The sequence below is a fragment of the Gordonia metallireducens genome, assembly GCF_021245825.1.
GTDB classification, from domain to species: Bacteria; Actinomycetota; Actinomycetes; order Mycobacteriales; family Mycobacteriaceae; genus Gordonia; species Gordonia namibiensis.
Genome location: NZ_JAJQJP010000057.1, coordinates 115343 through 230685, shown reverse-complemented (window position 1 = coordinate 230685; position 115343 = coordinate 115343). Strand labels below are relative to the sequence as shown.

Here is a 115343-nt window from a genome sequence, read left to right as displayed (position 1 = left end):
CGCCGGGCAGGGCGGGACCGCACCCAAGGCGGAGGCTGCACCGAAGGCGGAAGCGGCACCGAAGCATTCCGCCAAGCAGAAGTCCGGTTCGTCGTCCGGTGGTCGACGCGGCCGCCACGAACGTGGCGGCGACTCCCGCGGGGGCCGTCGGAACGAGCAGGCGACCCCGGCGCCCGTCGATCGTCTCGGTACCCCGCGCCGCCTGCCCAAGGGCGGGCTGCGGATCGTCGCGCTGGGCGGTATCGGCGAGATCGGCCGCAACATGACCGTCTTCGAGTACAACGGCCGTCTACTGATCGTCGACTGCGGCGTGCTGTTCCCCGAGGATCAGCAGCCCGGCGTCGACCTGATCCTCCCGGACTTCCGCTACATCGAAGACCGCATGGACGACGTGGACGCGGTGATCCTCACCCACGGCCACGAGGACCACATCGGCGCGATCCCGTTCCTGCTGCGGCTGCGCAGCGACATCCCCGTCGTCGGGTCGAAGTTCACGCTCGCCCTCGTCGACGCCAAGTGCCGGGAACACCGCCTGCGGCCGAAGCTCGTCGAGGTCACCGAGGGGGAGCGGACCACCCACGGTCCGTTCGACTGCGAGTACTTCGCGGTCAACCACTCGATCCCCGACGCCATCGCCGTGGCGATCCGTACCCCTGCCGGCGTCGTGCTGCACACCGGCGACATCAAACTCGATCAGCTGCCGCTCGACGGTCGCCTGACCGACCTCGCCGGCTTCAGCCGCCTCGGCGACGAGGGCGTGGACCTGTTCCTCGTCGACTCGACCAACGCCGAGGTCCCCGGCTTCGTCACCCCCGAGCGCGAGATCGGCGGGGTGCTCGACCAGGTGATCGGCAAGGCCAAGCAGCGCGTCATCGTCGCGTCCTTCGCCAGCCACGTGCACCGCATCCAGCAGATCATCGACGTCGCGCACACCCACAACCGCCGCGTCTGCTTCGTCGGCCGGTCGATGGTGCGGAACATGCAGATCGCGCAGGACCTCGGTTACCTGTCGATGCCCGACGGGGTGGTCGTCGACATCGACACCGCCGCAACGCTTCCCGATCACCGCGTGGTGCTGATCTCGACCGGCTCGCAGGGTGAGCCGCTGTCGGCGCTGTCGCGGATGGCACGCGGCGAGCACCGCCAGATCAACATCCGCGCCGACGACCTCGTCGTGCTGGCGTCCTCGCTGATCCCGGGTAACGAGAACTCGGTCTTCGCCGTGGTCAACGGCCTGGCCAAGCGCGGCGCCACCGTGATCACGCAGCAGAGCGCGAAGGTCCACGTGTCCGGTCACGCCTCGGCCGGCGAGCTGCTCTACCTGTACAACGCGGTGCGGCCGTCGAACGCGATGCCGGTGCACGGCGAATGGCGCCATCTCCGCGCGAACGCGGCGCTGGCGGTCGCGACCGGTGTGCCCGAGGACCGTGTGGTGCTGGCCGAGGACGGCGTCGTGGTCGACCTCGTCGACGGTCGCGCCGAGATCGTCGGACGCGTCCCGGTCGGTCACGTCTACGTCGACGGACTGTCCGTCGGCGACGTGGGTGAGTCGACCCTGTCCGAGCGCCTCGTGCTCGGCGAGGGCGGGTTCATCGCGATCACCGTCGCCATCGACGCCACGACAGGTCGCGCGGTCAGCTCGCCGGAGGTCTCCGGTCGCGGCTTCTCCGACGACCCGGATGCACTCAAGTCGGCCGCCGATCTGGTCAACCAGGTCCTCGACTCGCTGGCCGCCGAGGGTGTCAGCGACGCGCACCGCATCGCACAGGGAATCCGGCGCGCCGTGGGCCGTTGGGTCTCCGACACCTACCGCCGTCGCCCGATGATCGTGCCGACGGTGCTCGCGGTCGGCGCCGACTAGTTCTCGCTACTGTGGGCTGGGTGACCGGTGCACAGGAGGAACGAGCGGCTCTCGTCGAGACCATGAAGAAGGTGGGCCCGGACGCGCCCACCCTCTGTGAGGGCTGGACCACCCGCGATCTGTTGGCTCATCTCGTCGTCCGCGAACGACGCCCCGACACCGGGCCGGGAATCCTGATCCCGGCCTTCGCCGGGTACACCGAGAAGGTGCGGACCAAGGCCGCCCGGCGGGAGTTCGACGAGCTGCTCGACGACCTCGCGTCCGGACCGCCGGTCTACTCGCCGTTCAAACTCGTCGACCGGTTCGCCAACCTCGCCGAGATGTTCGTCCACCATGAGGACGTGCTGCGTGGGGGAGCGGACCCGGAGGGTGGCTGGACGCCGCGGATGCTGTCGCCCGAGCTCGAGGCCGAGCTGCGCACTCCGGTCACGTCGATGGCGAGGATGACGCTGAAGAAGATTCCCGCGCGCGTCACCCTGCGCACGACCGCCGGTGAGGACCTCGTCAGCGTCGGCTCCGGGAAGGACGCCGTCGTGACGGGATCGATCGGCGAACTCGTCCTGTTCGCGTTCGGACGCCGCCCCGTGGCGGTCACCTTCGACGGCGATCCGGATGCGATCGCCGCGGTTCGTGACAGTTCTCACGGCCTGTAGGCGTGTCGGCGATGCGGACGGGTAACAACTTCGACACGTCGCCGTTATCAGTGTTGCCCGTGTGACTGAAGTGAACACTGCCGACTAGTCTGTCGGTATGGCTTCGAAGGCAAGCACGGGTACGCGCACGTCCGCGTCGGGGGCGAGGACATCCGGCACACGGTCGGGTGGCAAGAGCACCGGACGGTCGACCGGGTCGGCCGCACGCTCGGGCGCGAGCCGGTCGGGCAAGAGCACCGCGAGCAGGGGCGGGGCGAGCAAGTCGACGACCCGCACCGGTTCCGCACGCTCCGGTGTGGGCAAGTCCGGGTCGTCGCGCGCGTCGAACCGTTCCACGGGCACCGGGTCCCGCACCAGGCAGTCCGCCACCGCGACGCCGCGTCGCCGGAACACCTCCGCGTCGGCAGAGTCGGTCGATCTGCACAGGCGTTCCGTGGCCGCCGCCGGTGCCTCCGCGGTGGGGAAGGGGATCGGCGCAGGCTGGTCGCTGTTCGCCCGCGGTGTCGGCAGCGCGGCTCGCGTGGGTTCCGGCGTCGGCCGTGGACCGCGCACCGAGTCGCGTCCGTTCGACGACGACGAATTCGACTTCGATGCCATCGACGCGGACGACGACCACGACGACCTGGACGCCGATGGTGCGCCCGGTCCGCGTGGCCAGGCCTCGCGCGGTCAGGGGCACAGTCATCGCCGGGACGGTGTGGCGCTCGGCCTGCTCGCGCTCGGTCTGCTGTTCGCGGCCAGTGTCTGGTTCGGGGCCGCCGGGCCCGTCGGCGCCTTCATCGAGGCGCTGATCCGCGCGATCGTCGGCTCCGCGGCGGTCGTCGTGCCGGTGGCGCTGGTCGTGATCGCGATCATGCTGATGCGACGCCCCCCGGCACCCGAACGTCGTGGTCGCTACCTCGGCGGTGGTGCCCTGGTCGTTCTGCCGTTGCTGGGCATCATGCATCTCATCGCCGGTTCACCGCTGGATCTGCCGGGCCGTTCGTCGGCGGCGGGTTTCGTCGGTTTCGCCATCGGCACGCCGCTCACCACGGGCGTCACCGCCTGGGTGTCGGTACCGATCCTGCTGCTGTGCATGGCTTTCGGTGTCCTGATCCTCAGCGGACGCACGGTGCGTGAGGTCGTCGACGCCGCCGCCGGATACCTCGGACTGGGGGTGCCCGGCGCCGACGCCGCGCCGTGGGAGAGCGACCTCGACTGGGACGCGGACGCGGAGGACTACGAGGATCCCGACTTCGGCGATCCCGCGGCCGAAGACGACGACGATGACGATGACGCCTTCGGCTCCCGCGCGACGCGTCGCTCGTACTCGTCGAACCCGTACGACAACTACCCGCCCGACGAGACCCCGTCGCGGCCGGTGAGCCGGTCGCGACGCAAGCCGGCCAAGGTCGCCGAGGAGCCGATCGAGGAAGCGGTCACCGAGAACTTCGCCGACGCCCACACCGAACCGTTCGGCGACAACGCCGCCGACGAGCAGATGACCGAGGTCATCGAGCCACCGGCCCGCCGGGCGACCGCGCGTCGTGCGACGTCGGCCGCACGCCCGGCTCCGAAGCCGGCACCCGAGCCCGAACCGGAGCCCGACCTCGACGACGAGGCATTCGCACCGTCGGAGCCGGCCGCCGAGGGCGACTACATCCTGCCGCCCCCGCACCTGCTGCTCGAAGGCGATCCGCCGAAGGCGGGCACCAGCGCCAACGACGAGATGATCGACCGGATGACCGGCGTCCTCGAACAGTTCAAGATCGACGCGGCGGTCACCGGCTACACCCGCGGGCCGACGGTCACCCGCTACGAGGTCGAACTCGGGCCCGGCGTGAAGGTCGAGAAGATCACCGCGCTGCAGCGGAACATCGCCTACGCCGCGGCGACCGACAACGTCCGCCTGCTCGCGCCGATCCCGGGCAAGTCCGCGGTCGGTATCGAGGTGCCCAACGCCGACCGGGAGATGGTCCGCCTGGCCGACGTCCTCAGCGCTCCCTCGACCCGGAAGGACAAGCATCCGCTCGTCATCGGTCTCGGCAAGGACATCGAGGGCGACTTCGTGAGTGCCAATCTGGCGAAGATGCCGCACCTGCTCGTCGCCGGTTCGACCGGTTCGGGCAAGTCGAGCTTCGTCAACTCGATGCTGGTGTCGCTGCTCAGCCGCGCCACCCCCGAGCAGGTCCGCATGATCCTCATCGACCCGAAGATGGTGGAGCTCACCCCGTACGAGGGCATCCCGCACCTGATCACCCCCATCATCACGCAGCCCAAGAAGGCTGCCGCCGCCCTCGCGTGGCTGGTGGAGGAGATGGAGCAGCGCTATCAGGACATGAAGGCCTCGCGGGTGCGTCACATCGACGACTTCAACGCGAAGGTGCGGTCCGGCGAGATCACCACCCCGCTGGGCAGCGAGCGCGTGTACAAGCCGTACCCGTACATCCTCGCCATCGTCGACGAGCTCGCCGACCTCATGATGACCGCCCCGCGCGACGTCGAAGAGGCGATCGTGCGCATCACCCAGAAGGCGCGCGCCGCCGGCATCCACCTCGTGCTCGCGACGCAGCGTCCGTCGGTCGACGTCGTCACCGGTCTGATCAAGACCAACGTGCCGTCGCGTCTGGCATTCGCCACGTCGTCGCTGACCGACTCGCGCGTCATCCTCGACCAGCCGGGCGCCGAGAAACTCATCGGCATGGGTGACGGGCTGTTCCTGCCGATGGGCTCCAACAAGCCGATCCGCATGCAGGGCGCCTACATCTCCGACGAGGAGATCGCGGCCGTCGTCGATTTCACCAAGGAGCAGGCCGAGCCGGAGTACACCGAGGGTGTCACCGCGGCGAAGGCCGGCGAGAAGAAGGACATCGACAGCGACATCGGCAACGACCTCGACGACCTGCTGCAGGCGATCGAGCTCGTCGTCTCCAGCCAGTTCGGTTCGACGTCGATGCTGCAGCGCAAGCTGCGCGTCGGCTTTGCCAAGGCCGGCCGTCTGATGGACCTCATGGAGACCCGCGGCGTCGTCGGGCCGAGCGAGGGTTCCAAGGCGCGCGAGGTGCTCGTCAAGCCCGAGGACCTCGCCGGGGTCATCGCCTCCATCACCGGCGGCGGCGGGGACGACGAGTCGGCCGAGGGATGAGAACAGGCGCGCTGAGAACCGTTGACCAGGGATCACGGCGGCCGCCCACCGGCATCCGGTAGGCTGGCCGCCAGATCCATGAGGGGAGTATCCCCGATGCGGCGTCTCCGTCAATACGGTGCCGATCCGCGGTGATGCCGATCATCACCGCCTCGGTGACCCGGAGCGTCGGCCCCCGATCTTCCGGTGGGAGAGACCTCTGGCTCGTCAGCTGAAGCTGCCTGCTGGAGGAAACTGTGGATGTCTCTGTATCCGTGTGGCTGATCACCGTTGCGGTGATCCTCGGATTGTTCGTGTTCGACTTCTTCTCGCACGTACGCGTGCCCCATGCGCCGTCACTGCGGGAATCCGCCGTCTGGTCGACGGTCTACATCTCGATCGCCGTCGTCTTCGGTGTGTTCGTGTGGTGGAAATGGGGCGGCACCTTCGGCGGGGAGTACTTCGCCGGCTACGTCACCGAGAAGGCGCTCTCGGTGGACAACCTGTTCGTGTTCGTCATCATCATGGCGCGCTTCGCCGTCCCGCCGGAGTATCAGCAGAAGGTGTTGCTGCTCGGCATCGTGATGGCGTTGGGCATGCGCGGGATCTTCATCGCCGTCGGCGCGGCCGCGATCAACACCTACAGCTGGGTGTTCTATGTGTTCGGCGCGTTCCTGATCTTCACCGCGGTCAAGCTGATCCGCGAGAGCGACGACCCCGTCGAACACGAGGAGGAACGGGAGAGCCGGCTCGAGCGGTTCGTCAAGCGCTTCCTTCGCACCCACGACGACTACGACGGTGACAAGCTGTTCACCCGCGTCAACGGTCGGCGGCTGGCGACCCCGATGCTGATGGTGCTCATCGTCATCGGTTTCACCGATGTGCTGTTCGCCCTCGACTCCATCCCTGCGATCTACGGCCTGACCTCGGAGCCGTACCTGGTGTTCACCGCCAACGCGTTCGCCCTGATGGGGCTGCGCCAGCTCTACTTCCTGCTCGGCGGGTTGCTCGACCGGCTCGTCTATCTCTCGGTCGGCCTGTCGATCATCCTCGCGTTCATCGGCACCAAACTGGTGCTGCACGCCCTGCACGAGAACACGCTGCCGTTCGTCAACGGCGGCGAGCACGTGAGCGTCCCGGAGATCTCGACACCGGTGTCGTTGTCGGTGATCATCGGTGTCCTCGTGATCACCACCGTCGCGAGCCTGGTGAAGAGCAGGTCAGGGGCCGAGAAGAACGAGGCGTAGTCCTGACCCGACCCGTCAGAACGGTCCGAAAACCTGGTTCCACTCGTCGATCCGCACGGCGTCGACGGCCTCGTGCGCCTGGAACGGGTCGTTGGCGAGGAACGCCTCGGCGGCCTCGAGGTCGGCCGCGCTGATGATGATCAGCGCGCCCGACCCGTCCGGGTACGGGCCGGCGACGAGCACGTTGCCCGCCTTGTTCTCCTCGCCGAGCCACTCCCGGTGCAGCGGCCGGTGCTGGTCGCGGAGTGCCGCCTTGGCCGGACGGTAGGTGTACTGGACGGCGAAATAGGGCATCTGCTCACTCCTGCTCGATGGTGGCCAGCATCCTGGTGTTCCCCAGGGTGTTGGGTTTGACGTAACTCAGGTCCAGGAACTCGGCGACACCGGTGTCGTAGGAACGGCACATCTCCTCGAACACCTCACGCGTGACCGGGGTGCCCTGGATTTCACTGAAACCGTGCTTGGCGAAGAAGCTCGTCTCGAAGGTCAGCACGAACACGCGGGACAGTTCGAGTTCGCGGGCGATCTCCATCAGCCGGCCGACGATCTTGTGACCGATCCCGCGCCCGGAGAACGTGGGGTCGACCGCGACCGTGCGCACCTCGCCGAGATCGGCCCACAGCACGTGGAGTGCCCCGCAGCCCACGACCTCCCCGTCGAGTTCGCCGACCCAGAATTCCTGCACCGACTCGTAGAGGGTCACGAGGTTCTTCTCCAGGAGGATCTTGCCCGCGTACTTGTCGATCAGTTCCTTGATGCGCGGCACGTCCGAGGTACGCGCGCGTCGCACCACGACAACGCCAGTAGTCGGTTCGGGCGCAACGGGATCCGCCGTGGACTCGGGTTCGGCGGGCTCCGGGGAGACGGGGGGCATGGGAAATCACCTTAGTCCTCCGGCCGGGCGCGCGTCCCCGGCGACATGGGGACTCGTGCCGCGCGCAACGGCCCGGTTCACCTCCTGTGCGACGCGGGCCGATACCCTGTGAGCGTGCGTATGAGAATTCCCGTGTATCGCGGAACACGTCCGCGCCCGGGGGTGTGCTCATGACCGATCGCATTCGGCGGGCCGTCGACGAAAAAGGTATCGCGAATGTGGGCCGCGGGCCGGACCACATCACCGATCCCGTCGACCCGGTCCCGGTGGTCAACATCGCGAACGCACTCACCGTCTTCCGGATCCTCTTGGTCCCGGTGTTCCTGGCGGCCCTGTTCATGGAGTCCGGTGAGTCCACGGTGTGGCGCACGGTCGCCACGGTCGTCTTCGCGGTCGCCGCTCTGACCGATCGGTACGACGGGCGCATCGCCCGGCGGCGCGGTCTGATCACCGACTTCGGCAAGATGGCCGACCCGATCGCCGACAAGGCCCTCATCGGCGGTGCGCTCGTCGGACTGTCGATCCTCGGCATCCTGCCGTGGTGGGTCACCGCGGTGATCATCGCGCGCGAAGTGTGGGTCACGGCGCTGCGCTTCTGGGTGCTGCGACACAAGGTGATCCCGGCCAGCCGCGGCGGGAAACTGAAGACCCTGCTGCAGGCCGTCGCCATCGGTCTGTACCTGGCGCCCCTCGGTGGGGGATGGCAGATCGCCGCCGGCATCCTCATGGGTCTCGCGGTGATCGTGACCATCTACACCGGGCTCGACTACACCTGGCAGGCGGTCAGGGTGCGCTCCGGCGGGTCCGCCACCGACGCCCCCGATCCGACCCCGGCGCCGCAGACGCGACGGGCCGTCGGAGGAACCGGCGCGGGCCGCTGAGTTCGACTACTGTCGGGGGAACCGCGGCCGGGGAACGATCCGGCCGCGTGAGGCGTTGGCTGAGGAGTGACAGGGAGAGGAGACTCGATGGCGATGCTCTTACGTGAGGCGCTCGGCGACAGCCTTCGTCGGGTCCGCACGCAGCAAGGTCGGACCCTGCGTGAGGTGTCCACCGGTGCACGCGTGAGTCTCGGTTACCTCTCCGAGGTCGAGCGCGGTCAGAAGGAGGCCTCGAGCGAACTGCTCGCGGCGATCTGTGACGCACTCGACGTGGAGATCGCCGACCTCCTCCTCGACGTCGGACACGCGATGCGTCCCGCCGAGACCGTGGCCCCCGAGGTCGCCGAGGCCGGCCTCACCGCGACCAAGGTGGTCATCCCCGCACCTGCCGGACGCCACGACGCGACCGCACTGGCCGCTGCCTGATACCCAGACCGTCCGAATGACCATTCGGCGTGCTGTGGCCCAAACGGGAACGCGCAGCCACTAGATTGGTCTGCACAGTTCTCAATCCCTTGAATGGAGTGACGTAGAGCATGGCGAACCCGTTCGTGAAGTTGTGGCGCTACCTGACGGCACTCGGTAACGCGAAGATCGACGAACACGCCGACCCGAAGGTCCAGATCCAGCAGGCGATCGAAGATGCTCAGCGTCAGCATCAGGCGCTGTCGCAGCAGGCCGCCTCGGTCATCGGCAACCAGCGACAGCTCGAGATGAAGCTCAACCGGCAGCTCGAGGACATCGAGCGCCTACAGGCCAACACCCGCCAGGCGCTGACGCTCGCCGATCAGGCCGCAGCCGCCGGGGACACCCAGAAGGCCACCGAGTACACGAACGCCGCCGAGGCCTTCGCAGCCCAGCTGGTGACCGCCGAGCAGAGCGTCGAAGACCTCAAGTCGCTGCACGACCAGTCGCTGCAGGCGGCGGATCAGGCGAAGAAGGCCGTCGAGCGTAACGCGATGGTTCTCCAGCAGAAGCTCGCCGAGCGCTCCAAGCTGCTCAGCCAGCTCGAGCAGGCGAAGATGCAGGAGCAGGTCAGCGCATCGCTCAACCAGATGAGCGAGCTGTCGGTGCCCGGCAACACGCCGAGCCTCGACCAGGTGCGCGACAAGATCGAGCGCCGCTACGCCAATGCCCTCGGCTCGGCCGAGCTGGCGAAGAACTCGGTCCAGGGCCGGATGCAGGAGGTCGAGCAGGCCGGTATCCAGATGGCCGGCCACTCGCGCCTCGAGCAGATCCGCGCCAGCATGCGCGGCGACGCCCTGCCGTCCGCCGGTGCCACCGCTCCGCCGCTGCAGAAGGGTCAGCCGGCTACGCAGGCCACCCCGCCGACCACCGAGCCGCCCGCGCAGAACTGATCCCCGGCGCGTGCATGTCGCACTTGTCGCGGGTTCTGATGCAGGACATGCCTTTCCGGCTTTCGCCCTCGCCGAGCAGTTCGTCTCGGCGGGGCACCGGGCCACGGTCTACACCGGACTGAACTGGTCGGATGCCGCGCGCCGTCGCGGTATCGACATCGCCGAACTCCCGGGCCTCGCGGCCACGGATGTCGACGACGACGCCGACGCCGGGGACAAGCTCAGCGCCCGTGCGGCGCGGATGGCGCAGTTGCTGGCGCCGGTGCTGTCCGAATCCGGCGCCGATGTCGTCGTCTCCGATGTCATCACCGTGTGCGGGGGTTGGGCTGCGCAGCTGAACGGCCTGCCGTGGATCGAGCTGTCGCCCCACCCGCTGTACCTGCCGTCCCGTGGACTACCGCCGATCGGTTCGGGCCTCGCACCGGGAACCGGTCTCCGCGGTCGCCTCCGGGACACGTTGATGCGTGCCGCGACGGCGACCTCCATCCGCAAGGGTGAACGGCAGCGTGCTGCCGCACGGGCGTCGATCGGTCTGCCCGCCGTGGACGACGGCCCGTCCGCGCGGTTCGTGGCCACGCTGCCCGGGCTCGAGGTGGCGCGCCCCGACTGGCCCGCCGACACCCACCTGATCGGCCCACTGCTGTGGGAGCCCACCGACGACCTCTTCACCCGCCCCGACGGCGACGAACCACTGGTGGTGCTCGCCCCGTCGACGGCCGAGACCGGTGCCGCCGACATGGTCGGCGTGGTGCTCGAGGCATTGTCCGAACGGGTACTGGGCCGTCGTGTCCGGGTGGTGGTCTCGGGCCTGCACCGGCCGTCGGCCGAGGACCTCGCCCGCTTCGGCGGGGACGGACCCGCCCCGATCACCGCGGGACTCGCACGACAGGACGAGGTGCTGGACCATGCCCGGGTGCTCATCTGCGGCTCCGGGCACGGGATTCTCGCCAAGGCGATGACCGCCGGGGTGCCGGTGGTCGCGGTTCCCGGCGGAGGGGACCAGTGGGAACTGGCCAACCGTCTGCAGCGTGCGGGCGCCGGCCGGTGGGTACGCCCGCTCACGGTCCCCGGCGTCGCCGAGGCCGTCCGCGCGGTCCTCGACGACCCCGGCCACACCCGCTGCGCCGAGCGGATCGGTGCCAGCGGCGCCGACACCGTGGATCCCGTCGCGGTGGCCGAACGTAGGGTGGGGCTGTGCGCCTGACCGAGTTCAACGAACTGATGACCACCGAATTCGGTGTGACCCGGGCGGATTCGATCCTCGTCGACCATGTACTCACCGAGTTCGCCGGCCGCACCGGTGCGCAGGCGATCGACGACGGCATCGACCCGCGCGACGTCTGGGTCGCCATCTGCCGCGACTTCGACGTGCCTCGTCAGCGGTGGTGACACGCCCCGCGTGTCACACTTGCCATCGAACACCTGTTCGTTCATTCTGGTGATCAGACGGAACCGTACGGACCGCCGCCGCGTCTGAGATACGGGATCGACGAGCAGCATCACCGACGCCGGGAGCGCCGGCAGGACTTGTCGGACCCACGCGATACCTTTCAGACATGAACGCCCGGACCGCACCGACCACCCGCCGGAAATCCGGCTCACAACCGAGGAGAACTCCCATGGCACCTGCGCCTCAAGACCGTGAGAAGGCCCTCGATCTGGCTCTCGCGCAGATCGACAAGAACTTCGGCAAGGGCTCGGTGATGCGCCTGGGCGAGGAGACCCGTCAGCCGATCGAGATCATCCCGACCGGTTCGATCGCACTCGACGTCGCCCTCGGTATCGGTGGTCTGCCCCGCGGCCGCGTCGTCGAGATCTACGGTCCGGAGTCCTCGGGTAAGACCACGGTGGCGTTGCACGCCGTGGCCAACGCCCAGGCCCAGGGTGGTATCGCCGCGTTCATCGACGCCGAGCACGCGCTCGACCCCGACTACGCCGCCAAGCTCGGTGTCGACACCGACGCCCTGCTCGTGTCGCAGCCCGACACCGGTGAGCAGGCGCTCGAGATCGCCGACATGCTGATCCGCTCCGGCGCACTCGACATCCTCGTCATCGACTCGGTGGCCGCACTCGTGCCCAAGGCCGAGATCGAGGGCGAGATGGGCGACAGCCACGTCGGTCTGCAGGCCCGCCTGATGAGTCAGGCGTTGCGCAAGATGACCTCCGCGCTGAACCAGTCGAAGACCACCGCGATCTTCATCAACCAGCTGCGCGAGAAGATCGGCGTGATGTTCGGTTCCCCCGAGACCACCACGGGCGGAAAGGCTCTCAAGTTCTACTCGTCGGTCCGTCTGGACGTCCGCCGTATCGAGACCCTCAAGGACGGCACCGACGCGGTCGGCAACCGTACCCGCGTGAAGGTCGTCAAGAACAAGGTCGCGCCGCCGTTCAAGCAGGCCGAGTTCGACATCCTCTACGGCCAGGGCATCAGCAAGGAGGGCTCGCTGATCGACATGGGTGTCGCGGAGGGCTTCATCCGCAAATCCGGCTCGTGGTTCACCTACGAGGGGGATCAGCTCGGCCAGGGCAAGGAGAACGCCCGCAAGTTCCTGCTCGAGAACGTCGACATCCGCGACGAGATCGAGAAGAAGATCAAGGAGAAGCTCGGCATCGGCGCCACCGTCGACGCCGACGACATCGCCCCGGCGCCGGTCGAATTCTGATCGGTCCCGCCTGATCCGATATGAACGAGGCATCAAGCCCCGAACGGACGGACCCCGAACGGACGCAGAAAAAGGGACCCAGCGCATGGGACTCCGCACTGCGGCTGCTCGGGGTCCGTGCGCGTTCACGACACGAAATGCGGGAGCGGTTGACCCGCAAGGGATACGACACCGACACCGTCGACGAGGTGATGGCGCGGCTCGACAAGCACCAGCTGCTCGACGACACCGACTTCGCCGCGGAATGGGTGCGTTCCCGTTCGCTGAACTCCGGTAAGGGACGCGTGGCGCTGCGCCACGAACTCCGCACCAAGGGCATCGCCGAGTCGATCATCGCCGAGACGCTCGCCGACATCGACCCCGACGACGAACGCGAGATCGCCGCCGGACTCGTCGAGCGGAAGCTGACACCGTCGGTCGTGGAACGCGTGCTCGCAGACCGTACCGAACGAGAGAAGACCCTGCGCCGGCTCGTCGGGTTCCTGGTGCGGCGCGGCTATTCGCAGTCGCTGGCCTTCGACGTGGTGGGGGAGGCGCTCGGCGCCTTGGATGACGCCTGACGCCTCCCCGTCACGGGATCGATCGGATCAGAGCAGGTTCTCCGACGCGGCCTGCTCGGCCTTTTCCGGGTTCGCGGGTTCGGTCGCCCGGCTTCCCTGACGCAGTCGTCGTTCGACGTAGGTCGCCAGGTTCGACAGTCCGAAGTTGATGAGGATCATGATGATCGCCACCACGATCAGCGCCGGGATGTAGTTGCCGTAGCGAGAGGCCGACAGCAGGCCGCTGCGTACGACCTCCGAGTAGCCGATGATGTAGCCCAGCGCGCTGTCCTTCAACGCCACCACCATCTGCGAGATCAGTGCCGGCATCATCGCGGTGATCGCCTGGGGGAGCAGCACGATCCGCATCATCTGGCTCTTCCGCAGACCCAGCGCCATCGACGCCTCGGTCTGGCCCTTCGGCAGCGAGTTGATGCCCGAGCGCAGGATCTCGGCCATCACCGACCCGTTGTAGAGGGTCAGGCCGGTGACCACCGCGGCGAACGCCAGCATCGACGACGGGAAGATGCCGTAGATGGCGAACAGGAACCAGGTGAACACCATCAGGATCAGCACCGGGATCGCGCGGAACACCTCGACGAACACGCCCGACACCGCACGCACCCAAAGGTGGTCCGACAACCGCCCGATGCCGAGGACGGCGCCGAGGATGAGCGACAGCACGATCGAGGCGGCTGCCGCGGCGAGGGTGCGCCACAGGCCGGGCAGGATGTAACCGGTCCAGGTGGACCAGGTGACGAACGGGCTCCACTTCTCGCCGGTGAACTGCTCGTTCGCGGCGAGTACGGAGATCACGTAGATCGCGACCGCGGCGAGGATCGCGATGAACAGGATCGCCGTCAGGCGGTTCCGGGTTCGTGCGCGCGGGCCGGGTGCGTCGTACAGGACAGTCGATTCGGCACTCATCGTTTCACCGCCAGTCGCTTGGCGAGGTAGCCGAAGACGGCTCCCTCGGTGAGGGTGATGATCATGAAGCCCACGGCGATCACGCCGAAGATCACGAACAGCTGGTCGGAGAAGGTCTCGATCTCGGTCTTCATCAGGGCCGCGGCCTCGGCGACGCCGATGACCGAGGCGACCGTGGTGTTCTTCGTCAGCGCGATGAGCACACTGCCCATCGGACCGATGACCGACCGGATTGCCTGGGGCAACACGATGATCCCGAACACCTGGGTGAACGGCATGCCCAACGACCGGGCCGCTTCGGCTTGCCCGAGGGGCACCGTGTTGAAGCCGGACCGGAGCGTCTCACAGACGAACGTCGACGTGTAGAGGACGAAGGCGAGCACCGCGAGCCAGAAGTTGTTGGACTTGATCGTCGGCGCGAAGGTCAGCCCCAGGTTCTGGTACAGGCCGATCGCGCAGAACAGCACGACGAGCGTCAACGGCGTGTTGCGGACGACGTTCACGTAGACGCTCGCGAAGCCGCGCATCACCGGGACGGGGGAGACCCGCATCGCGGCGAGGATCGTGCCCCAGATCAGCGAGCCGATCGCCGAAAAGAAGGTCAGTTGGATGGTCACCCAGAAGGCGGGCCACAGCTGGGGGCCCATGCTCTCCCACAGAGAGGCGTCATTCATCGATTACTCCTCTCACTCGAGTCCGGGCGGGCACGGCGTGGACGGTGAGTCGAGGAACTCGAGGTCACCGGGGTCCGGCAGATAGGGGAACTTGGAACCGGGTCGGTCCGCGCGGGCGATGATCTCGTCGACGTACTCGTTGCCGAGTGCCTCGCGGAGATCGGCGTTCCACGGCGACTCGACACCTTCGACCGGGGTCAGCATGGTGTCGAGGGCCTTGTTGATCGCATCGACTGCGGCCGTGTCGTTCAGGGCGACGCCGACGCCGTAGCGTTCGGTGGAGAACGGGCTGCCCGCCGTCTTCAGCGCATCCTTGACGCAGGCGTCCTTGAGGTAGGTCATCTCGACGAGCTTGAACTCGTCCTTCCAGAAGTTGGAGTAGCCGGCGAGGATCGCCTCGTCGGTCGTCAGCGCGTCGACCTTGCCTCGGCGGAGCGCCTCGACACAGGCCGAGTAGGAGTCGTACTCCTGCAGCTGCACCGTCGGAAGCTGTGCCTTCACGTTCTGCGCCGACGTCGAGCCGGTGACCGAACACAGTTTTTTGCCGTTGTCGAGGTCGGCCAGCTCGGAGATCGAGTTGTCGTCGGCTCGAACCATGAGGCCCTGATAGGTCTGCAGGTAGGGGCCGCCGAACGAGACCTTCTTGGAACGGCTGGCGTTGATCGAGTAGGTGGCGGCGATCAGGTCGACCTCGCCGTTGTCGATCATCGCCTCGCGGCGGGCCGACGGCGTCTCGCGCCAGGTGATCTCCGGGTGGTCGACGCCGAGGTCGTCGGCGATGGCGTTGACCACGTAGGTGGCGACCGACGCGTCGAAGCCGGTGACGTTGCCGTCCGGCTCGTACAGGCCGAGGCCGGGCTGGTCGAACTTGACGCCGAGGATCACCGATCCCTCACGGATCGAGCTCAGCAGGTTGCGGGGTTCGGTGCTGCCGCAGCCCGACAGGAGTCCGGCGAGCAGCGCGACGACGGCGACGACCAGTCCGGCGCGGCGCCATCGGGACGCCTGTGGGCGCGTGTGGTGTGTTTCCTGACTCATCCGCATCTCAGTGCCCCAGGATCTTGCCGAGGAAGTCGCGTGCTCGGTCGGTCTTGGGGTCGGTGAAGAAGGTGTCGGGTTCGGCGTCCTCGATGATCGCGCCGTCGGCCATGAAGATCACCCGGTCGGCGGCCTTGCGGGCGAAGCCCATCTCGTGGGTGACCACGAGCATCGTCATGCCCTCCTTGGCCAGGGAGACCATGACGTCGAGGACCTCGTTGACCATCTCGGGGTCGAGTGCGGAGGTCGGCTCGTCGAAGAGCATGACCTTCGGGTCCATGGCGAGGGAGCGGGCGATGGCGACGCGCTGCTGCTGGCCGCCGGACAACTGGGCGGGGTACTTGTCCTTCTGGCTGGCGATGCCGACCCGCTCTAGGAGTTCCAGCGCGCGCTTGTTGGCCTCGGCCTTGGACTTCTTGCGTACCTTCGTGGGGGCGAGGGTGACGTTCTCGAGGATCGTCTTGTGGGAGAAGAGATTGAAGGACTGGAACACCATCCCGACGTCGGCGCGCAGGCGTGCGAGGTCCTTGCCCTCGGCGGGCAGGAGCTGACCCTCGACACGGATTTCGCCCTCGTCGATCGGTTCGAGGCGGTTGATGGTCCGGCAGAGGGTGGACTTGCCCGATCCGGACGGACCGAGGACCACGACCACCTGTCCGGCGGGAACCTCGAAGTCGATGTCCTTGAGGACGTGCAGCGAACCGAAGTGCTTCTGCACCCCGCGCATCGCGATCATCGGCTGGGACCCGGGGTCCGCGGACTTGCTCGGCGAAACGGTCATTCTCGAACCCTAACCAAATTCGTGCCGATCAGCGGTACCGGTCACGCCGAGTCGGCGATTTGCGTCGGCACCGTACCCTGGTAGGAGTGAGTATCGAGTTGTCGGATCGGCCTGACGAGGCTGCATCAGCCCAGTCACCCCGCAGCTACCAGGTTCGAACCTACGGCTGCCAGATGAATGTCCACGACTCCGAACGCATCTCCGGCCTCCTCGAGGACGCGGGATATGTGCGTGCCGGCGAGGACGACGACGCCGACCTGGTCGTCTTCAACACCTGCGCGATCCGCGAGAACGCCGACAACAAGCTCTACGGCAACCTGTCACACCTCGCACCGGTGAAGTCACAGCGCCCAGGCATGCAGATCGCCGTCGGCGGCTGCCTCGCGCAGAAGGACAAGGACACCGTCATCTCCAAGGCGCCGTGGGTCGACGTCGTGTTCGGCACCCACAACATCGGCTCGCTGCCGGCGCTGCTCGACCGTGCCCGCCACAACGAGGAGGCGCAGGTCGAGATCCTCGACTCCCTGGAGCGCTTCCCGTCGACACTGCCCGCCAAGCGCGACTCGGCCTACTCCGGCTGGGTGTCGGTGTCGGTGGGCTGCAACAACACGTGCACCTTCTGCATCGTGCCGTCGCTGCGCGGCAAGGAGGTCGACCGCCGTCCCGGTGACGTGTTGGCCGAGATCAAGGCACTCGTCGACCAGGGCGTCGTGGAGGTGACGCTGCTCGGACAGAACGTCAACGCCTACGGCATGTCCTTCGCCGATCCCGACCAGCCGCGCAACCGCGGCGCCTTCGCCGAACTGCTGCGTGCCTGCGGCGACATCGAAGGGCTCGAACGGGTCCGGTTCACCTCACCGCACCCCGCCGAGTTCACCGACGACGTCATCGAGGCGATGGCCGAGACCCCCAATGTGTGCCCGCAGCTGCACATGCCGCTGCAGTCCGGCTCCGACCGCATCCTGAAGGCGATGCGACGCAGCTACCGCCAGACCAGGTTCCTCGGCATCCTCGACAAGGTCCGCGCTGCGATGCCGCATGCGGCGATCACCACCGACATCATCGTCGGGTTCCCGGGGGAGACCGAGGAGGACTTTCAGGCGACCCTCGACGTCGTCGAACGTGCCCGGTTCTCCAGTGCCTTCACCTTCCAGTACTCGCCGCGCCCCGGTACCCCGGCCGCGACGATGCCCGACCAGGTGCCCGCCGACGTCGTCGGCGAGCGCTACCAGCGACTCATCGCGCTGCAGGAACGAATCTGCTTGTCGGAGAACGAATCCCTGACCGGCACCGAGGTGGAGCTGCTCGTCGTCGCCGACGAGGGGCGCAAGTCCGCCGAGACCCGGCGCATGACCGGTCGCGCGCGTGACGGACGCCTGGTGCACTTCGCGCCCGGCGACACCGCCGGCATCCGCCCCGGCGACGTGGTCCACACCGTGGTCACGGCGGCCGCGCCGCACCACCTGATCGCCGACGCCGGGGTGCTCTCGCACCGTCGCACGCGTGCCGGCGACGCCTACGAGCAGAGCCGCACACCCACCACCGCCCCCGTCGGCGTGGGCCTCGGCCTCCCGACCATCGGCGCCCCCGCCCCCGTCCCCGCGTCCGCCGACGCCGGATGCGGTTCCTGCGGTTAGCGCGCGCGCCACACCAGACCCACTCGTGAGAAGAGGCGATGACATGTCCGAGAACCCGGACCGCACACCCGGCGCTTCCGAGAAGGATGCGTTCAAGGAGTACGAACAGGACCTGAGAAAGGCCGAGCGCAAGGTCGCCGGTGAGATCGACCCCGGCGCACGCGCGGTCGTCGTGGCCATCGCCGTCCTGCTGGCCATGGTGTCGCTGGTCCTGCCGCACACCGGCTCGGTGACCGGCCTCGAGGTGCTGTCCTTCGCGCCGGAGGCCGCGGCCGAGCGGGTCACCATCGTCTCGAAGATCTTCGTCTACCTGGTCACGATCTTCGGCATCGTCGTCTCGATGCTCGCACTGCTGACCCGCCGCTGGATTCTGGCGTGGATCGCGTTGTGCGGCTGTGCCATTGCATGCGTGGCTGGGATGCTCGCCTGGTGGTCGCGCAACACCCCCGGCGTCGGTGGCGTCCAGCCCCCGTCGGGCGTGGGCATCGGACTGGTCCTCGGTTGGATCGCGGTCTTCGTCCTGACCTTCCACTGGTCACGCGTGGTGTGGGCGCGCTCGTCCTACCACCTGGCGATGGAGGCCGAGCGTCGCCGACAGGCCGCCGAGCAGGAGGCCTACGCCTCGGCGCTCTACCACAAGGACCCCGAACAGCCGAAGTAGTCGGCGGCCCGGGGTCCTCGGGTGGTCGGTGGTGGCGGGTTCGCTCAGCGGTCGGTGACGGCGCTGTGCGCGGCCTCGGCCCATTCACGCCACTGCGCGGCCTGTTCACGCAGCGACGCCGCCTCGCGGTCCTTGCCCTTCTCGGCGGCCTTGCGGGCCTGCTCCTCGAACTGCGCGGCACGGTCGGCGAACTGCGCGGCACGCGCCTGGGCCTCCGGGTCGGTGCGCTGCCACTGGGCGTCCTCGGCATCGCGGATGCGCTTCTCGATGGCCCGCGCGCGTCCTTCCAGGGAGTGCATCTGATCGCGCGGGACCTTGCCGATCTCGTCCCACTTGTCGCGGAACGACCGGAATTCACGACGCGCCGCCTCGAGATCGGCAGCCGGGTCGATGGCCTTCTCGGCGGCCTCGAGCAGCGCGATCTTGGCGGTGGCGTTGGCCGCGAACTCGGCGTCGCGTTCGGAGGTCGCGGCGTTGCGGGCGTTGAAGAACACGTCCTGGGCGGCCTTGAACCGCTGCCAGAGGGCCTCGTCGGTGTCGCGGGGCGCGCGACCGGCCGCCTTCCACTCACCCAGCAGCTCGCGGAACTTGGCCGAGGTGGGGCCCCAGTCGGTCGACGACGACAATTCCTCGGCGCGGGCGATCAGCGCTTCCTTGCGTTCCTTCGCCCCGGCGCGCTCGCGGTCGAGTTCGGCGAAATGGGCGCCCCGGCGGCGGTTGAAGGCATCGCGGGCCTTGGCGTAACGCTTCCACAGGGCGTCATCGGTCTTGCGATCGATGCCCTTGATGGTCTTCCACTCGTCGAGGATCTCGCGAAGCCGGTCGCCGGCGCCCTTCCAGTTGGTGGCCTCGGCACCGATCTGCTCGGCCTCCGCGGCGAGGGTCTCCTTGCGGGCGATGGCGGTGGCGCGGGTCTTCTCGCGCTCGGCGCGCAGCGACTCGGCGACCTCGTCGGCGGAACCGACGATCGCTTCCAGACGACGCTGAAGAGCGGCGACATCGCCGATGACGTGGGCGTTCGGCAGGTCGTCGAGCAGGTGCTTGGCGGCGGCCTGGGCCTTGCGCGGGTCACCGGACCGCGCGCTGAGACGTTCCTCGAGGATCTCGACCTCGGTCGCGAGGTCATCGAAGCGGCGTGCGAAGTGGGCGAGCCCCTCTTCGACGGTGCCGGCCTGCCATTGGCCGATCTCGCGTTCGCCGTCGGCGGTCTTGAGCCACACCACACCCGAGGAGTCGATGCGACCCCATCGGTGCGGGTCGCCGGCACTGATGTGCGTGATGACGGGTTCGTGCGTTCCCGGTCGTGGACCGGGCTTGGGGCGCGGACCGGGTTTGGGGCCGGGTGTCGGGACCGGAGTGCTCGTCTGCGGCGCCTCGGTGGCCGTGGAGGGGTCGGTCGGGTGGGTCATCTGCACATGTCCTGCCGCTCAGTGGTGCCGCGCGTCACGGCTGCCGGTCGCTGGGTCGGTTCTCGCGGGGCATCGTAACGCCCCGGCGACAGCCGACAGTACGGATCCATTCAAGCAGTTCAGGCGCATGCATGTGGTGTGCGCGGCGACTTACCGGAATCCGTGTCGGGGTTCGGGCGTCGGTCGCGATGTCTGGTTCGACTAGCGTCGTGGTGTGCTTGCGGCCGTCGTCTTCGTACCGAGTGCCCCGTTGCTGGTACCCGAATTGGCCGGTCCGTCGGCGTTCGACACCGAACCCGTGCGATCGGCGGTGCGGGATGCCCTCGCCGGCGCGGCGTCGACCGGGATCGATCGCTGGGTCGTCCTCGGCGCCTCCGACGACCCGGTGACCGGCCGGGTGGAGGAGTCGGGGTCCGGCAGCTTCGCCCGGTTCGGGGTCGATGTCCGGGTGAGCGTGAGCGATCGGACCGGCCCCCGGATGAGCCTGTCCGCCCTGATCGGCGCCTGGCTGCGGGAGTGGGCGTCGCTGGGGCCGACGAGCACGTGGATCGTCGGTCGGGAGACCTCACCCGCCGAGTGCGCGGACATCGGTGCGGATCTCGGCGCACGACTGGGGCAGTCCGCGGATCGGATCGGCCTCCTGGTCGTCGGCGACGGCTCGACCGCGTTGACCCCCAAGGCGCCGGGCGGTGGCCGACGGGATTCTGCGGTCGCCCTCAATGACTCGATCGTCGCGGCGCTCGGTGCCGCCGACATCGGCGCTCTCTTGGATCTCGAAGCGGCTCCCTGCGACACCGAGGGGGTCGGCGGCCGGGTCGCGTGGCAGGTCGCCGCCGCCGCGGTGGAGAGCTGCGGTTCCGGCGTCGTGGCGAAGACGAGCTACGCCGACGCCCCGTTCGGGGTCGGTTACGTCGTCGCCACGTGGGCGGTTTCCGGTGACCGGTCATGAGCGACCAGCCGGCACCGCGGACGATCATGGTCGTCGGCCCGACCGCATGCGGTAAATCCGACCTCGCCCTCGACCTCGCCGGGCGTCTGGGCGGGGAGATCGTCAACATCGACGCGATGCAGCAGTACCGCGGCATGGATATCGGGACCGCCAAGGTGCCGCTCGACGAACGCCGGGGCATCCCGCACCACCAGATCGACGTCCTCGACGTGACCGAGGTGGCCACCGTCGCCCGATACCAGCAGGCCGCGACCGCCGACGTGGAGCGACTCCTCGACGCAGGCCGTGTACCGGTGATCGTCGGCGGCTCGATGATGTACATCCAGGGGCTGCTCGACAACTGGCAGTTCCCGGCAACCGATCCCGAGGTCCGCGGCCGGTATGAGGAGATGCTCGCCGAACGCGGCGTCGCCGAGATGCACCGGCTGCTCGCGGCGGTCGACCCCGCCGCTGCCGCAACGATTCTCGACACCGACGGCCGGCGGATCGTCCGCGCGCTGGAGGTCGTCGAACTCACCGGGCAGCCGTTCGCGGCGTCGCAACCGGCGATCGGCGAACCCCGGTGGGGAACCGTGATCCTCGCGCTCGACCGGGAGACCGCCGAGCTCGACGACCGGATCGCGCGTCGCACCCGGCTGATGTTCTCCACCGGGCTGGTCGACGAGGTCGAGGGCCTGTGCGCGGCCGGGCTGCGGGAGGGCCGCACGGCCTCGCAGGCGATCGGTTACAAGCAGGTGCTCGCCGCCCTCGACGGCGAGTACGACATGGCCCAGGCCGAGGAACTCACCTTCATCGGCACCCGCCGGTACGTGCGCAGGCAGCGGTCGTGGTTCCGACGCGATCACCGCGCCGTCTGGCTCGACGCCGCGGCCCCGGATCTCGTCGATCGGGCCCTCGAGGCCGCCGCCGTCTGAGGTCCACGGAGAACGCTCGGCGTGAGAAGTAGTCTGGTGCGCGTGAGTTCTCATCAGACCGGTCTGCGTTTCGTCAAGGGTCACGGCACCCAGAACGATTTCGTCGTGCTCGCCGACCCGGCCGCCGAGCTGTCGCTCGACGCCGAGATGGTCGCGGCCCTGTGCGACCGGCAGCGGGGCATCGGGGCCGACGGTCTGTTGCGCGTGGCGCGCACGGGTGCGCTCGTCGAGCGCGGTGTGCTCGACGCCCTGCCCGACGGTGTCGGCGCCGACGACTGGTTCATGGACTATCGGAACGGCGACGGTTCGATCGCCGAGATGTGCGGCAACGGCGTCCGGGTCTTCGCGCACTTCGTCCGCGCGACCGGACTCGCCGACACCGACACCTTCCCGGTGGGCTCGCGCGCCGGGGCCCGGCCGGTGATCATCCACTCCTTCGACGACGTGCACGCCGAGGTCACCGTCGAGATGGGCATCGCCCGCCTCGACGGCACCTCCGTCGTGCGCATCGGCGACGACATCTACCCGGGCGCCAAGGTCGACGTCGGGAACCCGCACCTGGCGTGCGTGGTGGCCGACCTCACCGCCGACGCCCTCGCGGCCGTCGACTTCACCGCCGGCGTGGTCATCGAGGCCGACGACTTCCCGAACGGGGCCAACGTCGAACTGCTGACCCCGCCGGTCGAGGACGTCGACGGGCGTCTGTACGCGCGGATGCGGGTCTTCGAACGCGGCGTCGGAGAGACCCGGAGCTGCGGAACAGGCCTGGTCGCAGCTACGCGCGCCGCTCTCGACGCGCGCGGACAGGACACCGGTGAGCTGCGCATCGGCATCCCGGGCGGGGAGGTCACGGTGACCATCCGGACCGACGGCTCGACGCTGCGCGGCCCGTCGATGCTGGTCGCCGACGGCGTCCTGCGACCCGGCTGGGACCGCTGAGCCGATAATCACGTGCTCAGCACGGCCGTGGCGTGAGACCATGGATCCCGTATGACCGAATCATCAGCACAGATCCTGTCCGACGCGGACCTCGACGATCGCCCCGGTGACCTCCACCGTGACGACGATCCGACCGTCGGCGAACTCCAACTCTCCGAGCGTGCGTCACTGCAGCGCGTCGCCGGACTCTCTACCGAACTCACCGACGTCACCGAGGTCGAGTACCGGCAGCTCCGCCTCGAGAAGGTGGTTCTCGTCGGTGTCTGGACCGAGGGCAGCGCCGCGTCGGCCGAGGCCAACATGGCCGAGCTCGCCGCGCTCGCGGAGACCGCTGGTTCGCAGGTCCTCGACGCGCTGATCCAGCGCCGTTCCAAACCGGACTCGGCCACCTACATCGGTAGCGGCAAGGCCGAGGAACTCCGCGAGATCGTCCTGGCGACCGGGGCCGACACCGTCATCTGCGACGGTGAGCTCACGCCCGCCCAGCTGACCGCGCTGGAGAAGGTCGTCAAGGTCAAGGTGATCGACCGGACCGCCCTGATCCTCGACATCTTCGCCCAGCACGCCACGTCCCGTGAGGGCAAGGCGCAGGTCTCGCTGGCGCAGATGGAGTACATGCTCCCGCGTCTGCGCGGCTGGGGTGAGTCGATGTCCCGGCAGGCCGGTGGCCGCGCGGGCAGCAACGGCGGTGTGGGTCTGCGTGGTCCCGGTGAGACCAAGATCGAGACCGACCGCCGGCGCATCCGTGAGCGGATGGCCAAGCTGCGCCGCGAGATCCGCGACATGAAGAAGGCACGCACCACCAAGCGTGCCGCCCGCAACCGTTCGGCGATCCCGTCGATCACCGTCGCCGGCTACACCAACGCCGGCAAGTCGAGTCTGGTCAACGCCATGACCGGCGCGGGTGTCCTGGTGCAGGACGCGTTGTTCGCGACCCTCGACCCGACGACACGACGGGCCACGCTCGACGACGGGCGGGCCGTGGTCTTCACCGACACCGTCGGTTTCGTGCGCCACCTGCCCACGCAGCTCGTCGAGGCGTTCCGGTCGACGCTGGAAGAGGTCGTCGACGCCGATCTGCTCCTGCACGTGGTCGACGGATCGGATCCGTTCCCGATGGAACAGATCTCGGCGGTGCGCCAGGTCATCAGCGAGATCGTCGCCGAGGAGAAGGCGGAGGCACCGCCGGAACTGCTGGTGATCAACAAGATCGACGCGATCGACGGCAACCGGCTCACCGAGCTGCGCGGCGCGGTCGGTGCCGACGCGGTGTTCGTCTCGGCGCGCACCGGCGAGGGACTGCCCGAGCTGTTCGACCGTGTCCGAGAGTTCGTCGGCCGCGAGGATGTCGAGCTCACCCTCGAGGTCCCGTTCTCCCGCGGCGACATCGTCTCCCGGATCCACAGCGAGGGTGAGGTCCTCACCTCCGAGCACACCGAGTCGGGTACGACGATGAAGGTCCGCGTCCCGGCCGCTTTCGCGGGCGAGATCGCGGACCTCACGGTCTAGCTGTCAGTCGGCGTCCGGAGCAGCCGGCTTCTGAATCAGTCGGCGTCGAGGTCGGTCTCGACGAGGGTGACGATCTTGTCGAGGGCCGCCTGGTCGTCGGCGGTGACCACGACCCTGGTGCCCTTCTCGGCGCCGAGCGTCATGATCATCAGTGCAGAACCGGCGTCGACCGTGTCGCCGCCCTCGAGTCCGAGGGTCACGGTGCTGCCGGTGTCGGCGACGGCCTCGGCGATTATCGTGGCCGGGCGGGCGTGCAGGCCGACGGCCGATCCGACGGTGGCGGTGGTGCTGGGCATGGTGCCTCCTGTGTTGCTGATTGCTTGTCTGATGTTTGTTCGTCGGTGTGTGGGTGTTCGGCGGGGGCCGGACTTCAGGCTGCCACGGCCTCGAGATCGGCCGCGGCGATCTCGCGGGTCCTGCCGAACTGCTTCGCCGCGATCACCACGACCGCGCTCAGGACGGTGCCGGCGAGCAGGGCGACGAGGAACAGCACCCAGTTGTTCATGGCGAAGAAGACGAAGATGCCGCCGTGCGGGGCGCGGAGCTCGACACCGAATGTCATGATCAGCGCGCCGGACAGGGCGCCGCCGGCCATCATCGACGGGATGACGCGGAACGGGTCGGCCGCCGCGAACGGGATGGCGCCCTCGGAGATGAACGACGCACCGAGAAGCCATGCGGCCTTGCCGTTCTCGCGTTCGGGTTCGGTGAACAGGCCGGGCCGCAGCACCGTCGCGAGCGCCAGCGCGAGCGGCGGGACCATGCCGGCGCACATGACCGCGGCCATGATCTGGAACTGTGCGGGACCTGCGGTTGCGGCGTCGGCGATGCCGGCGGTGGCGAACAGGTAGGCGGTCTTGTTGACCGGGCCGCCGAGGTCGAAGCACATCATCAGGCCGAGCACGATGCCCAGGACGACGGCCGATCCGCCGGACATGCTCTCGAGTCCGGAGTTCATCTGCTCGGTCAGCCAGGCGAGCGGCTTGCCGAGGACCAGGTAGAGCAGGCCGCCGACGATCAGGCTGCCGAACAACGGGATGACCACCACCGGCATCAGTCCGCGGGCCCACTGCGGAACCGGGAGTCGCGAGATCCACAGGCACGCCGCGCCGGCGATCAGGCCGCCGATGAGCGCGCCGATGAAGCTGGCTCCGACGGCGAGCGACACGATGCCCGCGACGAAACCGGGTGCGATGCCGGGACGGTCGGCGATGGCGAAGGCGATGTACCCGGCGAGGACGGGGACGGCGAGTCCCATCACCCCCGACCCGATCGCGAAACTCACCGCACCGAGGTACTGGAGGAGACCCCCGGAGGGGAGATCCCAGAGGCTGTTGTTGAGGGCGATGAAGGCGGCGTCGTCGAGGGAACCACCGGCGTCCAGGGTGCTGTTGGCGATCTCGTAGCCCGCCAGCAGGAAGCCCAGGGCGATGAGCAGACCGCCTGCGGCGACGAACGGGATCATGTAGCTGACGCCGGTCATGAGTGCCTGGCGGGTGCGCGCGGCCAGTCCGACACCCGACGAGGACCCGGCCGCGGCGGTGTCGGTGCCACCGTCGTCGGTCACCCGCGCCGCATCCGGATTCTGTCCGGCGGCAACGGCTTCGGCGATCATCGTGTCGGGCTCGTTGATGGCGCGTTTGACGCCCGAGGCGATCACCGGCTTGCCGTGGAAGCGGCCCTTGCCCTTGACCCCGATGTCGGTCGCGAAGATGACGGCGTCGGCGGACGCGATCACCTCGGGATCGAACGGGGTGGTGGCCGAGGAGCCCTGGGTCTCCACCGCGAAGTCGACGCCGGCGCGTTCGGCGGCGTACTTCAGTGCGTCCGCGGCCATGTAGGTGTGCGCGATCCCGGTGGGGCAGGCGGTGATCGCGAGGATGCGCGGCCGGTTCTCGGTGGGCTTCTCTGCGGGCGTCGCGGCGTCGGCCGTGGTCTCGGCAGTCGCCGGGGGAGTGGCCTTCTTCTTGGCGTCGGGGTCGACGGCGTCGGTGACCAGTTCGATGACGCGGTCGTCGGTCTCGGCCTCGCGGAGGGCTGCGACGAAGTCGGGGCGGACGAGCGAGCGCGCCAGTGAACTCAGCAGTTTCATGTGCGCGGCCGCACCGCCCTCGGGGGCGGCGATGAGGAAGACGAGATCGGCCGGGCCGTCGGGTGCGCCGAAGTCGACCTTGCGGGACAGGCGAGCCATGGCGAGGCTCGCCGACGTCACCGACGCGGTGCGTGCGTGCGGGATCGCGATGCCACCGGGAAGTCCGGTGGCGGACTTGGCCTCCCGTTCGAGTGCGGCGCGGGCCAGGTCGGCGGGATCGGTGGTCCGTCCGGCAGCGGCCAGAGCATCGGCGAGGGTGGTGATGACGGCGGCGGGGTCGGCGCCGGCGTCGACGTCGAGACTCACCGTCTGCGCGGTGATGATCTGCTCGGTCATGAGATGTCCTTCGGCAATGGAGGGTTGGTGTGGTGCGGGTTCTGCTGGGGGCGTGGGATCGGGGTCATCTCATCGGCCGGCCCCGGAGAGTTCCGTGACCGTGACCCCGGACAGGTCGAGGTGGGCGGGGGTGGGGGCGGCGGTGCCGGCCAGCGCGGCGGCTGCCGAACCGTAGGCAACAGCGGACCGCAGGCATTCCGGAGCGGAAGCACCGCGTGTCCGGGCGATGAGGAAGCCGGCCAGGGACGAGTCACCCGCACCGACCGTGCTGCGCGGGACGATCGGTGGTGGGGTCGCACACCAGGTGCCCGCGGCGGTGGCGAGGACGGCACCCCGTGCTCCCAGCGTTGCCAGGACGCTGCCGCCGATCTGCTCGACGAGGTCCTGTGACGCGGTCACGACCGGCCGGAGATCGTTGCGGGACAGGGAATCACGGAGCTCGGCGGCATCGGCGCCGGTGAGCTCGGCCAATTCGTCCTCGTTGGGTTTGATCAGGTCGACGCGTCCGGCTGCGGCGGCGCGCAACGGTGCTCCCGAGGTGTCCACGGCCACCCGGCATCCGGCGGTGACCAACGCGTCGGCCACTGTCCGGTACCAGTCCTCCGGCACGCCGGGCGGAAGCGATCCGCACAGCGTGACCCAGTCCGCACCGTTCGCGTGGGTCCGTATCAGAGCGGACAGCGACTCGAGCTGAGCTGCCGTCAGGGTCACGCCCGGCGCGTTGATCTTGGTGGTGGTGCCGTCGGATTCGGCGATGGTGACGTTGGAACGGACCTCGCCGTCGACGGGGACGGCGTCGTAGGGGAGCCCGAGGTCGTCGAGCGCGGCGAGCAGGGGGTCGCCGGCGCGAGCGGGCAGCAGGGCCCGGGTCAGGAGTCCGGCGGCGGCGACGGTGCGGGCGACGTTGACGCCCTTGCCGCCCGGTTCGGCGCGGACGATGCCGGCCCGCTGGACCTCGCCGCGTCGCAGCGGGGTGGCGAGTTCGAGGGTCCGGTCGACGCTCGGATTGGCGGTGACGGTGAGGATCACGCGATCACGACCTCGACGCCGCGGGCCGACAATGCGGCGGAGAACTCCGGATCGATGCCGGAATCGGTGATGAGGACATCGATGTCGTCGATGCCGGCGAAACCGGACAGCTCCTCGCGCTCCATCTTCGAACTGTCGGCGAGGACGACGACGCGTCGGGCCGCGGCGACCATCGCCGACTTCACGGCCGCCTCGTCGGGGTCGGGGGTGGACAGTCCGTGCGCCTCGCTCAGCCCGTTGGTGCCGATGAACGCGGTCGTCACGCGGAGGCGTCCCAGGGCGGCGACCGTCTCGGCGCCGACCGTCGCCTGGGTGAGCCCGCGGACGCGACCGCCGAGGGCGTGGAGACCGTCGGCGTGGTGGCCCGCGAGCAGCCCGGCGATCGGGAGGCTGTTGGTGACCACCGTGAGGTCGCGGTCGCGCGGCATGGCCTCGGCGGCCCGGAAGGTGGTGGTACCGGCGTCGAAGAGGACCGACCCGCCGTCGGGCGGGAGGAAGCGGAGAGCGGCACGGCCGATCGCGGCCTTCTCCTCGGTCTGCTCCGTCTCACGCTCGTCGATGCCGAGTTCACCGATCACTCGCAGGACCTCGGGGCGGACGGCGCCGCCATGGACGCGCTGCAGGTGCCCGGCGCGTTCGAGGACCGCGAGGTCGCGGCGGACCGTCTCACTCGTCACGTCGAACTTCGCGGCGAGCTCGGCGACCGAGGCGCGTCCTGCGACGCGCACTTCCTCGGCGATGGCCTGCTGTCTCTCCTCGGCGTACACACCGGCTCCGTTCTGATCGTTCCCGTGGCTCGTGTCCGAAGGCCCTGATTGACTTCGTCAATGTGGGAACATGTTGCTTTGCGTGTTGTAGTAACTGTGTTTACGCCTGTTTGTGTTGACAAGTCAAGAAGAATTTGTAACCGTGGTCACATGACGCAGAATCTGACGGGGACGCCGGTCGTCGGTGGTGTGGCTCTCGGGCCCGCGCTCTGGCCGGGACGCCGACCCGACCACTCCGCGGAGGCGCTGAGCGCGGGCGTCGAGATCGCCGAGGACCAGCGCGCCGCGGAGGCCGAACGGTTCACCGCCGCCGCGGCTGCGGTCGCCGCGCGTCTGCGTGAGCGTGCATCCCAGAACACCGGTGTCGCCGCCGAGGTCCTCACCGCCACCGCCGGACTCGCGGAGGATCGCGGGTGGATCGGTGCCGCCTCGGGACTCATCGCCAAGGGGGCCTCGGCCCCGTCGGCAGCGGTCGCCGCCACCGAACAGTTCGCCGCCGTGTTCACCAAGCTCGGTGGACTCATGGCCGAGCGCGTCACCGATCTCAACGACGTCCGCGACCGCATCCTCGCCGAGCTGTTGGGCCTGCCCGAGCCCGGAGTGCCCACGCCGGATGTGCCGTCGGTCCTGCTCGCCGACGACCTGGCGCCCGCCGACACCGCGGGGCTCGATCCCGCCACCACCATCGCGCTCGTCACCCGCCTCGGCGGGCCCACCAGCCACACCGCGATCATCGCCCGGCAGCTCGGCATCCCGTGCATCGTCGCGGTCCCCGGCCTGGACGAGATCGATTCGGGCACGGTGATACTCGTGGACGGGACAACCGGTGAGGTCGTCGTGGAACCCGATGACGCCGCAGCGCGCGCCCGCGTCGACGAGCACACCCGTCAGGCGGCTCTGGTCGCGGGCTGGTCGGGTCCGGGACGCACCGCCGACGGTGTCGAGGTGGCGATCCTGGCCAACGTCGCCGACGGGTCGTCGGCCCGCGCGGCCACCGACCATGCGGTGGAGGGTGTCGGACTGTTCCGCACCGAACTGGCCTTCCTCGAACGCGCCGACGAACCGACGGTGGAGGAGCAGGCGGACATCTACCGCGAGGTCCTCGACGCATTCGGCGGCCGCAAGGTCGTCATCCGCACCCTCGACGCCGGCTCGGACAAGCCGCTGCGCTTCGTGAACCAGCCCGAGGAGGCCAATCCGGCTCTCGGTGTTCGCGGCGACCGGATCGCCCTGGCGCACCCCGAGATCCGCGCCCACCAACTCGACGCCATCGCGCGCGCCGCCGAGGGCTCCGAGACGAGCCCCTGGGTCATGGCGCCGATGATCGCCTCACCGGCCGAGGCGGCGGCCTTCGCCGCGCAGGTGCGCGAACGGGGACTGACCGCCGGGGTCATGATCGAGGTCCCCGCCGCCGCGATCCTCGCGCCGGCGATCCTGTCCGAGGTCGATTTCGTCTCGATCGGCACCAATGACCTCACGCAGTACACGATGGCCGCCGACCGGATGTCGGCCGACCTCGCATCCCTGACCGATCCGTGGCAGCCGGCCGTCCTGCACCTCATCGCGACGGTCGCGCGGGCCGGACGGGATCAGGGGAAACCGGTGGGCGTGTGCGGCGAGGCGGCGGCGGACCCGATCCTCGCCTGTGTGCTCGTCGGACTCGGGGTGACCTCGTTGTCGAGTGCTCCGGTGGCGGCCGCTGCGGTCGGTGCCCGGCTCGCCGGCGTCACGCGAGCAACCTGCGAAAACGCAGCGGCAGCCGCGCTCGCCACCACCGATCCGGCTGCGGCTCGCGCGGCTGCCGCCGCGGTCCTCGAGAGCTGAGGGGTCAGATTCGCCGCATCACGGTGACGACCTTGCCGAGGATGACGGCCTCGTCGCCCGGGATCGGGTCGAACAGCTCGTTGTGCGGCATCAGCCAGACGTGACCCTTCTGGCGTTTGAAGGTCTTGACCGTGGCCTCGCCGTCGATCATCGCGGCGACGATGTCACCGTTGTCGGCCACGTTCTGCTGGCGGACGACCACCCAGTCGCCGTCGCAGATCGCAGCGTCGATCATCGACTCGCCGACGACCTTCAGCAGGAACAGCGAACCCTCGCCGACGAGCTCGCGGGGGAGCGGGAACACGTCCTCGACGGCTTCTTCTGCGAGTATCGGACCACCTGCGGCGATCCGGCCGAGCACCGGCACGAAGGTGGGCTCGGGCAGCGCGCCACCGGTCGGTGACGTGGGCGTCGGCGGCTCGCTCGGCGCGATGTTGACCGCCCGCGGACGATTGGCGTCGCGTTTGAGCAGGCCCTTGCGTTCGAGTGTCCGCAGCTGATGGGCGACGGAGGAGGTCGAGGTGAGACCCACCTCGTCACCGATCTCACGGATGCTCGGCGGGTAACCGCGTTCGCGCACGGATTTGCGGATCACCTCGAGTACTCCGCGCTGCCGCGGCGTCAGCGAGGCCTCGGCCGCCGCTATGTCTGCCGGGGTGACGGGCTCGTCGGCGCCCCGCGCTCCGGTGCGCTTACCGCCGTCATCGCTCATGATCGGGCTTCCTCTCGATTTCCGAACGTGCTGGTAGATCGCTTGTCTGCCGACGACCCTAGCCCAGAATGCCGACCGCATCAAACATTTGTTCGACGTGTCGCGAGACAATTGTCGGAGTGCCGTGCTACAAATTCGAACATCAGTTCATCGAACAGGTGATCGACACTCGAACAGTTCGAACGCCGACGACGCAGTCGGACGCACGGACAGAGTTCGACCGGAAACACGGAGGGCACCATGCGCACCGCCACTCTCATCGACCCCGTCCGCTCCACCGATCCGGTCCGCGGTGACATCCTGGAACGTCCGCGCCCGATGCGCCGCGGCGACGGCCGCCGTCCCGCCGACGGCCGCCCGGTGCCCGAGTCGGTGGTTCGGGTCCGTCGGGTCGCCTCCACCCAGTGCGCCTCGCCGGTCGGCCTGCGCGGTCGTGGACCCGTCGTCCCGGCCCAGCATCCCGCGCAGCCCGCCCCCTCGGCGGTCATCCGCCGGCGCCGGCGCACGGCGACGGCAATCCTGGCCGGCGTCGGACTCGCCCTGGCGGTGTGGGTCATCGCGGTCGTCGGGCAGAACTACGCCGCAACGGTCACGCCTTCCTCGGTCGGCACCGAGGTCGTCCACGTGCGCTCGGGCGACTCGCTGAGCACCATCGCATCACGCGTCGCCCCGGAGATGCCCCGCGAGGCGGTCGTCGACGAGATCATCCAGCTGAACGACCTCCCGTCCAGCGGCCTTCGCGTCGGCCAGCCCCTCCTCGCCCCCCGGTATCACTGAGCGCGGGCGGTATCCTCGATGTCACAGGGACCGGCCGACTACCGGCCTGGCATGCGGCCCGGCTGCATCAGAGTGTCCCGTGACCTGCGTGAGGATACGATGCGCTGCCCCTTCTGCAAGAACGACGACACCAAGGTCATCGACTCGCGTGTCGCTGATGAGGGGCAGGCCATCCGGCGTCGCCGCTCCTGCGTGGAGTGTGGGCGACGCTTCTCGACCGTGGAGAGCGCAGTGCTCGCGGTGGTCAAACGCAACGGGGTCACCGAACCGTTCAGTCGCGAGAAGGTGATGCGGGGCGTCCGGCGCGCATGCCAGGGACGCCACGTCGCCGAGGACGCGCTGGCACAGCTCGCCCAGCAGGTCGAGGACACGGTACGTGCCAGCGGATCGGCCGAGATCCCCAGCAACGAGGTCGGACTCGCGATTCTCAAGCCGCTGCGCGACCTCGACGAGGTTGCCTACCTGCGCTTCGCGTCGGTGTATCGCTCGTTCGACTCCGTCGAGGACTTCCAGCGCGAGATCGACGACCTGCGTTCGGCGTCGTCCGATTCCGGAAAGGCCTCAGCCGAGTCGGTCAAGAGTTCGTAGGACCCGCTTCTCCGACACCGGGTACGCGGTACCGAGTCGCTCGGCGAACAATCCCACCCGCAGCTCCTCGACGAGCCACTGCGCCTCGTCGTTGACGACCGCCTTCCGGTGCTCGGGCACCTGCGTCAGTCGCTGGGCCCACCGCTCGGTCACCCGGTCGACGACGGCCACTCCGGCCTGGTCCCGGGCCGCGGAGGCCGGCAGTGCCGTCAACCGGGCTTCGGCCGCCGCGAGATAGCGCGGCACGTTCTCCAGATGTCGTCGCGCGGTGGCGGCGATGAAGCCGTCGAAGACGAGATTGTCGAGCTGTTCGGCGACGTCGTCGGCTGCGAGTGAACCGGCATGACGGTCGATCGCGGCGCGTACCGGCGCCACCCACCCGAGGGATTCGACAGCGAGAGAGAAATACTCCGGCGCCGATTCGGAGATCCGCGGCCGCAGTTTCTCCGTGAGCGCGCGGAACGCCTCGGGTGAGCGCACCGCGGACAGCGTGCCGGCGTCGAGGCCCGCGACGACATCGCGGATGGCGCGGCGTGTGCAGTCGGCCAGCAGCGCATCGAGATCCGGGTAGGGACTCTGACTCAACGCGAGTCGGCCCGCCGCCCCGAGTGAACCGGCGACCCGTCGGTGCAGCGGCGGGATCGCGAGGTCGAGCAGTGCGACGATCCCTCTCTCCGCCAACCGATCACGGGTCTGCTCCGAGGCTGCGTCGATCACGACCACCCCGCGGGTTCGCCCGGCATCGTCGGTGATCGCGTCGATTGTCGGGTAGCGGGTGAGGCGCTGTCCGGCGATGTCGACGGTCCGCTGGGCGGCGAGCGTGCCGATGCCCTCGTCGGTCCAGGTGCGGTACAGGGTGCGCTTCACCGTCTTCGTCGCGGCGGGGGTGCCCGCACGCTGGAGTTCGGCGATGGAATCGGCACGCGCGGTGATCTTTCCGGCGTCGTCGACCACCGCGAAGTGCATCCTGAGGTGGGCCGGAACCCGGTCGACGTCGAAATCGGCTGCGGTGACCGTCATCTGCGTGATCGTGGTGAGCTCGCGTGCGAGCCCGACCGTGAGCGGTTCGCTCCGGGGTGTGAGGCGCGCCAGGGCCAGCTCGGCGAAACGCTGTGCCGGGGACATCGACTTGCGCAGCTGCTTGGGCAGCGACTTCACCAGTGCGGTGGCCAGTTCCGTCCGCATGCCGGGCACCGACCAGTCGAAACCCGCCGAGCGCACATGGGGGAGCAGAGCGCGCGGGATGATCACGGTGACACCGTCATCGGGTGCGCCGGGTTCGAACCGGTAGCGGAGTTCGAATCGTGTGTCGCCCTGTTGCCAGGCACCCGGGTAGTCGGTGGGCGCGGCCTCGGTGCTCGCCGCGACGTCCTCGGGCTTCAGATCGAGCAGAGCCGCGTCAGAACGTCGGGCCTTCTTCCACCACGTGTCGAAGTGCCGTGCGGAGGTGACCTCGGGGCCGACGCGCTTGTCGTAGAACTCGAAGAGCTGATCCTCGGTGATCACCAACCCGCGCGTGCGCATGCGGTTCTCGACGTCGGAGGCCGCTTCGAGCAGGGCGCGGTTGCGTTCGAAGAACGGGTGCTGGGTACGCCAGTCGCCCTCGACGAGGGCATGGCGGATGAACAGTTCGCGGGAGACGACCGGGTCGATGGGGCCGTAGTCGACGCGACGTTGCGCGACGAGTGTGACGCCGTACAGCGTGACCCGTTCGTAGGCCATCGCGGCACCGCGCTTCGACGACCAGTGCGGCTCGCTGTACGTGCGTTTGACCAGATCGCCGGCCAGCTTCTCCGCCCACAACGGATCGATGCCGGCGACCGTGTGCGCGAACAGGCGAGAGGTTTCGAGGACCTCGGCGGCCATGATGAACGACGGCGGCTTCTTGGCGAGCGGGGACGCCGGGAAGATCATCAGGGTCGTGTTGCGGGCCCCGGTGAACTCGCGGCCCTCGGTGTTGCGCGCGGCGATGTTGGACAGCAGACCCGAGAGGATGGCGCGGTGGACCGCGTCGGCGTCGACCTCGGGGAGGTCGGAACCGGCCGGACTCACCGGCCAGTCGAGGTCCTTGACGATCTCGGTGAGCTGGCGATGCAGGTCGCGCCATTCCCGGATGCGCAGGAAGTGCAGGAACTCCCGTTCGCACATCCGCCGGAACTTGCTGCTGGACAACTCCTTCCGCTGCTCCTCGAGGTAGCGCCACAGCTCGACGTAGGCCAGGAAGTCCGACTGCGGCACGACGAAGCGACGGTGGGAGGCGTCGGCGGCCTCGCGATGCTCGGCCGGACGTTCGCGGGGATCGGGCAGCGACATCGCGGAGGCGATGACCAACAGGTGGTCGAGACAGCCGAGTTCGCGGCCGGCGATGAGCATCCGGGCGATCCGCGGATCGACGGGGATACGGGACATCGAGCGGCCGACGGGGGTGAGGCGCGGCGGACCGCCCTCACGGCTCACCGTGATCGCACCGAGCTCGGCCAGCACGCCCATGCCGTCGCGGATGGCGCGGTCGTCAGGCGGCTGCACGAACGGGAAGTCCGCGATCTCACCGAGTTTCAGCGAGGTCATCTGGAGGATGACGGCGGCGAGGTTGGTGCGCAGGATCTCCGGATCGGTGAACGCGGGCCGGGCGTCGAAGTCGTTCTCGCTGTAGAGCCGAATACACACGCCGGGGGCGACGCGACCGCATCGGCCGGCGCGCTGGCGGGCGCTGGCCTGCGAAACGGGTTCGATGGGAAGCCGGTTGACCTTGGTGCGGGTCGAGTACCGGCTGATGCGGGCCGTGCCGGTGTCGATGACGTAGCGGATCCCGGGCACCGTGACCGAGGTCTCGGCGACGTTGGTGGCCAACACGATCCGGCGACCGTTGGACGGGGCGAAGACCTTCTGCTGGTCGGCGATCGACAGCCGCGCGAACAGCGGGACGATCTCCGCGCCGCCGTTCCGGCCGGATCCGGTCCGACGCTTCAAGGCATCCGCGGTCTCGCGGATGTCGCGCTCGGTGGGGAGGAACACCAGGATGTCGCCGCGGCCACCGGCCCACAGTTCGTCGATCGCGGCGTCGATGCCCTGGATCTGGTCGAGGTCGGCGTGCTCGCCGCCACCGGTGTCGTCACCGCTGTCCGGGCGTTCCTGCAGACTCAGCGGCCGGTAACGGATCTCGACGGGGTAGGTACGACCCGACACCTCAATCACCGGGACCGATGTCTCCGGAGTGCTGAAATGCCGTGCGAAACGGGCGGGTTCGATCGTCGCCGAGGTGATGATCACCTTCAGGTCCGGTCGCTGCGGCAGCAGCCGTCGCAGATAGCCGAGGATGAAATCGATGTTGAGGCTGCGCTCGTGGGCCTCGTCGATGATGAGGGTGTCGTAGCGCCGCAGCATCGGGTCGGTGGCGATCTCGCGGAGCAGGATGCCGTCGGTCATCACGCGGATCAGGGTGTCGGCGCCCGAGCGGTCGGTGAACCGGACCGAATAGCCGACCGCGTCACCGAGTTCGGTGTCGGTCTCGTCGGCGATGCGCTTGGCCACCGAGCTCGCGGCGATACGTCGCGGCTGGGTGTGGCCGATCGTGCCGCGGATACCGCGGCCGAGTTCGAGGCAGATCTTCGGCAGCTGCGTGGTCTTGCCGGACCCGGTCTCGCCGGCGACCACCACGACCTGGTGGTCCCGGATCGCGTCGGCGATCTCCTCGCGGGCAGCCGAGACGGGGAGTTCGTCGGGGAAGCGCAGCACCGGCACGGTGGCCCGTCGACGGTCGAGGCGGCCCCGGGCCTTCTCGACGTCGGCGACGAGTTGTCCCCATTTACGCGGGTCGGGGGTGCGGCCCAGTTTGTCGACCCGGCGGCGTAGACGGTGCGCGTCGAGGATCGCGACCTCGTCGAGCGAACGCTGCAGTTCGGAACGGGAGATGCCGGGCTGAGGATCTCGCGGGGCTGGATCTGGGGACTCGACCGACATGATGACTCCAGGATATGGGTCGATGCGGGGAGCGCTCACCTCGCCCGGCATCATGGTGGGCATGTCTGAAACTTCTGGTGCTCTGTGGCACGGCTTCGCCGACATGGGTGCGGTGACCGCGAGTGGACCCTTCGTCGTGACCAAGGGCGAGGGGACCCGTATCTGGGACCGCGACGGCAAGGAATACATCGACGCGACCGCCGGTCTCTGGTTCACCAACGTGGGCCACGGCCGCACCGAGATCGCCGACGCGGTGTCGCGTCAGCTGGGCACGATCGCGCACTACTCGAACTTCGGTGACATCGCGAGCGACGTCACGCTGCAGCTCGCCGACGAGCTGGCCGCGATCGCGCCGGTGCCCGGGTCGAAGATCTTCTTCACCTCGGGCGGCAGCGACTCGGTCGACACCGCGGTCAAGCTGGCCCGCCGCTACTGGGTGGAGCAGGGCAAACCCGCCAAGCGCGTCGTCGTCAGCCGGACCAAGGCCTACCACGGCATGCATGCCGCGGGTACGTCGCTGGCGGGCATCCCGCTCAACCACGACGGCTACGGCGAGCTCATGCACGACGTGCAGAACGTCGACTGGGACGACGCGAAGAGCCTGCTCGGTCTGATCGAGCGGGTCGGCGCGGAGAACATCGCCGCGTTCTTCTGCGAGCCGATCATCGGCGCCGGTGGCATCTACCTGCCGCCGGCCGGATACCTCGACGAGGTCCGCGCCATCTGCCGCGATCACGACATCCTGTTCGTCGTCGACGAGGTCGTCACCGGCTTCGGCCGTATCGGCGGCGACTCGTGGTTCGCCTCGGCGCGCTTCGACCTCCAGCCCGACATGATCACCACCGCCAAGGGCCTCACCTCCGGCTACGTGCCGATGGGTGCGGTGTTCATCGCCCCGCGCGTCGCCGAGCCGTTCTTCGCCGGAGGTGTCTGGTGGCGCCACGGTTACACCTACGGCGGTCACGCCGCCGCGGCGGCCGCCGCGCTGGCCAACCTGGAGATCATCCGCCGGGAGAATCTGCTCGCCGAGGCGTCGCGCCTCGAGGGCGACCTCGCGACGGCGCTGGCCCCGCTGGCCGACCTCGACGCGGTCGCCGAGGTGCGCACCGGCCTCGGTGCGGTCACCGCGGTCCAGCTCGCCGACCCGGCCACCGCGCCGGCCGCGGTCCTTAAGCTGCGCGAGCACGGCGTCAGCACCCGTGCCGCCGGCCAGGGCGCGCTGCAGATCTCGCCCTCGTTCGTCATGTCGACCGACGAGGTCGGTGAGATGGCCGACCGCATCCGCGCCGCGCTGAGCTGACGGGCCGAACACTGTCGGACACGACGAAGCCCGGCTACCGAAAGGCAGCCGGGCTTCGTCGTATGTGTTGCCCGATCAGGCGTTCGCGAGCACCTCGGTGGTGGCGATGGCCTGGGCCACGCCGGCCACGATCGAGGCGACCTTGAGGGCCTCGAGGATGGCCTCGCGGTCGACGCCGGCCTCACGGAGGGTGTTCTCGTGGGCGGCGACGCAGTGCCCGCAGCCGTTGATCGAGGACACGGCGAACGACCACAGCTCGAACGCGGCCTTGTCGACACCGGGGTTGCCGATGATGTTCATCCGCAGGCCGGGACGCAGGTCGTCGTACTTGCCGTCGAGGAAACCGCGACCGCGGTAGAACACGTTGTTCATACCCATGATCGACGCGGCACCGAGTGCGGCGTTGTAGGCCTCGGCCGACAGGTTGTCAGCGGCCTCGTCGGCGATCTCGGAGAGCACCTTGGCACTCTTGGTGGCGGCTGCGGTCGACAGCAGGGTGCCCCACAGCTGCTCCTCGTTCAGCGCGGTGGTGCGGCTGATCGAACCGAGGTTGAGCTTGAGGTCCTTCGCGTACTCCGGAAGTGCTTCCTTGAGGTTGTCGATGCTCATCGTGATCTCCTTCTCTAGACGCCCGAGGTCATGAGCTCGCCGGCGTTGATCGTCGGGTCGCCCTTCTTCCAGTTGCAGGCGCACAGTTCGTCGGACTGCAGGGCGTCGAGGACGCGCAGGACCTCGTCGACGTTGCGGCCCACGGAGCCGGCGGTGACCGACACGAACTGGATCTCGTTGTTCGGGTCGATGATGAAGGTGGCGCGGTCGGCGACACCGTCGGCGTTGAGAACGCCTGCGGCGGTGGCCAGCTCGCGCTTGAGGTCACTCATCATCGGGAACGGCAGGGTCTTCAGGTCCTCGTGCTGTGCACGCCACTGGAAGTGGACGAACTCGTTGTCGACCGAGGCGCCGAGCACCTGGGTGTCACGATCGGCGAACTCGTCGTTCAGCTTGCCGAATGCGGCGATCTCCGTCGGGCACACGAAGGTGAAGTCCTTCGGCCAGAAGAAGACGACGCGCCACTGACCGGGGTGGTCGTCGGAGGTGACGGTGGTGAAGTAGTCGTCGGGCTGCTGGGCGTTGACCTTGCTGAGGTCGCCACCGATCACGGCGGTGAGGTTGTAGGCGGGGAACTGGTCACCGATGGTGAGCAGGGCCATGTATCGCTCCTTCAGCTGAGGGGGTGTACCGAAATTGCGCGCGAAAGACTTTCGCGACGTACGAGTACTATCGTGCCGGAAAATCGGCAAAAGCGAAACGTGATTAGTAGCACTACACTGATAACCATGCCCGATAAAACTTATCAGCCCACCATCGCCGGCCTGCGCGCGTTCGTGGCCCTCGCCCAGCGCAGGCACTTCGGGTCTGCCGCGGCGGACCTGGGAGTGAGTCAGCCGTCGCTGTCCCAGGCCCTTTCGGCGCTCGAGACGGGTCTCGGCGTGACACTCGTAGAGCGGACGACCCGTCGGGTCCTGCTGACCCAGGACGGCGAGGAATTGCTGTCGCGAGCGATGGCAGCCGTCGATGCCGTCGACGAGTTCACCGCCGCGGCCGCGGGTGCCGGCCAGCCGCTGCACGGTGCCATCCGGCTGGGCGTCATCCCGACGGTCGCGCCCTACGTGCTGCCCGCGGTGCTCCGCGGACTCGCCGACAAGCTGCCGGACCTCCGGCCCCGTGTCGTCGAGGAGCAGACCGGGCGGCTCGTCGAACAGCTGCGGGGCGGCACCCTCGACGTGGCACTCCTGGCGCTGCCGCTCGACGTCCCCGGTATCGCCGAGGTTCCGCTCTACCGTGAGGATTTCGTCCTCGCCCTGCCGGCCGGGCACGCCCTCGCCGGCAAGCGGCGGGTGGACCCGAGCGCACTGGCCGACCTGCCGTTGCTGCTTCTCGACGAGGGGCACTGTCTGCGTGACCAGGCGCTGGAGGTGTGTGCGCTTGCCGGGGTCCGGCCCGACCTGGGACAGACGCGCGCGGCGTCCCTGACGACGGCCGTGCACTGCGTCGTCGGCGGGCTCGGGGTGACCCTCATCCCGCAGACCGCGGTCGCCTCGGAAACGGCTTCGGGAGACCTGGCGATCGCCACCTTCGCCTCGCCGCGGCCGGGGCGTCAGATCGGGGTCGTCTTCCGCCGGTCCGCGCGCCACGACGACGCGTATCGAGAGCTCGCGACGATCATCTCGGAGATCGTCGCCGACACCGGCGCGGTCACGCCGGTGTGAGGGATCAGGCCTCCGCGGCCTGGGCGGCGAGCGCCTCCCACTCGTCGACGAGACTCGAGTCGACCTCGCGGACCATGGTGCCGAGATCGGCCACGATCTGCTCGATCTCCGGCGTCACCGCGCTGGTCGGAACGCCCTGGCGCAGAACCCGATAGCAGTCGGACAGGTAGCGCAGCACCACGCCCTCGCTGCGGGCGAGACCGTAGGCGGAGATCAGCTCGGTGAAGGTCATCGCCTTCTCGAGCATCTCGCGGAGCACCGACTTCGGGTTGGGCGGGAACGACGCCACCCAGGGGTGGCCGCGCCGGTAGATCTCGAACGCACCGAAGATCTCCTCGAACAGCGGCTGCGGCCAGGTGATGTCCTCCAGCCGCGTCATCCGTTCCTCGTACTCGATGCCGTCGGCCTTCATCTCCGCGATCGCCGCGTCCCGGGCGACCTTGCGCTGGGCGAGCAGCAACGGCCGCGGGTTCTCCAGGGTCGACTCGAGAATCGAGATCACATCGAGGGCGTACGTGGAGGATTCGGGGTCGAGGATCTCGAACGTGGCCATCGCGAACGCCGACAGCGGGTTGGTCAGCGCGAAGTTCTCCGGCATGTCCACACTGAGGGCGATGTGCCGACCGGTCTCGTCGGGCTCGTCGAGCTGCACGACGATCCCGGCGTCGCGCAGGCCCCGGTAGAGCTCGATCGTGTGCTTGATGTGGCGTAGCTGCCGATCGCGTGGTTCGTGGTTGTCCTCGAGCAGATGCCGGATGGCGGCGAAACAGTCGCCCGGACGGCCGAGTACCTCGAGCAGCATCGCGGTGGTCATCTGGAAATGCGACCGCAGCGGCTCGTCGGGGGCGTCGATCAGCTGGGTGAAGGTCTTCTCGCCCCACGACACGAAACCTTCGGGAGGCTTGCGGCGCACCAGCTTCCGCAGCTTCTTCGGATCGTCGCCGGCCTTGGCGACGGCGCGGGCGTTCTCCACGTCGTGCTCGGGCGCCTGGGCGACCACATAGCCGACGGTGTCGAAGCCGGCCCGGCCGGCACGGCCCGCGATCTGGTGGAACTCACGCGCCCGCAGGCGACGGACGCGTCGGCCGTCGTACTTGCTCAACCCGGCGAACAGCACCGTGCGGATCGGTACGTTGATGCCCACGCCGAGGGTGTCGGTACCGGCGATCACCTTCAGAAGTCCTTGCTGCGCAAGACGTTCGACGAGGCGACGGTAGCGGGGGAGCATCCCGGCGTGGTGGACGCCGATGCCCGAACGCAGGAGCTTCGACAGGGTGTTGCCGAAGCCGGTGGAGAAGCGGAAGTCGCCGATCGCCTCGGCGATCGCGGCCTTCTCCTCCTTGTCGCAGATCTTCACGCTCAGCAGTGCCTGGGCGCGTTCGACCGCGGCGGCCTGGGTGAAGTGCACGACGTAGATCGGCGCGCGACCACGGTCGACGAGGTCGGCGATCGTCTCGTGGATCGGGGTCATCGCGTAGTCGTGGACGAGCGGCACGGGCCGTTGGGCGCCGGTGACCTCGACCGTGTCCCGCCCGGTGCGTCGCGCGAGGTCGTCGACGAAGAACGAGACGTCGCCGAGCGTCGCCGACATCAGCAGGAACTGCGTGGACGGCAACTCGATGAGCGGGACCTGCCACGCCCAGCCGCGGTCGGGTTCGCCGTAGTAGTGGAACTCGTCGGCGACCAGCGTCCCGATGTCGCTGTCACCACCCGCCGCGAGGGCGAGGTTCGCGACGATCTCGGCGGTGGCGCAGACGATCGGTGCATCCGGGTTGACCGACGCGTCACCGGTCAGCAGGCCGACCTGATCGGCGCCGAACATGCCGCACAGTTCGAAGAACTTCTCGCTGACGAGCGCCTTGATCGGCGCGGTGTAGAAGGCCCGCTCGCCGCGGCAGCGCGCGAAATACAGTGCGCCGGCGGCCACGAGCGACTTCCCCGAACCGGTCGGGGTCGCCAGGATGACGTGGCTGCCGGCGAGTAGCTCGAGCAGGGCCTCTTCCTGGTGCTCGTAGAGGTCGAGGCCACGTTCGGTCCACCACTGTGTGTAGGTGTCGAGCGCCTGGTCCTCGTCGTCGACGGGCACCAGGGCCGTCGGGCTCGCGGTCAGATCGACGATTGCGGTCCCTCGTCTCCGGGCTCGTCGTCCTTCGCGGTCTGCTCGGCTGCCTGCTCGGCGAGGAAGCGCTCGAGCTCGGCGCCCAGTTCGTCGCCGCTGGGCAGCGACTCCTCGGCGGCGAGCAGCGACGCGCGCTCCTCGGCGGCCTGGGTGAAGGTGTCGTACTGGGTCTCCAGTGCGGCGACGACCGACTCGATCTCGGAGTTGCCCTCGACCTCGGTGTCGACCTGGGCGCGCACCTTCTCCGCGGCGCTCTCGAGTGCCGCGAGCGGCAGGTCGAGACCGGCCAGCTCGGCGACCGCGGACAGCAGCCGCGCGGAGGCCGCCGGATAGTTGGTCTGCGCCAGGTAGTGCGGCACATGGACCGACAGGCCGGAGGCCCGGTAGTCGTGCTCACCCATCCGCAGCTCCAGCAGCATCGAGGCGCTCGCGGGCAGCTTCATCGCCGAACCCCAGCGGGGGAGATCGCCGAGCGCGTCGGGGTCGCTGCCGTGCGCGGTGATCGACGGCGGCCGCGTGTGCGGCACCGCCATCGGGATCGCGTTGAGCCCGATGACGTCGGTGACGCCCAGCCGATCCGAGAGGCGGCGCACCGCGTCGACGAACTGCTCCCACCGCAGATCCGGTTCGGCACCGGCCAGCAGCAGGAAGCCCTTGCCCGAGTTGTCGCGGATCGCGTGCAGGGTCAGGGCCGGCATCTCGACCTCGGTGAAGGTCTCGCCGCTGAACGAGATCGTCGGGCGGCGGGAACGGTAGTCCATCAGCTCGTCGGACGAGAACGTCGCGACCAGTTCCGATTCCAGGCTGTCCCGGAGATGGGCGGCCGCGAGCGCGACGGCGTGGCCGGCGTCGGCGAACCCTTCGAGGGCATGGATCAGAACCGGGCCAGTGCCGTCGGCGCGGGTGACCTGCGGAGCGGGAAAGGCGAGTTCGTACAGCGCGTCGTTCCGCGCGGGTTGCTCGTCCACGTCATCCCTCCTTGTACGTGGCGGCCGTGGCACAGCACGGCCGGATTCTCGTCATATGTCTCATTGTCTCGCACCTTCGTCGCGGTTGAGCACCGGCGTCCGGCGGAACACCGAATATGTAACGACATCGTCGCGTCAGGGATTCCCTCCCTGGGTGTGTCACCTGCGTGAGCGGACGCCTGCGGTGGCACAGTAGATCGCTGTGACCCCGGCAACCGCTGCACCACCTACGTCCTCCGGACGCCGCCTGCCCGTGCTCGTACTGGCCGCTGCCTGCGCCGTTCTCGCCGGTGGTGTGCTCTCGGCGTGTTCGATCGTGGGAGACGCCGAGCCGGCGAATCCCGACCTCTCGTCGAGGTCGGTGGCGGCATCGGATTTCCCGGGCGGTCCGGCGAGCCCGATCCCACCCCAGGCGGTGGGCAACGCCCTGGCCGACGTGACCGGTGGCCCGGCACCGGGGCAGAAGGAGAACACCGAGGTCTCGCCACCCGAGTGCGCACCCGCCCCGGTCTCCGCCGACGGCGCCGTCGCGTTTCTCGGCCCCGGCACCGCGGAACGCTCGACCCTGACCACCGTCGTCGCGCATGCCGGCACCCCGCTCGCCGACGTCGTGCAGCGTGCCGAGAAGTGTCCGGAACTGACGACGACCACGTTCGGGGCGTCGTCGACGGTCACCACCGAGGTCCTGCCCGCCCCGCCCGCACGCGACGGCGTCGACACCGCGACCATCCGTCGGACCATCGTCACCGGTGGTGGCACCGCACCGGTCACCATCAGCTCGCTCGCCCTGATCGGCCAGCGCGACGGGGTGCGCGTCTACGCCGAATATCGTTGGCCCGCAGCAGGTCCGGTGCCCGCCGAGGATTCGGCGGCGCTCGACGAGCTGTTCACCAAGGCGGTGTCGGCCGCCTTCGGCTGACACGACCACGGCCTGTGGACGGGCGGCGGCGGTTGTCCACAGGTCATCCCGCGCATCGTCCGGATGGCATTCCGCGGCCGATGCTTCGTGAATGCCCGCCTTCGCGTCCTCCCGACCCGTCCGTGACCCCATCGATCCGACGACGCTGCTGACGGCGATCCCGGCGTTGCTCGGCTTCGTCCCCGAGCGTTCGATCATCGTGGTCGCCTTCGCACCCGACCGGGGGATCTCGGCCACCATGCGCCACGATCTCGCCCTCGACGACACCGGCGAACCGACCTCCGAGCTGTCCACCGTCCTCGCGGGACTCGGGGCAATCACCCACTCCTACGGCGCCGACGAGGTCGTGGCGATCATCGCCGACGACCGCTATCCGGCCGACGATCCTCGCTATCGACGGGTGTTCGCGATCGCCGACCGGCACTTCGACGCGATCGGGGGTGTCGCCACCGGATTCGCCCTGTCCGCCTTCGATCCCGGTGCGGCATGGTCGGTGATCTGGTGTCCCGACGGACAGGCGTGGTCGGTCGACGTCCTCGACGATCGCCAGGGCGTCCTCGACGATCCGCAGACCTGCCCGACCGCCATCGCCGAGGCGGTGAAATCGGGTCGGCGCATCCTGCCGCGCCGGTCGGAGATGCGGGCCATGCTCGAACCCCTTCCCGGCGAGTGCTGCGCCGCACGACGCTGCTCGTACTGCGAGGCCGGCCGGGTCGACGTCCCGGCGATGTCCGACGCGGTGCTGCTGAACCTACTGATAGGGGTGGTCGCCGACGGCGGGGCACCGCTGGACTGTGCGGAGGTCGCCGTGCTGGAACAGGCCGTCCGACGCCCCCCGGTCCGCGACGCCGCACTCGCGCTCGCCGTCACCGACCTACGAGACGACGCCGAATCGGTCTGGCGGGAACTGACGCGGCGCCTCTCCGGACCGGGACGGGCCGCCGCCGCGACCCTGGTCGCGCACCTGCACTACATCGGCGGGGAAGGGGCGTACGCCGGGGTCGCCCTCGACGTCGCCCTCGAATCCGACCCGGACGCGAAGCTGGCCTGCCTCCTCGACACCGCCCTGCGGGCCGGCGTCCGGCCGACGATGCTGTGGGAGATGATCGACGGCTCCTACGGCACCGCCCGCGAACTCGGGGTCCAGATGCCAGAGATCACCCGGCGCGCGGCCGGGTGATCTCTGCACAACCCCTGGGTCAGACTTCTACTGCGTCAGACTTTTTCGACGACCTTCTCGACGAAGACCGAATGCGCCATGTCGGCGGAGAGCTCGAGGCCCTCGTGTCCGGGCGTGTTGATCGTGATGGTGCCGGCGACGTTGGTCACCGTCACGCGGGCGTTCGGAACCACACCGGCCTCCCGCAGATGCGAGATGAGACCCACGTCGGACTGTGCGTGCTCGGACAGCCGCCGCACGATGACCGCCACGGTGTCGCCCGCGGGCAGATCCGCGATCCGGGTGGCGCCGTCATCGGCCGAGGGCACCTCGACACCGAGCAGATCCAGGCCCGGGATCGGGTTGCCGTAGGGGGAGGTGGTCGGGTACTCGAGCACGGCGAGCAGACGGCGCTCGACGTTCTCGCTCATCACGTGCTCCCAGCGGCAGGCCTCCTCGTGGACCTGATCCCAGGGCATGCCGATGACGTCGACCAGGAGTCGCTCGGCCAGGCGGTGCTTGCGCATGACCGCGACGGCCAGCGAACGGCCGCGCTCGGTCAGTTCGAGGTGGCGGTCACCGGCGACGCGCAGGAGTCCGTCGCGCTCCATACGGGCGACGGTCTGGGAGACGGTCGGGCCGCTTTGGTCGAGGCGCTCGGCGATGCGCGCCCGCAGCGGCACGATCCCCTCTTCCTCGAGGTCGTAGATCGTCCGCAGATACATCTCGGTGGTGTCAACCAGATCGTTCACTGTGCCCAATCCCTTTCGTCCCCGCCAAGATTACCCTGTTCGCCCACGGTGACAGCCCTCTCACGCGCCCGGCGCACCCCGGCGACGACCCCGACCGTACCCATATGTGGCCGAACCGACATCGTGCACCCGCCCGCGAGCTGAACCACTAGCCTGAACCTGTGACCGACACTTCCACGACGGCCGTCATCTGGAGCGAGGACTTCCTGTCCTACCGGTGGGCCCACACCCACCCGATGAATCCCGTGAGGCTCGCGCTCACGATGACCCTCGCCCAGAGCCTGGGGGTGCTCGACGACGTCGAGACCGTACCGCCGCAGGCCATCGACGACGACGCCCTCACCGTGGTGCACACCCGCGACTACATCGACGCCGTCCGCGCGGTGGGTTCCGGGACCGCGTCGCTGTCGGGACCGCTGCTCGAGCGACTGTTCGGACTGGGCGACGCCGACAACCCCGTGTTCGCCGGGATGCACGAGGCCGCCCGCCTCCTCGTCGGCGGCACACTGGCAGCCGCGCAGACCGTGGCGTCCGGTGCCGCGACCCGCGCGGTCAACATCGGCGGCGGCATGCACCACGCGATGAAGGCCCGCGCCGCGGGGTTCTGCATCTACAACGACTGCGCTATCGCGATCCGCTATCTGCTGGACAAAGGTTTCGACCGGATCGCCTACATCGACGTCGACGCCCACCACGGCGACGGTGTCCAGGTGGAGTTCGCGGCGGACCCGCGCGTGATGACGGTCTCGCTGCACCAGCATCCCGCGACGCTGTGGCCGGGGACGGGCTGGCCGACCGAGGTCGGCGACGGCGACGCGCAGGGGAGTGCGGTCAACCTCGCGCTGATGCCCAACACCGAGGATCGCCTGTGGCTGCGGGCGTTCCACGCTGTCGTGCCGTCGCTCGTCGCCGAGTTCAAACCACAGATCATCGTCAGCCAGTGCGGCGCCGACAGTCACCGCGCCGATCCGCTGACGGATCTGTCGCTGACCGTCGAGGGTCAGCGTGCGGCGATGATCGCGATGCGTGATCTTGCCGACAAGTACTGCGAGGGACGGTGGATCGCGGTCGGCGGCGGTGGCTACGGCGTGGTCAACGTGGTGCCCCGCAGCTGGACCCATCTGCTCGGCGTGGCCCTCGGCCGGGAGATCGACCCCACCACGACCATCGACGAATCCTGGTGTGCCACAGCCGAACAGATCTCCACCCAGGTGCATTCCGACTATGCGCGACCGCCGGTCGGGGTGATGGGCGACGGCGGCGACGTCGACTATCAGCCGTGGGACGGCGATGCAGGTCAGGAGCCGTTCGAAGGGGTGAGTGCAACAGCACAGCGACAGACCGATCGCGCGATCCTCGCGACCCGCCGCGCGGTGTACCCTCTGCACGGTCTCGACCCGGAGGATCCCCGTGACTGATCAGGACGTGTCGTCCACCCCAGAGCAAACCCAAACTGCGCCGCAAACACTGGCCGATCAGCCCGAACCCCGTGGCGCGTGGGATTATCCGCGACACTGGATCGCCGACGTGCTGGCCTCCGACGGCGGGGTCGTGCACCTGCGTCCGATCGTCCCCGACGACGCCGAGCGGATCGTCGCCTTCCATTCCAAGCTCTCCGAACGCACCCGCTACATGCGGTACTTCGGCCCGACGCCGACACTGCCGCCCCGCGAGGTCGCGCGGATGACAACTGTCGACCATCAACAGCGCGTGGCGATCGTGGCGGTGCTCGGCGGCGAGATCATCGCCGTCGGCATCTACGAGGGACTCGCCTTCGACGGCAAGCCGGAATCGGCCGAGGTAGCCTTCGTCGTCGCCGACGAACACCAGGGACGCGGTCTCGGACCGATCCTCCTCGAACACCTCGCCGGCGCCGCGGCCGAGAACGGCTTCACCCGCTTCGAGGCCGAGGTGCTCAGCGAGAACCCGAACATGGTCGCCGTGTTCCGCGACGCGGGCTACCAGCTCGCCCGCAGCTTCGACGGCTCGACGGTGCACGTGGAGTTCCTCATCGACCCGACCGAGGCGCTCCTGTCGGTGCGCAACGCCCGCGAGAACGCGTCGGAGGCCCGCAGCGTCGCGAACCTGCTGCGCCCCACCTCGGTCGCGGTCATCGGCGCCTCGACCGATCCGAACAAGGTCGGGAATGCGCTGCTGGCCAACATCATCGCCGGCGGGTTCACCGGTCCGGTCTTCCCGGTGAACGGGCCGGCCCGCGTCGAGGAGGAGCCCGGTCGCGACGCGCAGCGGCTCGGCCGCCCGACGACCTCGAGTCGGAAGCGGACCCGTGAACGGCCGCCGTCGGTCCGCGGCATCCGCGCCTACGAGACCGTCCGTGACATCCCGGACCCGGTGGACCTCGCGGTGGTCGCGGTCCCGGCGTCCCGGGTCGACGACGTCCTCGACGACTGTCTGGTGAAGGGTGTGCGGACGCTGGTCATCGTGTCGGCCGGTTTCGGTGACTCCGGCGAGGAGGAGGGCCTGGAGAACGAGCGTCGTCTCGTCGCACAGGTCCGGGAACACGGCATGCGGCTCGTCGGCCCGAACGCGCTGGGCGTGGCCAACAACGATGCCGGGATCGCGCTCAACGCGACACTCGCACCGCGGATCCCGGCGGCCGGCCGCGTGGGGTTCTTCTGCCAGTCCGGTGCGCTGGGCATCGCGATCCTCGACACCGCGGCGCGACGACAGATCGGGTTGTCGACCTTTGTCTCCGCGGGCAACCGCGCCGACGTCTCGGGTAACGACCTGCTGCAGTACTGGGACAGCGACTCCTCGACCGACGTGATCCTGCTCTACCTCGAGAGTTTCGGTAACCCGCGCAAGTTCTCCCGCATCTCGCGGCGGGTGTCGCGGGCCAAACCGATCGTCGCGGTGAAGTCGGGCGCCGGGGCCATGAGCCCGGTCCGGGCGGCCCGGTCGACGGCCAACTTCGACGACCAGATCGCACGCATGATGCTCGAACAGGCCGGTGTCATCCAGGTCGAGACGATCCCCGAACTGTTCGACTGCGCGGCGCTGTTCGCCTACCAGCCGCTGCCACGCGGCCCCCGCGTGCGGATCATCGGCAACTCATCGGTGCTGGGCAGCCTCGCCGCCGACCAGGCACGCACCGGCGGCCTCGAGGTGGTCGACAACATCGACCTCGGCGCGGGAGCGTCGGAGGAACTGTTCGAGGATGCCGTCTCCGCGGCGATGACCGACCCCGGCGTGGACGCGATCATCGTCGTCTTCGTGCCGCCGGTGGCCGTGGACGCCGACTGGCACGCCCGCGCGCTCATGGCCGCGGCCAACACCCCGGGTGCGGACGGCGAGAAGCCGATCGTCACGACGTTCCTCGCCGTCGACGGCATCCCGCAGGGGCTCACGAGGCCCGGCCCGAACGGGATGCCCGAACGCGGGTCCATCCCGTCGTACGCCAGCCCGGAGCGCGCCGCGGCGTCGCTGGCCCGTGCCTGGCAGTACGCGAAGTGGAGGTTGCGGCCGGAGTCGGTGGTCCACCGCGCCGAGGGCACCGACCCCGAGGCGGCCCGCATGTACGTACGCGAGGCGATGGACTCGAACGGCCGGTCGTCGGACCGGCTCCTCGGCCAGGTCGACTCGGCGAAACTGCTGCGCTGGTACGGCATCTCGGTCGTCCCGTTCCGCGAGGTCAGGACGATGCACGAGGCGTCGGCGGCGGCGCGCGAACTCGGCTTCCCGGTCGCGGTGAAGGCCACCTCGCCCAAGTGGCGGGGTCGACTCGACCGTGAGGGCGCCCGGCTCGACCTGCCCGACGCGACGGCGGTGGTCAACGCCTTCGCCGAATTGAGCGAACTCACCGGCGACCACGTCCTGCACGTGCAGAAGATGGCCCCGAAGGGTGTCGGCACGGTCATCCGCGTCCGCGACGACCAGTCGTTCGGGTCGGTGATCTCGTTCGGGTTGTCGGGGCGGACCTTCGACCTGCTCGGCGACCACGGCTACCGGGCGGTCCCGCTCACCGAACTCGACGCCCGTGAGCTGATCGACGAGCCGCGCTCGGCGCCGCTCCTCTCCGGTTATCGGGGTGAGGAACCGGCCGACAAGGAGGCGCTCGTCGACCTGTTGCTACGGATCTCCACGCTCGTCGACGACATCCCGGAGGTGCGCGAGGTGCTCTGCGATCCGATCCTGGTGTCGGTCGACGGCGCCGCGGTGCTCAACGCCCAGATACGAGTCGGCCCGGTGCCCGACAGGCGGGACACCGGACCGAGACGATTGAGCTAGGAGACGGTTGAGCCAGGAGAGCGGGAACGTCAGCTGGCGTAGGCGCGCAGGCGCTCGGCACGATCGCCGGCGCGCAGCTTGCCCATGACCTCGCGCTCGATCTGACGCACGCGCTCGCGCGACAGTCCGAACATGCGGCCGATCTGGTCGAGGGTGCGCGGCTGGCCGTCGTCGAGGCCGTAGCGCATCCGGATGACCTGCTGCTCGCGCTCGTCGAGAGTCGCGAGAACCGCGCGGATGTCGGAGTGCAACAGACCGGCGATGACGGCGTTCTCGGCGGAGGTGGCCTCGGCGTCCTCGATGAAGTCGCCGAGCGGTGCCTCTTCGTCGCTGCCGACCGGCATGTCGAGGCTCACCGGGTCGCGGCTGTGGTCGAGCAGATCGGCGATCTTCTCGGCCGGGATGCCGGACTCGTTGGCCAGTTCCTCGTCGGTGGCCTCACGACCGAGCTGCTGGTGGAGCTCACGCTTGATGCGGGCGAGCTTGTTCACCTGCTCGACGAGGTGGACGGGGAGCCGGATCGTGCGGCTCTGATCGGCCATGCCGCGGGTGATGGCCTGACGAATCCACCAGGTGGCGTACGTCGAGAACTTGAAGCCCTTGGCGTAGTCGAACTTCTCCATGGCGCGGATCAGACCCAGATTGCCCTCCTGGATGAGGTCCAGGAGCGGCATGCCGCGGCCGGTGTAGCGCTTGGCCAGCGAGACGACGAGGCGGAGGTTCGCCTCGAGCAGGTGGGCGCGTGCGGCCTCACCCTCGCGGACGATGGTCGCCAGGTCACGCTTCTTGGTGGCCGAGAGGCGCTTCTTGGTGGCCAGGACGTGCTTGGCGTAGAGGCCGGCCTCGATCTGCTTGGCGAGTTCGACCTCCTGCTCTGCGTTGAGGAGAGCGGTGCGTCCGATCCCGTTGAGGTAGACGCGGACGAGGTCCGCGGCGGGCGACTGGGCGTCGAGATCCTGCTCCGTCATCGCCGGGCGGGTGCCCGGGGCAGCGGGATCGGCGAAACCTGTGGTCGGGGTCGAACGTGCAACTGTCGAGCGTGACATGCGGCCTCCTGACTTGAATGCGTTCACTGGGTCCAACGTCCAGATGTTGGCGATAGTTCCCGAAAGTCATTCGGCGCAAACCCGAAGGAGGCTTGGTGACCTGCGAAGACTTTCGCCGATTCGCAGGAGTGGCTGAGAAGTTGCTGAGATGTCGAACGCGGGGGAACCCGCGGCGGCCGCGGCGGCGGTCGTCGGGTTCGGCGATGGGTCAGTCGTCGGGGTCTACGACATGCCCGTCGACGGTGCGGTGGGGGAGCTGCTGTTCGGTGCGCGAGAGGGCGGGCGGGCCGACGACGTGATCGTCGGCACCGTACTTGTAGTGCGGGACCTCACCACGCTTGCGGGGTGGACGGTCGTTGGCGATCAACACGGCCATCCACGGCAGCGGGATGGAGATGGCGACGATGGCCAGGGCGAGGAGTCCGGAGCCGGTGATCGAGTAGGCGATGCCGGCCACGATCAGCGCAGGGACGCGGAACGCCATCATGATCAGGTACTTGCGGACGCGGGCCTTCTGCTGCGCCTCGAGCGAGTCCTGGGCGTCGGTGATCAGGAAGGTCTCGGCGGACACGGCCGGATGCGCCGACCTACCGAATCGTCTCGACTCCTCGTGGGGGTCGTGCGGCTCATTGCCGGTCGCGCCCATGGAATCCCTTTGTTCGAACACCCTCTCCACTGTCCCACTTTCGGTTGCTCATTGCACTGATGGATTCCGGGCACCTGTGCTCGCGGTTCCCCGGTGACGCACAATAGAGCAATGGCAACTGAAACCATCGAACGCCCCGATCTCGACGAGTGGACCGACACCGAGACCGATGAGAGGTCCGACGCCGACGCCACCGACAGCAGTGACGACGACCGGCCCAAGTTCTTCCACTACGTGAAGAAGAACAAGATCGCGGAGAGCGCCGTGATGGGCAGCCACGTGGTCGCGCTCTGCGGCGAGACCTTCCCGGTGACCCGCGCGGCCAAGCCGGGTTCGCCGGTGTGCCCCAAGTGCAAGAAGATCTACGCCAAGCTGCGCAAGTAGCGAGGGGGTCCGTCGGGACCGGTCAGTCGCCCCCGCGGTCGCGCGTGGGGCGTCGGATCGGTCCCGACGACAACCGGTCGGGAATCGTCTTGAGCTGACCGGTGAGGTCGGAGGTCTGTGAGTTGACCCAGTGCCGGACCTGGGTCGTCGTGGACGCCTTGGCCGGCCAGAACTGTTGCACCGCGGCGTTGAACTCGGCCCCGATGACGATGCCGAAGCCGAGCGAGAAGGTGAACAGCAGGAAGGCGATCGGCGTCGCCAGCGCCCCGTAGGACACACCTGCCTCGGTGATCTTGGTCAGGTAGATGCGCAGCACGTAGCTCGCGACCCAGAAGAACACGCCCGCGACGATCGCGCCGCCGATGAGCCGGTGCCACGGCAGCGGATTGGGCAGCGCCAGGTGGTAGAGCGTGGTGAGCACGAACAGCAGCAGCACGGCGACGAACGGGAAGTAGCCGTAGTCGATGAGTGTGGTCACGAACGAGCCCCACGACTCCGGGACGATGGCCCGCAGGTAGTTCGGTCCGAGTGCGACCAGCGGCAGCAGGAACACCGCGACGAACAAGAAGCCGACGTAGAGGAACAGCGCGAAGAACCGCTGCCACACCGGATTCCGCACCTCGTGCTGATCGTGCGCCTTGGCGATGGAGGCGATGAAACACGACATCGCCGACGAGCCGGCCCACAGCGACAGGATGAAGCCGACCGACATGAGTCCGATGCGGCCCCGTCCCAGGACGCTGTCCACGGTCGGGGTGATCAGGTCGTCGACCACCGTCTCGGTGAAGGTGCGCTGCGCGAACTCGATGATGCGGTCGTAGACGATGTCGACGGTGCCGGGTCCGAACCAGCCCGCGACGTAACCGACCGAACCGAGCAGTCCGAGCAGCAACGGGGGCAGTGACAGCGCCTGCCAGAACGCGGCCTGGGCCGCCCAGCCGATGATCCCGTCGTCCCAGGACTTCACGATCGTCCGCCACACCACCCGGTGCATGTTGGGCAGTACCGGGGGACCGGGTTCGTTCTCGGCGTCGTCCGAGCCGGATGCTTCCTTTGCGCCGTTCGCCGGGACGGGCTCGTCGACGCCCTCGGGCTTCTGCGCGTCCGTCGCCTTCCGTGCCGATGCGGGCGCGACCGCGACGTCACGCGAGGCGGGGGCGGTGACACCGGGAACGTCGGTGTCGCCGGCGAGCGGGGCCGGCCGGCGCGGCGTCCGGGTCGAGGTGTCGAGCGGAGCGGTCACCGCGCTCGACGGATTCGGGCGCACGGCAACCACCGGCGACGTCGCGTCGTCGGTCAGTGGCACCGGGTTCCTCTTTCGCGTTGTGATGAGTTCAATATCCCCGATCGAAGGCCGCAAAGGGTACCCGGGTCACCAGGCGCGTCGTTCGGAGTGACCACGCGGCGATGTCCGCGCCGGTGTCGGCGCGCCGCGACGAGGGGGTGTCGCGATGTGGGTGCGGGGGCGGCCCGGCGGTACGATTGCCGGGTCCCCTTCGGCGCGGGTCCTCCCAACGCGAGGGGTCATTTCATGCCCGGTAGGGAATCCGTACGCCGTCAGGAGCAACACACACGTGACGTCCGCCGAACCCTCCACCAGCACCACCAACGCGGGAACCGCCGCTCCCAACCTCGGATCGCTCCGTGCGTGGCAGCGACGCGCGCTGACCAAGTACCTCACGCGCAAGCCGAAGGACTTCCTCGCGGTCGCGACGCCCGGCGCAGGCAAGACGACGTTCGGCCTGCGTGTCGCCCGCGAACTGCTCGACGACCGCACCGTCGAACAGATCACCGTCGTGGCGCCCACCGAACACCTCAAGCACCAGTGGGCCGAGGCCGCCGCACGCGTGGGCATCGCCCTGGACTCGCACTTCTCCAACTCGACCGGTCAGACGAGCTCGGACTACAACGGCGTCGTCCTCACCTATGCGCAGGTCGCCGCGCACCCGACCAAGCACCGCGTCCGCACCGAGAACCGGCGCACCCTCGTGATCCTCGACGAGATCCACCACGGCGGTGACGCCAAGTCGTGGGGTGACGCGATCCGCGAGGCCTTCGACGATGCCGAACGCCGCCTGCTGCTCACCGGTACGCCCTTCCGCTCCGACGACTCGCCGATCCCGTTCGTCGTCTACGAGGCCGAGGCCGGCGGACACCAGCGATCCAAGGCCGACCACACCTACGGCTACGCCGACGCCCTCAAGGACGGCGTCGTCCGCCCGGTCGTGTTCCTGGCGTACTCCGGTGAGGCGAGCTGGCGGACCAGCGCCGGCGAGGAGTTCACCGCGCGACTCGGCGAGCCGCTGTCGGCCGAACACACCGCTCGCGCCTGGCGCACCGCCCTCGACCCGCACGGCGACTGGATTCCGGCGGTCCTCACCGCCGCGCACACCCGACTCGGTCAGCTGCGTGCCAGCGGGATGCCCGATGCCGGTGGCCTGGTCATCGCGACCGACCAGTCGACCGCCCGCGACTACGCCGAACTGCTCACCGCCATCACCGGCAAGCAGCCGACCCTCGTCCTCTCCGACGACCCCAAGTCCTCCTCACGGATCGCCGAGTTCTCCGCGTCGAAAGACGAGTGGATGATCGCGGTGCGCATGGTGTCCGAGGGCGTCGACGTGCCGCGGCTCGCGGTCGGCGTCTACGCCACCAGCTCGTCGACCCCGCTGTTCTTCGCGCAGGCGATCGGTCGCTTCGTGCGATCGCGGCGCCCCGGCGAGACCGCCAGCGTGTTCCTGCCGTCGGTCCCCGTGCTCCTCGACCTCGCCAGTCAGATGGAGGCCCAGCGCGACCACGTCCTCGGCAAGCCGCATCGCGAGAGCGACGGTCTCGACGACCAGCTGCTCATCGACGCGAACAAGCAGAAGGACGAGCCGGGGGAGGACGAGCCGGCATTCCAGTCGCTGCACGCCGACGCCGAACTCGACCAGGTCATCTTCGACGGCGCGTCGTTCGGCACCGCCACCTTCGCCGGCAGCGACGAGGAGTCCGACTATCTCGGCCTGCCGGGGCTGCTCGACGCCGATCAGGTGCGAGCGCTGCTGCAGAAGCGCCAGGCCGAGCAGGTCGTCGCCCGGTCCACCCCGGCGGCCGAGTCCAAACCCGAGACACCGGATCCCGGTCGTGCGCCGGGCACCACGGGGGAGAACCTCCACGCGCTGCGCAAGGAACTCAACACCCTGGTCGCCATGCACCACCACCGCACCGGAAAGCCCCACGGCATGGTGCACAACGAGCTCCGCACCCGGCTGGGTGGTCCGCCGACGGCGATGGCCACCGCCGAGCAGCTGAAGGAGCGCATCGCCGCGCTGCGGACGTGGCGCTGACCGGACCCGGACACGAGAGAACCCGGCCGGATGATCCGGCCGGGTTCTTCGTCGTCTGTGGCTCGCCCGTCAGGCCATGACGAGTGTCAGACCAGCTCGCCCTCGGCCTCGACCACGGTGGCGCTGAGCTCCACCAGTCGGGCTTCGTGCTCGTTGAAGTGATGACGGCAGAAGAGAAGCTCGCCGCCCTTGGGCAGGACGGCTCGTACCTTGGCTGCGGCACCGCAACGATCACAACGATCGGCGGCGGTGAGCGGTAGGTAGATCGGGGCTGTGGTGGTGGCGATGTCAGTCATAGTTCCTCCGTCCCGGTCCGGCGCCGGTGTCCGGACGCCTTCCCTTCGAGCCGACACATCCGGGCGATGCGTCAACCTCACTCTGTCAGACGCTCGGCGGCTTCGTATTGTTCCGGCAGGTGCTATCGGTGTGTCGTCACTCACCGTTTACCTCGGGCAACAATCCGACAACGTCTCCCGAAATCAGCCATCCGGGGTCGGCGGCTGATCAGCGGACGCGTCTGACTCCACGGTACCGATCACACCGCGACCGGGCCGCCCGAGAACCCGTGGCGTGGACAACACTTGACGGAGCTCGGGTGCGTCGGGCTTGATGTGCGGATGGCGGCACCCGGATCTCCCGTTCTGACCCATCTCATCCCGGCCTCGGACTGGGCCGAGGCGCGCCATGGGACACACGTGCGGCCGCCGTCGCTCGACGATGTCGGGTTCGTGCATCTGTCGACCCCGCAGCAGGTCCACCTGCCGGCCAACCGACTGTTCGCCGGCCGTCACGACATCCTGCTACTCATCGTGGACCCGGCGCGTCTCGATGCCGAGGTGCGCTGGGAGCCGGGAGTGCCGACCGACCCGGATTCGATGCTCTTCCCGCACCTGTACGGGCCGCTGCCCGTCGACGCGGTCGTCGACGTCCGGGAGCTACGACCAGGCCCCGACAACGCCTTCGCCCCCGTCGCCGGGTGACGGCAACGGGGGCGAAGGGGAGTGCATGTCTAGTCCAGGTAATCCCGGAGAACCTGCGACCGCGACGGGTGGCGCAGCTTCGACATCGTCTTGGACTCGATCTGGCGGATGCGCTCACGCGTGACGCCGTAGACCTGACCGATCTCGTCGAGCGTGCGGGGCTGGCCGTCGGTGAGACCGAAGCGCAGACGCACGACGCCCGCCTCGCGCTCGGACAACGTCTCGAGAACCGACTGCAGCTGATCCTGCAGCAGAGTGAAGCTCACCGCGTCGACCGCGACGACTGCTTCGGAGTCCTCGATGAAGTCGCCGAGCTGGCTGTCGCCCTCGTCGCCGATGGTCTGGTCGAGTGAGATGGGCTCCCGGGCGTACTGCTGGATCTCCAGCACCTTCTCGGGGGTGATGTCCATCTCCTTGGCGAGTTCCTCGGGAGTCGGCTCGCGGCCGAGGTCCTGGAGGAGCTCACGCTGGATACGGCCCAGCTTGTTGATGACCTCGACCATGTGCACCGGGATACGGATGGTGCGGGCCTGGTCGGCCATCGCGCGGGTGATCGCCTGGCGAATCCACCACGTGGCGTAGGTCGAGAACTTGTAACCCTTTGTGTAGTCGAACTTCTCGACCGCGCGGATCAGACCGAGGTTGCCCTCCTGGATGAGATCCAGGAACGCCATGCCGCGGCCGGTGTAGCGCTTGGCGAGCGAGACGACCAGACGGAGGTTGGCCTCGAGCAGATGGTTCTTCGCACGGTTGCCGTCGCGGGAGATCCAATTCAGGTCGCGCTTCTGCGCGGTGCTGATCTTCTCGCCGGAGGCCATCATGCGACGAAGACGCTCGGTGGCGAAGAGGCCGGCCTCGATGCGCTTGGCGAGCTCGACCTCTTCCTCGGCATTGAGGAGGGCGACCTTGCCGATCTGCTTGAGGTAGGCGCGGACGCTGTCGGCCGAAGCGGTGAGCTCGGCGTCCTTGCGGGCCTGGCGGAGTGCCTCGGACTCTTCTTCGTCCCAGACGAAGTCGCCGGACTTGGCGGCGGCGTCGGTCTTGGTCGATTCCTTGGCCGCGGTCTTGGCGCCGGTAGGAGTCGCTTCGGCTTCCTCGGAGTCGTCCTCGTCGTCGGAGTCCTCGTCCTCGTCGTCGACCTCGATGTCGTCGATCTCCACGTCCTCGAGTTCGCCGTCGGCGACGTCGATGTCGTCGATCGAGTTCGGGTCCTCGGGCTCGGCGTCGGTGTCGCCGACACCCTCGGCGGAGGTGGCCTTCTTGGCTGCCTTCTTGGGGGCTGCCTTCTTGGTGGCCTTCTTCGCTGCTGCCTTCTTGGCGGGCGCTTTCTTGGCCGCGGTCTTCTTCGCAGCCTTCTTGGCGGTCCGCTTGGCCGGGGTTTCGGTCGAGGCGCTGGTCGACTGGGTTTCGTCGGCCTCGGCGTCCCCCTGGCGGGTCTTGATGGCTGCCACGTACAACCTTTCGAACTTCTCTTCTGCGGAGTCTTTGTCGGGTCTCGTGAGACGTGACACGGCAGCACGAGCCGCCGTGGACAAGGGCTTGGTTTATCGGTTCAGATGACCGGTGACGACCATTGTAACGACATCGGCTCGCCCGATGTGACAAAGCCCTGGTCAATCCAGGCGCGGCCTAGGTTTTGATGCCTTGTGAGACCGCCATCGCCGCGCCGACGATACCGGCGGTGTTCTGCAGCGTGGCGGGCACGACCGGGGTCTTGTTGGTGAGCAGCGGAATCCACTTGTCGGCCTTGCGGCTGATGCCGCCGCCGGCGATGAACAGCTTGGGCCAGAACAGCGCCTCGTAGGCCTTGAGGACGTCGGAGACCTTCTCGGTCCATTTCTCGTAGGACCAGTCCTTCTCCTCCTTGACCCGCGAGGACGCCTGATGCTCGGCCTCCTTCTTGCCGACCTGCATGTGACCCAGCTCGGTGTTGGGCACGAGGATGCCGTTGATGAGGATCGCCGAGCCGATGCCGGTGCCGAATGTCAGCAACATCACCACGCCGTCCACGCCCTTGCCCGCGCCGTAGGCGTCCTCGGCCATCCCGGCCGCGTCGGCGTCGTTGAGCACCGAGACCGCGCGACCTCCCAGGTGGCGGCTGAACAGCTCGTAGACGTCGGTGCCGATCCACGCCTTGTCGATGTTCGCCGCGGTCCGCATGATGCCGTCGGTGACCACACCCGGGAGGGTGATGCCGACCGGACCCGCCCAGTCGAAGTGGGCGACGACCTCGGCGACGGCGGCCGCGACCGCCTCCGGGGTGGCGGGCTGCGGTGTGAGCACCTTGAATCGATCGCCGACGAGTTCGCCGGAGTCGAGATCGACGATGCCGCCCTTGATCCCGGAGCCGCCGACGTCGACGCCGAACCCCAGATTCGTCGGGGTCGGTGAGCTGTCGGTGGCGGGCGTGTCGGTCATGGCGGAGTCCCCTTCCGGGCCGGCGGTGATCGACATCAGGCTATCGGCGCCCGCCGCCGCCCGCGCGGCATCCCTCCAGATGCATTGCTTCACCTCACCGGTGAGCGGTCGCGGTCGCCGATGTGCTGACATGGAACACGTGGATCAGACAATTCCGGTGGACGAACTGGCCGCCATCGCGGTGGACGTGGCGCAGGAGGCGGCCGCGCACGTGCGACGCCGCCGACCCGAATTGTTCGGTGCGACACCGCAGCCGCCGGATTCGACGGTCAGCCCGGTGTCGACCAAGTCGACGGAAACCGATCCGGTCACCGTCGCCGACACCGAGACCGAACGCCTGATCCGTCAGCTGCTGCACGAGGCGCGGCCCGCCGACGAGGTCCTGGGGGAGGAGCACGGCGGGAGTCGTGCCGTCCCGTCCGGTGTGCGCTGGGTGGTCGACCCCATCGACGGCACGGTCAATTTCATGTACGGCGTCCCCGCCTACGCCGTGTCGCTGGCGGCGCAGGTCGACGGCCGCTCGGTCGCGGGCGTCGTCGTCGACGTCGCGCGTGAGGTGGTCTACGGGGCCACCCAGGGCGGCGGTGCCTGGGTCGCCGACGGTGACGGACCTCGTGTGCCGCTGCGCTGCAATCCCGTCGACCGTGCGGAACTCGCGCTCGTGGCAACGGGTTTCGGTTACGCCGCCGACCGTCGGCGAGCGCAGGGCCGGATCGTCGCCGAGCTGCTCCCGAAGGTGCGCGACATCCGACGGATCGGTGCCGCGGCCCTCGACCTGTGCATGGTGGCCTCCGGTGCGGTCGACGCCCATTACGAACACGGCCTGAGTCCCTGGGACTGGGCTGCGGGCGGACTCATCGCCGCCGAGGCGGGTGCGGTCGTGGTGACCCCGCCGCCGGACTCGCGGGCGGACGAGGGGCACATCACGGTGGCCGTCGCGCCGGGTATCGCCGACGAGTTCCTGGGACTGCTCGACGGGCTGGGGGCGCGGGAACCGCTGGTCTAGAAGGCACTCAGCACGGCGCCGAGTGGACCGCCTTCACCAGTGCGGGATCGGCGCCGGTCTCGGGGTTCGTGGGATCGGCCGATCGCAGCGCCTCGAGTGCCGCCTGTGCGTCCTGGGAGAGCTCACCACCCGAGTGGTAGGTGCCGAGTGCGACGTCGACCGCGGTGCCCCGGCGTCCGTCGTCGACGAGCTGCGCGCACGGGAACGCCAGCCAGGCGGCTGCGGCGGAGGCACGGCCCGCGGGACCGAACCGGATCTGCGCGACGCAGTCGAGATCCCGGTTGACGTAGACGGGATCATCGGCGAACGGGGTGTCGGTGGCCGGGGTGAAGCCCTGTGTGGCGAGGTCCTCGGACACCGACCGGGCCGCGCCCCGTTCCTCGGATGCGTTGAGGACACGGACCTGGAAGGTCGACAGCGCGGCGGGCGCGACCTCCAGCATCTCGTCGCGGGGGACCGGGGAGAGGGCCGGCGGCTCCGCCGGCTCCGGTGCGCCGGCCTCGGTGGCGGTCGCCGGGGACGGTTGATTGCAGGCGGTGGGGACCGATTCGCTGTCGTCGCTGCCGAGCACGACCGCCCAGACGATCACGCCGAGGACCATGAGGACCACCACCGTGATGATCGCCGGGGCATACCGGCGGCGCGGGTACGGGCGGCCCTGTTCGTCGGTCGGGTAGCCGGTCGTAATCTTCGAGACCACCGTGGAACGACTCCTCACTGGGCGAACTTCGCGAGCGGTTGTACTTCACCGGGAACGACGCCCCGCGCGATCTCCGCAACACTCTAGAGGGTCGACCGCGCCGCGGGCGCGAGCCTCGCCGCCGGTGCCGTGTCGTGACCCCGACTACGGGCCCGACCTGCGTCAAACGCCAGATTTCGGACAAGTTCGCGTTGCCACATTGACGATTGACTGGCCGTGGTCTATTCTTCGGGCGCCCGCGCTTCCAGACTCGGGGTGCAGCCGAAATCGAACCGTGACCGAAGTCACACAATACGACGGATTCTCGGGAACGAATTGTGCTCGAGCCGGTGTTGTAGTGACCCCACCGGCTAGACAATCCCGGCGGAGTCGTGCGCACCACCCCTGGGTGACGGCCACAAGCCGGAACCGAGAGCGCCCCCTCACACTCTCAACAAGTAAGGCACACAATGGCTACTGATTACGACGCGCCACGACGCACCGAGGCCGAGGACCTCAACGAAGACTCGCTCGAGGAGCTGAAGGCCCGTCGGAGCGAGGCGCAGTCCGCAGCCGTCGACGTCGACGAGACCGAGACCGCGGAGTCCTTCGAACTGCCCGGTGCCGACCTCTCCGGTGAAGAACTGTCGGTCCGGGTCATCCCGAAGCAGGCCGACGAATTCACTTGTACCAGCTGCTTTCTCGTCTACCACCGCAGCCGGTTGGCCGAGGAGAACGGCAACTCGCTGATCTGCGTCGACTGCGCATGAGGTCCGCGGGTCACCCGCGGATGCGCACGACGAATCCCTGACGCACGGGTAACCGACGGGCAGGGCATGACGAAGAAGGGGCCGCGCCATCAGGCGCGGCCCCTTCGTCTGTCTCCGGTGGTGCCCCCGGCGCCGTCAGGCGGTCGCCGCCGGGCGGTCCGCTGCGGCATCCGGGATGTCGAGGGCCGCCAACAGCTCGCCCGGTCGTCGGGTGGACACCAGCCAGTAGGGGGTCGGGTCGTCGGGATCGTCGAGGACGATGAGGACCATGGTCTTCACCCAGAAGCGGTGCACCAGGTACGCGGCAGGGTCGAGCTGACGGCCGAGCGCGGCGCTCTTGGCCGTCGCCGGGATCGACGCGCCGCGGGCGACGACGGACCGCGGCAGCAGCGCGCGATGCGCCTGCAATTCGCGGTCGGCGGTCACCCGGACGCGGGTGCGGCTCATCGACCACAGCACCAGGACACAGAGGATCGCGGTGACGACGTAACCGATCACGCTCCACCGGCTGCCGTGGGCGGACAACTGGATCTCGTAGCCCACCACGCCGGTCAGGACGGCGGCGGCCGGCCACCACCACCACGGCACGTGCAGACGCTCGTCGAAGAGGTCCGCGGATCCGGAGTCGCGGCGCGTCGCCGGAGTCCCCGACGTGCCGCCGGTGTTGTCAGGCGATTGAGGTGCGGTCACGTTGACCAGCGTAGTCTGCGTGCGTGACCCCAGATCTCCCCCCTCTGCCGCCCATCGCGGTACGTCGACTCGATCCCGATCTGCCGTTGCCCACCCGAGCTCATCCCGGGGATGCGGGTGTGGACCTGTGCTCGACGATCGACCTGGAACTGCCCGCGGGACGCCGTCAACTGGTCGGCACCGGGATCGCCATCGCGCTGCCGTTCGGCACCGTGGGTCTGATCCATCCGCGCTCCGGGCTGGCCGCCCGCGCCGGACTGTCCATCGTCAACACGCCCGGCACGATCGACGCGGGATATCGCGGGGAGATCAAGGTCTGCCTGATCAATCTCGACCCCGAACAGTCCATCACCATCTCGCGCGGCGACCGGATCGCACAGCTGATCGTGCAGCGCGTCGAACTGCCCGACTTCGTCGAGGTCGACGAACTCGACGACACCAGCCGCGGCGACGGCGGATACGGGTCCAGCGGCGGCCACGCGATCCTGGGCTGAGCACGACACGCCGGGCGTCGTCTGCCCCCGCGTCGATTAATCTTCAACACGAATGCGGATCAACGAGGAGTAGGCGATGACGAATAACGGTTCGGACGAACTGCGGGTCGGACAAGCACTGGGCCCCTACGACATCGACGCCCTCGCGACGGAGATCAGCGAGCTGGAGAACTCCCACCTCGACCTCGGCTCGGTGCTCGTGCCGGTGGTCGAGGGCGGGCAGGTGACCGTCGAGATGTCGGAGACCCACCAGCCCCAGAACGTCTACCTGGTCACCCCGATCGGTCGGATCTCGGTGAGTGCCTTCGCAGCACCCAAGTCGCCCGGGATGTGGCGTGAGGTGGTCCGCGAACTGGCCGAGTCACTGCGCGACGGTGGCGCCTCGACCAGCATCGAGGACGGCCACTGGGGCCGCGAGGTCGTGGCCGAGGTCGAAGGCGGTACGCACCGCTTCATCGGCGTCGACGGCCCCCGCTGGCTGGTGCGCTGTGTCGGCAGCGGACCGTCGGAGAGCGCCGAGGACCTCGCACGCCTGAGTCGGGCCGTGCTGGCCGAGACCGTCGTACGTCGCGGATCCGAGCCGCACCCGCCGCGCGAACCCCTCCCGATCGTGCTGCCGCCGGTGCTCGCCGACCAGGTCGCCGCCGCGCAGCAGCAGATCTTCGCCGAGGAGGAGGCCGGGGCACCGGCCGAGGCGCCCACCCAAGAGGTTCCGGCCGCCGACGATCCGGAAGGGGTCGCCGGGGGAGCGCTGGACCAGGTGGCACACGCCACCGTCTACGGCGAGAACTCCTACACCGAGGCTCCGGCCGAGGGCGGGCCGGGCGAACACGACCCGTCGGTCACCGCCGACCCGGACCCCGAGGACGACGCGCCGCTGCCGCCGTCGTCGGGCTCGGCGATGCAGCGCTTCTTCCGTCGTCGCTGACCTGGCGGCGGCGCTTACCGCCTCGACAGGCGTGTGTACGCGTCGACGCAGCTCTCGCCGAGCAGACCGGGGTCACGGCCCCATCCTTCGAGGGTGACCTCGACCAGCGCCGACACCGGAGCCGCTCCCTGCCACACGCGGGCAACGGCGATGGGGTGGATCGGGTCGTCGGGCGCCGCGACGAGTGCCAGTGGCACCGTGAGCCCCGCGATCTGGGCAGGTGTCGGGGCGCAGTAGCGTGCCGCGTCGCGCAGCTGGCCGATGACCTCGGGATACAGCCTGCGCCAGGATCGGGAGAGTTCTTCGGCCAGCCAGTCCGGACTGCTCGCCGCCATCTCGGCGACCGTCGTCTCCAGTCCGTTCCGTTCCATCGCGTCGGCAGTGGCCCGCGCGCTGGCCGCGGCGAGCGCGGAGTCGGCGTCGCCGCTCCAGGCCGGCAGCGCCGCGAACACCCCTGCACAGCGTCCGCGACTGTCGGCGAGGGCCCACTCGAGTGCGATCGCGGCGCCGATCGACACCCCGCCGACCAGAACCCGGTCGTGTTCGGCCGCAGCGCGCTCGAGGCCCCGACGATGTCCGTCGACCAGCTCCGACGTCGGCTCGAGCGCCACCAGCTCCACACCGAGCGTCGCGGCCGCGTGACCGAAGGCACGTGTGACGTGGTCGGCATCCGAGCCTGTTCCGGGAATCACCACCAGCGCGGTGGCCGTTCGTGTTTGCGGACTGTCCACGACGGGCATCAATTGTTCATCCGGATGCGGGGCACCCCGAGATCATCCCTTAGGGTGTCCCGGGACCGCGGGTGCGCCCCGGTCATCCACGTTGTCACCGGCGGGTGCCGGGTCTACGCTGGCGGACAGCCACCGATCATTCGTTCGGTGGCCACGGACGCTGCGGCGGAAGCCCCGGTGCCCGGCTGAAATCCATTGGGAGGTTGGGATGCCCACAGCTGGTTATCTCAAGCGACTGACCCGCCGACTCACCGAAGACCTCGGGGATGTCGACGCGGAACGAATCGCCGAGGAGTCGAAGGCGACGGGCGCACAACGCGCGTCGGACTGCACCCGCGGCGAGGAGGTCACCATGCACGGCGAGCTGCGTGCGGTGGAGACCTGTTCACGCTCGGCCAAGGCCGGGGTCAAGGCAGAGTTCTTCGACGGCTCCGACATCGTCATGTTGAAGTGGCTGGGCCGCAATCGCATCGCCGGTATCGAACCCGGCCGAAAGGTGACCGTGCGGGGCCGACTCGCCCTGCAAGACGGTCACAAGGTGATCTTCAACCCCTATTACGAGCTGCAGGGCAGCGACGACGAGTGACACCCACGAGTGACACCGGAAGGTCGGACGACGAGTCGGCCGACCAGGACGTCGAACCGAGCCCGCGCCCCGAGCCGACCCCCACGGTGCTGGAACAGATCGGCGGCGTGTCCGGCCTGATCTACTCGACGGTCCCGGTCGTCGTGTTCGTGCCGGTCAACTCGTTCTTCGGCCTCACGGCCGCCATCATCGCCGCGCTCACCGCCGCGGCCCTCGTCTTCGTGATTCGGCTCGTCTGCCGCGAGGGACTCACCCCGGCGATCTCCGGCCTTCTCGGCGTGGCCATCTGCGTCTTCATCGCCAACCGGGTGGGAGACGCCAAGGGATACTTCCTCTTCGGCATCTGGACCACCCTCGCCTACGCGATCGCGTTCGTGATCTCCATCGTCGTGCGCTGGCCGCTGATCGGCGTCGCCTGGCACCTCGTGAACGGGCAGGGGACCGCCTGGCGCAAACACCGTCGGACGTTGCGCGCCTACGACATCGCCACCGCCCTGTGGGCCCTGGTGTTCGCGGCGCGGTATCTCGCCCAGTCGGAGCTCTACGACCTCGGTGCCACCGGCTGGCTCGCCTTCACGCGGATCGCGATGGGCTGGCCGCTGACCGCCCTGGCCGTGCTCGCCACGGTCCTGCTCGTCCGCCGCGCGGTGCGCGAGGAAGAGGCCGTCGGCGCCTGATTCTCAGCGGGTGATCTTCATGGCGTCGTAGAGGGCCGGTTCGGCCTCCGACGGGGCGATGAAGATCAGCTCGTCGCCGCCCTCGATCGGGTCGTCGCTCTGCGGCACGATGACACGCCCGCCCCGCAGGATCGTGACCAGGGCCACGTCGCGCGGCAGTTCGAGCTTGCGTACCGGCTTGCCTGCCATCGGTGTGTTCGACGGCAGGGTGAGCTCTACCAGGTTCGCCTGCCCCTGACGAAAGGTCATGAGGCGGACCAGGTCACCCACCGACACCGCCTCCTCGACGAGGGAGGCCAGCAGACGCGGCGTCGACACCGCGACATCGACGCCCCAGTCCTCGCCGAAGAGCCATTCGTTACGGGGGTCGTTGACCCGCGCGACGACGCGGTTGATCGCGAACTCGGTCTTGGCCAACAGGCTCACGACCAGGTTGGCCTTGTCGTCGCCGGTCGCCGCGACCATCACGTCGAAGGTCTGCAACTGTGCGTCTTCGAGTTTCGCGAGTTCGCAGGCATCGGCGAGGATCCATTTCGCGCCCGTCACCGAGTCGGGATCGATGTGGTCGGCCTTGCGCTCGAAGAGTGTGACGTCGTGCGAGTTGACCAGGAGTTCGCGGGCGATCGAGCGCCCGACCGCGCCGGCTCCGGCGATGGCGACCTTCACAGGATGACTCCTCGGTGTTCGGGGCTCTGGGCGTGCGGCTTCGGGGTGTTCAGGACTCGGCCTGGGTGAACGGTTCCGCGGCGACGCGGCGGGCGTTGACCAGGTTGTCGAGCAGCACCGCACCGTAGATCACGTCGTCCTGCTGGAGAACGGTCTTGGCCTCCGGCAGGACCGGCCGCCCGACCCGGTTGAGGAATGCGACCCGCGCCCCGGTCTGTTCCTGGAACTTGCCGACCGACACCCCGATCCACGACTCGTCGACGTCGATCTCGGCGACCGCGAGGGTGCCCGACGGGTCACGCCACTCCGTGGTCGCGGTCTCGCCGAGCGCGGAGACGAAACGTTCCGTCGTCCACGGCACGGTGGCGACGGTCGGGATACCCAGCCGCTCGTACACCTCGGCGCGCTTGGCGTCGTAGATGCGGGCGACGACGCGCTCGACGTCGAAGGTCTCCCGGGCGACACGGGCGGCGATGATGTTGGAGTTGTCGCCGGACGAGACCGCGGCGAAGGCGTCGGCGTGCTCGATCCCGGACTTGACGAGGATGTCCCGGTCGAAGCCCACACCGGTGATCGTGCGGCCCGCGAAGTCGGCGGACAGCCGGGCGAACGCGGACGGGTCCCGGTCGATGATCGCGACGTCGTGTCCGCGTTTCTGCATCGCCATCGCGAGCGACGATCCGACCCGCCCGCAACCCATGATGACTACCTGCACGACATTCCTCTCCTGATGCGACCTGCGTGCCGCGAGTCGAACCTACCCGCCACGACGCGGACGCTCTAGGGTTGCCTGGTGTCCACCGTCTCCAAGGTGTCCGTTGCGACGAAGCGCCTCCTGCTCGGCAGGCCCTTCCGCAGCGACAAGCTGGGCCACACTCTGCTCCCCAAACGGATCGCCCTCCCGGTCTTCGCCTCCGACGCCATGAGCTCGGTGGCGTATGCGCCCCAGGAGATCTTCCTGGTCCTGTCGGTGGCCGGTATCACCGCGCTCGCCTTCACCCCGTGGGTCGCCGTCGCCGTCGCGGTGGTCCTCGCGGTGGTGGTCGCGAGCTATCGGCAGAACGTGCACGCATATCCGTCGGGTGGTGGCGATTACGAGGTCGCCACCGTCAACCTGGGACCCAACGCCGGCCTGACGGTCGGCAGCGCGCTCCTCGTCGACTACGTGCTGACGGTCGCGGTGTCGGTGACCTCGGCGGCGGAGAACATCGGTTCGGCCGTCCCGTTCGTCAGCGAACACAAGGTCTGGTTCTGCGTCGGCGCCATCGTGCTCATCGCCGCGGTGAACCTGCGCGGCATCAAGGAATCCGGTGCGCTGCTGGCTATCCCGACCTACGCCTTCATCGTCGGTGTGCTGGGCATGCTCGTGTGGGGGTTCACCGAGATCTTCGTGTTCGGCGAGGAGATCCGCTCGGAGACCGCCGACTTCGGTATCGCCGCCGAACAGGACAACCTCACCGGCCTGGCGCTGGTCTTCCTCGTCGCCCGCTCGTTCTCCTCGGGCTGCGCGGCGCTGACCGGGGTCGAGGCCATCAGCAACGGTGTTCCCGCGTTCCGGAAACCCAAGTCACGCAACGCCGCGACCACCCTGCTGATGCTCGGCGCGTTCTCGATCACCCTGCTCCTGGGCATCGTTCTGCTCGCGCAGGAGATCGGCGCCAAGTACGTGATGAACCCGGCGACGGACCTCGTCGGCGCCCCCGAGGGCTACCAGCAGAAGGCGATGATCGCGCAGCTCGCCCACGCGGTCTTCGACGCGTTCCCGGCCGGTTTCTTCTTCGTCGCGATCGTGACCGCGCTGATCCTGTTGCTGGCCGCCAACACCGCGTTCAACGGTTTCCCGGTGCTGGGATCGGTGCTGGCGCAGGATCGCTACCTGCCGCGGCAGTTGCACACACGTGGCGACCGACTCGCGTTCTCCAACGGCATCCTGTTCCTGGCGGCCGCGGCCATCATCTTCGTCGTCGCATTCGACGCCCAGGTCACCTCGCTCATCCAGCTCTACATTGTCGGCGTGTTCGTCTCGTTCACCCTGAGCCAGACCGGCATGGTGCGGCACTGGACGCGCCTGCTGCGCACCGAGTCCGACCCCAGCGCACGCCGCCGGATGATGCAGTCGCGGGTGGTGAACTCGGTCGGACTGGTCATGACCGCGACGGTCCTGGTGGTGGTGCTGATCACGAAGTTCACCGCGGGAGCGTGGATCGCGGTGCTGGCGATGGTCGCGCTCTTCGTGGTGATGAAGCTGATCCATCACCACTACGCCTCGGTGCAGCGCGAACTCGACGAGGCCGAGGCCGACGACGAGGGAGTGCTCCCGAGCCGAACCCATTCGATCGTGCTGGTGTCGAGCCTGCACATGGCCTCGCGTCGCGCTCTGCGGTATGCGCGGGCGACGCGACCGGACGTCCTCGAGGCGATCACCGTCAACGTCGACGACCGCGACACCCGGAAGCTGGTGTCCCAGTGGGAGGCCAGCGACATCACGATCCCGCTCAAGGTCATCGCCTCCCCGTACCGCGAGATCACCCGGCCGGTCATCGAATACGTCCGACGCGTCCGCCGGGAGTCCCCACGCGACGTGGTGACGGTGTTCATCCCCGAATACGTCGTCGGACACTGGTGGGAGCAGATCCTGCACAACCAGTCCGCGCTGCGGCTCAAGGGACGTCTGCTGTTCGAGCCCGGGGTGATGGTGACCTCGGTGCCCTGGCAGCTCACGTCGTCGGACCGCCGCAAGGAGACCAAGAGGTACTGGGCGCCGGGCGAGACCCGCCGCGCCCTGGGCGAATCGGAGCGCACACTGTGACACCCCCGGCAACGACGCGGCGCGTCGAGGTCACCGTCGATCGTCCCGCCAACGGTGGGGAGGCGGTCGGACGTGCCGACGGCCGGGTCCTGTTCGTGCGCGGTGCGATTCCCGGTGAGCGCGTGGTCGCCGAGATCACCGACGACCGTCACGACACGTACTGGCGTGCCGACGCCGTCGAGATCCTCGACGAGTCCCCGCACCGGGTTCCGGTGGTGTGCCCGGCGGCGGCCGGGGGAGCGGGATGCTGCGACCTCGGGCACATCGAGCCCGCGCACGCGCGCGAACTGAAGAAGGCCGTGCTGCTCGACGTCCTGAGCCGGGTCGGCCACCTCGACGAGGAGACGGTCGCCGGCACCGACCTCGCGACGCGCGGGGTCGACCGCCTGCCCGGCGCCGACACGGGCTGGCGCATCCGGACCCGGCTGGCCGTCGACGGGCGGGGGCGCGCCGGGCAGCACGCCTTCCGCGGTTCCGCGGTCATCCACGACATCTGCGTGCAGCCGGCGCCGGGGATGGTCGACGACCTCGCCGGCCGCAGCTTCACCCCGCACGCCGAACTGGCCGTGGTCCTCGACGCCGAAGGCACCCGCCACATCACCGAGCTCGCACCCGTCGCCGAGGTCCGGCACGGCGATGCCCGCCGCCAGGCCCAGAAGAACCGCCGACGCCGCTCTCGACCCCGCGCACAGGTGGTCGTCGAGGGCGCCGAGTCCGCGGTCCACCGCGTCGGGAACCGGTCGTGGGACATCCCGGTGACCGGGTTCTGGCAGGCGCACCGCGCCGCGCCGCAGACCTACGCCGATACCGTCGTGGGCTTCGTCGGCGACCACCTCGGAGCCGGCCCGCGGGTCGCGTGGGACCTCTACGGTGGCGCCGGGGTGTTCGCCGGCGCACTCCTCGACCACTACGGGACGGGCCTCGAGGAGGTTCACATCGTCGACTCCGACGCGGGCGCGCTGGCGGCCGCGACGCGCACCTTCGACGCCGACGGCGATCGCGTGGTCACCCATCAGGGAGAGGTGGCCGCCCGCGTGCACGACCTCGGAGAGGCGCCCGACGTCGTCGTCCTCGACCCGCCGCGCACCGGCGCCGGCGAGCGGGTGATCGACGCGATCACCGCCGCGAAACCGGCCGTGGTGGTGCACGTCGGTTGTGATGCCGCCCGTTTCGCACGTGATCTCGGTCTCTTCACCCGCGCCGGATATCGCGTGGCCCAGGTGCGTGGCTTCGACGCTTTCCCGCTCACGCACCATGTCGAGGCCATCGCGTGCCTCGTTCCGGCCTGAACCACACCCGCCGAGCGAGGTCGTCGACCATCCGCGGGGCATGGTCGTACCGAATGCTTCCGTAGACTGACGGGTTATGAGCCGGGGGTTTTCTCCCGGAAATGTGAACCGGGTTCCCCGGGGCGTCACGTGATGGAGGAAACGATGGTTGTGCTCGACCGGATCAACTCGCCGGCCGATCTGCGGTCTCTGTCGGAAGCCGAGATGGAGACGCTCGCCTCCGAGATCCGGACGTTCCTGGTCGAGAAGGTGGCGGCGACCGGCGGTCATCTCGGACCCAATCTCGGTGTGGTCGAACTGACCCTCGGAATCCACCGTGTCTTCGACTCGCCGCACGATCCGATCCTCTTCGACACCGGCCACCAGTGCTACGTCCACAAGATCGTGACCGGCCGCAAAGACGGCTTCGATCACCTGCGCCAGCGCGGCGGCCTCACCGGCTACCAGGAGCGGGCCGAATCCGAACACGACTGGGTCGAGTCCTCGCACGCCTCGGCTGCTCTGTCCTACGCCGACGGACTGGCCAAGTCCTTCGAGCTGACCGGCCAGAAGGATCGCACCGTGGTCGCGGTTGTCGGCGACGGCGCCCTCACCGGCGGCATGTGCTGGGAGGCGATCAACAACATCGCAGCCTGCAACCGGCCCGTGGTCATCGTCGTCAACGACAACGGCCGGTCCTATGCCCCGACCATCGGCGGCCTCGCCAGCCACCTGTCCGGTCTGCGTCTGCAGCCCGGCTACGAGAAGTTCCTCGACGAGAGTCGCCGCGTCGTCAAGCAGATGCCCGTGGTCGGCGAACCCGCCTACGCGGTCCTGCACGGCATGAAGAGTGGTCTCAAGGACCTGCTGGCACCCCAGGCGATGTTCACCGACCTCGGCCTGAAGTACGTCGGCCCCGTCGACGGCCACGACATCAGCGCCGTCGAGTCGGCCCTGCGGCACGCCCACGATTTCGGCGGACCGGTCATCGTGCACACCGTCACGCGCAAGGGCATGGGGTATGCCCACGCCGAGAACCACGTCGCGGACCAGATGCACGCCACCGGCATCATCGACCCCGTGACCGGGCGGCCCACCAGCGTCGCACCGCAGGACTGGACCAAGGTCTTCTCGGCCGCGCTGCTCGACGCCGGCGCCAACCGCCCGGACGTCGTCGCGATCACCGCGGCCATGCCCGGCCCCACTGGACTCACGCCGTTCGGCGAGCGCTACCCGGACCGCATGTTCGACGTCGGTATCGCCGAACAGCATGCGATGACCTCGGCGGCCGGCCTCGCGCTCGGCGGCCTGCACCCGGTCGTCGCCATCTACTCGACCTTCCTCAACCGCGCCTTCGACCAGCTCCTGATGGACGTCGCACTGCTGAAGCAGCCGGTGACCCTCGTCCTGGACCGGTCGGGGATCACCGGACCCGACGGCCCCAGTCACCACGGCATGTGGGACCTGTCACTCACGGCGATGGTCCCCGGTCTTCGGGTCGCCGCGCCGCGTGACGCGGTCCGGTTGCGCGAGGAGTTCGACGAGGCACTCGGCATCGACGACGGTCCGACCGCCCTCCGTTTCTCCAAAGGTGCTGTGCCCGAGGACATCCGCGCGGTCGAACGACTCGACGACGGGGTCGACGTGCTGCACCGCGGCGATCGCGACCTCGGCCCGGTGTCCGGTGACGTGCTCATCGTCGCGGTCGGCGCCTTCTGCAGCCTCGCAGTCGACACCGCCGAACGCCTCGCGCAGCAGGGCATCGACGCCACCGTCGTCGACCCGCGCTGGGTGCTGCCGGTGCCGACCTCGGTGGTCGAGGTCGCGCGTCGTCACCGCCTGGTCGTCACCCTCGAGGACGGCTGCGTCAGCGGCGGCGTGGGATCGGCTGTCGCCGGGGCGCTCTCGGCGGCCGAGGTACCGGTCCCGGTGCAGATCAAGGGAATTCCGCAGGCGTTCATCGAACATGCCTCGCGCGGAGAGATTCTCGGCGACCTCGGCCTGACCGCGCAGGATCTCGCCCGTTCGATCACCGCGACGGTGTCGGGGATGCAGGCCGGTCCGGCACTGGAACGCCACATCGAGAATCCCGCGGATCCCGCGCAGAGTCGCGCCGAGGACTGACGCCAGGGGTACGCGTGGTCGGGCAGGCGCCGCCGACGGTGGGTGTCGAGGAGGAGTTCGTGCTCGTCGACCGCGAGACGGCGCAACCGGTCGCACGCAATCGTGAGGTCGCCGCGGCCGCCTCGGCGCGCGGACTCGACCTCACCTTGGAACTCACCTCATGCCAGGTCGAGATCGCCACGCCCACTTCGGACTCCGCCGTTGATCGGCGACCATCTGCGGCGGTTACGCGGGATCGTCGCGGCGGCCGCCGACGACGTGGGCGCCGACGTCATCGCGTGCGGGCTCCCGCCACGGGTGCCCGGGTCGTTCCCGGTGACCGACACCCCGCGCTATCGCGCGATGGCCGAACGCTACGGGATGCTCGCGCACGAACAGGGCATCAACGGCTGCCACGTCCACGTCGGAGTACCCGACCGGGACACCGCGGTGGCGGTGTGCAACTGGCTGCGTCCGTGGCTGCCCGCGCTGCTCGCGCTGTCGGCCAACTCCGCGATCTACCGCGACGCCGACACCGGTCACGCGAGCTGGCGGTCGGTGTTGTGGTCGCGATGGCCTGCGGCGGGCCCGCCGCCGCACGTGCGGTCGGCGGCTCATCTCGCCGAGCTGGTGGAGTTGCTGGTGGCGACCGGCGCGATCCTCGACCCGCACATGCTCTACTGGGACGCCCGGCCCTCGGACCACCTGCCGACGGTGGAGGTCCGCGTCGGTGACGTGCAGACCCGGGTGGACGAGAGCGCGACCTTCGCCACGATCGTCCGCGCCGCGGTGATGACCGCCCTCGACGACCTGGCCCGCGGAGCCGAATCCGCTTCGGCGACAATCGATCCGCTGCTCCTCACGGCCGCTTACTGGAAAGCCGCCCACGACGGTCTCGACGGCGACGCGCTCGACCCGGTTACCGGGGTGCGGATGCCGGCCCGATCCCGCGTCTCCCAGCTCGTCACCGTGATCGCGCCCTCGCTGGAGCGGTTGGGGGAGCGCGACGTGGTCGACGCGGCGTTGCAGCGCACGTGGAACGAGGGCAACGGCGCGTCACGTCAGCGGCGGATCTATCGAGAGACGCATTCCTCGCATGCGGTCACCCGCGCGGCGACGCTGCGTCACGACACCGCAGCCTGAGTTCAGCGCAGGTTGGCGAGGTTCGAGATCGACTTGTGCACATCGGACTCAAGGACCTTGGCGACAAGGCGCCCGACGGGTCCGTTGAGCAGGCCGCCGGAGATCTCGGCGGACAGGTCGAAGTGCGAGCCGTCGACGATCTCGTCGACCTTCATCGCGAGGTCGATGCTGATCCCACCGCGGCCCGTGCCGGACAGCGCGATCATCCGCGGCTCGTCGTAATCGGTGACGGTCCAGTGGATGACGTTGCGGAACCCCTTCACCTTGATCAACGACGAGACCTTCGTCCCCTCGGTGATCGTGTCGTGGACCGGGGACTTCCACCCGCCGAAGATGGTCATCCACTCGTCGAATCGCGAGAGGTTGCTGGCGAGTGCCCAGGCCGCGCCCGGGTCGAGGTCCGAGTCGATGCCGACGGAGACTGTGGCCACTGAGTGCTCCATTCCGTGTGGTCGTGCCTGTTGCGAGGTCGTGCCTGTCGGAAGGTCTCTTACCCAACTCGGAGCAGGGCTACTCCGACGGTGTGGTGTCGGTCGTCTCGGTCCCGACCTCACCCAGTGCCTCGGTCAACGCGTCCACGGTGAGCCGCCGCTGCCACGGACGGGCCCCGGCGGCGGTGAGGTGCGCGTCCACGGCCTCGGCGGTCACCGGTTCGGTCAGTCCGTCCCAGCACAGCTGGCGGACGACGTCCGGGGCGAGGAGGTTCTCCACGGGGAGGTGGTGGCTCTCGGCGACGTCTTTGAGCGCGGGGCGGACCTTCTGCATCCGCGCCGCGGCCTCAGGGTTGCGCTGTTCCCAACGGCTCACCGGGGGTAATCCGGGGCCGTTGGTCTTGCGTGCCGGCAGTTCGCTGTCGGGGAGCTCGCGGGCCCGCTGAAGGGCGCTCAGCCAGATGCCGGCCTGCCGACGCTGGCGGGGGCCGCCGAAGATCGGCAGGCGGGTCAGTTCATTGTTCGATTTCGGGTCGACGGTCGCGGCGTTGACGATCGCGGTGTCGGGCAGTACACGGCCCGGGGCGACGTCCCGGCGTTCCGCCAGTTCCTCACGCGCCGTCCACAATTCGCGGACGGCGGCCAGGGCACGAGCCGACTTCACGGTGTGGATGTTGGAGGTCTTGCGCCAGCGGTCGGTGCGCGGCGGGGCCGGCGGGCGCGACAGGACGTAGGCGAATTCCTCGCGGGCCCAGCCATCCTTGCCGGACTCGGCCAGTGCCGCGTCCATCGCGTCCCGGAGTTCGACGAGCACCTCGACGTCGAGCGCGGCGTAGTTCAGCCAGTCGTCGGGGAGCGGCCGCCGTGACCAGTCCGCCGCGCCGTGACCCTTGAGCAGGCCGAGGCCGAGGAACTGGGCGACCATCGCAGCGAGGTTCACCTTCGCCAGGCCGAGCAGACGCCCGGCGAGCTCGGTGTCGTACAGCTCGACGCATTCGAACCCGAGTTCGCGCAGGCAGGGGAGATCCTGGTCGGCGGCGTGCAGCACCCATTCGGGTCCGCGCAGTGCGTCGATCACGGGAGCGAGCGCCTCGGGATCGGCGATCGGGTCGAGCAGGAAGCTGCCGGAGCCGCGTCGTTTGATCTGGATCAGGTAGGCACGCTGGGAGTAGCGGTAGCCCGAGGCGCGTTCGGTGTCGACGGCGATGGGGCCCTCGCCGGCCGCTAGCGCTTCCGCGGCGTCGGCGAACTCCGCAGCGGTCGACAACACCGGCGGGACACCCCCGGCGGGGGCCAGCAGCGGCTCGACCTCGGGGGCCTCGTCCTCGGGGGCGTTGTTCTCGGACTTGTTCTCGGGTGGTGTGTCCACGGTGCTCACGTCGGGCCGAGTTGGGTCACGCCTGCCGGCGGGAGACCGGCAGCCGACGCCAGCACCTCACAGAACGCCTCGAGATGGCCGTTGAGGCCCTCGGCGGTCAGCGCGGTCCACGACGCCCGGACCTCAAGCTGGTGGGCGCGCGGGGGTCCGGCGATGTCGCCGTAGCGCACCGACGTCGTCGACGTGACGGTACCGCCCAGTGCGGTCACCTCGATGCGGTGTGCGGTGCCGTTGGGGGAGGCGGGGGTGCTGCTCTCGCCGACCGGCACGCCGAGGGCGTCGGACAGCCAGCTCCACGCGACCTCGGGCAGCAGCGGATCCATCGCCAGGGCGGCCTCGACCTCGGCCTGCAGGTAGGCGACGAGGCGGATCGTCCCGTTCCAGGCGTCCTGGCCGGCCGGGTCGTACAGCAGGATGAGTCGTCCGAACGCGGTGCCCTGAGAATCGGTGGGGACGACGTCGGGGTCGTCCGGCGGGCGCACCTCGGCGCCGACCGCATAGCTGTACGGCGCGAGCCGCTGCGGCGGGCGGATGGGTCCGACCTCGATCTCACGGCGGACGCGGGCAGCATGCAGCGACTCCACCGCCGCGCGGAAATCAGCAGGCTCGTCCGGAGCTCCCGAGGAAGTCACCGTTCGACCGTAGGTGTGTCGTGCCTGGCAGCGGCGGAGGCGCGCCGAGTCACCGGCCCCAGAAATGGGGACGCAGACCCAGAAGTGTCGAACCGGGCAGGCCGGGGCAGGTCAGATCGCCGAACATGGCAGAGTAAGCGGTGATGTCGAACGTAACTGGTACCCGGGTCCATCGGTCGCACCTGCCGCTCGTCGCCGCGGCCACGGGTGGGACCCCGTCACGCCGTCCGGTGTGGTTCATGCGGCAGGCGGGCCGTTCGCTGCCCGAGTACCGCGCGATCCGTGCGAACCATGGCATGCTCGAATCCTGCTTCGACGCCGAGCTGGTGTGTGAGATCACCATGCAGCCGGTGCGCCGGCACGACGTCGACGCCGCGATCCTGTTCTCCGACATCGTCGTCCCGCTCAAGGCCGCGGGTATCGACCTCGACATCGTCGCAGGCACCGGTCCGGTGATCGCCGAACCCGTGCGGTCGGCCGACGCCGTCTCCCGCATCCCGCGCCTCGAACCCGCCTCGGTCGGCGCGATCTCCCACGCCATCGAACTGCTGCTCGCCGAACTCGGCGACACCGCGCTGATCGGTTTCGCCGGCGCGCCGTTCACCCTCGCGTCGTACCTCATCGAGGGCGGGCCGAGCCGCAACTACGAACGCACCAAGGCGATGATGCACGGCGACCCGGAGACCTGGACCGAGCTGATGGCCCGCCTGGCCGACATCACCATCGCCTTCCTGAAGGTCCAGCTCGACGCCGGTGTCGACGCCGTCCAGCTGTTCGACTCCTGGGCCGGCATGCTCTCCGCTGCCGACTACCAGCGTTTCGTGGCACCGCACAGCGCCCGCGTCCTCGCCGAGGTCGCCGGCTACGGCGTCCCGCGCATCCACTTCGGCGTGGGCACCGGTGAACTGCTGGCACCCATGGCCCATGTCGGGGCCGACGTCATCGGCGTCGACTGGCGGGTGCCGCTCGACGAGGCCGTCCGCCGCGTCGGACCGGGCAAGGCCGTCCAGGGCAACCTCGACCCGACCCTGCTCTTCGCGGGACCCGAGGTCGTCGACACCGAGATCCGCCGCGTGGTCGCCGACGGCGACCGGGCGATCGCGGCCGGCGCCATCGGCCACATCTTCAACCTCGGTCACGGGGTCCTGCCGGGCACCGACCCGGACGTCCTCACCCGCGCCGTCGAGCTCATCCACAGCCTCTGATGGCACCTCGGCTCCGGATCGCGGTCGTCGGCGGAGGTGTCTCCGGCCTGACAGCCGCGTACCGGCTGCGTGGCGCGCTCGGCGCCGACGCGCAGATCGACGTGCTCGAAGCCGGCGAACGGCTCGGGGGTGTCCTGCACACCGCGACGGTCGGCGGCCAGTCCGTCGACGTGGGGGCCGAGGCGTTCATCGTCCGACGACCCGAAGCGCTGGGCCTGGTCAACGAGCTCGGCCTGGGGGACCGGGTCGTGTCACCGACCGGCCGACGCCCGTCCGTGTGGTCCGGAGGCGGCCTGCACCCACTGCCGGCCCCGGCGCTCATGGGTATCCCCGCGACCCCCGAGGCGGTCGCCGAGGTCGTCGACCCCGCCGACCTGGAACGTCTCCGCACCGAGACGCAGCGCCCCTGGCATTGGGACCCGTCCGCGGACCCGACGGTCGGAGACCTCGTCGCCGACCGTTTCGGCGCGTCCGTGGTCGCCCGCAGCGTCGACCCCATGCTGGGCGGTGTCTACTCGAGCCTCGCCGGCGACATCGGGCTGCGTGAGGCGCTCCCCGCGCTCGCGGCACGACTCGATGCCGGTGCGCCCAACCTGACCGCGGCCGTCTCCGGTCTCGTCGCCGACGCCACCGGCACGGGACCTGTGTTCGGCACCCTCGTCGGTGGCTACCGGGTGCTGCTCGACGCACTCCGATCCGCTGCCGCCGTCGAACCCGAGCTCGGCGCGTATGTCCGGGGTCTGGCGCCCACCGCAGGCGGCTGGTCGTTGGACGTCGCCGGCGATGCCCGCGACTACGACGGCGTCATCCTGGCCATCCCGGCTTGGCAGGCCGGCCACCTCCTGCGCGGCTCCCTGCCCGACTTCGCCACCCCGCTGCGCACGGTCCGCGGCGCGTCATCGGTGGTGGTGTCGATCGCACTCGCCCCCGGCACGCCGGTGCCCGACCACTCCGGCGTTCTCGTCGGGACGGGGGAGAGCCTGCGCGCCAAGGCATTCACGCTCAGCTCGCAGAAGTGGGGACATCTCTCGCACGACGACGTGCCGGTCTCGGTGCGCGCGTCGTTCGGCCGGTTCGGCGCACCGGTTCCCGACGCGGACGTCGAACCCGGCGTCGACGACCGGCTGACCCGCGAGGCGCTGGAGGATCTCGACGAGGTGTGCCGGGCCGCCGGCGTGGTACCCGCGTCGCCGAACGTCGTCGACACCTACGTGCAGCGCTGGACCAACGGGCTGCCGGTCTACGGCCCCGGACATCTCGCCACGATGGCGCAGGTGGCCGCGTCCCGGCCGCGTCGGCTCGCACTCGCCGGGTCGTCGTATGCGGGGGTCGGTGTCCCGGCCTGCATCGGCCAGGCCGGACGCGCCGTATCGGCTCTGCTGACCGACCTGACCTGACTGTTCGTCCCACCGGAGGCGGTGGCAACATGTCAGTCATGGCCCGCTTGGATTACGCAGAACTCAACTCCACGATCCGCTACCTGATGTTCTCGGTGTTCGCCGTCCGCCCCGGCGAGCTCGGCACCGACCGGGACCAGGCCAAGTCGGATGCCGCCGACTTCTTCAAGTCCCTCGAGGACACCGGTGTCGTGGTCCGCGGCGTGTACGACGTTTCGGGCCTCCGCGCCGACGCCGATTTCATGATCTGGTGGCATGCCGCCGACGTCGAGTCCATCCAGGCCGCCTACGCGAAGTTCCGTCGCGAGACCGTCCTCGGCCGCGCCTGCAACCCGGTGTGGAGCAATGTGGCGCTGCACCGGCCCGCAGAGTTCAACAAGAGCCACATCCCGGCGTTCCTCGCCGGTGAGGAAGCGGGCAACTACATCTGCGTGTACCCGTTCGTGCGGTCCTACGAGTGGTACCTGCTGCCCGACGAGGATCGTCGCAAGATGCTCGCCGACCACGGCAAGGCCGCCCGCGAGTACAAGGATGTCCGCGCCAACACGGTGTCGTCGTTCGCCCTCGGTGACTACGAGTGGCTGCTCGCCTTCGAGGCACCAGAACTGCATCGCATCGTCGACCTGATGCGTGACCTGCGCGCCACCGAGGCCCGCATGCACGTCCGTGAGGAGACGCCGTTCTTCACCGGACCGCGCGTCGAGGTCCCTGCGCTCATCGACGCGCTTCCCTGATCCCAGAACATCCCCCCCAGGGGCATCCGCGGCCATCGCGGGTGCCCCTGTCTGTTCGGTCCATCGGATGAAACCGGGCCGATCCGCTGCGTAGCAGCACGTCAGGGCGGAATGTGAGCTTCGTCTCACCCGAGGCGACGCAACATCCTGACTCGACGTGGAGGAACCCTCACGATGCTCCGTATCGTCCCTGCCGCACGCGTGCTCGCGGCCTTCCTGTTCTCGACAGCACTGGCCGGAGGCGTCGCGATCGCCGACGCCGAGCCCTGTCTGATCGACATCGGCAACGGGCAGTTCGCCCCGTGTGCGCCGGGGGTGGTCTCGCACTCTCCCGACGACCCGGGCGGCGGCAACGATCCAGCATCCGAGCCGGCGTCGTTCGAGCACACGCTGGTGGACACGACTCCGCCGGCCGCCGCGGAGGAACCCGCGGAAGAAGAGCCCGTCGAGAGTGAGCCGCCGGCCGTGAAGTGACGTCTGAACGACCGTCTCCGGTAGAGGCACCCGCGGACACCGCGGGTGCTTCTTTTCTTTATTTCGTTGTGGCACAAGCGACTTGGTCATTCGACCCATGTCACTCCAGCAGACGAAAAACGGACAATTCGCCTGCCGACTCTGTTATGACATGGAATGTGAGCTTTGTCTCACAAGGGATGCAACGACGTTCTACTCGACGTGAAGGAACCCCCGATGACCCATATCGTCCCCGCGGCCCGCCTCCTCGCAGCGTTGGTCTTCTCGGCCGCCCTCGCCGGTGGCGTCGCGACCGCGAACGCCCAACCGTGCCAGATGCTTCTACCCAACGGGAAGCTCGCCCCGTGCGCTCCCGACGTCATCTCCACGGCGCCCGGTGAGTACGGAGGCGGCGGCAACGACGGCGCCTCCGACCCCGCTTCGTTCGAGCACACGCTGCTCGACACGACCCCGGCTGTCGCGGCGCCGGAAGAGGAGCCGACCGACGGGCCGGTGGACGAGAACCAGATCGAGGTCCCGCAGCCCGAGGAGAAGGACCCGGACAAGGAGAAGGAAGAGAAGGCGCAGAAGGAGAAGGAGGAGCGGGAGCAGAAGGAGCGGGAGCAGAAGGAGCGGGAACAGAAGGAGAAGGAAGAGCGCGAGCAGAAGGAAAAGGAAGAGCAGGAACAGAAGGAGAAGGAGGAGAAGGAACAGAAGGAGAAGGAGGAGAAGGAACAGAACGGCTAGTCCTGATCCCTCCCTTCGGCCCCCTTGTGCTACTGCATCATTCGGCCGGCTCGAGCTTCAGGCTGATCGAGTTGATGCAGTAGCGCAGGTCGGTGGGGGTGTCGTAGCCCTCACCGGCGAACACATGGCCCAGGTGGCTCTTGCAGTTCGCGCAGAGCACCTCGACCCGCTTCATGCCGAGTGAGTTGTCCTCGACCTCGATGATCTTGTCTCCGGCGAGCGGGGAGAAGAACGACGGCCAGCCGCAATGCGATTCGAACTTCTGCTCGCTGCGGAACAATTCCGTGTCGCACGCCCGGCAGCGGTAGACGCCGACCGTCTTGGTGTCGGTGTACTCACCGGTGAAGGGTGCTTCGGTGCCGGCCTGGCGCAGTACCCGGTACTCGGCCGGGGTGAGGCGCTGCTTCCACTCCTCGTCGGTGAGGTTCGCGAGGTTCTCGGTGTCGGGCTTGCTGTCGGTCATGGGTTCCACGTTAGCGCGGAGCGCGGCATGCAACTCAGGAGCGCGGAGCGCGGCATGCAACTCAGTAGCGCGGACAGAGCCGACGCTACTTCGACAGCGACAGCTCGTCGTCGGACTTCGTCGTCGGCGTCGGGGGAGCGTCGTGCTCCGATCGCATCACCACGTCCTCGCCGGCGACGCCGTCGGACCGCATGTCGAGCCAGCGGAACAGCAGCGAGCAGAACACGGCGATCATCAGCAGCGACCATCCCCAGGTCACCTTGTTGTACTCGACCATCCAGCCGAAGGCTGTCCAGCGTTGCGAGTAGAAGCTGTCGAAGGTCATGCAGCCGTATACGCCGAGCCAGGCCGGCCAGTTGCGCATCGCCGATCCGGGTAGGAGCACCGTCATCAGCAGTGGGAAGAGCAGCATCGAGTAGTAGCCCTGGCCCAGTGAGCCGACGAGGAAGGTGGTGCCCAGTAGCACACCCGACGACGTCGCGAGCCAGAGGAGCTCGTTGGTCTTGCGGTAGTAGCGGTACAGGAACCACAGCGAGAATGCGGCCATCAGCACGAAGGCGACGCGCAGCAGCAGCACCAGCCACGGCGCGACGCCGAAGTAGGCGCCGTTGCCCGCGATCGAGCTGTTGTAGTAGTCGCGGGCCTCGCCCAGGTAGGGGACCGTCCGGCTGATGAAGGCGTCGGCGTCCACCGACATCGGCCAGGCGATCGCGGTCAGCACGAGCGGGACCACGATGGCGAAGGCGAACACGCGCCACTGCCGGTTGAGCAGCGGCAGCAGCATCAGCGGCGCCAGAACGGGCTTCACCGACAGCGTCAGGCCCATCGGGACGCCCGCCCACCAGTCGTGCCGCGACCGCATCAGCATCAGGAAGGCGATCATGCCCAGCAGCACGAACGAGTTGAAGTTGGTGAAGATCAGTGTGTGCGAGACGGTCTCGGTGAAGAAGAAGACGAACAGCACCGTCGGCATGACCCACGAGTTCAGGGCGTACCCGAACATCCGGGTCAGCAGGTAGGCGCAGACGAGCAGGACCACGACGCTGACCGCGATGAACGCCCACCGCGCGCGTTCGTAGTCGATGACCGCGACCGGTGCCATCAGCAGCGTGCCCGACGGCGGGTACAGGTAATGCGGGTCGACCGTGCCGTAGTTCTCGCCGTAGACCGGCAGGTTGTTCAGGAAGTTGTAGGCGGCGGCGTACACCGGCTTGAAGTCGTCGGTGCGGTCGCCGTTGACACCCAGGAACAACGAGCGGTGCACGACCATGAACAGGCTGATCGGCCACAGGATCATCGGGATGATCCGCTGCGCACTCATCTGGGGATAGAGATACCTGTCGAGATTCGCCACCCGCGCACCGTACTACGGGTGGCCTCCGACGCTCCGCAGAACCCTCCGGGCCAGCACCGATCCGCCTCGGCTCAGGCGGGGCAGCCGCGCTGGGTGGGCCCGCCGAGGGGAGTCTTCTTCACGTATTCGACCGCCACCTGGGCGGCGCAGGCGCTGCGACCCAGGACCGAGAAGCCCAGCCCGTCCCAGCTGACGGTGACGGGCTCGGCCCCGGCGTTCATGAACAGCGGGACGAGGGTGTTCGCGCCGTCGCCACCGTTCACCGGGTCCCGGGTGCCGTTGAGGACCAGCGGGTCGGCGGGCAGGGACGACGGCGGGCGGACCGCGCTGCCCGAGGCCCAGCCGTTGCAGCGCACCAATGACAGGGCGCTGTCGGAGCCGGTCAGGGGACTCTGCTTGGTCCAGGCCTCGACGAGTCCGGGGATCTCGTTCTGGCCCACCGGGCCGGTGACGTCGTTGCACCGCGACACCAGGGCGCCGTCGGTCGTCCGCAGGGCCGCGGCCCGGTCGGCGAGCCGGACGAGCGCGCCGGTGTCGCCGCGGTCGGCGGCGGTGATCGCGCGGGACAGATCGAGCAGCGACTCGGGGCGATCGGAGGCGAGCGCGAGTGTCGTGGTGATGGCGTTGAGAGCGGTGGTGTCCGACAGTCCGTCGAGACGTCCGTCCTTGGCCTTGGTGAGGAGGCCGGTCATCACCCGTACCCCGTTGGTGCCGAGGGTGCACCCGTCGAGCGTCGAGCATCGCTGCGCGAATCCCTGCAGCGCGGTCTGGACACCCTGAGCGCGAAGGTGTGCCCGATCGCGGGCGTTCGCGCCGAACGGCGTCGGGGTGTCGAGGATGATGCGTCCCGCGCGGCCGCCGTAGAGGGAGGAGTACGCCAGGACGACGTCGGAGCCCTCACCGACACCGATGAGACCCAGGTGTTCGACGCCCCAGCGCTGCCGGAGGGTCTCGAGGTCCGCGGCGGCGAACTGCGCCCCGAAGTTGAGCTGGTACGGCGTCAGGGTCTCGGTGCAGCCGTCCGAGGCCGACGATGCAGCCGAGGCGAGCCGGGAGATGCGGGCCTGCGTGCTGGTCCCGCGTGCGGTGAGTCCGTTGTCGGCGATCGTGCTCCGCTCGAGCCTGGTCATGCAGTCGAGGTCCCCGCTCTGGGGGATGCCGCGATGGTCGACGGCCACCACCGGGTGGGCGTCGAGAAAGGCCCGGCCCGGCCCGGACGACATCACCATCAGCGTGCGGGACGACGGGAGATCCGATCCCGAGGTGAGGACGAGCGGCGGGGCGTCGGCGGGTGTCGCGGCGGTGCGGGCCCGGGTAGCCGCGATGCGTACGACCTCGCCGTCGGGCTTGTTCCGGTCGACGGGGGAGTCGAACTCCGCGCATTCGACGGTCACCCCGGCCGGGCGGGCGATGCCGTAGCGTCCGGCGGTCCCTGCCGCGCAGTCCGACCACTCGAGGTCGGCCTTCGGCACGGCGAGCGCCGGCGCCGGGGGCGGCGCGGACGACGAGGGTGCCGGACCCTGACCGCCGCCGCCACCGGGGATGAGTTCGGGACCGCGGTCGGGGCCCACGGCGCACGACGACACTCCGATCGCGACGATCACACCCAGGACTGCCGTGACGGCGTGCGCTCTTCGCATGTCCGCGAGCGTAGTCAACGACGACCGGTGACGGCCGTGCGGTGATCCGTTCGGATCGGTCAGTGGATGGACGATCGACCGTGACGCAGCCAGCGCGTGAAGACGTAACCGTCGTCGTCGGTGATGATCGCGGCCGGTGACATCCCCTTGAGTGCGGCGGACTCGTCTTTCCCGTCGCCGACCTGCACGGCGATGCGGCCGGCATCCCCACCGGCCAGATGAGGGCTGGTCGTGAGGCACAGTTCATCGAGCAGGTCGGCGGCGATGATCGAACCGAGCAGGCTCGGGCCGCCCTCGCAGAGCACCCGCGGCCAACCTCGCTCGCCGCAGGCATCGATCAGGGCAGAGGTGTCGACGGCGTCCTCGCAGCAGTCGATCAGGGTGGCGCCGGCGTCGACGAGTGCGGTGCGGCGCTCTGCGGGGGCCGACGCGCAGGTGAGTACGACGGTGTCGGGGTGGCTCAGCGGCGGGTAGTCCGGCGGGATCGAGAGCGACCGCGACACCAAGGCGAGCGCGGGCGCGGGCGCCTGTCCGTTCGCTTCCCGGAGGTCGGCGAACGCGGAGTCGGGTCGCGGCTGGCGATACCCCTCGGTCGTCGCCGTCCCGGCGCCGACGAGGATGACGTCGGCGAGTCCGCGCAGGACCCGGAAGACGGTCTTGTCCCCGTCGCCGCCGAGTCCGCCCGACTTCCCGTCGTGGGTGGCCGCGCCATCGATCGAGGCGATCATGTTGGCCCGGACGAAGGGGGCCGCGGCGCCGGGCCCCTCTGACGGCCGCGGTGGATAGCGGTAGTGCTCGGCCAGGCCGAGCAGTGTCTCGTTCCCCTTCTCGCCGGACTCCGCGGATGTGACCTGGGTCGCTTTCTGCAGGTGGAACATGCATCCATACTTCCGGAGATCGCTACTCTCCACACATGGCGGCCCGACTTTGCGATCGCAACCCTGCGACCTCGCCGGACGCACTCATCGATGAGATGGTGCCTCCGTCGACCTTCGACGACGTGAGCTTCGACTCCTACATCCCCGATCCGAAGGAGCCGTCGCAGGCCGAGGCGGTCGCCAAGGCGCGCGACTTCGTCGCCCGGGCCTCCAAGGCCCGCTCCGGGAAGAAGGGCCTGTTCTCCCGCAAGGCGCCCGCGCAGGGGATCGGCCTGTACCTCGACGGCGGGTTCGGTGTCGGCAAGACCCACCTCCTGGCCTCGATCTACCACTCCATGCCCGAGCCGAAGTCATTCGCGACCTTCGTCGAGGTCACCCACGTGGTCGGCGCGCTGGGCTTCGTCAATGCCGTCGAGCGCCTCTCGAAGCACACCGTCCTCTGCATCGACGAGTTCGAACTCGACGATCCCGGCGACACGATGCTCGTGTCGCGCCTGCTCACCGAGCTGACGGCGAAGGGTGTGTCGGTGGTCGCCACCTCGAACACCCTGCCCGGCCAGCTCGGCGAGGGCCGGTTCGCGGCCCAGGACTTCCTGCGCGAGATCCGCAAGCTCTCGGCGGTGTTCGAGACGATCCGCGTCGACGGCCCCGACTACCGTCACCGCGACCTGCCGCCGGCCCCGGACCCGCGCACCGAGTCCGAGCTGGTCGACATCGCCGACTCCACCGAGGGTGCGACCCTCGACGAGTTCGACGCGCTGTGCGATCACCTGAGCACGCTGCATCCGTCGAAGTACAAGGACCTCGTCGACGGCGTCTCGCTGGTGTGCATCACAGGCGTCCACCCCGCCAAGGACCAGTCGGTGGCGCTGCGTCTCGTGGTGCTCGCCGACCGCCTTTACGACGCGCACGTCCCGGTGACGGTGTCCGGCGCCAAGCTCGACGAGATCTTCACCGACGAGATGCTCGCGGGCGGCTACCGCAAGAAGTACCTGCGCGCGACCTCGCGTCTGCTGGCCCTGTCGCGGTTCGCCGAATCGGCTGCCTGAGGGTTTCTGCGGCCTGCGCTGAAAAGCGCCCCTGGAAACCACCCGATGGAGCGGGGCCACCGACATAGTGTCATTGGCCCAGCTGTGGAGGGCGGATCGCAGGGGCGTTTTTCGGGGGCGGATTTCAGCGCCGACGGTAGCTGCTTTCCAGCTTCTGCGTGAACACGTAATCATGTTCGACACTCCCGCCGAGGTCGAAGGTCCGCACGCCGGCGCGCGTGAAACCGGTTTTGGCGTAGAACTTCTGGGCCCGTTCGTTGAGCTGGTTCACGCCCAGCCAGACGACGACGCTGCCACGGTCGCGGGCACGATCGAGCGCCGCGTCCATCAGAGCGCGAGACGGGCTGAGACCGGGACGCGAATGATGGTCGGGGAGTACGTACATCTTCGACACCTCGCTCGCCGGTCGCTCCGGGACGAGTTCGGCGACAACGGGGTTCGTTGGATCGCCGTGCAGCACCAGCGCGTACCCGATGATCGGACCGCCGGCGCCGTCCCGGGCGACGAGCACGTCGGCGTCCGGGTCGGCGATGTACCAGCGGAAGTTCCTTTCACCGAGGTTGGTCGCGATGAACTGCGCGATGTCCTCGGTGGCGGCATGCGGCGGGCACGCCAGGGGAAAGGTCGCGCCGGCGACCTCGGCCACCGATGCCGCCCGCTCGGGATCGGTGACGAGCTCGACGCTCACCGCGGGACGAGTCGACGTCACGACCGCGAATCGGCCGACGACAGTGGACGATCCGGGTCCGCGGTCCAGGCGTTCATCGACCCGTCGTACACCGCGACGTCATCGCGGCCGAGTGCCTTCAGAGCGAATGCCGCTGCCGTGGCGGCGATCCCGCCACCGCAGTAGGTGACCGGTCGTACCGACGGGTCGAGGGCGCCCGCGTCGGCGAACAGTCCGCGCAGTTCCTCGAGCGGCTTCAGTGACCCGGACTCGTCGACGAGTTCGCCGAACGGGACATTGACGCTGCTCGGGATGTGTCCGCCGGCGAACGACTCCCGGTCGAGAGCGTTGACCAGCAGCACCGACGAATCCGCGGTGGCCGCGACCACCTCGTCGGTCGAGAAGATCCGTTCCGGTCGGCGCTGCGCGGTGAAAGTCGATGCCGGATAGGTCGATTCACCGGTCTCCGTCGGGAGCCCCGCCGCCACCCAGGCGCCGTACCCGCCGTCGAGGACGACGACGTCGTCGAAACCCTCGAGGCCGAACTGCCACCACAGGCGGGTTGCCCAGATGCCGTTGACCGTGTCGTAGACGACGACGGTCGAGTCGTCGCCGATCCCGGCCGCGCCGACCGCCGCGGCGAACTTCTCCGACGACGCCGCCGCGAACGGGGCCTCGCCGTTCGGATCGGACAACTCGGTGATCTGGTCGAGGAACACCGCGCCCGGCAGGTGACCCTGGAGGTAGGTGTCACGACCGGAGGCGACGTGCGCACCGTCGGCGTCGAAGCTCAGGTGAACCGTCGCGTCGACGATGCGCAGGCGCCCCTCACCGAGGCGCTTCTGCAGTTCGTTCGGGGTGATCAGAGGTGCGGAGGTCATGCCTGACACGGTAGTCCGGCAGCCGCCACGCCGGTTCTCAGGGATCGAGCGGTTCCGCCGTGATGGGTTCGGTGTGGAAGTCGGCGAGATCGACGTGTCGGGTCTTCGCCCAGTAGTCGACGATCCGCCACGGCAGCACGGCCACGACCCGCCCGTCGGGGTTGCGATACCAGTTGGTCATCGCGGGATGCGTCCACACCATGCGTGTGTGCGCGCGGTCGACGGCATCGTTGTACTCATCGGTGACGTCACGACGCACCTCGAGAGCGCCGAGGCGGCGCTCGATCATGGCGCGGATGGCGTCGCAGACGTAGCGCACCTGGTATTCGAGGATGCTGATGAAGCTGCCCCCGTGTCCGAGCGCGGTGTTGGGACCGGTGAGGATGAACAGGTTGGGGAAGTCCGGCGCGGTGATGCCGAGGTAGGCGTACGCGTCGTGATCGCCCCAGGCCTCGACCGTCGTCTTGCCGCTGCGGCCGACGACGTCCATCGGGTACAGGTAGCGGTCGCTGTGGAAGCCGGTCGCGAAGACGATGATGTCGAAGTCGTGTGCCCGGCCGGTGGAGTCGACGAGCCCGGTCTCGGTGACGGAGTCCACGCCGTGGCCCACCAGCTCCACGTTCGGCTGCCGCAACATGCGGAACCAGCCGTTGTCCAACAGCATTCGCTTGCCGAAGGGCGGATAGTCCGGCGTCGACAGCTCGACGAGATCGTCGCGGTCGCCGAGCTCGGCACGCATGTACCGCAGGTAGAACTCGCGGTGGCCGTGGTTCGCGGCGTTGATCGACGCGGTGGGTTCGGGCCATTCGGGGTCGACGTGCAGAGTCGAGTGGACCTTGTCGTTGAAGGTCCAGGACAGCCGTGCGCGGTACCACTCCCGGTACCCGGGCAGGTTGTTCATCAGCCAGTGCACGTTGTCGCCGACCGGCGCGAAGTAGTCGTCGTTGGGGGCGATCCACTGCGGCGACCGCTGGAAGACCGTCAGCGACCCGACCTTGTCGACGATGGCCGGCCCGATCTGCATCGCCGACGCGCCGGAGCCGACGATGGCGACGCGCTTGCCGGCCAGGGCGCCGGGCTCGTCGAGTTCGGTGGGCCAGTGGGCGGAGTGGAACATCCGGCCGGTGAAGGTGTCCATGCCGGCGAGTTGGGGGAGTTTGGGCCGGTTGAGGATGCCGACCGCGCTGATGAGGATGCGCGAGGTGAGGGTGCTCTCGTTCCCGTCCCGGTCGCGGACCCGCACCACCCACTGTTGGGCGTCGGAATCGTAGGCGGCCGAGAGGACCTCGGTGCTGAACCGGACGCGGTCGCGCACCGCGTGACGGTCGGCGAAGGCCTGCAGGTAGCCCTGGACCTCGTCGCGCTTGCCGAAGTGGGTGGACCAATCATGGTCGAAGGAGGAGATCGAGTACAGGTAGCTCGGGGTGTCGACGCCGGCGCCCGGGTACTGGTTCTCGTACCAGGAGCCGCCGACCTCGTCGTTCTTCTCCAGCACGGTGTGCTCGATGCCGGCCTCGGCGAGCTGCGTGGAGATCAGCATCCCGGCCACGCCGGCGCCGATGACCAGGGCGTTCATCGTCGAACCGAGGTCGTCGGGCAGTTCCGGCAGGTGGGAGTCGCGCAGGTCACCGCGCACGATCTCGCTCATCATCGGCGCGAACTCCGGTGCCACCGGTTCGCCGGCGGTGAAGGACATCAGTGTGGCGACGAGATCCTCGTCGGCCGGCACCCGTGCCGGTGACCCCTGCTCGTACCAGTCTTCGAGGGCATCGACGACCGCGTCGCGGATCTCGGCCTGCACGTCCTCGGGCAGGCCACCGGTCGAGTTGTCGTCCATGCCGCGGCTACGGGTCGGACGGTAGCGATCGGCCAGCCAGCGGCGATCGCCGGTCATCTCCACCAGCACGGCGAGCAGCGTCGGGATGTTGCCCGCGTCGACCGCGGTCCGGATCTCCGAGGGGGCCGGACGCGTCTCCGGGCGCAGGGAAACTGAAGTCATGGTTGCAACTAACCACTGTTAGTCCCAGTTCGTCAACACTGGGAAAGTGTCGATTTTTGATGCTTGACGGCCGCGATCTCGTGTGGAACTGTGTCCCCAGTCATACTAACAACGGTTAGTGATCACGGAGGTTGACATGGAACTCAGCGAGGCAATGCGCACTACCGGCACGTGCCGCTACTTCAGCGACAAGCCCGTCGAGGGCGAGGTGTTCTACCGGGCGTTCGACGACGCGCGCTTCGGTCCGCAGGGCGGGAACCGGCAGCCGGTCCGCTGGGTCGTCGTCCGTGACGACGTCACCAAGAAGGCGCTCGCCGACCTCTACCTGCCCTTCTGGGAGCCGTACTACAACTCGATCCTCGAGGGTTCCAAGAAGGTGGGCGCCGTCCCGAAGACCATCGAGAGCGCCAACTACTTTGCTCACCACCTCGCCGAGGTGCCCGCGCTCGTGGTGGTGTGCGCCGACGCGGAGGGACTGCATCCCACCGATCACGAACTCGGCCGACTCAGCGTCGTCGGCGGCGCGTCGATCTACCCGAGCGTGCAGAACCTGACCCTCGCACTGCGTCAGCAGGGTGTCGCCACCGCACTCACGACTCTGTTGTGCGCAGCGGAGAACGAGGTCAAGGACCTGCTCGGCATCCCCGACGGATTCATCACCGCGGCACACATCGCGGTCGGCTACCCGCAGAACGGCTTCCCGCGCAAGCTCACCCGCAGCCCCGTCGAGGAGATCGCCTTCCTCGACCGCTTCGACAATCGGATGTTCGCGTGAGCGCCCCCGCCATGACCGCAGAAGGACATCTCACCGACCGCAGACTCACGGAGAACCAGACGTCGCCGTTGGGGCGCGCGACGATCGGTGACCAGCTGCGCAGGCTCTCGCGGTCGCAGGGCAACAAGCCCGCGATCATCGCCTACGACGCCGCCGGCGGCCGCACGTCGACCAGTTACGGCGACCTCAACCGCATGGCCAACCGGGTCGCGCACGTGCTCGTCGACCTCGGCGTCCGGCGCGGCGGCCGGGTCGCGGTGATGAGCCGCAATCGCGTCGAGACCGTGGCGTCGTACTACGGCGCATTGAAGGTCGGCGCTGCGTACTCCGGGGTCAGCCCTCTGTTCCGCGAGAAGGAGGTCGCCCAGCAGCTCGGTCATCTCGAGCCCGCGGTCCTCGTCGTCGAACGCGACCTGGCACCCCTGGCAGGCCCGATCGCCGACAGTCTCGGCATCTCGGTGCTCGTCGTCGGGGAGCCCGCATCGGACTCGTGGAACTCCTTCGACGAGCTGGTCGGACGGGCCGACGACGCCGAACCCGACTCCGACGTCGACGAACACGACCTGGCGATGATCGTGTACACCAGCGGCACCGAGTCGACCCCCAAGGGCGTCGAGATCGCGCACCGCAACTACCTGATCTCCACCGCACCCGCGTACACCTGGGGTCTGCGGTGTCTGAACGACGACGTCTGGCTGTACGTCATGCCGTTCCACACGATCGCGGGTATCGGATCACTGACCTCGCTGACCCTGCTCGGCGCCACGCTCGTGCTGCCGGCGGCGGTCGACCCGGCGACGTCGTTGCGGATGATCCGCGACGAGAAGATCTCGGTGCTCGCCCAGACCCCGACGTTCTTCATCGCCCTGGCCAATCACCCCGACTTCGGGCCCGACACCGTCGGCACCGTGCGTCGCTGCCTCACCTACGGCGGTCAGGTGTCCCCGCACGCCGTCGACGCCTGGGCCACCGCCACACCGGATTCGGTGTGGGGCACCTACTGGGGCCAGTCCGAGCTCACCCAGCTCGGCTCGGTCGGATGGTTCAAGCGCCTCGAGGACGTCCCCAACCAGGACCCGACCTGGATCGGCAAGCCGGTCGGCCACCTCGAGGTCCGTGTGGTCGACGCCGATGGCAACGAGGCCGAGGAGGGCGAACTCCTCTGTCGCACACCGTCGGTCATGCTCGGTTACTTCAAGGACCCGGAGAAGACCGCCCAGGTCCTCGAGGGTGGCTGGGTGCACACCGGCGACATCGTGCGCATCGACGACGAGGGCAACATGTTCTTCCGCGACCGGCGCAAGGACATGATCAAGACCGGTGGATACAACGTCGCCTCCCAGGAGGTCGAGCGTGTACTGCAGGCGCATCCCGACGTCGAGCGGGCCGCGGTTGTCGGCCTCCCGGATCCGTACTGGTCCGAGGCCGTCACCGGTTTCGTCGTGGTGCGTGCGGGTAGCTCGGTGTCCGCGGAGGACATTCGCGAGTACTGCCGCACCGACCTGGCGTCGTACAAGGTCCCCAAGTCGGTGCACGTCGTCGACGAACTGCCGACCGACGCCCAGGGCAAGCTGCTCAAACGTGAGTTGAGGAGAACGTATGGAACCCCTCAGGGCTGACGACGCCGCCGACACCGCCGCGAAACCCGTGGTGACGGAGGAGCGTCCGCGCACCCGTCGCGACGAGATCGTGGAGGCCGCCGCTCGGTATTTCGCCGAACACGGTTACGCCAACGCGGGAATGCGCGACATCGCCGAGGCCGTCGGCATGCGAGGCGCGAGTCTCTACAACCACTTCCACTCGAAAGAGGAAATCCTCTACGCCATCGCGTTGCGGATGACCGAGGACCCGCAGCAGGACCTGCTGGTGCTCGACGGTGACGGTGGCCCCGTCCAGCGCCTCACCGGCCTGGTCGAGGCGCACATCCGCAGGCTCGCGCGCTACCGGGTGGAACACCTTGTCGCGCTGCGGGAGCTGTCGGCGCTGACGCCGGAACACCGGCGGGTGGTCACCGATTACCGCAAGTACTACCAGCGGCGCATCCGCGACGTCATCGAGGCGGGCGCCCGGATGGGCGTCTTCGAGGCCCGTGACGCCCACCGGTCCGCCATCGCCGTGCTCGACCTGATGAACGGCATCAGCTGGTGGCTGCGCGACGAGCACGACGTCGAACAGTTGGTCTCCGACTACGTCGATTTCACGATCCGTGGCGTGCTTCACCACCAGGCGGATTCGTGACCGGTCCGCTCGCCGGCGTGCGCGTGGTCGAGATGCCGGGCCTGGGTCCGACACCGCACGCCGCGATGATGCTCGCCGACCTCGGCGCCGACGTCGTCCGGATCCGACGCCCCGGCCCCGAGGCCCCGGGCCCCGACGGCATCGTCGAGGCGGACGCCGGGCTCTACCGGTCCCGACGCAGCGTCGACGCCGACCTCAAGGACCCCGCCGACCTGAATCGTATCCGCGAGATGATCCGGCGCGCCGACATCCTCATCGAGGGTTTCCGGCCGGGCGTGATGGAGCGTCTCGGCCTCGGACCCGAGATCTGTGACGGCGCACCGGAACTCGTGTATGCCCGCATGACCGGGTGGGGTCAGGACGGTGACCGCGCGATGCTTGCCGGCCACGACATCAATTATCTGGCCGTGACCGGTGTGCTCGAGGCGATGGGCCCGGCCGGAGCGCCACCGGTTCCGCCGCTGTCCCTGGCCGGCGATTTCGGCGGGGGATCGATGCTGCTCGTGGTCGGCGTGCTGGCCGCGCTCCACGACCGGTCGCGCACCGGTCGCGGACAGGTCGTCGACGCAGCGATGGTCGACGGCGCCGGTCTGCTCGCGCAGCTGCAGTGGTCGTGGAAAGCGGCCGGCCGCTGGGTGTCCCGGTCGGAGGGCAACCTCCTCGACGGTTCCGCACCCTTCTACGCGACGTACGAGTGCGCGGACGGCCGGTTCGTCGCCGTCGGCGCGCTCGAGGAGAAGTTCTGGCGCAACCTGATCGGGACCCTCGGACTCGGCGACCTTCCCCACCGCTGGGATCGCGCGCACTGGCCGGTCATCTCCGCCGCCCTCGCCGCCCGGTTCGCCACGCGCAGCCGCGACGAGTGGGCCGACGAGTTCACCGGCGTCGACGCGTGTCTCACCCCGGTACTCGACTTCGACGAAGCGGCCGCCGATCCCGTTGCGCGGCAACGCGGCAGCTACGTCACCGTCGACGACGCCGTACAGCCCGCACCCGCCCCACGGTTCTCTCGAACCGTCCTGCCCACGCCGTCAGGATCCTCGACCGTGGACCTGACGCAGATTCTCGATCAATGGTCGACCGATTCACCTGTGGAGGTGTCGTGAGTTTCCCCAGCCCGTTCCCCGACGTCGAGATCCCCGAGGTCAGCGTCCACGAGTTCCTGTTCGGCTCGATCGCCGACGACGAGCTCGCACGCACCGCCCTGGTGGACCCGAAATCCGGTGCGGTGACGTCCTATCGAGAGCTGATCGCCCAGATCGACGCGGTCGCCGGCTGGCTGACGTCGCGGGGGATCGGGGTGGGTGACGTCGTCGGCATCCTCTCGCCCAACATCCCGGCGTTCGCCTCGGTCTTCCACGGCATCCTGCGTGCCGGAGCCACCGCGACGACGATCAACGCGCTGTTCACCGCGCCCGAGATCGCCAAGCAGTTGCGGGATTCCGGCGCCACGATGCTGGTCACGATCTCGCCGATGGCCGCCCAGGCGAAGGCCGCCGTCGCCGAGGTCGGACTGGACGACGCGAGCCTCGTCGTGCTCGACGGTGAGGGGCAGGACGCCTCGGGTCACCCGAATGCCGCCGACGTGCTCGGCGCGGGATTGCCCGCGCCGCAGGTGTCCTTCCATCCGGCCAGCCATGTCGCCGTCCTGCCTTACAGCTCGGGTACGACCGGCAACCCGAAGGGGGTCGCACTCTCGCACCGCAATCTGGTCGCCAACGTCGCCCAGCTGAAGCCGTTGCAGGGCATGACCGCCGACGACGTGGTGATCGCGGTGCTGCCGTTCTTCCACATCTACGGCATGACCGTGTTGCTGAACGCGGCGCTGTTCAACCGGTCGTCGCTGGTCGTGATGCCGAAGTTCGACCTGGTGGAGTTCCTGGAGAACATCCAGAACCACAAGGTGACGATGGCCTACATCGCGCCGCCGGTCGCGGTGGCGCTGGCCAAGCATCCGATCGTGGACAACTATGACCTGTCCTCGCTGCACACGATGATGTCGGGTGCGGCGCCGCTCGACGACGAGCTCGGTCAGGCCGTCGCCAAGCGGCTGGATCTGCACATGCTGCAGGGCTACGGCATGAGTGAACTGTCCCCGGTGTCGCACATCATCCCGTTCGACACCCAGGCCACGCTGGGACGTGAGGACCCGCCGTTGTCGTCGACGGGCTGGCCGGTGCCGAACACGGTGAACAAGGTCGTCGATCCCGCCACCGGTGAGGACATCTCGCTTCCGCAGGAAGGGCTCTCGGAGCCGGGTGAGCTGTGGGTGAAGGGGCCGAACGTGATGCTCGGCTACCTCAACAACGAGCAGGCGACCGCCGACACCATCGACGCCGACGGCTTTCTGCACACCGGCGACATGGCGCAGGTCGACCCGACCGGTTGTGTCTACATCGTCGACCGCCTCAAGGAGCTCATCAAGTACAAGGGCTACCAGGTGCCGCCGGCGGAGTTGGAGGCGTTGCTGCTGACCCACGACAAGATCGCCGACTCGGCGGTCATCGGTGTGATCGATGCGGAGTCGGGGGAGGAGATCCCCAAGGCGTTCGTCGTCAAGCAGCCCGAGGCCGAGCTGACCGAGGACGAGGTGATGGAGTTCGTGGCGTCGAAGGTGGCCCCGCACAAGAAGGTTCGTGCGGTGGAGTTCATCGATGCGATCCCGAAGTCGGCGTCGGGCAAGATTCTCCGCAAGGACCTGCGCAAGTAGGAGGCCGGAGCAGCGTCTACCCCAGGTCGCGACGGGCCAGTCCGACGAAGCCGACCGCCGGCGCGACAGCGGCGAGAGCCGTGACGGTGAGGATGCCACCCGCCGTCACGGCGTCGAGCGGGGCCTGCGGGAGATGCTGGAACGGTGACGCCGCGCGCGTCCACTCCGGCAGGTCGAACGATTCGGCGAGGATCTCGGCGACCAGGCAGTACGCGAAGTACGTCCAGGCGATGGCCGCGGTGGCCCTGGGTAGTGAACCGACGCAGGCCACTGCGACCGAGACGATCAACCACACCGCGGGGACGTACACCGTCGCCGCGGCGAGCAGACGCGGGACCTGCTCGAGATCGTCGACGGTCAATCCGTAGGTGAGACCCTCGCCGATCGCACCCGCGGCCAGGACGATCGCAGTGCCGCCGAGTGCCATCGCGACGTGACCGCCGAACCAGGACAGCCGGTTGGTGTTCGCTGCCACGACCGACTCGGCCAGTTCGGCGGTCTCCTCGCGTCGGGCCCGCAACGCGCTGTTGACGCCGTACCCGGCTGACAGAAGAGCGGCGATCGTGAGGGTCAGCGCGAGGTACGCGTCCACGGCGTCTTCGGCGCCGCCGGGCAGGAACTCCGCGATCTGCGGGTTGTCCTCGATGAAGTCGGTGATCGCGTTCCCGAACGATCCGTATGCCGCCGACAGCACGAAAACCCCGGTGGCCCATGCGACTGTCGACCCGCGGTGCAGCCGCCAGGCGAGTCCCGTCGTCGAGGTCAGGAGCCATGACGCCTCCGCGCGCCCGGCGCGGTTGCCGAAGATCCCCGCGCCGAAGTCGCGGTGTTCGGAGACGGCCACCGCCACTGCGGCGGTGAGCAGAGACGCCACGAGCGGCATCAGAAGCGGCCACCAGGTGTCGTCGACGTACGGGAATGTGCGCTGGCCCCAGCCGATGGGGGAGAGCCACGACGCGAACCCGTTACCCACATCGCCCACTGCGCGGAGGACGTACGCCAACCCGAGCATGGCGGTGATGGATCCGTAGACGCTACGCGGGTTCTCGAAGATCTGGGCGGCGAGCGCGGTGAGCGTCGCGAACGTGAGACCCACCCCGGCCAGCGCCGCACCGAAGAGGAACGAGCCCCCGAGCGGAAGACCGGTGGCGGTGGCGGTGACCGCGACGGCGATGCCGGCGGTGAGGTTCGCGACGGTCGCGAGGGCGAGGGCTGTGGCGACCGGGGCATCGCGGCCGACTCGCGTCGACCGTAGGAGTTCGGCGCGTCCGTTCTCTTCGTCGGTGCGGGTGTGGCGACCCACGAGGAACATCGACATGAGACCGAGAACGATTGCGGCATAGCCGAATATCTCGAACACCGCCTCGCCGCCGATGGTGGCGAGCAGCTCTTCGGGTCCGCTGAGCGCGATGACCGCCGGACTCCCGCCGATGGTCTCGCGCAGCGCCGCGAGCTTCGCCGGGGTGTCGTAGAGGTTCTGACTGGCGACGGCCTGGAATCCCACCAGCGCGGCGGTTCCGCCGATCCACGCGATGAGGGCGACCCGTTCGCGCCGGAGGTAGAACCTCAGGAGTGTGCACAGACCCGTGGCGTCGGCACTCCGGCCGGCACTTCTCGCCGAGGTCGGCTCCGCGATCTGCACCGTCTCGATGTCCGCCATCGGAAGTCTCCGCAGACCTCAGTCGCCGTAGTGTCGGAGGAAGATGTCCTCCAGAGTCGGTGGGGCGCTGGCCAGATCGCGGACGCCGAGGGTGGCGAGTTCGCGGACCACGGTGTCGAGGGCGGCGGCGTCGACGGTGCAGCGGATGCGGTGTCCGTCGCGGATCAGGTCGTGTACACCCGGGACGCCGTCGAGGGCGGCGGGATCGTGGGCGGTCTCGGCACTGACCTCGAGGCGGCCGAGATGACGCAGGTCGGACAACGACCCGCTGTCCACTGTCCGGCCCGCGCGGATGAGGGTGACCCGGTCGCAGAGCGCCTCGACCTGGGCCAGGATGTGACTCGACAGGAGAACAGTGCGCCCGCTGCGGCGTTCGTCCTCGATGCACCGCTGGAACTCGGCCTCTTTCAGCGGATCGAGGCCGGAGGTCGGCTCGTCGAGAAGTAGGAGTTCGGCATCGGAGGCCAGGGCCGCGATCAGCGCGACCTTTTGCCGATTGCCCTTGGAGTAGGTGCGCGACTTCTTGCGCGGGTCGAGTTCGAAACGCTCGATCAACTCGTCACGACGACGTCGATCGCGGTCTCCGCGGAGGTTGCACAGCAGATCGATGATCTCACCGCCGGTGACACCCGGCCAGAGATTCACCTCGCCGGGCACATACGCGATCCGTCCGTGCAGATTCACGTTGTCGCGCCAGGGATCTCGACCCAGAACGCGGACAACGCCCGAGTCTCCTCGCAGCAACCCGAGCAGAACCCGGATGGTGGTGGTCTTGCCCGCGCCGTTGGGTCCCAGGAAGCCGTGGACCTCGCCCCCGGCGACGGTCAGGTCGAACCCGTCGAGGGCCCTGACATGGCCGAACGACTTGGCCAGCTCCTGGATCTCGATCGCGGGCACATTCCCAGACTAAGACCGCTGGGCGCCCCGATCGCGGGGCCGAAAGTCACCTGATTCCGGCCCCGCGAACCTTGCGATTGACTCAGCTGGAACCGAACAGGCCGTCGAGTGAGCCGCCGCCACCGCCGCCACCGCCGGCGCAGCCGGTCACGGTCACGTGATGCCAGTTGCGGTCTCCGAGCCACTCGGGGCCGCCGTCACCGAGATTTCCGGGCGGGCCGAGGACCATTCGGTAGGCGACGTCATGCGTCGCGGCCTCCGGATTCGGCAGCGGTGGGTTGTAGGGGGAGTCGTTGAGGTTCTTCAGATCTTTGATGTAACTGACGGTCGACACGGGACGGTCTTTCACCATCCAGATGTTGTCCGGGGCGTTCGCACCCATGGAGCCTTCGTCATCCGGCCACCTCGGGTAGTCCTCGACGGTCGTGTGCATCCCACCGGTCCGGCCGACCTGGAAGTCGGCGTAGTCGACGTCGCGCAGAGGCTCGTCGTCGATGCGCCAGTCGAGCGTGTAGGACGTGATGTTGGTTTCGTTCGTCAGGGTGAACTTCACCTTGCAGTTGCCGAGGTTCTCCGCCCAGAACTGGACGGGACCCGTTCGCTGACCGTTGTCGGCTGCCTGCGCGACACCGGGTGCGATGGAGAATGCGAGTCCCGCGGCGGCGACTGACGCCAACCCGGTCACCATTGCCCGTTTGATCATTACCTCACCTGTTCCTTCCAGCCCGACCCGTTCGGGACGCTAGGTACGGGTCAAATGTCCGAATTCGAGATCTGGATCACATGGCACGGATTTGGCGTCGGTGGGCACGCCGAAGGCACAGAAAAGCCCCGGTCCTCAGGACCGGGGCTTTCCGTTTGCGAGCGGATGACGGGATTCGAACCCGCGACCCTCACCTTGGCAAGGTGATGCGCTACCAGCTGCGCTACATCCGCATGTCGCGAGCGTTGGCGCTGCTCGCGTGGCCAAGAGAAAGCCCCGGTCGGGGACCGGGGCTGACTTCTCTCGTGGTGCGCGATACAAGGATTGAACTTGTGACCTCTTCCGTGTCAGGGAAGCGCTCTCCCACTGAGCTAATCGCGCGGGACTGTGTTGAGTTGTGATGCGTGGAGGTGGCGACGGGAATCGAACCCGTGTACACGGCTTTGCAGGCCGTTGCCTCACCACTCGGCCACACCACCAGATGCGAGGTCGACTCGCGCCGAGCGGATGACGGGATTCGAACCCGCGACCCTCACCTTGGCAAGGTGATGCGCTACCAGCTGCGCTACATCCGCATGCCCACGAGCGATCTTGTGGATCTTGCTGCTCGCGGTGCGAAGAGAAACTTACGCGATCGATTCCGAACTTTACAAATCGGCAGGTCAGAGGCCTGAGGAACGGCGAATTCCCAGCGTGTGATTACCGGAGGCCGCCGAATCAAACGTTTGTGACGTGGAGCACGTCGGCGATTTGGGAACTCTGGGCAAGCCGTGTAATCTTCTGGCTCGTGCGCAGGCGCCCCTGTCACAGACTTCAGGCGCCCGACACGGTCCCGTGGCTCAGTGGAAGAGCGTCCCGTTCACACCGGGAAGGTCGCTGGTTCGATCCCAGCCGGGACCACCGAGGAAAGCCCCGCCGAGAACTCCGGCGGGGCTTTTCGCTTGCTGGGTGCTTTTCGATGCGAATCGGCAACGACTCGTGAACCCACCGGCGTTTCTCGTGACCTGGATCACAGCTCGGGCGTAATCTCGCCCGCGTGCCGGCACCGACTGTCCACTCGCGTCCCATCCCGACGTGGGTGCTCGTGCTGGCCGGGATCGCGGCGCTTGGCGTGATCGTCTGGCACATCACCGCTTTTCCGATCACCAATCCGTTCTACGGGCTGTTCGAGAATGCGACCGACGTCCGCGTCTACCGTGCGGGTGCCGATACCGTGCTCGACTCACGTCCCCTCTACGAGGCGCCGGTGTTGTGGCGCCTGCACTTCACGTATCCGCCGTTCGCGGCGATCGCTTTCGTCCCGCTGGCCGTCCTGGGTGCCGGCGTCGCCAACATCGTCTGGTGGGCAATCGGTTTCACGGTGCTCGTCGCGGTGGTGGCGCTGGGTACGCGCAGCCTGGGTTACCGGTGGGATGCCCGCCTGGCCGGGTTCGCGGTGCTGTTCTCCGTCGCGGTGACCGCAGTCGAGCCCGTGCGGACCACCATCTGGCTCGGCCAGGTCAATCTCGTGATCATGGGGCTGATCCTGACCGACCTGGTGTTCCTGCGCGCCGACTCGCGGTGGCGGGGGATCGCAATCGGGATCGCCGCCGGACTCAAGCTGATGCCGCTGTTCGCTGTCATCTACCTGCTCCTCACCCGGCAGTGGCGCGCGGCGGCCACCGCGATCATCACCTTCGGTGGCACGGTTGCAATCGGGTTTCTCGTCATCGGGTCGGATGCGCGGGCGTACTGGGCTCGTCACCTGTTCGACTCCGCCCGCATCGGCCGTGCCGATTCGCCTGCCAACCAGTCGGTCCGCGGATTCGGGTCGCAGATGCTGGCGCACCTCGATGTCCGGCGGTTCACCCATCCCGGCCCGGGTGGGCCGGTCTTCGAGGCGCCGTCGTGGTTGTGGGTCCCCGCGGCACTGGTGGTCGCGGTACTCGGTCTGTGGGCCGCGGTTGTCGCCCGGCGGATGTCGCAAGCGCTCCTGGCCGCGACGATCGTGGGGATGACGATGTGTGCGGTGTCGCCGTTCGCGTGGGGGCACCACTGGGTGTGGTGCGTGCCGTTGCTGCTGGTGACCTTCGACCTCGCCCTGCGTCACGGCGGCTCGCGGTGGTCCTGGTGGTACTGGCTCGTGCCTGCCGGCGTCGTCGCGCTGACCTTCACCTGGTGGCGGCACTGGTGGGACAGCGGGCCGTATCTGACATCGGATCACGCGATCTCGCTGGGGCTGTTCATGATGCCGAGGGCAACCGACCCGGGCCCGGTCGGCCACGCACTGGTCCTCCTCTACGCCGGCTGTTACCCGTTGATGCTCGCAGTGACCGTCGTGGCGACCCTGCTGGCCGGGCGTCGGAAACGGGATCGCCGACCTCCCGTTGACGAGTCGCTCGGCCCGGAGGACGTCGTCGCGGTCGCCTGAGGGGCCGGTGGTCCGTCAGGCCGCCGTCGCGGGAGACGCGGCGCGATTGCCGTCGGCGCGTCGGCGAAGTGCCGGATCGTGGAGTGCCGGCGGGTCGTAAGCCATGTCGAGTCGTCCCACATCGGTGCCCGGTTCGACGATCCGGTCGATCTCGTCGAGGATGTCGTCGCCGAGCGCCAGGCCGGCACCCGCGAGATAGTCGTCGAGGTGGGCCATCGTGCGTGGTCCGAGGATGGCCGAGGTCACGCCGGGATGGGCGATGGTGAAGGCGATGGCCAGGTGGGTGAGTTTGATGCCGGACTGCTCGGCGAGCGAGATGAGCCGTTCGACGACATCGATGCGGCGTTCGTCGCTGAGGTGGGTGAACCGCTGTGCCCGTCGCAGGTCGATGGGCTGGCCCTTGCGCACGCGGCCGGTGAGCAACCCCTGGGCGAGGGGACTCCACACCAGCACCCCCATGCCGTGTTGTTCTGCCACGGGGAGGATCTCGCGTTCGATCCCGCGGTCGAGGATCGAGTAGTTCGGCTGCTCGGTGCTCGGGGACTCCAGGCCGCGTTCGCGCGCCAACCACTGCGCTTCGACCATGTCGGAGGCGAGGAAGGCAGAGGTGCCGAAGGCGCGGATCTTGCCGGCACGGACGAGATCGGTGAGGGCGGAGAGGGTCTCACCGAGATCGGTCGACGGATCGGGGCGGTGCATCTGATAGAGGTCGATGTGGTCGGTGCCCAGGCGTCGTAGGGAGTTCTCGACGGCGGTCGTGATCCATCGACGGGAACCGCCTCGCCGGTTCGGGCCGTCGCCCATCGGCAGGCCGAACTTGGTCGCGATGACCAGGTCGTCGCGGCGCCCCTTGATGGCCTTGCCGACGATTTCCTCCGACTCGCCACCGGAATACATGTCGGCCGTGTCGATGACGTTGATGCCGGCGTCGAGTGCCTTGTGGATGATGCGGATCGAGTCCGCGTGGTCGGGGTTGCCGGCCTGGCCGAACATCATCGCGCCCAGTGCATACGGGCTGACCTGGATTCCGGTTCGACCCAACGTGCGGTGCTGCATGTCGCTCTCCTTGTCCGCACCCGGTGGGATGCTGTGCGACGATAGAAGTGGAACGTTGTCCCGATTAACGATATGGGACAGTGTCCCACTTATCAACCCGGAGATCTGACAGCGAGGACACAGGCCCATGCCCCGTGCTGATGCCCAGCGCAACGTCGATGCCCTGCTGGCTGCGGCGAAAGAGGAGTTCGCCGCTCACGGAGTGGATGTCAGCGTGCGGTCGATCGCCGCACGCGCCGGCGTCGGAACCGCGACGCTGTACCGGCACTTCCCGCTGCGCTCCGACCTCGTCGCCGCGGTCTTCCGTCACGAACTGGATGAGTGTGTGGCCGCCGCGGGTCCGCTCGCGGAGCAGTACGCGCCGGGGGAGGCCCTCGAGATGTGGGTGCAGAGGTACCGCGAGTTCCTGCAGACCAAACGCGGTCTCGCGAGCGCGCTGCACTCGGGCGATCCCGCGTACTCGTCCCTCCCGGAGTACTTCCATTCCCACGCGGCGCCCGCGCTCGGTGCGCTGCTGGAGAATGCGGCGAACGCAGGTGAGATTCGCGCGGACGTCGCAGTCGCCCCGCTGGACCTGCTCGGGGCGATCGCGAACCTGTGTGTCCCGTTTCCCGGCAGCGACAGCGAGACCGCGACCCGACTGGTCGCGCTGCTGCTGGACGGGCTCCGGTACCGCGCGTAGGAATGCGTGCCCGGGCGTACACGCCTGCCTTCGGTAGCCTGGACCCGACTTTTGACATTGACGGGTCCGATGTAGGGGGAACATGGCGGAGTCGTGGTGGAAGCGCCTGCGGGTCCGCGCGCGTCATCGCCGGTACGTGGTGAGGTCCAATCCGCGCTGGCATCGCGTATACCGCATCGCGGTCGCCGTCGTCGGCACGATCGTGTTGCTGTGCGGCATCGTCACCATCCCGTACCCGGGGCCCGGTTGGCTCATCGTCTTCCTCGGCCTCGGGATCCTGGCGTCGGAATTCGACTGGGCTCACCGGCTCCTCAAGTTCGCCCGATCGAAGTACGACGCCTGGATGGAGTGGATCGGCCGGCGGCACTGGTCGGTGCAATCGGTGTTCTGGATCGGCACCTTCGTCATCGTCGTGGGAACGCTCTGGCTCCTGGGAGCACTGCACACGGCGGCCGGCTGGGTGAACCTCGACTATCAGTGGCTCGCCAGCCCCATCTTCTCCTGATCGGCTTTCCCGGGCCGCGCCCCGCGCCGGGAGAGGAGGGGTACGGCCGGTCGGGATGACACGCGGATACCATCGGAGTCGCAAACGTCCGCCCGGACGCGTACTTCGCGTGTCCGAAACTATACGAGGAGCGTCCCGTGCCCGACGACGTCCAGGTGACCAGCCCAGCCACGATCCGTGTGCCGGCTGGAACTACCGCGGGCACCGCACTCCGTGACCACGACCTGCCCAACAAGGGTCCCGAGGCGATCGTCGTGGTCCGCGACGCCGCCGGCAACCTGCGCGACCTGTCCTGGGCGCCCGCCGAGGACGCCGAGGTCGAGCCCGTGGCGGCCAACACCGAGGCCGGACGCAGCGTCATCCGACACTCGTGCGCGCACGTGCTCGCGCAGGCGGTCCAGGAGCTGTTCCCCGACGCCAAGCTGGGCATCGGCCCGCCCATCAAGGACGGCTTCTACTACGACTTCGATGTCGCCGAACCCTTCACGCCCGAGGATCTCAAGGCCCTCGAGAAGAAGATGAAGCAGATCATCAAGTCCGGTCAGCGTTTCTCGCGCCGCGTCTACGAGTCGAAGGACGAGGCACGCGCCGAGTTGGCGAACGAGCCGTTCAAGCTCGAGCTGATCGACGACAAGGGCGCCGCCGACGACGCCGAGGTGATGGAGGTCGGCGGCGGCGAGCTGTCCGTCTACGACAACCTCAACCCGCGTACCGGCGAACGCATCTGGTGCGATCTGTGCCGCGGTCCGCACGTGCCGACCACCAAGTACATCGCCGCGTTCAAGCTGACCCGCTCCTCGGCCGCCTACTGGCGCGGCGACCAGGACAACGCCGACCTCCAGCGCGTGTACGGCACCGCGTGGGAGTCCGCGGAGGCCCTCGACACCCATCTCGAGCTGCTCGCCGAGGCGGAGAAGCGCGACCACCGCAAGCTCGGCGCCGAACTCGACCTGTTCAGCTTCCCCGACGAACTCGGCTCGGGCCTGCCGGTCTTCCATCCCAAGGGCGGCATCATCCGCAAGGAGATGGAGGACTACTCACGGGCACGCCACGTCGCCGCGGGGTATGAGTTCGTCAACACGCCGCACATCACCAAGGGACACCTCTACGAGGTCTCCGGTCACCTCGACTGGTACCGCGACGGGATGTTCCCGCCCATGCACGTCGACGCCGACATCGACGAGAACGGCGAGGTGCGCAAGCCCGGCCAGGATTACTACCTGAAGCCGATGAACTGCCCGATGCACAACCTGATCTTCCGTGGCCGCGGGCGTTCGTATCGTGAACTGCCGCTACGGATGTTCGAGTTCGGATCGGTCTATCGCTACGAGAAGTCCGGCGTGATCCACGGCCTCACCCGGGTGCGCGGCATGACGCAGGACGATGCGCACATCTACTGCACCCGCGAGCAGATGCGCGACGAGCTGACGTCGATCCTCAACTTCGTCCTGGGCCTGCTCAAGGACTACGGCCTCGACGACTTCTACCTCGAACTGTCGACCAAGGACCCGAAGAAGTTCGTCGGCTCCGACGAGGTGTGGGAAGAGGCGACCAACACGCTCGCCGAGGTCGCCGAGGCTTCGGGCCTCGACCTCGTGCCCGATCCGGGCGGCGCCGCGTTCTACGGACCGAAGATCTCGGTGCAGGCCAGGGATGCGCTCGGCCGCACCTGGCAGATGTCGACGATCCAGCTCGACTTCAACCTGCCGGAGCGCTTCGAACTGGAGTACACCGGCCCCGACGGCACCAAGCAGCGCCCGGTGATGATCCACCGCGCCCTGTTCGGGTCCATCGAGCGGTTCTTCGGCGTGCTCACCGAGCACTATGCGGGCGCCTTCCCGGCCTGGCTGTCGCCGGTCCAGGTGATGGGCATCCCGGTCGCCGACGCATTCGCCGATCACCTGCAGGGTGTCGTCGACGCGCTGCGTGCCGCCGGTGTCCGCGCCGAGGTCGACCATTCCGACGACCGCATGCAGAAGAAGATCCGCAACCACACCACCGGCAAGGTGCCGTTCATGCTGCTCGCCGGCGAACGCGACGTCGAGGCGCACGCCGTGAGCTTCCGGTTCCGCGACGGTTCGCAGATCAACGGTGTCCCGGTGGGTGCCGCGATCGCGGCCATCACCGACTGGGTGGGCAACAGGCGCAACGAGTCGCCGACCAAGGAACTCCTGGAGGCGAAGCTCGGCACCGTGGGGGCCGTCGATGACTGAGGCACGCGGCGAGATCCGCGACGAGGGCGTCGGGGTCGGGGATCGTCTGGAGCGGCTGTGGAGTCCGCACCGGATGACCTACATCGCCGACCCGCAGCCGGCGGCCAAGACCGGCCACCCCTTCCTCGACATCCCGACGATGTCCGACGAGGACGGGCTGATCGTCGCGCGCGGCGAGTCGGTGTACGCGGTGCTCAACCTGTACCCGTACAACCCCGGGCACACGATGGTGGTCCCGTACCGCCAGGTCGCCGACCTCGAGGATCTGACGCCCGCCGAGTCGTCCGAGCTGATGGCGTTCACCCAGCGGATGATCCGCACGATCAAGGCGGTCTCGAATCCGAATGCCTTCAACGTGGGACTCAACCTGGGCTATGCCGCCGGCGGCTCGTTGTCGGAGCACCTGCACCAGCACATCGTGCCCCGCTGGATGGGCGACGCGAACTTCATCACCATCGTCGGCGAGACCAAGGTGATGCCGCAGCTGCTGCGCGACACCCGGGGACTGCTCGCCGAGGCGTGGCAGCGTCTCGATGACTGAGGGGGGAGCTCGCGGATGCTGAGCATTCTGGGTCGGGCGTCGGTCTCGAAGGTGACGTTGCCGATGGGGCGGGCGCTGCTGCGCACCGGCCTCACGCCGGACAGCATGACCGTGATCGGGACCGTGGCGAGCGTGGCGGCCGCGCTCACGCTGTTCCCGATGGGGCACCTGTTCGTGGGCACCCTGGTCATCTGGCTGTTCGTCATGTTCGACATGCTCGACGGTGCGATGGCCCGCGCCCGCGGCGGCGGGACGCGCTTCGGCGCGGTGCTCGACGCCACCTGTGACCGCATCGCCGACGGCGCGATCTTCGCCGGTCTCGTGTGGTGGTGCACCGTCACCGAACCCCACCGCCTGCTCCTGATCGCGACCCTGATCTGCCTGGTCACCTCGCAGGTGATCTCGTACGCGAAGGCCCGCGCCGAGGCGAGCGGCCTCTACGGCGACGGCGGCCTCATCGAGCGCCCCGACCGGCTCATCATCGTGCTCGTCGGTACCGGCCTCACCGGCCTCGGCCTGCCGTGGGCGGTCCACGTGGCCATGTGGCTGCTCGCCGTCGGCAGTGTGATCACCGTCGGCCAGCGCATGTGGTCGATCTCGAACTCGCCGGGTGCGCGCGACCTGATCCCGCTGAAGGCAGAACCCGAGTCCGCCGATTCCGCGTCTGCCGATTCCGGCCCCGCCGACACCGACGGCCCGACCCCGCCCGCCGAGTCACGATGACCGACCTCGCCGCACTCGCCGCCGACCTGGGGTACCGGGCCGGCTGGGCGGCGGTGCGGTACGCGCCGGAGCGTGCCGCCCGCACCGTGTTCGACCGCGCCGCAGGAGTCGCCGGACGCCGCAACGGCGGTCCGGAACAGTTGCGCCGCAACCTGGCCCGGGTGATCGGGGTCGCCGACCCCGCCGACGTGCCCGACGAGTTGGTCGCAGATGCGGTGCGTTCCTATGCGCGGTACTGGTGCGAGGCCTTCCGGTTGCCCGCCCAGGACCGAGCGACCGTGGCGTCGACCGGGAACCTGCCCGAGGCCGACCACGCCCGACTCGACGCCGCCGTGTCGCGGGGTAAGGGCGTGGTGCTCGCCCTGCCGCACACCGGTAACTGGGACATGGCCGGCGTCTGGCTGGTCCAGCACTACGGGAAGTTCGCGACGGTCGCCGAACGGCTCAAGCCGGAGTCGCTGTTCAACCGGTTCGTCGAGTACCGCGAGTCGCTGGGGTTCGAGATCTTCCCGCTCAGCGGTGGTGAGCAGCCGCCGTTCGGGGTGCTCGCCGACCGTCTGCGGGCCGGTGGGATCGTCTGCCTGCTGGGGGAGCGCGACCTCGCCCGCCATGGCGTACCGGTCACCTTCTTCGGTGAACGCACCCGGATGCCGGCCGGATCGGCGCGGCTGGCGATCGAGACCGGCGCGGCCCTGTTCCCGGCCCACCACTGGTTCGAGGAGGCGCCCTACTCGTCGATGAGCGTCGGCGAGGAGATCGACGTCTCCGGCGGTGTGGAGGCCGCGACCCAGGCGCTCGCCGACGCGTTCGCCGCGAACATCGCCGCACATCCCGCCGACTGGCACATGCTGCAACCGCTCTGGGAAGCCGACTGGACCGATCGGCAGAAGGCACGGATGAACGGAACCGGGGGAGCTGCATGAGAATCGGGATGATCTGCCCTTATTCGTTCGACGTCCCCGGCGGTGTGCAGGCGCACGTCACCGAACTCGCACACGTCTTCATCGACCGCGGTCACGAGGTCAGCGTCCTCGCCCCGGCGTCGCGCCGCACCGAACTGCCCGAGTACGTCGTGCGTGCCGGGCCGTCGCTGGCCATCCCGTACAACGGGTCGGTGTCGCGGGTGAACTTCAGCCCGAAAGGCTATCTGCGACTGCGTCGTTGGATCGCCGAGAACGGTTTCGACGTCCTGCACGTCCACGAACCCAACTCGCCGTCGATCTCGATGCTCTCGTTGATGGTGGCCTCCGGCCCGATCGTCACGACCTTCCACACCGCGACGTCGAAGTCACTGTGGCTCAGCGCTTTCCAGGGCATCCTGCGCCCCTACCACGAACGTATCGCCGGCAAGATCGCGGTCTCCGAACTGGCCCGGCGCTGGCAGATGGAGTCGCTGGGCTCCGATGCCGTGGAGATCCCCAACGGCATCAACGTCGCCGGCTTCGCCAACGCCAAGCCGCTCGACGGCTACCCGCATCCCGGCGGCACCATCCTGTTCCTCGGCCGCTTCGACGAACCCCGCAAGGGCATCGACATCCTGATGCGCGCGCTGCCGTCCGTGGTGGAGAAGTTCCCGGATGTGCGCGTGCTCGTCGTCGGCGGCGGTAACCAGGCCGCCCTGCGACGGCGTGCGGGAACCCTCGCCGACCACCTCGTCTTCCTGGGGCAGGTCGACGACGCCACCAAGGCGCGCGCCCTGGCCTCCGCCGACGTCTACTGCGCCCCCAACCTCGGTGGCGAGAGCTTCGGCATCGTCCTCGTCGAGGCGATGGCCGCCGGTGCCGCAGTGATCGCCAGCTCGCTGAACGCCTTCCGGCGCGTCCTCGACGACGGCCGGGCGGGCAAGCTCGTCGACACCGGTTCGCCGGATCAGCTCGCGGCGGGCATCATCTCGCTGCTCTCCGACGACGAGGCGCGCGAGCAGCTCGTCGCCCGGGGACGTGTGCGCGCCGACAAATACGACTGGTCACGCGTGGCCGACCAGATCCTCCGCGTCTACGACACCGTGACCGTCGGTGCCGGCCCGGTGGTGGTGTCGGACTGATGGCGACCTGGATCGTCCTCGGGATCGTCGCGGTCCTGCTGGCCGTCGGCTGGGCCTATCACACCGCCAATCGCCTCGACCGCCTCAACGTGCGCGTCGACCTCGCCCGGCAGTCCCTCTACGCCGGTCTCGACCGGCGCGCCGTCGTCGTGCGGGCCATCGCCGCGGAGCTGCCGGGTTCCGAGCTGACCGCACTGGCCGACCGCGCCGAACGGGCAGCGCCCGAGGCACGCGAAGACGCCGAGAACGCGCTGTCGTCGGCGCTGGCCCGCACCGACGCCTCCGGCCGGTCTCCGGCGCTGGTCATCGAGCTCGCCGACGCCGAGACGCGGGTGATGATGGCCCGCCGGTTCTACAACGACGCGGTACGCGACACCCGAGCCCTCGCCGAACGGCGACTGGTCCGGTGGTTGCGGCTGGGCGGCCACGCGTCGCCGCCGACGTACTTCGAGATCATCGAACGCGTCACACCGGGCCAGGGCGAGTGATCCTGGTACCAGGGCATTTCGCCGGCTGACCTAGACTGGTCCCACGCTGCCGCGGGGTCCGCCGAAGGGGGATCGGCTGCGGCACGCCGAGACAGCGACATGAGGAGAAATCAGTGAGTCACAACGGCGCGACCGTTCCCGAGGTCGGACAGGGCACTGCCCGGGTCAAGCGGGGAATGGCCGAAATGCTCAAGGGCGGCGTGATCATGGACGTGGTCACCCCCGAGCAGGCGAAGATCGCCGAGGACGCCGGCGCAGTGGCCGTGATGGCTCTCGAGCGCGTTCCCGCCGACATCCGCGCCCAGGGCGGTGTCTCGCGGATGAGCGATCCGGACATGATCGACGGCATCATCTCGGCCGTCTCGATCCCGGTCATGGCGAAGGCACGCATCGGTCACTTCGTCGAGGCGCAGATCCTGCAGAGCCTGGGCGTGGACTACGTCGACGAGTCCGAGGTCCTGACCCCGGCCGACTACTCCAACCACATCGACAAGTGGGCGTTCACCGTGCCGTTCGTGTGCGGTGCGACCAACCTGGGTGAGGCGCTGCGCCGGATCACCGAGGGTGCGGCGATGATCCGCTCCAAGGGCGAGGCCGGCACCGGCGACGTGTCCAACGCCACCACCCACATGCGCAAGATCCGCGATGAGATCCGTCGCCTCACCTCGCTGCCCAAGGACGAGTTGTACGTGGCGGCAAAGGAACTGCAGGCTCCCTACGACCTGGTGGTCGAGGTCGCCGAGGCCGGCAAGCTGCCGGTCACCCTGTTCACCGCCGGCGGCATCGCCACGCCGGCCGATGCAGCGATGATGATGCAGCTCGGCGCCGAGGGTGTGTTCGTGGGTTCGGGGATCTTCAAGTCCGGCAACCCGGCTCAGCGTGCGGCCGCCATCGTGCAGGCCACCACCTTCCACGACGACCCCGACGTGCTGGCCAAGGTCTCGCGCGGACTGGGCGAGGCGATGGTCGGCATCAACGTCGACGACATCCCGCAGCCGCACCGCCTGGCCGAGCGCGGCTGGTGATGCACTCGGGCAGGACCGCGCATGCGGTCCTGCCCGACTTCAGGCGGTGACGCCCCCGGCGATGGCATCGGCGAGTCGGGATATCTCCTCTTCGACCTGGTCCGGCCGTCCTGACAGATCGATCGCCGTCAACGTCAGGTTCTTGCCAGCATTGCGGACGGTGACTGTTCGGCGCCGTCGTTCGTCGGGACGCCGGCAATAAATGAGCATGCCATCGGGCAGATTCAGAGCAGTTGTGTAGGCCAGCAACTGGTAGTGATCGGCACTCGAACCGCGGGCGTTGTGAGCGAGTTTGTACTTCAGGTCCGCGACAAATCGAACTTCACCTGTCTCGGGCGAGCGGAACACGAGGTCGGGCTGCATCGGCACCTCCCGGCCCACGCCGAGGTGCACAGTAGGCTCCGCGACGACGTCAAGCCGTCCGCGGAGCTCTCGGCGCAACCGCTCGGTGACGAATCGCTGGAACAGGTCGTTCATGTCGACCATGAACGACGATGCCGTCGTCGAACCCCGCGCATCGGACAGCGTGAGGTTCGCCAGCACGAGTCGCGCAAGTCCGAGCGCAGGGGAGTAGTGCTGGTTCAGGCGTGTGATGTGAACGGAGTCAAAGGTTTCGGCCCGGACAGAGACGTCCGCGACGTTGTCGAGCGCCGCCAATTGTCGCGTCAGTCGTTGCCGGTCCTCGGGGTCGACGCGCGGTACCCGTAGCGCGAGACGGACGGCGGCTCGCAACACACGGTTCTCAAGCACATCCTCGGAGAAGTCGTCGTATCGGCAGGCTACCGGGGTCAGCATCCCGGCCCGCTTGAATTGGCCCACGATGTCGGGGCGGCCGCGCAGGGCGACCAGAGCCTCTTCTCGTCCGTGGTAGGCGCGCAGGACGCCTCGCCCCAGCGTGGTCTCGACGGTTCGGGCGAAGAACGCGATCACCGACGGCAGCAGGTCGCCTGATGCTTCGTACTCATATGCCTCTCGCAGCCAGGCGCTGGGCGGCAAGCCGGGCTCGAGTAGTAGGAAGAGATTCTCCGCGTTGATCTTCGGGCGCACCAACAGTTCGACTCCGTCGACGACGAGCGACCCGACGTAGGAGGTAGCCGTCACCTCCCAATGTCCGCCGGGCGCGGGACCGACGTCGACGAACCCCGTGCGACGCAGCGACTCGGCCTGACCGCGCGATAGGTCGATGGTGATCGTCGAGTACTCGGAGAGGTTCGCCATCCTCGTCAGTTCTCTGCGACGGGGTCCGCGGTATCGGCGGACGGCGCCTCGGCGTCGGCGGTGATCGACTCCGCCGCGACTTCGGCGAACCGTGCCCAGACCGACTCGAATCGGAATCGATCGATGCGGGTCGGATCACCGAAGAACTGGTCCTCTATGAACGGCTCGATGTCGTATTCCCAGATTCGGCGCATCGATTCGCGGTCGAGTCCGTGCTTCATGAAGTGGCTCGGACCGAGCTGGAGATGGGGACCACCGAGTTCCTTCTCCAGCTCGTCGTTGACCTGGGCAACGATCTCGCCCACCCACGCCGGCTCGGCCTCTCGGTCGAGCCAGCGATCGAGCAGCCCGGCCATCGGTCCGTGGTTGGGGAAGAACGGAATGAAATGGAAGCGCCGCCGAAGTGCCGCGTCTACCAGCGCGATCGACCGGTCAGCGGTGTTCATCGTGCCGATGAACCAGACGTTCTCCGACAGTTCGAACGGCGTCGACCGGTACAGCGTTCGGACGGGGGTGTTTCGGTACTCGAACAAGAACAGAAGCTCTCCGAGCACCTTGGGCAGATTCGCCCGGTTGATCTCGTCGATGATCATCACGTGCCGCCGATCGGGCTCGGTGTGCGCGTTCTCCGCCAACTCGGCCAGCGGACCCCTGACCAGTGAGTAGGTCATGACGCCGTTGGCGTTGGTCTCGGGTCGATACCCCTCGAAGAAGTCCTCGTAGGACGTCGACGGATGGAACTGGACCACCGGCCGCCGTTCGGGCTCGGCGACTAGAGCCTCGGCCAGCTTGCGAGCGAAGTATGTCTTCCCCGTGCCAGGCGGGCCGTAGAAGACCACCTGTTTCTTGTCCTCGAGGAGTGCGACGACGTCGTCGAGAAAAGCGCGTTCGACGAGCAGCTCATCCGCCAGGTCGGCGAATGGATCGTCCGGAACGACGGGTTCGAGCGGAGTCGGGTCCGATTTCGGCACGGTGGACGGTTCTGACACGTCGGTGAACAGGCCGAACAGGGGCGCGACCTGGCTAGCGGTCCGCAGAATCTCTGCCCGCAGGTCGAGCCCCGCTACCGCCTCACGATCGAACCAACGGCCATAGAAGACCTCGCCTGAGCCGCCCCCGATGAATCCGACGTCTCGTCCCGCCTTCGAGCGCCCGCCGGCGAGGAATTCGTAACCGGGCAGCGGCCGACTCTCGATCGCCGCGATCGCGCGTTCGGTGGCACCGGACTCACCGTCGGGGTATGGGCGCAGGCCGACACCGAGTCCATATCCGTTCAACCACAGGCGTATACCGAGTCCATAAGTCTTGGGAACCCGCCAGTCGACCCACAGATCTCCGCGCGGCCAGGTGGCGTCCCACATCACATCGGGTGTTCGGGTGCGCAGCTTCGACAGTTTCCGGCCCGCCGCGTCGTTGACCGGCCCCTGGAGGACTGAACCGATGTGTTGAGCTACCGCGACCATCGCTCTCGCGTTCGGCCGGTACCACTCGGGATCGTCGTCACGTTCCTTGGCACCGTCGCGCAATCTTGCTCGGTCGCAAAGGACTTCGTCGGCAAATATCGGTCGCTCGTCCGCCCACCACGCCGCGACTTGCTCGAACCTGTTCGGGTCGCCGTCGATCTCCATCGCGAACCGGTATAGAGCGGCATATCGGAGGCCTTGATCGTCGAAATCTGTCTCTCCGGTAGCGAATGCCAGGTAGTCAGTGGAATTGGGCCACGCGACCGGCCAGACATTCGGACTGGCCAAGCCCCAGAAGTAGGAGGCCACGAAAGGGGCCCGCTTCGGACTCGGATGCGCGCCAATTCGGATGTTTTGGATGTGGTCGGCGAGCAGAAGAATTTTCCTTGTAGCGTCTGGCAGGTCGGCCGGCGTGGTGAGTGCATCGAGCAGAACTGAGGCAGCCACTTCCTGGTCAGGGGACATCTTCTTGATCTGATTGATGATCATCTGACCAGCTGTGCCGCTGTACCCGGATTCGAAACTGCGCACCCATCGGTCCGTCGCTCCCTGAAAAGTAGCGAGGTCGCGAGTCCGGCGGAACGAGTCGAGGAGTTGCCGGGCCTCCGCCGCGTGGGGTGATAGGCGGCGTTCCCGCCAGGCCTTTCGATCAGAATGGGCGCTGGACTCGAAACGTTCGATGTGGGCTCGGTGCCACCGCCGCCGGAATTCCTGTTCGGCGGCTCGTAATCTATCGGGGTCAGTCACGTACACCTCCTGGTTCAGCAGAGGGTATCTATGATCTGACCTCAGGAACGCCGTAGCCGATCACTCCACTTGTATCCCTCCGTTCAACACGCCGAGACCGAACAGTCGACATGCGTAGCGAGCCGGGGGTGTTCCGGCGGTAGGATCTGCTGATCATGGATGCGGCGACCATCGTTCGGGATGCCTCGGTCTCGGGCACACACATCGTGGGTGAATTGCGGCTCGAGTGGTCGGCGGCGTGCAACGTCGGCCGGGTCCGCGAGACCAACGAGGATGCCGCACTTGCACTGCCCGGCATGTACCTCATCGCCGACGGCATGGGCGGGCACGACAGCGGCGAACTCGCCAGCGAGGCCGCACTGCTCACCCTCTCCGAGGCGACGAGCGCCGGCGAACTGAACGCCACCAAGGTGCAGCTCGACGACCTGCTGGTCGCGGCGCAGCGCCGCATCGGCCAGATCGATACCGAGACCGACCGTCGGGCGGGAACCACCGCCACCGGCGCCGTCCTGGTCACCCACGAGCAGAGCCCGCACTGGCTGGTCCTCAACATCGGCGACTCGCGCACCTACCGATACCAGAACGGTTCGCTGCAGCAGCTGACCACCGATCACTCGCAGGTCCAGGAATTCATCGACGCGGGCTTCCTGACGCCCGAACAGGCGCGGACCGACCCGCGGCGCAACGTCATCACCCGTGCACTCGGTGCCGGGATGGTCGATCCCGTCCCGGACTTCTTCAACACCCCGGCCTTCCCGGGCGATGTCCTGCTCCTCTGTACCGACGGGCTCACCGGTGAGCTGCCCGACGAGGAGATCGGCGACATCCTCGCCAACGCGTCGAGCTCCGAAGAGGCGGCCGAACGTCTCGTCGACGCGGCGCTCGCACTCGGCGCCCACGACAACGTCACCGTCATCGTGGTGACCGTGCACGAGTCGGTTCCGACCCTGACGATGCCTGCTCTCGACGGCGCCGCCGAGGGGGAGTCCACCGACGAGGCGACGGTCTCCGACCCCAACTGATCGAGGTGATCTGATGAACACAGGTCACGATCCCTCGGTCCACGACCCCGCCGGCGCCGCCGACACCGGACTCGACGACGCAGCAACGTATGTCGAATACTGCGGCGAACGCACCGCTCTCGACGCCGGCCGGCGCTTCTTCATCGGTCGCGAGGCCGATCTGTCGATCGACGACAACCCTTATCTCCACCGCCGATTCCTGGTGGTGCACAACGAGAACGGCCTGTGGTGGCTGACCAACCTCGGCACCCACCTGTCCGCGAGCGTGTCGGCCGGCGACGTCGGCTTCTCGGCCACCCTCGGCCCGGGCGCACGCATGCCGCTGGTGTTCGGTGAGACCACCATCGTGTTCACCGCCGGTCCCACCACCTACGAGCTCAGTGTGTTCGCCCGTGCGCCGCAGGTGAAGTCGGTGACCCGCCCCGAGTTCAGCGGCGGCCACACGACCCAGGGCGTGCCGACCCTGACCGAGAGTCAGAAGCTGCTGATCGTCGTACTGGCGGAGGAGATCCTGCGCCGTGAGGG

The 115343-nt window shown here is 68.6% G+C and carries 106 protein-coding genes, 5 tRNA genes and 1 pseudogene (2 of these 112 running past the window's edge); 63 read left to right on the top strand and 49 right to left on the bottom strand.

Translation table 11 applies throughout. The annotated features are described in order from the left end of the window. From LQD00_RS22425 to LQD00_RS22410, 4 genes are all read left to right on the top strand, one after another. Window positions 1–1861: the 3' portion of a ribonuclease J gene (locus LQD00_RS22425; RefSeq protein ID WP_232719474.1), read on the top strand. Its footprint begins 161 nt before the window's first position; the window shows 1861 of its 2022 coding nt (coding positions 162–2022); the start codon falls outside the window, past its left edge; it ends in the stop codon at window positions 1859–1861. Between the two features lie 20 nt (window positions 1862–1881). After that, complete coding sequence (locus LQD00_RS22420; protein WP_232719473.1) at window positions 1882–2514, top strand: TIGR03085 family metal-binding protein; 633 nt, start codon at window positions 1882–1884, stop codon at window positions 2512–2514. Window positions 2515–2611: 97 nt separating this feature from the next. Further along, window positions 2612–5638: a DNA translocase FtsK gene (locus LQD00_RS22415; protein ID WP_232719472.1), complete on the top strand. Its 3027-nt coding sequence runs from the start codon at window positions 2612–2614 to the stop codon at window positions 5636–5638. 236 nt (window positions 5639–5874) lie between these two features. Further along, window positions 5875–6864: a TerC family protein gene (locus LQD00_RS22410; protein ID WP_232719471.1), complete on the top strand. Its 990-nt coding sequence runs from the start codon at window positions 5875–5877 to the stop codon at window positions 6862–6864. A 15-nt stretch (window positions 6865–6879) separates the two neighbouring features. Here the strand turns inward: LQD00_RS22410 and LQD00_RS22405 are convergent, their stop codons facing one another. Continuing rightward, window positions 6880–7158, bottom strand: a complete 279-nt coding sequence (locus LQD00_RS22405) for a YciI family protein (RefSeq protein WP_232719470.1) — start codon at window positions 7156–7158, stop codon at window positions 6880–6882. A 4-nt stretch (window positions 7159–7162) separates the two neighbouring features. Next, window positions 7163–7738 carry an amino-acid N-acetyltransferase gene (locus LQD00_RS22400; protein WP_232719469.1) on the bottom strand — a complete coding sequence of 192 codons (576 nt, stop codon included), beginning with the start codon at window positions 7736–7738 and terminating at the stop codon, window positions 7163–7165. Window positions 7739–7908: 170 nt separating this feature from the next. On the opposite strand from LQD00_RS22400, the gene pgsA (LQD00_RS22395) reads away from it, so the two are divergent. The 7 genes from pgsA (LQD00_RS22395) to LQD00_RS22365 all read left to right on the top strand — a co-directional run bounded on the left by pgsA (LQD00_RS22395) (window position 7909) and on the right by LQD00_RS22365 (window position 13200). Next, the gene (gene pgsA, locus LQD00_RS22395) at window positions 7909–8619 is read left to right on the top strand and encodes a CDP-diacylglycerol--glycerol-3-phosphate 3-phosphatidyltransferase (protein ID WP_232719468.1); all 711 of its coding nucleotides are present in this window, start codon (window positions 7909–7911) and stop codon (window positions 8617–8619) included. 87 nt (window positions 8620–8706) lie between these two features. Continuing rightward, window positions 8707–9045 carry a helix-turn-helix domain-containing protein gene (locus LQD00_RS22390; RefSeq protein ID WP_232719467.1) on the top strand — a complete coding sequence of 113 codons (339 nt, stop codon included), beginning with the start codon at window positions 8707–8709 and terminating at the stop codon, window positions 9043–9045. Between the two features lie 110 nt (window positions 9046–9155). Then, window positions 9156–9977, top strand: coding sequence for a phage shock protein PspA (gene pspA / locus LQD00_RS22385; RefSeq protein ID WP_232719466.1), 822 nt, complete (start codon window positions 9156–9158; stop codon window positions 9975–9977). 10 nt (window positions 9978–9987) lie between these two features. Then, the gene (locus LQD00_RS22380) at window positions 9988–11181 is read left to right on the top strand and encodes a glycosyltransferase (RefSeq protein ID WP_232719465.1); all 1194 of its coding nucleotides are present in this window, start codon (window positions 9988–9990) and stop codon (window positions 11179–11181) included. Further along, complete coding sequence (locus tag LQD00_RS22375) at window positions 11172–11366, top strand: DUF3046 domain-containing protein (RefSeq protein WP_075863294.1); 195 nt, start codon at window positions 11172–11174, stop codon at window positions 11364–11366. Before LQD00_RS22380 ends, LQD00_RS22375 begins: the two co-directional genes overlap by 10 nt. A gap of 230 nt (window positions 11367–11596) precedes the next feature. Then, window positions 11597–12640, top strand: a complete 1044-nt coding sequence (gene recA, locus LQD00_RS22370; RefSeq protein ID WP_006866461.1) for a recombinase RecA — start codon at window positions 11597–11599, stop codon at window positions 12638–12640. Between the two features lie 20 nt (window positions 12641–12660). Continuing rightward, on the top strand, window positions 12661–13200 hold the full coding sequence (locus LQD00_RS22365) for a regulatory protein RecX (RefSeq protein ID WP_232719464.1): 540 nt from the start codon (window positions 12661–12663) through the stop codon (window positions 13198–13200). A 27-nt stretch (window positions 13201–13227) separates the two neighbouring features. Here LQD00_RS22365 and LQD00_RS22360 read toward each other — a convergent pair whose 3' ends face one another. Genes LQD00_RS22360 through LQD00_RS22345 form a run of 4 tightly spaced genes read right to left on the bottom strand, consistent with a single transcriptional unit; the run spans window position 13228 to window position 16554 of the window. Then, entirely contained in the window at window positions 13228–14106 is an 879-nt protein-coding gene (locus tag LQD00_RS22360; protein ID WP_006866459.1) for an amino acid ABC transporter permease, read from the bottom strand. Next, entirely contained in the window at window positions 14103–14780 is a 678-nt protein-coding gene (locus tag LQD00_RS22355; protein ID WP_232719463.1) for an amino acid ABC transporter permease, read from the bottom strand. The genes LQD00_RS22360 and LQD00_RS22355 overlap by 4 nt, the downstream gene beginning before the upstream one ends. Before the next feature lie 12 nt (window positions 14781–14792). Next, entirely contained in the window at window positions 14793–15824 is a 1032-nt protein-coding gene (locus LQD00_RS22350; RefSeq protein WP_232719462.1) for a glutamate ABC transporter substrate-binding protein, read from the bottom strand. A gap of 1 nt (window position 15825) precedes the next feature. Next, the gene (locus LQD00_RS22345) at window positions 15826–16554 is read right to left on the bottom strand and encodes an amino acid ABC transporter ATP-binding protein (RefSeq protein ID WP_174310884.1); all 729 of its coding nucleotides are present in this window, start codon (window positions 16552–16554) and stop codon (window positions 15826–15828) included. A 143-nt stretch (window positions 16555–16697) separates the two neighbouring features. On the opposite strand from LQD00_RS22345, the gene miaB reads away from it, so the two are divergent. Further along, a complete protein-coding gene (gene miaB / locus LQD00_RS22340) occupies window positions 16698–18236 on the top strand; it encodes a tRNA (N6-isopentenyl adenosine(37)-C2)-methylthiotransferase MiaB (RefSeq protein ID WP_232719510.1) in 1539 nt (512 codons plus the stop codon). Window positions 18237–18279: 43 nt separating this feature from the next. Next, on the top strand, window positions 18280–18897 hold the full coding sequence (locus LQD00_RS22335; protein ID WP_232719461.1) for an Rv2732c family membrane protein: 618 nt from the start codon (window positions 18280–18282) through the stop codon (window positions 18895–18897). Between the two features lie 44 nt (window positions 18898–18941). Here LQD00_RS22335 and LQD00_RS22330 read toward each other — a convergent pair whose 3' ends face one another. Continuing rightward, a complete protein-coding gene (locus tag LQD00_RS22330) occupies window positions 18942–20306 on the bottom strand; it encodes a DUF349 domain-containing protein (RefSeq protein WP_232719460.1) in 1365 nt (454 codons plus the stop codon). A 214-nt stretch (window positions 20307–20520) separates the two neighbouring features. On the opposite strand from LQD00_RS22330, the gene LQD00_RS22325 reads away from it, so the two are divergent. From LQD00_RS22325 to hflX, 4 genes are read left to right on the top strand one after another with little or no spacing between them, the layout of a single operon-like run. Beyond that, window positions 20521–21255: a class III extradiol ring-cleavage dioxygenase family protein gene (locus LQD00_RS22325; RefSeq protein WP_232719459.1), complete on the top strand. Its 735-nt coding sequence runs from the start codon at window positions 20521–20523 to the stop codon at window positions 21253–21255. Next, window positions 21252–22169 carry a tRNA (adenosine(37)-N6)-dimethylallyltransferase MiaA gene (gene miaA, locus LQD00_RS22320; RefSeq protein ID WP_232719458.1) on the top strand — a complete coding sequence of 306 codons (918 nt, stop codon included), beginning with the start codon at window positions 21252–21254 and terminating at the stop codon, window positions 22167–22169. Before LQD00_RS22325 ends, miaA begins: the two co-directional genes overlap by 4 nt. A gap of 36 nt (window positions 22170–22205) precedes the next feature. Continuing rightward, window positions 22206–23108: a diaminopimelate epimerase gene (dapF, locus tag LQD00_RS22315; protein WP_232719509.1), complete on the top strand. Its 903-nt coding sequence runs from the start codon at window positions 22206–22208 to the stop codon at window positions 23106–23108. Between the two features lie 51 nt (window positions 23109–23159). Next, window positions 23160–24617 carry a GTPase HflX gene (gene hflX, locus LQD00_RS22310; protein WP_232719457.1) on the top strand — a complete coding sequence of 486 codons (1458 nt, stop codon included), beginning with the start codon at window positions 23160–23162 and terminating at the stop codon, window positions 24615–24617. Window positions 24618–24652: 35 nt separating this feature from the next. Here the strand turns inward: hflX and LQD00_RS22305 are convergent, their stop codons facing one another. The 4 genes from LQD00_RS22305 to LQD00_RS22290 all read right to left on the bottom strand — a co-directional run bounded on the left by LQD00_RS22305 (window position 24653) and on the right by LQD00_RS22290 (window position 28841). Continuing rightward, on the bottom strand, window positions 24653–24913 hold the full coding sequence (locus LQD00_RS22305; RefSeq protein WP_232719456.1) for an HPr family phosphocarrier protein: 261 nt from the start codon (window positions 24911–24913) through the stop codon (window positions 24653–24655). A gap of 74 nt (window positions 24914–24987) precedes the next feature. Further along, window positions 24988–27045 (bottom strand): PTS fructose transporter subunit IIABC, encoded by a 2058-nt coding sequence (locus tag LQD00_RS22300; RefSeq protein WP_232719455.1) that lies wholly within the window; start codon window positions 27043–27045, stop codon window positions 24988–24990. Between the two features lie 69 nt (window positions 27046–27114). After that, entirely contained in the window at window positions 27115–28074 is a 960-nt protein-coding gene (pfkB, locus tag LQD00_RS22295; protein ID WP_232719454.1) for a 1-phosphofructokinase, read from the bottom strand. Then, on the bottom strand, window positions 28071–28841 hold the full coding sequence (locus LQD00_RS22290) for a DeoR/GlpR family DNA-binding transcription regulator (protein ID WP_232719453.1): 771 nt from the start codon (window positions 28839–28841) through the stop codon (window positions 28071–28073). The genes pfkB and LQD00_RS22290 overlap by 4 nt, the downstream gene beginning before the upstream one ends. A 150-nt stretch (window positions 28842–28991) precedes the next feature. On the opposite strand from LQD00_RS22290, the gene LQD00_RS22285 reads away from it, so the two are divergent. After that, window positions 28992–30665 carry a putative PEP-binding protein gene (locus tag LQD00_RS22285; protein ID WP_232719452.1) on the top strand — a complete coding sequence of 558 codons (1674 nt, stop codon included), beginning with the start codon at window positions 28992–28994 and terminating at the stop codon, window positions 30663–30665. A 4-nt stretch (window positions 30666–30669) separates the two neighbouring features. On the opposite strand, the gene lexA is transcribed toward LQD00_RS22285, so the two are convergent. After that, on the bottom strand, window positions 30670–31377 hold the full coding sequence (gene lexA, locus LQD00_RS22280) for a transcriptional repressor LexA (RefSeq protein ID WP_232719451.1): 708 nt from the start codon (window positions 31375–31377) through the stop codon (window positions 30670–30672). A gap of 240 nt (window positions 31378–31617) precedes the next feature. On the opposite strand from lexA, the gene LQD00_RS22275 reads away from it, so the two are divergent. Both LQD00_RS22275 and nrdR read left to right on the top strand, forming a co-directional pair. Beyond that, the gene (locus LQD00_RS22275) at window positions 31618–32154 is read left to right on the top strand and encodes a LysM peptidoglycan-binding domain-containing protein (protein WP_232719450.1); all 537 of its coding nucleotides are present in this window, start codon (window positions 31618–31620) and stop codon (window positions 32152–32154) included. 99 nt (window positions 32155–32253) lie between these two features. Continuing rightward, the gene (gene nrdR, locus LQD00_RS22270; RefSeq protein WP_232719449.1) at window positions 32254–32742 is read left to right on the top strand and encodes a transcriptional regulator NrdR; all 489 of its coding nucleotides are present in this window, start codon (window positions 32254–32256) and stop codon (window positions 32740–32742) included. Here nrdR and hrpA read toward each other — a convergent pair. After that, a complete protein-coding gene (gene hrpA / locus LQD00_RS22265; RefSeq protein ID WP_232719448.1) occupies window positions 32716–36702 on the bottom strand; it encodes an ATP-dependent RNA helicase HrpA in 3987 nt (1328 codons plus the stop codon). The genes nrdR and hrpA overlap by 27 nt on opposite strands. Before the next feature lie 22 nt (window positions 36703–36724). Between hrpA and LQD00_RS22260 the strand changes: the two genes are divergently transcribed. Next, window positions 36725–38002, top strand: a complete 1278-nt coding sequence (locus tag LQD00_RS22260) for an aminotransferase family protein (RefSeq protein ID WP_232719508.1) — start codon at window positions 36725–36727, stop codon at window positions 38000–38002. Between the two features lie 75 nt (window positions 38003–38077). On the opposite strand, the gene LQD00_RS22255 is transcribed toward LQD00_RS22260, so the two are convergent. Further along, a complete protein-coding gene (locus LQD00_RS22255) occupies window positions 38078–38611 on the bottom strand; it encodes an alkyl hydroperoxide reductase (protein ID WP_232719447.1) in 534 nt (177 codons plus the stop codon). Between the two features lie 14 nt (window positions 38612–38625). Further along, on the bottom strand, window positions 38626–39213 hold the full coding sequence (locus tag LQD00_RS22250) for a peroxiredoxin (RefSeq protein ID WP_005197337.1): 588 nt from the start codon (window positions 39211–39213) through the stop codon (window positions 38626–38628). A 126-nt stretch (window positions 39214–39339) separates the two neighbouring features. Here LQD00_RS22250 and LQD00_RS22245 point away from each other — a divergent pair, with 126 nt between their 5' ends. Continuing rightward, window positions 39340–40272: a hydrogen peroxide-inducible genes activator gene (locus tag LQD00_RS22245; protein ID WP_232719446.1), complete on the top strand. Its 933-nt coding sequence runs from the start codon at window positions 39340–39342 to the stop codon at window positions 40270–40272. Window positions 40273–40276: 4 nt separating this feature from the next. On the opposite strand, the gene LQD00_RS22240 is transcribed toward LQD00_RS22245, so the two are convergent. Both LQD00_RS22240 and LQD00_RS22235 read right to left on the bottom strand, forming a co-directional pair. Next, window positions 40277–42358 (bottom strand): DEAD/DEAH box helicase, encoded by a 2082-nt coding sequence (locus tag LQD00_RS22240; protein WP_232719445.1) that lies wholly within the window; start codon window positions 42356–42358, stop codon window positions 40277–40279. Between the two features lie 20 nt (window positions 42359–42378). Next, the gene (locus LQD00_RS22235; RefSeq protein ID WP_232719444.1) at window positions 42379–43359 is read right to left on the bottom strand and encodes a proteasome assembly chaperone family protein; all 981 of its coding nucleotides are present in this window, start codon (window positions 43357–43359) and stop codon (window positions 42379–42381) included. A 253-nt stretch (window positions 43360–43612) separates the two neighbouring features. Here LQD00_RS22235 and LQD00_RS22230 point away from each other — a divergent pair, with 253 nt between their 5' ends. Together LQD00_RS22230 and LQD00_RS22225 are read left to right on the top strand one after the other, a co-directional pair. Continuing rightward, window positions 43613–44278: a hypothetical protein gene (locus LQD00_RS22230; RefSeq protein WP_232719507.1), complete on the top strand. Its 666-nt coding sequence runs from the start codon at window positions 43613–43615 to the stop codon at window positions 44276–44278. Between the two features lie 91 nt (window positions 44279–44369). Then, a complete protein-coding gene (locus LQD00_RS22225; RefSeq protein ID WP_232719443.1) occupies window positions 44370–45458 on the top strand; it encodes a DUF4192 domain-containing protein in 1089 nt (362 codons plus the stop codon). A 35-nt stretch (window positions 45459–45493) separates the two neighbouring features. Here the strand turns inward: LQD00_RS22225 and LQD00_RS22220 are convergent, their stop codons facing one another. Further along, a complete protein-coding gene (locus LQD00_RS22220) occupies window positions 45494–46189 on the bottom strand; it encodes a metal-dependent transcriptional regulator (RefSeq protein WP_006866432.1) in 696 nt (231 codons plus the stop codon). Window positions 46190–46350: 161 nt separating this feature from the next. On the opposite strand from LQD00_RS22220, the gene LQD00_RS22215 reads away from it, so the two are divergent. Next, window positions 46351–47607 carry an acetoin utilization protein AcuC gene (locus LQD00_RS22215; protein WP_232719442.1) on the top strand — a complete coding sequence of 419 codons (1257 nt, stop codon included), beginning with the start codon at window positions 46351–46353 and terminating at the stop codon, window positions 47605–47607. Beyond that, the gene (locus LQD00_RS22210; RefSeq protein WP_232719441.1) at window positions 47600–50437 is read left to right on the top strand and encodes a bifunctional acetate--CoA ligase family protein/GNAT family N-acetyltransferase; all 2838 of its coding nucleotides are present in this window, start codon (window positions 47600–47602) and stop codon (window positions 50435–50437) included. Before LQD00_RS22215 ends, LQD00_RS22210 begins: the two co-directional genes overlap by 8 nt. Window positions 50438–50466: 29 nt before the next feature. On the opposite strand, the gene LQD00_RS22205 is transcribed toward LQD00_RS22210, so the two are convergent. Next, a complete protein-coding gene (locus LQD00_RS22205) occupies window positions 50467–51405 on the bottom strand; it encodes a sigma-70 family RNA polymerase sigma factor (RefSeq protein ID WP_174310882.1) in 939 nt (312 codons plus the stop codon). 286 nt (window positions 51406–51691) lie between these two features. Next, window positions 51692–52129, bottom strand: coding sequence for a DUF3099 domain-containing protein (locus LQD00_RS22200; protein WP_232719440.1), 438 nt, complete (start codon window positions 52127–52129; stop codon window positions 51692–51694). A gap of 111 nt (window positions 52130–52240) precedes the next feature. Here LQD00_RS22200 and LQD00_RS22195 point away from each other — a divergent pair, with 111 nt between their 5' ends. Then, entirely contained in the window at window positions 52241–52513 is a 273-nt protein-coding gene (locus LQD00_RS22195; RefSeq protein ID WP_232719439.1) for a DUF3039 domain-containing protein, read from the top strand. 22 nt (window positions 52514–52535) lie between these two features. Here LQD00_RS22195 and LQD00_RS22190 read toward each other — a convergent pair whose 3' ends face one another. Beyond that, window positions 52536–53819: a YihY/virulence factor BrkB family protein gene (locus LQD00_RS22190; protein ID WP_232719438.1), complete on the bottom strand. Its 1284-nt coding sequence runs from the start codon at window positions 53817–53819 to the stop codon at window positions 52536–52538. 268 nt (window positions 53820–54087) lie between these two features. Here LQD00_RS22190 and LQD00_RS22185 point away from each other — a divergent pair, with 268 nt between their 5' ends. Then, window positions 54088–55842 carry a DEAD/DEAH box helicase gene (locus LQD00_RS22185; RefSeq protein WP_232719437.1) on the top strand — a complete coding sequence of 585 codons (1755 nt, stop codon included), beginning with the start codon at window positions 54088–54090 and terminating at the stop codon, window positions 55840–55842. 86 nt (window positions 55843–55928) lie between these two features. Here LQD00_RS22185 and LQD00_RS22180 read toward each other — a convergent pair whose 3' ends face one another. Next, window positions 55929–56138 carry a DUF7455 domain-containing protein gene (locus LQD00_RS22180; RefSeq protein WP_005197291.1) on the bottom strand — a complete coding sequence of 70 codons (210 nt, stop codon included), beginning with the start codon at window positions 56136–56138 and terminating at the stop codon, window positions 55929–55931. Window positions 56139–56459: 321 nt separating this feature from the next. On the opposite strand from LQD00_RS22180, the gene LQD00_RS22175 reads away from it, so the two are divergent. Continuing rightward, window positions 56460–56822: a DUF952 domain-containing protein gene (locus tag LQD00_RS22175; protein ID WP_232719436.1), complete on the top strand. Its 363-nt coding sequence runs from the start codon at window positions 56460–56462 to the stop codon at window positions 56820–56822. 29 nt (window positions 56823–56851) lie between these two features. On the opposite strand, the gene LQD00_RS22170 is transcribed toward LQD00_RS22175, so the two are convergent. Next, window positions 56852–58333: an RNA polymerase sigma factor gene (locus LQD00_RS22170; protein WP_308196040.1), complete on the bottom strand. Its 1482-nt coding sequence runs from the start codon at window positions 58331–58333 to the stop codon at window positions 56852–56854. Between the two features lie 118 nt (window positions 58334–58451). Next, the gene (gene ppgK / locus LQD00_RS22165) at window positions 58452–59240 is read right to left on the bottom strand and encodes a polyphosphate--glucose phosphotransferase (RefSeq protein ID WP_232719434.1); all 789 of its coding nucleotides are present in this window, start codon (window positions 59238–59240) and stop codon (window positions 58452–58454) included. A gap of 130 nt (window positions 59241–59370) precedes the next feature. On the opposite strand from ppgK, the gene LQD00_RS22160 reads away from it, so the two are divergent. Continuing rightward, window positions 59371–60246 carry an inositol monophosphatase family protein gene (locus LQD00_RS22160; RefSeq protein ID WP_232719433.1) on the top strand — a complete coding sequence of 292 codons (876 nt, stop codon included), beginning with the start codon at window positions 59371–59373 and terminating at the stop codon, window positions 60244–60246. Window positions 60247–60253: 7 nt separating this feature from the next. On the opposite strand, the gene cei is transcribed toward LQD00_RS22160, so the two are convergent. After that, a complete protein-coding gene (gene cei / locus LQD00_RS22155; RefSeq protein WP_232719432.1) occupies window positions 60254–60946 on the bottom strand; it encodes an envelope integrity protein Cei in 693 nt (230 codons plus the stop codon). 449 nt (window positions 60947–61395) lie between these two features. Here cei and LQD00_RS22150 point away from each other — a divergent pair, with 449 nt between their 5' ends. After that, window positions 61396–61695, top strand: coding sequence for a DUF4193 domain-containing protein (locus LQD00_RS22150; RefSeq protein ID WP_006866420.1), 300 nt, complete (start codon window positions 61396–61398; stop codon window positions 61693–61695). Between the two features lie 135 nt (window positions 61696–61830). Here LQD00_RS22150 and LQD00_RS22145 read toward each other — a convergent pair whose 3' ends face one another. Next, on the bottom strand, window positions 61831–62385 hold the full coding sequence (locus LQD00_RS22145) for a DUF3093 domain-containing protein (RefSeq protein ID WP_232719431.1): 555 nt from the start codon (window positions 62383–62385) through the stop codon (window positions 61831–61833). Window positions 62386–62408: 23 nt separating this feature from the next. Between LQD00_RS22145 and dut the strand changes: the two genes are divergently transcribed. Together dut and LQD00_RS22135 are read left to right on the top strand one after the other, a co-directional pair. Further along, window positions 62409–62879 carry a dUTP diphosphatase gene (gene dut, locus LQD00_RS22140; protein ID WP_232719430.1) on the top strand — a complete coding sequence of 157 codons (471 nt, stop codon included), beginning with the start codon at window positions 62409–62411 and terminating at the stop codon, window positions 62877–62879. Between the two features lie 76 nt (window positions 62880–62955). Further along, entirely contained in the window at window positions 62956–63807 is an 852-nt protein-coding gene (locus LQD00_RS22135; RefSeq protein WP_232719429.1) for a DUF3710 domain-containing protein, read from the top strand. Window positions 63808–63821: 14 nt separating this feature from the next. On the opposite strand, the gene LQD00_RS22130 is transcribed toward LQD00_RS22135, so the two are convergent. After that, a complete protein-coding gene (locus LQD00_RS22130; protein ID WP_232719428.1) occupies window positions 63822–64547 on the bottom strand; it encodes an alpha/beta hydrolase in 726 nt (241 codons plus the stop codon). Between the two features lie 199 nt (window positions 64548–64746). Between LQD00_RS22130 and LQD00_RS22125 the strand changes: the two genes are divergently transcribed. Together LQD00_RS22125 and LQD00_RS22120 are read left to right on the top strand one after the other, a co-directional pair. Further along, window positions 64747–65124, top strand: a complete 378-nt coding sequence (locus LQD00_RS22125; RefSeq protein WP_232719427.1) for an OB-fold nucleic acid binding domain-containing protein — start codon at window positions 64747–64749, stop codon at window positions 65122–65124. Next, window positions 65121–65801: a DUF3159 domain-containing protein gene (locus LQD00_RS22120; protein WP_232719426.1), complete on the top strand. Its 681-nt coding sequence runs from the start codon at window positions 65121–65123 to the stop codon at window positions 65799–65801. The genes LQD00_RS22125 and LQD00_RS22120 overlap by 4 nt, the downstream gene beginning before the upstream one ends. 3 nt (window positions 65802–65804) lie before the next feature. Here the strand turns inward: LQD00_RS22120 and LQD00_RS22115 are convergent, their stop codons facing one another. After that, on the bottom strand, window positions 65805–66467 hold the full coding sequence (locus LQD00_RS22115; RefSeq protein ID WP_232719425.1) for a potassium channel family protein: 663 nt from the start codon (window positions 66465–66467) through the stop codon (window positions 65805–65807). Between the two features lie 49 nt (window positions 66468–66516). Continuing rightward, window positions 66517–67182, bottom strand: coding sequence for a potassium channel family protein (locus LQD00_RS22110; RefSeq protein WP_232719424.1), 666 nt, complete (start codon window positions 67180–67182; stop codon window positions 66517–66519). Between the two features lie 78 nt (window positions 67183–67260). On the opposite strand from LQD00_RS22110, the gene LQD00_RS22105 reads away from it, so the two are divergent. The 4 genes and pseudogenes from LQD00_RS22105 (at window position 67261) to LQD00_RS22090 (ending at window position 73790) form a co-directional block, all read left to right on the top strand. Then, the gene (locus LQD00_RS22105) at window positions 67261–69276 is read left to right on the top strand and encodes an APC family permease (RefSeq protein WP_232719423.1); all 2016 of its coding nucleotides are present in this window, start codon (window positions 67261–67263) and stop codon (window positions 69274–69276) included. After that, on the top strand, window positions 69273–70565 hold the full coding sequence (locus LQD00_RS22100) for a class I SAM-dependent RNA methyltransferase (RefSeq protein ID WP_232719422.1): 1293 nt from the start codon (window positions 69273–69275) through the stop codon (window positions 70563–70565). Before LQD00_RS22105 ends, LQD00_RS22100 begins: the two co-directional genes overlap by 4 nt. 144 nt (window positions 70566–70709) lie before the next feature. Then, window positions 70710–72668 carry a 1-deoxy-D-xylulose-5-phosphate synthase gene (gene dxs / locus LQD00_RS22095; RefSeq protein WP_232719421.1) on the top strand — a complete coding sequence of 653 codons (1959 nt, stop codon included), beginning with the start codon at window positions 70710–70712 and terminating at the stop codon, window positions 72666–72668. A 14-nt stretch (window positions 72669–72682) separates the two neighbouring features. Continuing rightward, window positions 72683–73790: pseudogene (locus LQD00_RS22090) on the top strand (carboxylate-amine ligase). Window positions 73791–73792: 2 nt separating this feature from the next. Here LQD00_RS22090 and LQD00_RS22085 read toward each other — a convergent pair. From LQD00_RS22085 to LQD00_RS22075, 3 genes are all read right to left on the bottom strand, one after another. Further along, window positions 73793–74221 carry a type II toxin-antitoxin system Rv0910 family toxin gene (locus tag LQD00_RS22085; protein ID WP_232719420.1) on the bottom strand — a complete coding sequence of 143 codons (429 nt, stop codon included), beginning with the start codon at window positions 74219–74221 and terminating at the stop codon, window positions 73793–73795. A 79-nt stretch (window positions 74222–74300) separates the two neighbouring features. After that, window positions 74301–75590 carry an HRDC domain-containing protein gene (locus tag LQD00_RS22080; protein WP_232719419.1) on the bottom strand — a complete coding sequence of 430 codons (1290 nt, stop codon included), beginning with the start codon at window positions 75588–75590 and terminating at the stop codon, window positions 74301–74303. A gap of 5 nt (window positions 75591–75595) precedes the next feature. Continuing rightward, complete coding sequence (locus LQD00_RS22075) at window positions 75596–76231, bottom strand: DUF3000 domain-containing protein (protein ID WP_232719418.1); 636 nt, start codon at window positions 76229–76231, stop codon at window positions 75596–75598. Window positions 76232–76374: 143 nt separating this feature from the next. Between LQD00_RS22075 and hemE the strand changes: the two genes are divergently transcribed. The 5 genes from hemE (at window position 76375) to LQD00_RS22050 (ending at window position 80767) form a co-directional block, all read left to right on the top strand. Next, window positions 76375–77436, top strand: a complete 1062-nt coding sequence (gene hemE / locus LQD00_RS22070) for a uroporphyrinogen decarboxylase (RefSeq protein WP_232719417.1) — start codon at window positions 76375–76377, stop codon at window positions 77434–77436. Next, window positions 77436–78833, top strand: a complete 1398-nt coding sequence (locus LQD00_RS22065; RefSeq protein ID WP_232719416.1) for an FAD-dependent oxidoreductase — start codon at window positions 77436–77438, stop codon at window positions 78831–78833. The genes hemE and LQD00_RS22065 overlap by 1 nt, the downstream gene beginning before the upstream one ends. Window positions 78834–78871: 38 nt before the next feature. Next, window positions 78872–79567 (top strand): hydrogen peroxide-dependent heme synthase, encoded by a 696-nt coding sequence (gene hemQ / locus LQD00_RS22060; protein WP_232719415.1) that lies wholly within the window; start codon window positions 78872–78874, stop codon window positions 79565–79567. 174 nt (window positions 79568–79741) lie between these two features. Continuing rightward, window positions 79742–80041, top strand: coding sequence for a hypothetical protein (locus LQD00_RS22055; RefSeq protein ID WP_232719414.1), 300 nt, complete (start codon window positions 79742–79744; stop codon window positions 80039–80041). Window positions 80042–80257: 216 nt separating this feature from the next. After that, complete coding sequence (locus LQD00_RS22050) at window positions 80258–80767, top strand: hypothetical protein (RefSeq protein WP_232719413.1); 510 nt, start codon at window positions 80258–80260, stop codon at window positions 80765–80767. A gap of 37 nt (window positions 80768–80804) precedes the next feature. On the opposite strand, the gene msrB is transcribed toward LQD00_RS22050, so the two are convergent. From msrB to LQD00_RS22030, 4 genes are all read right to left on the bottom strand, one after another. Then, window positions 80805–81230 (bottom strand): peptide-methionine (R)-S-oxide reductase MsrB, encoded by a 426-nt coding sequence (gene msrB, locus LQD00_RS22045; RefSeq protein WP_182372123.1) that lies wholly within the window; start codon window positions 81228–81230, stop codon window positions 80805–80807. 85 nt (window positions 81231–81315) lie between these two features. Beyond that, window positions 81316–82584 (bottom strand): glycosyltransferase family 87 protein, encoded by a 1269-nt coding sequence (locus tag LQD00_RS22040; protein WP_232719412.1) that lies wholly within the window; start codon window positions 82582–82584, stop codon window positions 81316–81318. 71 nt (window positions 82585–82655) lie between these two features. Then, the gene (locus LQD00_RS22035) at window positions 82656–84224 is read right to left on the bottom strand and encodes an alpha/beta hydrolase (protein ID WP_232719411.1); all 1569 of its coding nucleotides are present in this window, start codon (window positions 84222–84224) and stop codon (window positions 82656–82658) included. Between the two features lie 59 nt (window positions 84225–84283). Beyond that, window positions 84284–85102, bottom strand: coding sequence for a pyrimidine reductase family protein (locus LQD00_RS22030; protein WP_232719410.1), 819 nt, complete (start codon window positions 85100–85102; stop codon window positions 84284–84286). A gap of 35 nt (window positions 85103–85137) precedes the next feature. Here LQD00_RS22030 and zapE point away from each other — a divergent pair, with 35 nt between their 5' ends. Then, window positions 85138–86151, top strand: coding sequence for a cell division protein ZapE (gene zapE, locus LQD00_RS22025; protein ID WP_232719409.1), 1014 nt, complete (start codon window positions 85138–85140; stop codon window positions 86149–86151). Between the two features lie 124 nt (window positions 86152–86275). Here zapE and LQD00_RS22020 read toward each other — a convergent pair whose 3' ends face one another. Genes LQD00_RS22020 through LQD00_RS22010 form a run of 3 tightly spaced genes read right to left on the bottom strand, consistent with a single transcriptional unit; the run spans window position 86276 to window position 89698 of the window. Continuing rightward, the gene (locus LQD00_RS22020) at window positions 86276–86860 is read right to left on the bottom strand and encodes a GNAT family N-acetyltransferase (protein ID WP_232719408.1); all 585 of its coding nucleotides are present in this window, start codon (window positions 86858–86860) and stop codon (window positions 86276–86278) included. Further along, a complete protein-coding gene (locus LQD00_RS22015; protein WP_232719407.1) occupies window positions 86857–87699 on the bottom strand; it encodes a sulfurtransferase in 843 nt (280 codons plus the stop codon). Before LQD00_RS22015 ends, LQD00_RS22020 begins: the two co-directional genes overlap by 4 nt. Window positions 87700–87736: 37 nt before the next feature. Then, window positions 87737–89698 carry a flavin-containing monooxygenase gene (locus LQD00_RS22010; protein WP_232719406.1) on the bottom strand — a complete coding sequence of 654 codons (1962 nt, stop codon included), beginning with the start codon at window positions 89696–89698 and terminating at the stop codon, window positions 87737–87739. Between the two features lie 136 nt (window positions 89699–89834). Here LQD00_RS22010 and LQD00_RS22005 point away from each other — a divergent pair, with 136 nt between their 5' ends. Genes LQD00_RS22005 through LQD00_RS21985 form a run of 5 tightly spaced genes read left to right on the top strand, consistent with a single transcriptional unit; the run spans window position 89835 to window position 95421 of the window. After that, the gene (locus tag LQD00_RS22005; protein ID WP_232719405.1) at window positions 89835–90473 is read left to right on the top strand and encodes a nitroreductase family protein; all 639 of its coding nucleotides are present in this window, start codon (window positions 89835–89837) and stop codon (window positions 90471–90473) included. 11 nt (window positions 90474–90484) lie between these two features. Then, window positions 90485–92092, top strand: coding sequence for a class I adenylate-forming enzyme family protein (locus tag LQD00_RS22000; RefSeq protein ID WP_269785327.1), 1608 nt, complete (start codon window positions 90485–90487; stop codon window positions 92090–92092). Continuing rightward, complete coding sequence (locus LQD00_RS21995) at window positions 92073–92711, top strand: TetR/AcrR family transcriptional regulator (protein ID WP_232719403.1); 639 nt, start codon at window positions 92073–92075, stop codon at window positions 92709–92711. The genes LQD00_RS22000 and LQD00_RS21995 overlap by 20 nt, the downstream gene beginning before the upstream one ends. Then, complete coding sequence (locus tag LQD00_RS21990; protein ID WP_232719402.1) at window positions 92708–93817, top strand: CaiB/BaiF CoA transferase family protein; 1110 nt, start codon at window positions 92708–92710, stop codon at window positions 93815–93817. The genes LQD00_RS21995 and LQD00_RS21990 overlap by 4 nt, the downstream gene beginning before the upstream one ends. Beyond that, a complete protein-coding gene (locus LQD00_RS21985; protein WP_232719401.1) occupies window positions 93814–95421 on the top strand; it encodes an AMP-binding protein in 1608 nt (535 codons plus the stop codon). Before LQD00_RS21990 ends, LQD00_RS21985 begins: the two co-directional genes overlap by 4 nt. 16 nt (window positions 95422–95437) lie before the next feature. Here LQD00_RS21985 and LQD00_RS21980 read toward each other — a convergent pair whose 3' ends face one another. From LQD00_RS21980 to LQD00_RS21950, 7 genes are all read right to left on the bottom strand, one after another. Further along, window positions 95438–97081 carry an ABC transporter permease gene (locus tag LQD00_RS21980; protein WP_232719400.1) on the bottom strand — a complete coding sequence of 548 codons (1644 nt, stop codon included), beginning with the start codon at window positions 97079–97081 and terminating at the stop codon, window positions 95438–95440. Window positions 97082–97099: 18 nt separating this feature from the next. Beyond that, on the bottom strand, window positions 97100–97978 hold the full coding sequence (locus tag LQD00_RS21975) for an ABC transporter ATP-binding protein (RefSeq protein ID WP_232719399.1): 879 nt from the start codon (window positions 97976–97978) through the stop codon (window positions 97100–97102). Window positions 97979–98060: 82 nt separating this feature from the next. Next, entirely contained in the window at window positions 98061–98681 is a 621-nt protein-coding gene (locus tag LQD00_RS21970; protein WP_232719398.1) for a hypothetical protein, read from the bottom strand. Between the two features lie 160 nt (window positions 98682–98841). Beyond that, window positions 98842–98914 (bottom strand) — tRNA-Gly (locus tag LQD00_RS21965). Window positions 98915–98987: 73 nt separating this feature from the next. Continuing rightward, a tRNA-Val gene (locus LQD00_RS21960) sits at window positions 98988–99062 on the bottom strand. Between the two features lie 24 nt (window positions 99063–99086). Continuing rightward, window positions 99087–99160 (bottom strand) — tRNA-Cys (locus LQD00_RS21955). A gap of 23 nt (window positions 99161–99183) precedes the next feature. Continuing rightward, a tRNA-Gly gene (locus LQD00_RS21950) sits at window positions 99184–99256 on the bottom strand. 253 nt (window positions 99257–99509) lie between these two features. Between LQD00_RS21950 and LQD00_RS21945 the strand changes: the two genes are divergently transcribed. Continuing rightward, window positions 99510–99581: transfer RNA gene (locus LQD00_RS21945), tRNA-Val, on the top strand. A 136-nt stretch (window positions 99582–99717) separates the two neighbouring features. Continuing rightward, window positions 99718–101091 carry a glycosyltransferase 87 family protein gene (locus LQD00_RS21940; protein WP_232719397.1) on the top strand — a complete coding sequence of 458 codons (1374 nt, stop codon included), beginning with the start codon at window positions 99718–99720 and terminating at the stop codon, window positions 101089–101091. A gap of 15 nt (window positions 101092–101106) precedes the next feature. Here LQD00_RS21940 and LQD00_RS21935 read toward each other — a convergent pair whose 3' ends face one another. Next, a complete protein-coding gene (locus LQD00_RS21935) occupies window positions 101107–102147 on the bottom strand; it encodes an aldo/keto reductase (protein ID WP_232719396.1) in 1041 nt (346 codons plus the stop codon). Between the two features lie 127 nt (window positions 102148–102274). Here LQD00_RS21935 and LQD00_RS21930 point away from each other — a divergent pair, with 127 nt between their 5' ends. The 9 genes from LQD00_RS21930 (at window position 102275) to pdxS (ending at window position 110368) form a co-directional block, all read left to right on the top strand. Continuing rightward, window positions 102275–102829: a TetR/AcrR family transcriptional regulator gene (locus LQD00_RS21930; protein WP_232719395.1), complete on the top strand. Its 555-nt coding sequence runs from the start codon at window positions 102275–102277 to the stop codon at window positions 102827–102829. Between the two features lie 82 nt (window positions 102830–102911). Then, window positions 102912–103334, top strand: coding sequence for a TIGR02611 family protein (locus LQD00_RS21925; protein WP_232719394.1), 423 nt, complete (start codon window positions 102912–102914; stop codon window positions 103332–103334). A 137-nt stretch (window positions 103335–103471) separates the two neighbouring features. Next, entirely contained in the window at window positions 103472–105547 is a 2076-nt protein-coding gene (gene thrS / locus LQD00_RS21920) for a threonine--tRNA ligase (protein ID WP_232719393.1), read from the top strand. Continuing rightward, window positions 105540–106088 (top strand): HIT family protein, encoded by a 549-nt coding sequence (locus LQD00_RS21915; protein ID WP_232719392.1) that lies wholly within the window; start codon window positions 105540–105542, stop codon window positions 106086–106088. The genes thrS and LQD00_RS21915 overlap by 8 nt, the downstream gene beginning before the upstream one ends. Before the next feature lie 15 nt (window positions 106089–106103). Continuing rightward, window positions 106104–106811, top strand: coding sequence for a phosphatidylinositol phosphate synthase (gene pgsA / locus LQD00_RS21910; RefSeq protein ID WP_232719391.1), 708 nt, complete (start codon window positions 106104–106106; stop codon window positions 106809–106811). Then, a complete protein-coding gene (locus LQD00_RS21905; RefSeq protein WP_232719390.1) occupies window positions 106808–107734 on the top strand; it encodes a phosphatidylinositol mannoside acyltransferase in 927 nt (308 codons plus the stop codon). Before pgsA (LQD00_RS21910) ends, LQD00_RS21905 begins: the two co-directional genes overlap by 4 nt. Then, window positions 107731–108855, top strand: a complete 1125-nt coding sequence (locus LQD00_RS21900; protein ID WP_232719389.1) for a glycosyltransferase family 4 protein — start codon at window positions 107731–107733, stop codon at window positions 108853–108855. Before LQD00_RS21905 ends, LQD00_RS21900 begins: the two co-directional genes overlap by 4 nt. After that, on the top strand, window positions 108855–109343 hold the full coding sequence (locus tag LQD00_RS21895) for a LemA family protein (RefSeq protein WP_006866376.1): 489 nt from the start codon (window positions 108855–108857) through the stop codon (window positions 109341–109343). Before LQD00_RS21900 ends, LQD00_RS21895 begins: the two co-directional genes overlap by 1 nt. Before the next feature lie 113 nt (window positions 109344–109456). Then, window positions 109457–110368, top strand: coding sequence for a pyridoxal 5'-phosphate synthase lyase subunit PdxS (gene pdxS / locus LQD00_RS21890; protein ID WP_006436347.1), 912 nt, complete (start codon window positions 109457–109459; stop codon window positions 110366–110368). A 39-nt stretch (window positions 110369–110407) separates the two neighbouring features. On the opposite strand, the gene LQD00_RS21885 is transcribed toward pdxS, so the two are convergent. Beyond that, a complete protein-coding gene (locus LQD00_RS21885) occupies window positions 110408–111586 on the bottom strand; it encodes an McrC family protein (RefSeq protein WP_232719388.1) in 1179 nt (392 codons plus the stop codon). 5 nt (window positions 111587–111591) lie between these two features. Beyond that, complete coding sequence (locus tag LQD00_RS21880; protein ID WP_232719387.1) at window positions 111592–113049, bottom strand: McrB family protein; 1458 nt, start codon at window positions 113047–113049, stop codon at window positions 111592–111594. 902 nt (window positions 113050–113951) lie between these two features. On the opposite strand from LQD00_RS21880, the gene LQD00_RS21875 reads away from it, so the two are divergent. Together LQD00_RS21875 and LQD00_RS21870 are read left to right on the top strand one after the other, a co-directional pair. Continuing rightward, window positions 113952–114818, top strand: coding sequence for a PP2C family protein-serine/threonine phosphatase (locus tag LQD00_RS21875; RefSeq protein WP_006866375.1), 867 nt, complete (start codon window positions 113952–113954; stop codon window positions 114816–114818). Between the two features lie 13 nt (window positions 114819–114831). Beyond that, a protein-coding gene (locus tag LQD00_RS21870) for a hypothetical protein (RefSeq protein ID WP_204718183.1) crosses the window boundary here: on the top strand, window positions 114832–115343 show its 5' portion. It continues 259 nt past the right edge of the window; the window shows 512 of its 771 coding nt (coding positions 1–512); its start codon is at window positions 114832–114834; the stop codon falls past the right edge of the window.

Bases quoted from the DNA above. Each gene is read 5' to 3' on its own strand.
- LQD00_RS22415 (WP_232719472.1), top strand. From the start codon at position 2,612: ATGGCTTCGAAGGCAAGCACGGGTACGCGCACGTCCGCGTCGGGGGCG.
- LQD00_RS22405 (WP_232719470.1), bottom strand. From the start codon at position 7,158: ATGCCCTATTTCGCCGTCCAGTACACCTACCGTCCGGCCAAGGCGGCA.
- LQD00_RS22400 (WP_232719469.1), bottom strand. From the start codon at position 7,738: ATGCCCCCCGTCTCCCCGGAGCCCGCCGAACCCGAGTCCACGGCGGAT.
- pgsA (WP_232719468.1), top strand. From the start codon at position 7,909: ATGACCGATCGCATTCGGCGGGCCGTCGACGAAAAAGGTATCGCGAAT.
- LQD00_RS22390 (WP_232719467.1), top strand. From the start codon at position 8,707: ATGGCGATGCTCTTACGTGAGGCGCTCGGCGACAGCCTTCGTCGGGTC.
- pspA (WP_232719466.1), top strand. From the start codon at position 9,156: ATGGCGAACCCGTTCGTGAAGTTGTGGCGCTACCTGACGGCACTCGGT.
- recA (WP_006866461.1), top strand. From the start codon at position 11,597: ATGGCACCTGCGCCTCAAGACCGTGAGAAGGCCCTCGATCTGGCTCTC.
- LQD00_RS22365 (WP_232719464.1), top strand. From the start codon at position 12,661: ATGAACGAGGCATCAAGCCCCGAACGGACGGACCCCGAACGGACGCAG.
- LQD00_RS22360 (WP_006866459.1), bottom strand. From the start codon at position 14,106: ATGAGTGCCGAATCGACTGTCCTGTACGACGCACCCGGCCCGCGCGCA.
- LQD00_RS22355 (WP_232719463.1), bottom strand. From the start codon at position 14,780: ATGAATGACGCCTCTCTGTGGGAGAGCATGGGCCCCCAGCTGTGGCCC.
- LQD00_RS22350 (WP_232719462.1), bottom strand. From the start codon at position 15,824: ATGCGGATGAGTCAGGAAACACACCACACGCGCCCACAGGCGTCCCGA.
- LQD00_RS22345 (WP_174310884.1), bottom strand. From the start codon at position 16,554: ATGATCGCGATGCGCGGGGTGCAGAAGCACTTCGGTTCGCTGCACGTC.
- LQD00_RS22335 (WP_232719461.1), top strand. From the start codon at position 18,280: ATGTCCGAGAACCCGGACCGCACACCCGGCGCTTCCGAGAAGGATGCG.
- LQD00_RS22330 (WP_232719460.1), bottom strand. From the start codon at position 20,306: ATGACCCACCCGACCGACCCCTCCACGGCCACCGAGGCGCCGCAGACG.
- miaA (WP_232719458.1), top strand. From the start codon at position 21,252: ATGAGCGACCAGCCGGCACCGCGGACGATCATGGTCGTCGGCCCGACC.
- hflX (WP_232719457.1), top strand. From the start codon at position 23,160: ATGACCGAATCATCAGCACAGATCCTGTCCGACGCGGACCTCGACGAT.
- LQD00_RS22305 (WP_232719456.1), bottom strand. From the start codon at position 24,913: ATGCCCAGCACCACCGCCACCGTCGGATCGGCCGTCGGCCTGCACGCC.
- LQD00_RS22300 (WP_232719455.1), bottom strand. From the start codon at position 27,045: ATGACCGAGCAGATCATCACCGCGCAGACGGTGAGTCTCGACGTCGAC.
- LQD00_RS22285 (WP_232719452.1), top strand. From the start codon at position 28,992: ATGACGCAGAATCTGACGGGGACGCCGGTCGTCGGTGGTGTGGCTCTC.
- lexA (WP_232719451.1), bottom strand. From the start codon at position 31,377: ATGAGCGATGACGGCGGTAAGCGCACCGGAGCGCGGGGCGCCGACGAG.
- LQD00_RS22275 (WP_232719450.1), top strand. From the start codon at position 31,618: ATGCGCACCGCCACTCTCATCGACCCCGTCCGCTCCACCGATCCGGTC.
- nrdR (WP_232719449.1), top strand. From the start codon at position 32,254: ATGCGCTGCCCCTTCTGCAAGAACGACGACACCAAGGTCATCGACTCG.
- hrpA (WP_232719448.1), bottom strand. From the start codon at position 36,702: ATGTCGGTCGAGTCCCCAGATCCAGCCCCGCGAGATCCTCAGCCCGGC.
- LQD00_RS22260 (WP_232719508.1), top strand. From the start codon at position 36,725: ATGCGGGGAGCGCTCACCTCGCCCGGCATCATGGTGGGCATGTCTGAA.
- LQD00_RS22255 (WP_232719447.1), bottom strand. From the start codon at position 38,611: ATGAGCATCGACAACCTCAAGGAAGCACTTCCGGAGTACGCGAAGGAC.
- LQD00_RS22250 (WP_005197337.1), bottom strand. From the start codon at position 39,213: ATGGCCCTGCTCACCATCGGTGACCAGTTCCCCGCCTACAACCTCACC.
- LQD00_RS22245 (WP_232719446.1), top strand. From the start codon at position 39,340: ATGCCCGATAAAACTTATCAGCCCACCATCGCCGGCCTGCGCGCGTTC.
- LQD00_RS22225 (WP_232719443.1), top strand. From the start codon at position 44,370: ATGCCCGCCTTCGCGTCCTCCCGACCCGTCCGTGACCCCATCGATCCG.
- LQD00_RS22205 (WP_174310882.1), bottom strand. From the start codon at position 51,405: ATGACGGAGCAGGATCTCGACGCCCAGTCGCCCGCCGCGGACCTCGTC.
- LQD00_RS22200 (WP_232719440.1), bottom strand. From the start codon at position 52,129: ATGGGCGCGACCGGCAATGAGCCGCACGACCCCCACGAGGAGTCGAGA.
- LQD00_RS22195 (WP_232719439.1), top strand. From the start codon at position 52,241: ATGGCAACTGAAACCATCGAACGCCCCGATCTCGACGAGTGGACCGAC.
- LQD00_RS22180 (WP_005197291.1), bottom strand. From the start codon at position 56,138: ATGACTGACATCGCCACCACCACAGCCCCGATCTACCTACCGCTCACC.
- LQD00_RS22175 (WP_232719436.1), top strand. From the start codon at position 56,460: ATGGCGGCACCCGGATCTCCCGTTCTGACCCATCTCATCCCGGCCTCG.
- ppgK (WP_232719434.1), bottom strand. From the start codon at position 59,240: ATGACCGACACGCCCGCCACCGACAGCTCACCGACCCCGACGAATCTG.
- LQD00_RS22160 (WP_232719433.1), top strand. From the start codon at position 59,371: ATGGAACACGTGGATCAGACAATTCCGGTGGACGAACTGGCCGCCATC.
- LQD00_RS22150 (WP_006866420.1), top strand. From the start codon at position 61,396: ATGGCTACTGATTACGACGCGCCACGACGCACCGAGGCCGAGGACCTC.
- LQD00_RS22135 (WP_232719429.1), top strand. From the start codon at position 62,956: ATGACGAATAACGGTTCGGACGAACTGCGGGTCGGACAAGCACTGGGC.
- LQD00_RS22130 (WP_232719428.1), bottom strand. From the start codon at position 64,547: ATGCCCGTCGTGGACAGTCCGCAAACACGAACGGCCACCGCGCTGGTG.
- LQD00_RS22125 (WP_232719427.1), top strand. From the start codon at position 64,747: ATGCCCACAGCTGGTTATCTCAAGCGACTGACCCGCCGACTCACCGAA.
- dxs (WP_232719421.1), top strand. From the start codon at position 70,710: ATGGTTGTGCTCGACCGGATCAACTCGCCGGCCGATCTGCGGTCTCTG.
- hemE (WP_232719417.1), top strand. From the start codon at position 76,375: ATGTCGAACGTAACTGGTACCCGGGTCCATCGGTCGCACCTGCCGCTC.
- LQD00_RS22065 (WP_232719416.1), top strand. From the start codon at position 77,436: ATGGCACCTCGGCTCCGGATCGCGGTCGTCGGCGGAGGTGTCTCCGGC.
- hemQ (WP_232719415.1), top strand. From the start codon at position 78,872: ATGGCCCGCTTGGATTACGCAGAACTCAACTCCACGATCCGCTACCTG.
- LQD00_RS22055 (WP_232719414.1), top strand. From the start codon at position 79,742: ATGCTCCGTATCGTCCCTGCCGCACGCGTGCTCGCGGCCTTCCTGTTC.
- LQD00_RS22050 (WP_232719413.1), top strand. From the start codon at position 80,258: ATGACCCATATCGTCCCCGCGGCCCGCCTCCTCGCAGCGTTGGTCTTC.
- msrB (WP_182372123.1), bottom strand. From the start codon at position 81,230: ATGACCGACAGCAAGCCCGACACCGAGAACCTCGCGAACCTCACCGAC.
- LQD00_RS22035 (WP_232719411.1), bottom strand. From the start codon at position 84,224: ATGCGAAGAGCGCACGCCGTCACGGCAGTCCTGGGTGTGATCGTCGCG.
- LQD00_RS22030 (WP_232719410.1), bottom strand. From the start codon at position 85,102: ATGTTCCACCTGCAGAAAGCGACCCAGGTCACATCCGCGGAGTCCGGC.
- zapE (WP_232719409.1), top strand. From the start codon at position 85,138: ATGGCGGCCCGACTTTGCGATCGCAACCCTGCGACCTCGCCGGACGCA.
- LQD00_RS22015 (WP_232719407.1), bottom strand. From the start codon at position 87,699: ATGACCTCCGCACCTCTGATCACCCCGAACGAACTGCAGAAGCGCCTC.
- LQD00_RS22010 (WP_232719406.1), bottom strand. From the start codon at position 89,698: ATGACTTCAGTTTCCCTGCGCCCGGAGACGCGTCCGGCCCCCTCGGAG.
- LQD00_RS22005 (WP_232719405.1), top strand. From the start codon at position 89,835: ATGGAACTCAGCGAGGCAATGCGCACTACCGGCACGTGCCGCTACTTC.
- LQD00_RS22000 (WP_269785327.1), top strand. From the start codon at position 90,485: ATGACCGCAGAAGGACATCTCACCGACCGCAGACTCACGGAGAACCAG.
- LQD00_RS21995 (WP_232719403.1), top strand. From the start codon at position 92,073: ATGGAACCCCTCAGGGCTGACGACGCCGCCGACACCGCCGCGAAACCC.
- LQD00_RS21980 (WP_232719400.1), bottom strand. From the start codon at position 97,081: ATGGCGGACATCGAGACGGTGCAGATCGCGGAGCCGACCTCGGCGAGA.
- LQD00_RS21970 (WP_232719398.1), bottom strand. From the start codon at position 98,681: ATGATCAAACGGGCAATGGTGACCGGGTTGGCGTCAGTCGCCGCCGCG.
- LQD00_RS21935 (WP_232719396.1), bottom strand. From the start codon at position 102,147: ATGCAGCACCGCACGTTGGGTCGAACCGGAATCCAGGTCAGCCCGTAT.
- LQD00_RS21930 (WP_232719395.1), top strand. From the start codon at position 102,275: ATGCCCCGTGCTGATGCCCAGCGCAACGTCGATGCCCTGCTGGCTGCG.
- LQD00_RS21925 (WP_232719394.1), top strand. From the start codon at position 102,912: ATGGCGGAGTCGTGGTGGAAGCGCCTGCGGGTCCGCGCGCGTCATCGC.
- LQD00_RS21915 (WP_232719392.1), top strand. From the start codon at position 105,540: ATGACTGAGGCACGCGGCGAGATCCGCGACGAGGGCGTCGGGGTCGGG.
- pgsA (WP_232719391.1), top strand. From the start codon at position 106,104: ATGCTGAGCATTCTGGGTCGGGCGTCGGTCTCGAAGGTGACGTTGCCG.
- LQD00_RS21905 (WP_232719390.1), top strand. From the start codon at position 106,808: ATGACCGACCTCGCCGCACTCGCCGCCGACCTGGGGTACCGGGCCGGC.
- LQD00_RS21900 (WP_232719389.1), top strand. From the start codon at position 107,731: ATGAGAATCGGGATGATCTGCCCTTATTCGTTCGACGTCCCCGGCGGT.
- LQD00_RS21895 (WP_006866376.1), top strand. From the start codon at position 108,855: ATGGCGACCTGGATCGTCCTCGGGATCGTCGCGGTCCTGCTGGCCGTC.
- LQD00_RS21885 (WP_232719388.1), bottom strand. From the start codon at position 111,586: ATGGCGAACCTCTCCGAGTACTCGACGATCACCATCGACCTATCGCGC.
- LQD00_RS21880 (WP_232719387.1), bottom strand. From the start codon at position 113,049: ATGGTCGCGGTAGCTCAACACATCGGTTCAGTCCTCCAGGGGCCGGTC.
- LQD00_RS21875 (WP_006866375.1), top strand. From the start codon at position 113,952: ATGGATGCGGCGACCATCGTTCGGGATGCCTCGGTCTCGGGCACACAC.